Annotated in this window: 104 protein-coding genes and 2 riboswitches (2 of these 106 running past the window's edge); of the genes, 67 read left to right on the top strand and 37 right to left on the bottom strand. The window is 72.4% G+C overall.

Features of this window, described 5'->3' with window-relative positions; genetic code table 11:
* The 4 genes in view from pelF to IE207_RS01820 are tightly spaced (at most 41 nt apart) and all read left to right on the top strand, a layout consistent with a single transcriptional unit that may run on beyond the window.
* A protein-coding gene (pelF, locus tag IE207_RS01835) for a GT4 family glycosyltransferase PelF (RefSeq protein ID WP_190182207.1) crosses the window boundary here: on the top strand, positions 1–999 show its 3' portion. 516 nt of this gene lie to the left of the window's left edge; the window shows 999 of its 1,515 coding nt (coding positions 517–1,515); its start codon lies beyond the left edge, outside the window; the stop codon is at positions 997–999.
* Positions 996–2,522, top strand: coding sequence for a hypothetical protein (locus tag IE207_RS01830; RefSeq protein WP_190182206.1), 1,527 nt, complete (start codon positions 996–998; stop codon positions 2,520–2,522). The genes pelF and IE207_RS01830 overlap by 4 nt, the downstream gene beginning before the upstream one ends.
* Positions 2,523–2,563: 41 nt before the next feature.
* Positions 2,564–3,214: a spherulation-specific family 4 protein gene (locus IE207_RS01825; protein WP_190182735.1), complete on the top strand. Its 651-nt coding sequence runs from the start codon at positions 2,564–2,566 to the stop codon at positions 3,212–3,214.
* Positions 3,211–4,044 (top strand): endo alpha-1,4 polygalactosaminidase, encoded by an 834-nt coding sequence (locus IE207_RS01820; protein ID WP_190182205.1) that lies wholly within the window; start codon positions 3,211–3,213, stop codon positions 4,042–4,044. Before IE207_RS01825 ends, IE207_RS01820 begins: the two co-directional genes overlap by 4 nt.
* On the opposite strand, the gene IE207_RS01815 is transcribed toward IE207_RS01820, so the two are convergent.
* On the bottom strand, positions 3,974–5,491 hold the full coding sequence (locus IE207_RS01815) for an FAD-dependent oxidoreductase (RefSeq protein ID WP_190182204.1): 1,518 nt from the start codon (positions 5,489–5,491) through the stop codon (positions 3,974–3,976). The genes IE207_RS01820 and IE207_RS01815 overlap by 71 nt on opposite strands.
* Before the next feature lie 67 nt (positions 5,492–5,558).
* Between IE207_RS01815 and IE207_RS01810 the strand changes: the two genes are divergently transcribed.
* On the top strand, positions 5,559–6,209 hold the full coding sequence (locus tag IE207_RS01810) for a TetR/AcrR family transcriptional regulator C-terminal domain-containing protein (protein ID WP_190182203.1): 651 nt from the start codon (positions 5,559–5,561) through the stop codon (positions 6,207–6,209).
* Positions 6,210–6,239: 30 nt separating this feature from the next.
* Here the strand turns inward: IE207_RS01810 and IE207_RS01805 are convergent, their stop codons facing one another.
* The 5 genes from IE207_RS01805 to IE207_RS01785 form a co-directional block, all read right to left on the bottom strand.
* On the bottom strand, positions 6,240–7,466 hold the full coding sequence (locus IE207_RS01805; RefSeq protein ID WP_190182202.1) for a sensor histidine kinase: 1,227 nt from the start codon (positions 7,464–7,466) through the stop codon (positions 6,240–6,242).
* A 36-nt stretch (positions 7,467–7,502) separates the two neighbouring features.
* Positions 7,503–8,231 (bottom strand): hypothetical protein, encoded by a 729-nt coding sequence (locus IE207_RS01800; protein ID WP_190182201.1) that lies wholly within the window; start codon positions 8,229–8,231, stop codon positions 7,503–7,505.
* On the bottom strand, positions 8,228–10,087 hold the full coding sequence (locus IE207_RS01795) for a phosphatidylglycerol lysyltransferase domain-containing protein (protein ID WP_190182200.1): 1,860 nt from the start codon (positions 10,085–10,087) through the stop codon (positions 8,228–8,230). The genes IE207_RS01800 and IE207_RS01795 overlap by 4 nt, the downstream gene beginning before the upstream one ends.
* Positions 10,088–10,167: 80 nt before the next feature.
* Positions 10,168–11,232, bottom strand: a complete 1,065-nt coding sequence (gene cobT / locus IE207_RS01790; RefSeq protein WP_190182199.1) for a nicotinate-nucleotide--dimethylbenzimidazole phosphoribosyltransferase — start codon at positions 11,230–11,232, stop codon at positions 10,168–10,170.
* A gap of 94 nt (positions 11,233–11,326) precedes the next feature.
* Positions 11,327–12,538 (bottom strand): bifunctional adenosylcobinamide kinase/adenosylcobinamide-phosphate guanylyltransferase, encoded by a 1,212-nt coding sequence (locus IE207_RS01785; RefSeq protein ID WP_190182198.1) that lies wholly within the window; start codon positions 12,536–12,538, stop codon positions 11,327–11,329.
* A gap of 118 nt (positions 12,539–12,656) precedes the next feature.
* Here IE207_RS01785 and IE207_RS01780 point away from each other — a divergent pair, with 118 nt between their 5' ends.
* Positions 12,657–12,869, top strand: a complete 213-nt coding sequence (locus IE207_RS01780) for a hypothetical protein (RefSeq protein WP_190182197.1) — start codon at positions 12,657–12,659, stop codon at positions 12,867–12,869.
* A gap of 110 nt (positions 12,870–12,979) precedes the next feature.
* Here IE207_RS01780 and IE207_RS01775 read toward each other — a convergent pair whose 3' ends face one another.
* Together IE207_RS01775 and IE207_RS01770 are read right to left on the bottom strand one after the other, a co-directional pair.
* The gene (locus IE207_RS01775) at positions 12,980–13,723 is read right to left on the bottom strand and encodes a class I SAM-dependent methyltransferase (RefSeq protein WP_229873344.1); all 744 of its coding nucleotides are present in this window, start codon (positions 13,721–13,723) and stop codon (positions 12,980–12,982) included.
* 80 nt (positions 13,724–13,803) lie between these two features.
* Positions 13,804–14,403, bottom strand: coding sequence for a DUF3043 domain-containing protein (locus IE207_RS01770; protein ID WP_190182196.1), 600 nt, complete (start codon positions 14,401–14,403; stop codon positions 13,804–13,806).
* A 359-nt stretch (positions 14,404–14,762) separates the two neighbouring features.
* Here IE207_RS01770 and IE207_RS01765 point away from each other — a divergent pair, with 359 nt between their 5' ends.
* Both IE207_RS01765 and pspAA read left to right on the top strand, forming a co-directional pair.
* Positions 14,763–15,557: a PspA/IM30 family protein gene (locus IE207_RS01765; RefSeq protein ID WP_190182195.1), complete on the top strand. Its 795-nt coding sequence runs from the start codon at positions 14,763–14,765 to the stop codon at positions 15,555–15,557.
* Positions 15,558–15,569: 12 nt separating this feature from the next.
* Positions 15,570–15,848 (top strand): PspA-associated protein PspAA, encoded by a 279-nt coding sequence (gene pspAA / locus IE207_RS01760; protein ID WP_190182194.1) that lies wholly within the window; start codon positions 15,570–15,572, stop codon positions 15,846–15,848.
* A 51-nt stretch (positions 15,849–15,899) separates the two neighbouring features.
* On the opposite strand, the gene IE207_RS01755 is transcribed toward pspAA, so the two are convergent.
* A complete protein-coding gene (locus tag IE207_RS01755; protein ID WP_190182193.1) occupies positions 15,900–16,670 on the bottom strand; it encodes an alpha/beta hydrolase in 771 nt (256 codons plus the stop codon).
* Positions 16,671–16,757: 87 nt separating this feature from the next.
* Here IE207_RS01755 and IE207_RS01750 point away from each other — a divergent pair, with 87 nt between their 5' ends.
* The 3 genes from IE207_RS01750 (at position 16,758) to IE207_RS01740 (ending at position 21,595) form a co-directional block, all read left to right on the top strand.
* Positions 16,758–17,579 carry an adenosylcobinamide-GDP ribazoletransferase gene (locus IE207_RS01750; protein WP_190182192.1) on the top strand — a complete coding sequence of 274 codons (822 nt, stop codon included), beginning with the start codon at positions 16,758–16,760 and terminating at the stop codon, positions 17,577–17,579.
* 26 nt (positions 17,580–17,605) lie between these two features.
* Positions 17,606–18,307 (top strand): response regulator, encoded by a 702-nt coding sequence (locus IE207_RS01745; RefSeq protein ID WP_190182191.1) that lies wholly within the window; start codon positions 17,606–17,608, stop codon positions 18,305–18,307.
* A 168-nt stretch (positions 18,308–18,475) separates the two neighbouring features.
* Positions 18,476–21,595 (top strand): efflux RND transporter permease subunit, encoded by a 3,120-nt coding sequence (locus IE207_RS01740; RefSeq protein WP_190182190.1) that lies wholly within the window; start codon positions 18,476–18,478, stop codon positions 21,593–21,595.
* An 81-nt stretch (positions 21,596–21,676) separates the two neighbouring features.
* Here IE207_RS01740 and nadA read toward each other — a convergent pair whose 3' ends face one another.
* The gene (gene nadA, locus IE207_RS01735) at positions 21,677–22,879 is read right to left on the bottom strand and encodes a quinolinate synthase NadA (RefSeq protein ID WP_190182189.1); all 1,203 of its coding nucleotides are present in this window, start codon (positions 22,877–22,879) and stop codon (positions 21,677–21,679) included.
* 311 nt (positions 22,880–23,190) lie between these two features.
* On the opposite strand from nadA, the gene erpA reads away from it, so the two are divergent.
* The gene (erpA, locus tag IE207_RS01730) at positions 23,191–23,547 is read left to right on the top strand and encodes an iron-sulfur cluster insertion protein ErpA (RefSeq protein ID WP_136217385.1); all 357 of its coding nucleotides are present in this window, start codon (positions 23,191–23,193) and stop codon (positions 23,545–23,547) included.
* A 78-nt stretch (positions 23,548–23,625) separates the two neighbouring features.
* On the opposite strand, the gene IE207_RS01725 is transcribed toward erpA, so the two are convergent.
* Together IE207_RS01725 and IE207_RS01720 are read right to left on the bottom strand one after the other, a co-directional pair.
* Positions 23,626–25,074 carry a hypothetical protein gene (locus tag IE207_RS01725; protein WP_190182188.1) on the bottom strand — a complete coding sequence of 483 codons (1,449 nt, stop codon included), beginning with the start codon at positions 25,072–25,074 and terminating at the stop codon, positions 23,626–23,628.
* A gap of 267 nt (positions 25,075–25,341) precedes the next feature.
* Positions 25,342–25,557, bottom strand: a complete 216-nt coding sequence (locus IE207_RS01720; protein WP_190182187.1) for a hypothetical protein — start codon at positions 25,555–25,557, stop codon at positions 25,342–25,344.
* Positions 25,558–25,688: 131 nt separating this feature from the next.
* On the opposite strand from IE207_RS01720, the gene IE207_RS01715 reads away from it, so the two are divergent.
* On the top strand, positions 25,689–26,663 hold the full coding sequence (locus IE207_RS01715) for a carbohydrate kinase family protein (RefSeq protein WP_190182186.1): 975 nt from the start codon (positions 25,689–25,691) through the stop codon (positions 26,661–26,663).
* Positions 26,664–26,712: 49 nt separating this feature from the next.
* On the opposite strand, the gene IE207_RS01710 is transcribed toward IE207_RS01715, so the two are convergent.
* Positions 26,713–28,092, bottom strand: coding sequence for a cysteine desulfurase/sulfurtransferase TusA family protein (locus tag IE207_RS01710; protein ID WP_190182185.1), 1,380 nt, complete (start codon positions 28,090–28,092; stop codon positions 26,713–26,715).
* A gap of 283 nt (positions 28,093–28,375) precedes the next feature.
* Here IE207_RS01710 and ctaC point away from each other — a divergent pair, with 283 nt between their 5' ends.
* The 4 genes from ctaC (at position 28,376) to IE207_RS01690 (ending at position 32,841) form a co-directional block, all read left to right on the top strand.
* On the top strand, positions 28,376–29,350 hold the full coding sequence (gene ctaC, locus IE207_RS01705) for an aa3-type cytochrome oxidase subunit II (protein WP_190182184.1): 975 nt from the start codon (positions 28,376–28,378) through the stop codon (positions 29,348–29,350).
* On the top strand, positions 29,347–31,083 hold the full coding sequence (gene ctaD / locus IE207_RS01700; protein ID WP_190182183.1) for an aa3-type cytochrome oxidase subunit I: 1,737 nt from the start codon (positions 29,347–29,349) through the stop codon (positions 31,081–31,083). The genes ctaC and ctaD overlap by 4 nt, the downstream gene beginning before the upstream one ends.
* Positions 31,080–31,478: a cytochrome c oxidase subunit 4 gene (locus IE207_RS01695; RefSeq protein ID WP_190182182.1), complete on the top strand. Its 399-nt coding sequence runs from the start codon at positions 31,080–31,082 to the stop codon at positions 31,476–31,478. Before ctaD ends, IE207_RS01695 begins: the two co-directional genes overlap by 4 nt.
* A 115-nt stretch (positions 31,479–31,593) precedes the next feature.
* Positions 31,594–32,841 (top strand): L,D-transpeptidase, encoded by a 1,248-nt coding sequence (locus IE207_RS01690; protein ID WP_190182181.1) that lies wholly within the window; start codon positions 31,594–31,596, stop codon positions 32,839–32,841.
* 111 nt (positions 32,842–32,952) lie between these two features.
* Here the strand turns inward: IE207_RS01690 and IE207_RS01685 are convergent, their stop codons facing one another.
* A complete protein-coding gene (locus IE207_RS01685; RefSeq protein ID WP_190182180.1) occupies positions 32,953–33,354 on the bottom strand; it encodes a hypothetical protein in 402 nt (133 codons plus the stop codon).
* 201 nt (positions 33,355–33,555) lie between these two features.
* Between IE207_RS01685 and ctaE the strand changes: the two genes are divergently transcribed.
* From ctaE to IE207_RS01655, 6 genes are all read left to right on the top strand, one after another.
* A complete protein-coding gene (gene ctaE / locus IE207_RS01680) occupies positions 33,556–34,176 on the top strand; it encodes an aa3-type cytochrome oxidase subunit III (protein ID WP_190182179.1) in 621 nt (206 codons plus the stop codon).
* 76 nt (positions 34,177–34,252) lie between these two features.
* Complete coding sequence (gene qcrC, locus IE207_RS01675; RefSeq protein ID WP_190182178.1) at positions 34,253–35,062, top strand: cytochrome bc1 complex diheme cytochrome c subunit; 810 nt, start codon at positions 34,253–34,255, stop codon at positions 35,060–35,062.
* Positions 35,059–36,117, top strand: a complete 1,059-nt coding sequence (qcrA, locus tag IE207_RS01670) for a cytochrome bc1 complex Rieske iron-sulfur subunit (protein ID WP_190182177.1) — start codon at positions 35,059–35,061, stop codon at positions 36,115–36,117. The genes qcrC and qcrA overlap by 4 nt, the downstream gene beginning before the upstream one ends.
* On the top strand, positions 36,114–37,745 hold the full coding sequence (gene qcrB / locus IE207_RS01665) for a cytochrome bc1 complex cytochrome b subunit (protein ID WP_190182176.1): 1,632 nt from the start codon (positions 36,114–36,116) through the stop codon (positions 37,743–37,745). Before qcrA ends, qcrB begins: the two co-directional genes overlap by 4 nt.
* A 163-nt stretch (positions 37,746–37,908) precedes the next feature.
* Entirely contained in the window at positions 37,909–38,973 is a 1,065-nt protein-coding gene (gene trpD, locus IE207_RS01660) for an anthranilate phosphoribosyltransferase (RefSeq protein WP_190182175.1), read from the top strand.
* Between the two features lie 84 nt (positions 38,974–39,057).
* Positions 39,058–39,174, top strand: a riboswitch (SAM riboswitch).
* Between the two features lie 213 nt (positions 39,175–39,387).
* Positions 39,388–40,824, top strand: coding sequence for an aminotransferase class V-fold PLP-dependent enzyme (locus IE207_RS01655; RefSeq protein WP_229873233.1), 1,437 nt, complete (start codon positions 39,388–39,390; stop codon positions 40,822–40,824).
* Between the two features lie 338 nt (positions 40,825–41,162).
* Here the strand turns inward: IE207_RS01655 and IE207_RS01650 are convergent, their stop codons facing one another.
* Positions 41,163–41,444 carry an Lrp/AsnC family transcriptional regulator gene (locus IE207_RS01650; RefSeq protein ID WP_007263678.1) on the bottom strand — a complete coding sequence of 94 codons (282 nt, stop codon included), beginning with the start codon at positions 41,442–41,444 and terminating at the stop codon, positions 41,163–41,165.
* Positions 41,441–42,163 (bottom strand): rhomboid family intramembrane serine protease, encoded by a 723-nt coding sequence (locus tag IE207_RS01645; RefSeq protein WP_373304650.1) that lies wholly within the window; start codon positions 42,161–42,163, stop codon positions 41,441–41,443. The genes IE207_RS01650 and IE207_RS01645 overlap by 4 nt, the downstream gene beginning before the upstream one ends.
* Positions 42,164–42,311: 148 nt before the next feature.
* On the opposite strand from IE207_RS01645, the gene IE207_RS01640 reads away from it, so the two are divergent.
* The 7 genes from IE207_RS01640 to IE207_RS01610 all read left to right on the top strand — a co-directional run bounded on the left by IE207_RS01640 (position 42,312) and on the right by IE207_RS01610 (position 50,665).
* Positions 42,312–42,551 (top strand): hypothetical protein, encoded by a 240-nt coding sequence (locus IE207_RS01640; RefSeq protein ID WP_030291802.1) that lies wholly within the window; start codon positions 42,312–42,314, stop codon positions 42,549–42,551.
* Between the two features lie 40 nt (positions 42,552–42,591).
* Positions 42,592–43,956: an NYN domain-containing protein gene (locus tag IE207_RS01635; RefSeq protein WP_190182732.1), complete on the top strand. Its 1,365-nt coding sequence runs from the start codon at positions 42,592–42,594 to the stop codon at positions 43,954–43,956.
* A gap of 299 nt (positions 43,957–44,255) precedes the next feature.
* Positions 44,256–45,278: a C40 family peptidase gene (locus IE207_RS01630; RefSeq protein WP_190182731.1), complete on the top strand. Its 1,023-nt coding sequence runs from the start codon at positions 44,256–44,258 to the stop codon at positions 45,276–45,278.
* 238 nt (positions 45,279–45,516) lie between these two features.
* Entirely contained in the window at positions 45,517–46,560 is a 1,044-nt protein-coding gene (locus tag IE207_RS01625; protein WP_190182173.1) for a C40 family peptidase, read from the top strand.
* A gap of 25 nt (positions 46,561–46,585) precedes the next feature.
* Positions 46,586–47,704 carry a hypothetical protein gene (locus IE207_RS01620; RefSeq protein WP_190182172.1) on the top strand — a complete coding sequence of 373 codons (1,119 nt, stop codon included), beginning with the start codon at positions 46,586–46,588 and terminating at the stop codon, positions 47,702–47,704.
* A gap of 24 nt (positions 47,705–47,728) precedes the next feature.
* Positions 47,729–48,871 (top strand): glycosyltransferase family 4 protein, encoded by a 1,143-nt coding sequence (locus tag IE207_RS01615; RefSeq protein WP_190182171.1) that lies wholly within the window; start codon positions 47,729–47,731, stop codon positions 48,869–48,871.
* 177 nt (positions 48,872–49,048) lie between these two features.
* Entirely contained in the window at positions 49,049–50,665 is a 1,617-nt protein-coding gene (locus IE207_RS01610; protein ID WP_229873232.1) for a GMC oxidoreductase, read from the top strand.
* A gap of 25 nt (positions 50,666–50,690) precedes the next feature.
* On the opposite strand, the gene IE207_RS01605 is transcribed toward IE207_RS01610, so the two are convergent.
* Complete coding sequence (locus tag IE207_RS01605; RefSeq protein WP_190182170.1) at positions 50,691–52,487, bottom strand: AMP-dependent synthetase/ligase; 1,797 nt, start codon at positions 52,485–52,487, stop codon at positions 50,691–50,693.
* A 229-nt stretch (positions 52,488–52,716) separates the two neighbouring features.
* Here IE207_RS01605 and IE207_RS01600 point away from each other — a divergent pair, with 229 nt between their 5' ends.
* The 6 genes from IE207_RS01600 (at position 52,717) to IE207_RS01575 (ending at position 57,804) form a co-directional block, all read left to right on the top strand.
* A complete protein-coding gene (locus IE207_RS01600) occupies positions 52,717–53,499 on the top strand; it encodes a metallophosphoesterase family protein (protein WP_190182169.1) in 783 nt (260 codons plus the stop codon).
* A 188-nt stretch (positions 53,500–53,687) separates the two neighbouring features.
* Positions 53,688–54,128 carry an SRPBCC family protein gene (locus tag IE207_RS01595; protein WP_190182168.1) on the top strand — a complete coding sequence of 147 codons (441 nt, stop codon included), beginning with the start codon at positions 53,688–53,690 and terminating at the stop codon, positions 54,126–54,128.
* A gap of 97 nt (positions 54,129–54,225) precedes the next feature.
* Positions 54,226–55,383, top strand: a complete 1,158-nt coding sequence (locus IE207_RS01590; protein WP_190182167.1) for an ArsA family ATPase — start codon at positions 54,226–54,228, stop codon at positions 55,381–55,383.
* Between the two features lie 76 nt (positions 55,384–55,459).
* Positions 55,460–55,960: a DUF5304 domain-containing protein gene (locus tag IE207_RS01585; RefSeq protein WP_190182166.1), complete on the top strand. Its 501-nt coding sequence runs from the start codon at positions 55,460–55,462 to the stop codon at positions 55,958–55,960.
* 61 nt (positions 55,961–56,021) lie between these two features.
* Positions 56,022–56,963, top strand: a complete 942-nt coding sequence (locus tag IE207_RS01580; protein ID WP_190182165.1) for an ROK family glucokinase — start codon at positions 56,022–56,024, stop codon at positions 56,961–56,963.
* A 73-nt stretch (positions 56,964–57,036) separates the two neighbouring features.
* Positions 57,037–57,804 carry an endonuclease/exonuclease/phosphatase family protein gene (locus IE207_RS01575; RefSeq protein WP_190182164.1) on the top strand — a complete coding sequence of 256 codons (768 nt, stop codon included), beginning with the start codon at positions 57,037–57,039 and terminating at the stop codon, positions 57,802–57,804.
* 189 nt (positions 57,805–57,993) lie between these two features.
* On the opposite strand, the gene IE207_RS01570 is transcribed toward IE207_RS01575, so the two are convergent.
* Together IE207_RS01570 and IE207_RS01565 are read right to left on the bottom strand one after the other, a co-directional pair.
* Positions 57,994–58,587 (bottom strand): hypothetical protein, encoded by a 594-nt coding sequence (locus tag IE207_RS01570; protein ID WP_190182163.1) that lies wholly within the window; start codon positions 58,585–58,587, stop codon positions 57,994–57,996.
* Complete coding sequence (locus IE207_RS01565; RefSeq protein WP_190182162.1) at positions 58,526–59,305, bottom strand: alpha/beta hydrolase; 780 nt, start codon at positions 59,303–59,305, stop codon at positions 58,526–58,528. Before IE207_RS01565 ends, IE207_RS01570 begins: the two co-directional genes overlap by 62 nt.
* Positions 59,306–59,476: 171 nt before the next feature.
* Here IE207_RS01565 and IE207_RS01560 point away from each other — a divergent pair, with 171 nt between their 5' ends.
* The 4 genes from IE207_RS01560 to IE207_RS01545 all read left to right on the top strand — a co-directional run bounded on the left by IE207_RS01560 (position 59,477) and on the right by IE207_RS01545 (position 63,304).
* Positions 59,477–60,175 carry a lysophospholipid acyltransferase family protein gene (locus IE207_RS01560; RefSeq protein ID WP_190182729.1) on the top strand — a complete coding sequence of 233 codons (699 nt, stop codon included), beginning with the start codon at positions 59,477–59,479 and terminating at the stop codon, positions 60,173–60,175.
* 46 nt (positions 60,176–60,221) lie between these two features.
* On the top strand, positions 60,222–61,433 hold the full coding sequence (macS, locus tag IE207_RS01555) for a MacS family sensor histidine kinase (RefSeq protein ID WP_190182161.1): 1,212 nt from the start codon (positions 60,222–60,224) through the stop codon (positions 61,431–61,433).
* A gap of 23 nt (positions 61,434–61,456) precedes the next feature.
* The gene (locus IE207_RS01550) at positions 61,457–62,101 is read left to right on the top strand and encodes a response regulator (protein WP_190182728.1); all 645 of its coding nucleotides are present in this window, start codon (positions 61,457–61,459) and stop codon (positions 62,099–62,101) included.
* Positions 62,102–62,275: 174 nt separating this feature from the next.
* Positions 62,276–63,304 carry a 6-phosphofructokinase gene (locus IE207_RS01545; protein ID WP_190182160.1) on the top strand — a complete coding sequence of 343 codons (1,029 nt, stop codon included), beginning with the start codon at positions 62,276–62,278 and terminating at the stop codon, positions 63,302–63,304.
* Positions 63,305–63,532: 228 nt separating this feature from the next.
* Here the strand turns inward: IE207_RS01545 and IE207_RS01540 are convergent, their stop codons facing one another.
* Positions 63,533–65,416, bottom strand: coding sequence for an anthranilate synthase family protein (locus IE207_RS01540; protein ID WP_190182159.1), 1,884 nt, complete (start codon positions 65,414–65,416; stop codon positions 63,533–63,535).
* A 290-nt stretch (positions 65,417–65,706) separates the two neighbouring features.
* Here IE207_RS01540 and IE207_RS01535 point away from each other — a divergent pair, with 290 nt between their 5' ends.
* Complete coding sequence (locus tag IE207_RS01535) at positions 65,707–67,062, top strand: class II 3-deoxy-7-phosphoheptulonate synthase (protein WP_190182158.1); 1,356 nt, start codon at positions 65,707–65,709, stop codon at positions 67,060–67,062.
* Between the two features lie 198 nt (positions 67,063–67,260).
* A complete protein-coding gene (locus tag IE207_RS01530) occupies positions 67,261–67,518 on the top strand; it encodes a (2Fe-2S)-binding protein (protein WP_190182157.1) in 258 nt (85 codons plus the stop codon).
* Positions 67,519–67,551: 33 nt separating this feature from the next.
* On the opposite strand, the gene bfr is transcribed toward IE207_RS01530, so the two are convergent.
* Positions 67,552–68,031, bottom strand: coding sequence for a bacterioferritin (bfr, locus tag IE207_RS01525; protein WP_190182156.1), 480 nt, complete (start codon positions 68,029–68,031; stop codon positions 67,552–67,554).
* A 172-nt stretch (positions 68,032–68,203) separates the two neighbouring features.
* Here bfr and IE207_RS01520 point away from each other — a divergent pair, with 172 nt between their 5' ends.
* Positions 68,204–68,836: a sulfite oxidase-like oxidoreductase gene (locus tag IE207_RS01520; protein ID WP_190182155.1), complete on the top strand. Its 633-nt coding sequence runs from the start codon at positions 68,204–68,206 to the stop codon at positions 68,834–68,836.
* 32 nt (positions 68,837–68,868) lie between these two features.
* Here IE207_RS01520 and IE207_RS01515 read toward each other — a convergent pair whose 3' ends face one another.
* The 6 genes from IE207_RS01515 to thiO form a co-directional block, all read right to left on the bottom strand.
* Positions 68,869–69,426 carry a DUF4396 domain-containing protein gene (locus tag IE207_RS01515; protein ID WP_190182154.1) on the bottom strand — a complete coding sequence of 186 codons (558 nt, stop codon included), beginning with the start codon at positions 69,424–69,426 and terminating at the stop codon, positions 68,869–68,871.
* Positions 69,427–69,504: 78 nt separating this feature from the next.
* A complete protein-coding gene (locus tag IE207_RS01510) occupies positions 69,505–70,371 on the bottom strand; it encodes a deoxyribonuclease IV (RefSeq protein ID WP_190182727.1) in 867 nt (288 codons plus the stop codon).
* A 78-nt stretch (positions 70,372–70,449) separates the two neighbouring features.
* Positions 70,450–72,354 (bottom strand): Stk1 family PASTA domain-containing Ser/Thr kinase, encoded by a 1,905-nt coding sequence (pknB, locus tag IE207_RS01505; protein WP_190182153.1) that lies wholly within the window; start codon positions 72,352–72,354, stop codon positions 70,450–70,452.
* 308 nt (positions 72,355–72,662) lie between these two features.
* Complete coding sequence (locus IE207_RS01500; RefSeq protein WP_190182152.1) at positions 72,663–73,457, bottom strand: thiazole synthase; 795 nt, start codon at positions 73,455–73,457, stop codon at positions 72,663–72,665.
* Positions 73,458–73,462: 5 nt separating this feature from the next.
* Positions 73,463–73,663, bottom strand: a complete 201-nt coding sequence (gene thiS, locus IE207_RS01495) for a sulfur carrier protein ThiS (RefSeq protein WP_190182151.1) — start codon at positions 73,661–73,663, stop codon at positions 73,463–73,465.
* A complete protein-coding gene (gene thiO / locus IE207_RS01490; protein WP_190182150.1) occupies positions 73,660–74,841 on the bottom strand; it encodes a glycine oxidase ThiO in 1,182 nt (393 codons plus the stop codon). The genes thiS and thiO overlap by 4 nt, the downstream gene beginning before the upstream one ends.
* Positions 74,839–74,951, bottom strand: a riboswitch (TPP riboswitch). It overlaps the preceding gene by 3 nt.
* Positions 74,952–75,042: 91 nt before the next feature.
* Between thiO and IE207_RS01485 the strand changes: the two genes are divergently transcribed.
* The 5 genes from IE207_RS01485 (at position 75,043) to IE207_RS01465 (ending at position 79,398) form a co-directional block, all read left to right on the top strand.
* Entirely contained in the window at positions 75,043–76,263 is a 1,221-nt protein-coding gene (locus tag IE207_RS01485; protein ID WP_190182149.1) for an NAD(P)/FAD-dependent oxidoreductase, read from the top strand.
* Positions 76,264–76,344: 81 nt separating this feature from the next.
* Positions 76,345–76,710, top strand: coding sequence for an Rv2175c family DNA-binding protein (locus IE207_RS01480; protein WP_136215209.1), 366 nt, complete (start codon positions 76,345–76,347; stop codon positions 76,708–76,710).
* A gap of 87 nt (positions 76,711–76,797) precedes the next feature.
* Positions 76,798–77,430, top strand: a complete 633-nt coding sequence (thiE, locus tag IE207_RS01475; protein WP_190182148.1) for a thiamine phosphate synthase — start codon at positions 76,798–76,800, stop codon at positions 77,428–77,430.
* 91 nt (positions 77,431–77,521) lie between these two features.
* A complete protein-coding gene (gene metF, locus IE207_RS01470) occupies positions 77,522–78,436 on the top strand; it encodes a methylenetetrahydrofolate reductase [NAD(P)H] (protein ID WP_190182147.1) in 915 nt (304 codons plus the stop codon).
* A gap of 50 nt (positions 78,437–78,486) precedes the next feature.
* Positions 78,487–79,398, top strand: a complete 912-nt coding sequence (locus IE207_RS01465) for a hypothetical protein (protein ID WP_190182146.1) — start codon at positions 78,487–78,489, stop codon at positions 79,396–79,398.
* Between the two features lie 55 nt (positions 79,399–79,453).
* On the opposite strand, the gene IE207_RS01460 is transcribed toward IE207_RS01465, so the two are convergent.
* The 5 genes from IE207_RS01460 to IE207_RS01440 form a co-directional block, all read right to left on the bottom strand.
* Positions 79,454–80,851 (bottom strand): phytoene desaturase family protein, encoded by a 1,398-nt coding sequence (locus IE207_RS01460; protein WP_190182145.1) that lies wholly within the window; start codon positions 80,849–80,851, stop codon positions 79,454–79,456.
* 44 nt (positions 80,852–80,895) lie between these two features.
* Positions 80,896–81,522, bottom strand: coding sequence for a DUF4126 domain-containing protein (locus IE207_RS01455; RefSeq protein ID WP_190182144.1), 627 nt, complete (start codon positions 81,520–81,522; stop codon positions 80,896–80,898).
* A gap of 87 nt (positions 81,523–81,609) precedes the next feature.
* Complete coding sequence (locus IE207_RS01450; protein WP_190182143.1) at positions 81,610–82,011, bottom strand: SCO2097 family morphological protein; 402 nt, start codon at positions 82,009–82,011, stop codon at positions 81,610–81,612.
* Between the two features lie 307 nt (positions 82,012–82,318).
* Positions 82,319–83,077 carry a methyltransferase gene (locus IE207_RS01445; RefSeq protein ID WP_190182142.1) on the bottom strand — a complete coding sequence of 253 codons (759 nt, stop codon included), beginning with the start codon at positions 83,075–83,077 and terminating at the stop codon, positions 82,319–82,321.
* A gap of 98 nt (positions 83,078–83,175) precedes the next feature.
* A complete protein-coding gene (locus IE207_RS01440) occupies positions 83,176–83,670 on the bottom strand; it encodes an SAV_6107 family HEPN domain-containing protein (RefSeq protein WP_190182141.1) in 495 nt (164 codons plus the stop codon).
* 214 nt (positions 83,671–83,884) lie between these two features.
* On the opposite strand from IE207_RS01440, the gene IE207_RS01435 reads away from it, so the two are divergent.
* Genes IE207_RS01435 through IE207_RS01425 form a run of 3 tightly spaced genes read left to right on the top strand, consistent with a single transcriptional unit; the run spans position 83,885 to position 87,652 of the window.
* Positions 83,885–84,931, top strand: coding sequence for an ATP-binding cassette domain-containing protein (locus IE207_RS01435; RefSeq protein ID WP_190182140.1), 1,047 nt, complete (start codon positions 83,885–83,887; stop codon positions 84,929–84,931).
* Positions 84,903–86,990 carry a YhgE/Pip family protein gene (locus IE207_RS01430; RefSeq protein ID WP_190182139.1) on the top strand — a complete coding sequence of 696 codons (2,088 nt, stop codon included), beginning with the start codon at positions 84,903–84,905 and terminating at the stop codon, positions 86,988–86,990. Before IE207_RS01435 ends, IE207_RS01430 begins: the two co-directional genes overlap by 29 nt.
* A gap of 29 nt (positions 86,991–87,019) precedes the next feature.
* Complete coding sequence (locus IE207_RS01425) at positions 87,020–87,652, top strand: TetR/AcrR family transcriptional regulator (RefSeq protein WP_190182138.1); 633 nt, start codon at positions 87,020–87,022, stop codon at positions 87,650–87,652.
* Between the two features lie 345 nt (positions 87,653–87,997).
* On the opposite strand, the gene IE207_RS01420 is transcribed toward IE207_RS01425, so the two are convergent.
* From IE207_RS01420 to IE207_RS01405, 4 genes are all read right to left on the bottom strand, one after another.
* Positions 87,998–90,394: a transglutaminase TgpA family protein gene (locus IE207_RS01420; RefSeq protein WP_190182137.1), complete on the bottom strand. Its 2,397-nt coding sequence runs from the start codon at positions 90,392–90,394 to the stop codon at positions 87,998–88,000.
* Positions 90,391–91,749, bottom strand: a complete 1,359-nt coding sequence (locus IE207_RS01415) for a DUF58 domain-containing protein (RefSeq protein WP_190182136.1) — start codon at positions 91,747–91,749, stop codon at positions 90,391–90,393. Before IE207_RS01415 ends, IE207_RS01420 begins: the two co-directional genes overlap by 4 nt.
* The gene (locus IE207_RS01410; RefSeq protein ID WP_190182135.1) at positions 91,749–92,759 is read right to left on the bottom strand and encodes an AAA family ATPase; all 1,011 of its coding nucleotides are present in this window, start codon (positions 92,757–92,759) and stop codon (positions 91,749–91,751) included. The genes IE207_RS01415 and IE207_RS01410 overlap by 1 nt, the downstream gene beginning before the upstream one ends.
* 157 nt (positions 92,760–92,916) lie before the next feature.
* Entirely contained in the window at positions 92,917–93,468 is a 552-nt protein-coding gene (locus IE207_RS01405; protein WP_229873228.1) for a beta-class carbonic anhydrase, read from the bottom strand.
* Between the two features lie 426 nt (positions 93,469–93,894).
* On the opposite strand from IE207_RS01405, the gene rsmH reads away from it, so the two are divergent.
* The 16 genes from rsmH (at position 93,895) to IE207_RS01325 (ending at position 112,274) form a co-directional block, all read left to right on the top strand.
* A complete protein-coding gene (gene rsmH / locus IE207_RS01400; RefSeq protein ID WP_229873342.1) occupies positions 93,895–94,824 on the top strand; it encodes a 16S rRNA (cytosine(1402)-N(4))-methyltransferase RsmH in 930 nt (309 codons plus the stop codon).
* On the top strand, positions 94,821–95,312 hold the full coding sequence (gene ftsL, locus IE207_RS01395; protein WP_373304645.1) for a cell division protein FtsL: 492 nt from the start codon (positions 94,821–94,823) through the stop codon (positions 95,310–95,312). The genes rsmH and ftsL overlap by 4 nt, the downstream gene beginning before the upstream one ends.
* A 438-nt stretch (positions 95,313–95,750) precedes the next feature.
* The gene (locus IE207_RS01390; protein WP_373304644.1) at positions 95,751–97,724 is read left to right on the top strand and encodes a peptidoglycan D,D-transpeptidase FtsI family protein; all 1,974 of its coding nucleotides are present in this window, start codon (positions 95,751–95,753) and stop codon (positions 97,722–97,724) included.
* A 37-nt stretch (positions 97,725–97,761) separates the two neighbouring features.
* The gene (locus IE207_RS01385; protein WP_190182131.1) at positions 97,762–99,471 is read left to right on the top strand and encodes a UDP-N-acetylmuramoyl-L-alanyl-D-glutamate--2,6-diaminopimelate ligase; all 1,710 of its coding nucleotides are present in this window, start codon (positions 97,762–97,764) and stop codon (positions 99,469–99,471) included.
* The gene (locus tag IE207_RS01380; RefSeq protein WP_190182130.1) at positions 99,468–100,886 is read left to right on the top strand and encodes a UDP-N-acetylmuramoyl-tripeptide--D-alanyl-D-alanine ligase; all 1,419 of its coding nucleotides are present in this window, start codon (positions 99,468–99,470) and stop codon (positions 100,884–100,886) included. Before IE207_RS01385 ends, IE207_RS01380 begins: the two co-directional genes overlap by 4 nt.
* Positions 100,883–101,953 (top strand): phospho-N-acetylmuramoyl-pentapeptide-transferase, encoded by a 1,071-nt coding sequence (gene mraY / locus IE207_RS01375; protein WP_190182129.1) that lies wholly within the window; start codon positions 100,883–100,885, stop codon positions 101,951–101,953. Before IE207_RS01380 ends, mraY begins: the two co-directional genes overlap by 4 nt.
* Positions 101,935–103,470, top strand: a complete 1,536-nt coding sequence (gene murD / locus IE207_RS01370) for a UDP-N-acetylmuramoyl-L-alanine--D-glutamate ligase (protein WP_229873226.1) — start codon at positions 101,935–101,937, stop codon at positions 103,468–103,470. The genes mraY and murD overlap by 19 nt, the downstream gene beginning before the upstream one ends.
* A 69-nt stretch (positions 103,471–103,539) precedes the next feature.
* Positions 103,540–104,955, top strand: coding sequence for a putative lipid II flippase FtsW (ftsW, locus tag IE207_RS01365; protein ID WP_190182128.1), 1,416 nt, complete (start codon positions 103,540–103,542; stop codon positions 104,953–104,955).
* A 6-nt stretch (positions 104,956–104,961) separates the two neighbouring features.
* The gene (gene murG / locus IE207_RS01360) at positions 104,962–106,056 is read left to right on the top strand and encodes an undecaprenyldiphospho-muramoylpentapeptide beta-N-acetylglucosaminyltransferase (RefSeq protein WP_190182127.1); all 1,095 of its coding nucleotides are present in this window, start codon (positions 104,962–104,964) and stop codon (positions 106,054–106,056) included.
* 15 nt (positions 106,057–106,071) lie between these two features.
* The gene (locus tag IE207_RS01355; RefSeq protein ID WP_373304643.1) at positions 106,072–106,914 is read left to right on the top strand and encodes a cell division protein FtsQ/DivIB; all 843 of its coding nucleotides are present in this window, start codon (positions 106,072–106,074) and stop codon (positions 106,912–106,914) included.
* 279 nt (positions 106,915–107,193) lie between these two features.
* Entirely contained in the window at positions 107,194–108,399 is a 1,206-nt protein-coding gene (gene ftsZ, locus IE207_RS01350; protein ID WP_190182126.1) for a cell division protein FtsZ, read from the top strand.
* Positions 108,396–109,127, top strand: coding sequence for a peptidoglycan editing factor PgeF (gene pgeF / locus IE207_RS01345; protein WP_190182125.1), 732 nt, complete (start codon positions 108,396–108,398; stop codon positions 109,125–109,127). The genes ftsZ and pgeF overlap by 4 nt, the downstream gene beginning before the upstream one ends.
* A 3-nt stretch (positions 109,128–109,130) precedes the next feature.
* Entirely contained in the window at positions 109,131–109,850 is a 720-nt protein-coding gene (locus tag IE207_RS01340) for a YggS family pyridoxal phosphate-dependent enzyme (protein ID WP_190182124.1), read from the top strand.
* A 164-nt stretch (positions 109,851–110,014) separates the two neighbouring features.
* Positions 110,015–110,623, top strand: a complete 609-nt coding sequence (locus IE207_RS01335; protein ID WP_190182123.1) for a cell division protein SepF — start codon at positions 110,015–110,017, stop codon at positions 110,621–110,623.
* Positions 110,624–110,683: 60 nt separating this feature from the next.
* A complete protein-coding gene (locus IE207_RS01330) occupies positions 110,684–110,980 on the top strand; it encodes a YggT family protein (protein ID WP_030155988.1) in 297 nt (98 codons plus the stop codon).
* An 82-nt stretch (positions 110,981–111,062) separates the two neighbouring features.
* The gene (locus tag IE207_RS01325) at positions 111,063–112,274 is read left to right on the top strand and encodes a DivIVA domain-containing protein (protein ID WP_190182122.1); all 1,212 of its coding nucleotides are present in this window, start codon (positions 111,063–111,065) and stop codon (positions 112,272–112,274) included.
* Between the two features lie 318 nt (positions 112,275–112,592).
* On the opposite strand, the gene ileS is transcribed toward IE207_RS01325, so the two are convergent.
* Positions 112,593–114,559, bottom strand: partial view of an isoleucine--tRNA ligase gene (gene ileS / locus IE207_RS01320; RefSeq protein ID WP_190182121.1) — the 3' portion only. 1,180 nt of this gene lie beyond the right edge of the window; the window shows 1,967 of its 3,147 coding nt (coding positions 1,181–3,147); its start codon lies beyond the right edge, outside the window; it ends in the stop codon at positions 112,593–112,595.

Raw genomic sequence — 114,559 nt, 5'->3', positions numbered from 1 at the left:
GTGCGCATCCCGCGCGACAGCGTCTCCCACGCCGTCAGCAGCGGCCTCGCCACCTTGCCGGCGCTCGCCGCCAAGCACCTCGACCAGGTGCCCTTCCTGCTCACCGAGCACGGCATCTACCTGCGCGAGCGCTACCTCGGCTACCGCACCGCCGAACAGCGCTGGCCGGTCAAGGCCCTCCTGCTCGGCTTCTACCGGGAGCTGAACACCGAGGGTTACCGGCAGGCCGACCTGATCACGCCCTGCAACCAGTACAACCGCCGCTGGGAAGAGCGCGGAGGCGCCGCCTCCGACCGCATCCGCACCGTCTACAACGGCGTGGACCCGCACGCCTTCCCCGAGGCCGGCCCCGAACCGGAGGTGCCCACCCTCAGCTGGTGCGGCCGCGTCGACCCCATCAAGGACCTCGAAACCCTCATCCGCGCCTACGCGTTCATGCGCCAGGAGATCCCCCGGCTGAGGCTGCGCCTGTTCGGCCCGGTCCCGGCCGGCTGCGAGGACTACAAGCTCCGCCTGGAGAAACTCGCCGCCGAGATCGGGGTGTCCGACGGCATCACCTTCGAAGGCCGCATCGCGCAGGTCGCCCAGGCCTACGCGGCCGGCTCGATCGTGATGCTCTCCTCCATCAGCGAGGGTTTCCCGTTCAGCATCATCGAAGCCATGTCCTGCGGCCGCACCACCGTCTCCACCGACGTCGGGGGAGTGCGCGAGGCCGTCGGCGACACCGGGCTGGTCGTCCCGCCCCGCGAACCCGAGACCATGGCCCGCGCCACCCTCGCCCTGCTCCGCGACGACGAACGCCGCGCCGAACTCGGCCGGCGCTCCCGCAAGCGGGTCGTGGAGAAGTTCACCCTCCACCAGTCCGTGGACGGGTTCCGCCACATCTACCGGGAACTCGCGGGCCAGCCCGTCCTGCCCGTCCAGCCGGGCGACGACTGGACCCAGCGCCTGGCCGACCCCTGGTACCGGGAGCTCGCCGCCGAAGGGAACCTGTGGTGAGCGGATCCCTGTGGCTCAAGGTGCCCGGCGGCAACACCCTGCCCGCCATCCCCCGCCCCCGGCGGACGGCCACGGCCGCCGCCGACCCGATGGACGAACTCGTCGAACGGTTCGACGCCTTCATCGCCGCCGCCGTCCATCCCGACGAGATCGCCGCCATCCTCGAATCCGACGGGATGAACGACGAATACATCCGCCTCACCTACGGCCGCCACGACTCCTTCACGCTCGCGGAGGAGCTCTACACCCGGGTGCCCCGCTCCTTCCCCGAGCCCCGGAGCACCCCCGACCCCTGGAAGGTCTCCCTCACCGCCTGCCTGCTGCGCGGGGTCGTCTTCGCCCTGCCCGGCCTCGCCTACCTGCTCGGAGCCCCCCTGCTGGAAGGGCCGCCGGACCGGCTCGGCCTGCCCGCCGGGACGCTCACCCTGCTCGCCGGCGCCCTGATCGGCTGGGTGTGGGACCAGACCCTGTCCCACCGGGCCTACTCCTGGCTCGGCCTCGGCGACCGGGCCGCCGCCGGGCGGACCCTGCTCGCCGGGGCCCCCGCCGGGGCGCTGCTGGGCACCGCCGCCGCCCTGGCGGTGCCCGGTGGCCCGCCGTTCTCCTACGCGTTCGCCGCCGGGCAGGCGCTGTACGTCGGCGCGGCCACCGTCCTGCTGGTACTCGGCCGGGAGCGGGTGCTGCTCGCCGCGCTCGTCCCGATGGCCGCCGGCGCGGTGCTCGCGCTCTTCGTCGACCTGCCCGTCAGGGTGCGGGTGACCCTGCTCGCGGTGTCCCTGCTGGCCGCCTGCCTCCTGGCCGTACGGGAACTGCCGCTGGCCGAGGGGGCAGCGGCGGCCCTGCGGCGGGTCCGGGAGCGGACGCGGGGCCGCCCGGGCGGGGGCCCCGTGCGGTGGCGGATGCTGCGCGGCACCGAGGAGGAGTACGCGCCGCGCGGCCCCCGGCTCGCGGACTCCGTGCCGTACGGCGTCTTCGGCCTGGGCACCGGGCTGCTCGTGCTGTACGCCGCCCTGGGGGAGGTGCTGGCCGGGGGCCCCGCCGAGGCGGTCGCCGCGCCCTCGGCGGTGGCCCTCACCCTCAGCATGGGCCCGGCCGAATGGCTGCTGTACCGGTTCCGCAGCGGCAGCCTGGCCGGGCTGCGGGCGGCCCGCTCGCCGCGGGCGTTCCGGCGCCGGATGCTCGCCACCCTGGCCGGCTGCCTGGCCCGGTACCTGGCGGTGCTGCTGGCGCTGGGCGTGAGCGGAACCCTGCTGTGGCCCGGCGCGCCCTCCCTGACCGGGGCCCGGGCGGCGGCGTTGCTGCTGCTCGGCGCCGTCATGTGGTCCGGGCTGCTGCTCCAGTCCTTCGGGGCGGTCCGGGCCGCCGCGGTGGTATGCGCCTCGGCGGCGTTCGTGCAGAGCCTGGCCGTGCTGACCGGGTTCGGACAGCCGCGGCTGGTGCAGTTGGCGGTGGCGGGCACGGCCGCGGCCGCCCTGGCCACACTGGTCTGCCTGCTGCTGGGCCGGGCCACGGCCCACCGCTGACGCACGTGTCCCCGTACGAGACGCACAAGAAGAAGGACCTCATGCTGCTGGTGCCCCTCTACGAGCACCCCGCCGACCGGCCCGAGGCGTGGGAGCTGCTGATCGCCTCGGCCGGCCGGCTGCATTCGGTGGTGCTCAACCCCGACAGCGGGCCGGGCGCGGCCCCCGACGAACGGTTCGCCGCGGTCGCCGGGCGGCTGCGGGCCGCCGGGGTGCCCGTACTGGGGTACACCGACACCGACTACGGGCGGCGCCCGCACGCGGCCGTCGTCCAGGACCTGCTGCGCCACCGCGACTGGTACCAGGCTGACGGCGCGTTCCTCGACCAGGCGTCCGCCGACCCGGAACTGCTGCCGCACTACGGGCGGCTCGCCGTCGCCGCCCGGGCCGCCGGCGCCCGTACCCTCGTGCTGAACCACGGTGTCCACCCGCACCCCGGGTACGCCGCGCTGGCCGACCTGCTCGTCACCTTCGAGGGTCCCTGGGACGCGTACCGCGACGCGGGCGCCGCCCCCCGGTGGACCGCCGACCACCCCGCCCAGCTGTTCTGCCACCTCGTGTACGCCGTCCCGCCGGGCGCACCGGCCGCCCGACTCGCCCTGGAGCGGCGGGCGGCCGTGCACTGCGCGGTCCCCGGCACCGGCGCACACCCGTGGGGGACCCTTCCGTACGCCCTGGAGGCCACCGCATGAGGCGCCGCGCACTGCCCTGGCTGCTCGTCGGCCCGCTCCTGCTCCTGGCCTCCTGCACGTCGGCGCCCGAGCCGCCGGAGCCCGACGACCTGTCACCCGACCCGGCGCCCGGGCAGCGCTGGCAGCCCGCGCCGCAGGTGAGCTGGCAGTGGCAGCTCACCGGCACGCTCGACCCGTCCGTGAAGGCGGCGGTGTACGACGTCGACGGCTTCAACACCACCAAGGAGCAGGTGGCCGCCTTGAAGAAGGCGGGCCGCAAGACGATCTGCTACCTCTCCACCGGCGCCTGGGAGGACTTCCGACCCGACGCCGCCGACTTCCCGAAGGAACTGCTCGGCGAGGGCAACGGGTGGGAAGGCGAGCGCTGGCTGGACATCCGGCGCTCGGCCGAACTGGAACCGCTGATGGCCAAGCGCTTCGACATGTGCAGGGAAAAGGGCTTCGACGCGATCGAACCCGACAACATGGACGGCTACGCCAACTCGTCCGGGTTCCCGCTCACCGCCGCCGACCAGCTGACCTACAACCGGCTGATCGCGAAGCTCGCGCACGACCGGGGGCTGTCGGTCGGGCTCAAGAACGACCTCGACCAGATCCCGGAGCTCGTCGGGGACTTCGAGTTCGCCGTCAACGAGCAGTGCGCGCAGTTCGACGAGTGCGAGCGCTACCGGCCGTTCATCGCGGCCGGGAAGGCCGTCTTCCACGTCGAGTACGAGGGCCGGCTGCGCGAGTGGTGCCCCACCTCGCAGCAGGAGAAGCTCAGCTCGCTCCAGAAGAAGACCGATCTGGATGCCTGGCGCCGCTGGTGCCCGCCCCGGGGCGAGCCGTAGCAAGGGCGCCGACCGAGGTCGCGTACGCGGCGACGCCCTCTGCGGTGGCACCCGCCCAGCCCACGTAGCCGTCGGGCCGGACGAGGAACACCCCGTCGCCGTAGGGCGCGTAGGACGGGACGCACACGGTGCGGACGCCGGGAAGTCCCGGAAGGTCTGCCCGCGCCGGCGTGCCGACGGCCAGCAGCGTCCAGTGCGGCCCGCGGAACGCGTCGAAGAGGCGCACGCCGCCGGGCACCCCGTCCGGTGCGCGGTCGCCCGCGCGCAGGGTGGCCGCGGGCGGGCCGGTGCGGGTGTCCACGGAGAGGGAGGAGCCCCGGTAGCCCAGGCCCAGCATCCCGGTGGCCGCCCCGCGCCGGGCCTCGCCCCGGTGGACCCGGGTGGACAGGCCGAGCATGTCGGCGGCCACCGGCAGCCGTTCCTCCTCGTAGGTGTCGAGCAGGGACTCGGGGGCCCGGCCGGCGAGCACCGCCGCCAGCTTCCACCCGAGGTTGTACGCGTCCTGGACGCTGGTGTTGAGTCCCTGGCCGCCCGCGGGGGAGTGGACGTGCGCGGCGTCCCCGGCGAGGAAGACGCGACCTTCGCGGAACCGGTCGGCGAGCGCCGCCCGGGGTCGGAAGTCGGAGGCCCAGCGCACTTCCGTCACGTCCTCGGGGGCGAGGTGGGAGCGGGCGGCCACCACCGCGCGGATGCCGTCGAGGGAGAGGTCGATGTCCGTGCCCTCCGGGAACTGGGCGGTGAGCTGGAAGTCCTCCGTGCCGGCGAGCGGGCAGAGCGCGAGGACCCCGGTGTCGCCGGAGGCCGGGAAGACGTGCCAGTGGTCGCGGTCGAGTCCCGTGACGCGGACGTCGGCCACGAGGACCGGGTTCGGGTCGACGGTCTCGCCGGTCATCGCGATGCCGAGCGCGCGCCGCACGGTGGACCGGCCGCCGTCGGCGGCGACGAGGTAGCGGGCGCGGACGGGTTCCCCGGAGGCGAAGACGGCGTCCACTCCCTCGGGGTCCTGGTCGAGACCGGCCAGTTCCCGGCCGAAGGCGACCGTGCCGCCGAGTTCCGTGAGCCTGGTGGAGAGGATCTCCTGGGTGCGCCACTGCGGCACCATCCAGGGCTCGTGGTAGGGCGATTCCTGGCCGGGGCTTCCCGCGTCGAACATCGGGTGGTCGCCCTGGCGCCGGCCGTCCCGCCAGGTCATCGCGGCCGGGTAGGGGCCGCCGGCCGCGTCGATGGCGTCGCCCACGCCGAGGTCGTCCAGCACCTCCCGGGTGCGCGGCTGGATGCCCTTGCCGCGGGAGCCGGGGAAGAGTGCGCCGGCCCGCTCCACGACGAGGGCGTCGACCCCGCGCCGTGCCAGGTCGACGGCGAGCGCGAGGCCGGTGGGGCCCGCCCCGACGATCAGGACGTCCGTGTGCGTGCCCGTGCCGCTGCCCGTACTGCCCGTGCTGTTCATGTCACTTCTCCTTAACGTCGTTAAGTTGCCTCCCAAGAGTTGCCTTAACGGTGTTAAGCTGTCAAGCGTGACGACCCGGAGACCCCCGAAACTGGACAAGAAGCAGGTCGTGGAGACGGCGCTGCGCCTGCTGAACGAAGCGGGCCTGGACGGACTGACCCTGCGGGCCATCGCGAAGGAGCTGAACGTCCAGGCACCCGCCCTGTACTGGCACTTCAAGGGCAAGCAGGAACTGCTGGACGAGATGGCCACCGAGATGTACCGCCGGATGGACGCGGGGGTGCGGCTCGGCCCGGAGGTCACCTGGCAGGAGCGGCTCCTGGCCGTCAACCGCGCGCTGCGCGCGGCGCTGCTCGAACACCGCGACGGCGCCAAGGTCTTCAGCGGTTCGCGCTTCACCGGCACCGAACACGCCCTCGGGCTGGAGACGAACCTGCGCGCGCTGGTGGACGCCGGCTTCACGCCGGCCCAGGCGGTCCGCGCGTTCTCGACCGCTTCCTGTTTCACCCTCGGCTTCGTCACCGAGGAGCAGGGCGTCGAGCCCCTCCCGGGCGAACGCCGGGAGGGCTACGACATCACCGAACGCGCGGCCCGGATGTCGGCGTTCCCCCTCGCCGCGGCGGCGGGCGCCGACCTCTTCCAGGACTACGACGAGGGCTTCGAAGAGGGCCTGTCACTCGTCATCGCGGGCATCGGGGCCCGCTACCGCACGCCCTGACGAGCCGTACGCGCCCGCGGGCGCCCGGGACTACGCCGGCAGGACCGCGTGGACGCGGTAACCGCCGCCGTAGCGGGGCCCGGCGGAGCAGGATCCGCCCAGGGCCCCGGCCCGCTCGCGCATCCCCAGCAGGCCGTGGCCGCCGCCCGGGTCGGCCGCGCGGGGGGCGGAATCCGCCGACGTACCGCCGTCGTCCAGCACGGTCACCTCCACCGACGCCCCCACCCGCACCACGCTGACCTCGGCCGTCGCGCCCGGACCGGCGTGCTTGCGCACATTGGTCAGCGCCTCCTGGATCACCCGGTACGCGGCCAGGTCCACGGCCGCCGGGAGGGCGTCCCCCTCCCGGCCCAGCTCGACCATCACCTTCACCGGCAGCCCCGCATGGCGGAAGGTGTCCGTCAGCTCCTCCAGCACCCCCAGCCCCGGCGCGGGCTCCGTCGGCGCCTCCGGGTCACCGGACTGCCGCAGCAGCCCGACCGTGGCGCGCAGCTCGTTCAGCGCGGAGCGGCTGGCGTCCCGGACGTGCGCCAGCGCCTCCTTGGCCTGGTCGGGGCGCTTGTCCATCACGTGCGCGGCCACCCCGGCCTGCACGTTGACGAGGGCGATGTGGTGGGCCACCACGTCGTGGAGGTCCCGCGCGATCCGCAGCCGCTCCTCGGCGACCCGGCGCCGGGCCTCCTCCTCCCGGGTGCGTTCGGCGCGTTCGGCCCGCTCCCGGATCGCGTCGATGAACGCCCGGCGGCTGCGCACCGCGTCCCCGGCGGCCGCGGCCATGCCGGTCCAGGCGAAGACGCCGATGTTCTCCTGCGCGTACCAGGGCAGGGGGCCGGCCAGCATCGCCACACCCGTCAGCCCCGCCATGGTGAGCAGGCCGACCTTCCAGGTGGTGGGCCGGTCGGTGCGGGCGGCCAGCGTGTACAGGGCGATCACGGTGCACATCGCGACGGGCGCCCGGGGCTCCCCGGAGGACAGCTCCAGCAGCGACAGGGCGACGGTCGCGGCGAGCACCGCGCGCGGCCGGCGGCGCCGGAACACGAGGGCGGCGGAGCCCAGCAGCATCAGCACCAGCGAGAAGGGCTCGGGGGTACGGGTGCCGAAGGTGGGCCCGTGCGGCCCGTGCGGGCTGACGAAGGAACCGGCCACCATGGCGATGAGCGCCCCGAGCGCGAGTGCGGCGTCGGTGGCGGGCGGATGGAGCCGCAGCCACTGCCGGACCGCGCGCAAGCGTCCCTGCCGGACGGGGTCTGTCGTCACGGGAAGCTACGGTACGGCCTCCGCCCGCAGTCCCGGTCAGTCGCTGCGCGAGGGCGGCGGGGGACCGGGCGGCGGCCGCCGGCCCAGCGGTATCCGGGAGCGCTCGGGGCCCCACTTCGCGCGGATCACGCACACCGCCATGACGGCGGCGATGGCCGCGAGGTGCTCCTTGCCGGCGAGGTTGTCCTTGACCAGCACCTCGCCGATCATGACGGCGATCACCAGACCGCCGGTCAGGTAGGCCCGGTAGCGCCAGCAGACGTAGATGGCGAGGCCCACCACTGCCGCCGACGGCCCGGTGTCGTTGACGACGCGGTCGGACACCGGCAGGCCGAAGGGGTGGTCACGGCCGAGGGAGAGCCCGATCCGGGCGTACGTGGTGCCGGCCAGCGTGGCCACGTAGCCGATCAGCAGGGTGCGCCACCAGCCGATGCAGATCTCGGAGATGCCGAAGACCAGCAGGATCTGGGCGAGTGCCCCCCACACCGGCAGGTCGAGTGCCGGTACGAACAGGGAGAGCGGGGTCCGCAGGAGCGCCAGCCAGAGCGGGTCGGCGGCCTTGACCGAGCCGAGGTCCTGCACCGGCTGGAAACCCCAGTGGGTGTTCTGGACGACCTGGAACAGCGAGGTCAGGGCGACCGCGCCGATGGTCATCGGGACCGCCCGCCACTTCTCGTGGACGAGCGCGTCCCGGATCGTCCGGAACAGGGGCCCCCACTCGCGGCGGGCGAACCGCCGCGGTGAGGGGTTCGACCACGCTGTCAACGACGCGTCTCCAGATGTCTGCGGTGCAGCCACTTCGGCAGGCCGGGCGCCTCCAGGAAGCCCTCGGCCCGGCCCGCCGCGATACCGATCCGCAGCAGGTCGGAACTCTTCTCGAAGAGCATGAACCGCGGCTCCCAGATCGGCCGGTATTTGGCGTTGGCCCGGTAGAGGGACTCGATCTGCCACCAACGGGAGAAGAAACTCAGCAGCGAGCGCCACATGCGCAGCACCGGACCCGCACCGAGCTTGGACCCCCGTTCGAAGACGGAACGGAACATCGCGAAGTTCAGTGAGACCTGTGTGACGCCGATCTCCTTCGAGCGCTCCAGCAGTTCGATGACCATGAACTCCATCAGGCCGTTCTCGGAGTCCCGGTCACGGCGCATCAGGTCGAGCGAGAGGCCCTTGGGCCCCCACGGCACGAACGACAGCACGGCGCGCAGCTCGCCCTGCCCGTCGAAGCACTCCAGCATCACGCACTGGCCGTCGTCCGGGTCGCCCAGCCGGCCCAGTGCCATGGAGAAGCCGCGCTCGGTCGCGCCGTCGCGCCAGTCGTCGGCCCGCTTGAGGAGGTTGTCCATCTCGTCGGCCGGGACGTCGGCGTGGCGGCGGATGCGGACGGTGTACCCGGCGCGCTTGACGCGGTTGAAGGCCTGCCGGACGGTCCGCATCGCGCGGCCCTCCAGGGTGAACTCGTCGGTCTCGACGATGGCCTCGTCACCGAGCTCCAGCGCGTCCAGCCCGTGCCGTGCGTAGATCTGCCCGGCCTCCTCGCTGGCGCCCATCACGGCGGGGATCCAGCCGTGCTCGCGCGCCTCGGCCAGCCAGGGCTCGATGGCGCCCGGCCAGGCCTCCGGGTCGCCGATCGGGTCGCCGGAGGCCAGCGAGACACCGCCGACGACGCGGTAGGTGACGGCGGCCTTGCCGGTCGGGGACCAGATGACGGACTTCTCCCGGCGCAGCGCGAAGTAGCCCAGGGAGTCGCGGTCACCCTGCTTGGCGAGCAGCGCCCGCAGCCGCTCCTCGTCCTCGGGGGTCAGCGGGTCGACGGCGCGGCGCGCGCGGAACGCCGCGAACAGCACGGCGAGCAGCAGCATCATCGACATGACGTTGATGGAGACGTCCACCCAGCTGGGCGTGGCGATCCCGTCGTAGGCGCGGTCGTTGGGCTCCAGGGTGACCAGCCGCATCACGCCGTACCGCCAGCGGGCCAGGAACGTCGCCTGGGCGCGGTCGGGGTCGGTGTTGGTGGCGCCGACCAGCAGGGCGGCGACGAGCGAGGTCAGCAGCAGGCCGACGGCGCCGACGGCGGTGGCGAGCTTGGGGTTGGACCGGTCGCCCTTGGCGTAGAACTCGTGGCGGCCCAGCACCAGCGCGCCGACGAAGGCGGCCGTCAGGAGCAGCGACACCCAGTTCTGGGCGTGGTCGCGGAACTCGGGGTAGCAGAAGTTGAACTCCCCGCCCGTGCAGGGGGCGAAGGCCGCGGTGGCGAAGGCGAACAGCAGCATCCCGCTGATCACCAGGTTCAGGATCCAGGCGGCCCGTTTGCGGCGGCCCATGGTGACCGCGAGGATCAGCGAGAACAACCCGGACGCGAACCCGGCCGTGAGCAGGTACGGCGTGTAGAAGTCGGCGGTGTTGTGCCGGCGCAGGTCCTGCCCGAGCGAAAGCCACACCGCGCTGAGGAAGTTCACGAAGGTGACGGCTCTCAGGTACCAGACCGCGAACGCGGCCCCGCGCCGCGAGGGCGCGGTGCCCCTGCGGTTCGCCGCCTTTTCGGCAGGCTCCCCTCCGGGCTCTTTCCTGCCGTTGGCTACCGTCGTGGTTTCTACGCTGGTCAAGCGGACCTCTCCCATGGAATGCGATGTTATGGGGCGTCACCGTCCACGGGCGGTCCGAGCACCCCGGACTGCTCAGGCCCGTGGCGCCCGTCTACTCAGTCCTTCGGTTCCTCCGCCGCCCGCTCGGGCAGGTCCGCCGCGAGTGCGGCGGCCGCTTGGACGAGGGGGAGGGCGAGCAACGCCCCGGTTCCTCCACCCACTGTGACGCCGTGGTCGAGCACCGGGTTGAGTGCCATCCGGTCCAGGGCTTTGGCCTGGCCCGGCTCTCCGCTGGCCTGGCCGGCCAGCCACCAGTCCGGGGCGCGGAACGCGGCCCGCTGGGCCACCAGCCCGCACGCCGCGGACACGATGCCGTCGAGGATGACCGGTGTCCGGCGCACCGCGCACTGGAGCAGGAACCCGGTGATGGCGGCGACGTCCGTGCCGCCGACCTTCGCCAGCAGGGCCACCTGGTCCCCGAGGACCGGGCGGGCCCGGCGCAGCGCGTCGCGGATCGCCGCGCACTTGCGCATCCAGGCCAGGTCGTCGACGGGGACACCGCCGCGGCCCGTGACGACGGAGGCGTCCGTGCCGCACAGGGCCGCGATCAGCGTCGCGGCCACCGTGGTGCCGCCCACGCTGAGGTCGCCGAGCACGACGAGGTCGGTCCCGGCGTCGGCCTCCTCGTCGGCGATGCGCATCCCGAGCCGGAGCGCCGCCTCGGCCTCCTCGGGCGTCAGGGCGTCCTCCACGTCGATGCGGCCGCTGCCGCGCCGGACGCGGTGGCGGCTGACGTCCGCCGGCAGCAGCCCGGGGTCGCAGTCGAGTCCCGCGTCGACGATGCGGACACCGGCGCCGAACCGGCCGGCCAGCACGGCGACCGGGCTCGTCCCGTCGAGCACCGCGCGCACCAGTTCGTGGGCGGAGCCGGCGGCCCGCGCGGAGACCCCGGCGGCGGCGATCCCGTGGTCGGCGGCGAACAGCACGACGCGCGGCCGCTCGATCGCGCGCACCGGTACCCGGCCCTGAGCGGCGGCCAGCCACTCGCCGAGCTCGTCGAGCCGGCCCAGCGCGCCGGGCGGCACGGCCAGCCGTTCGCGGCGGTCCTCGGCATCACGACGGACGCCCCCGTCGGGGCGTTCGATCAGATCGGAGAACTCGTCGAGGTTCAGCGTGGTCATCTGCCAGAGCGTACAGGCGGTGAGGCCCTCCCCAAGCCCCTGATCCGGCCTCTCCGTCAGGCTGCGACGGCCGCCGCGGACGGTTCCGCCGGTGTCAGGGCTTCAAGATCAGCGCCTGGCCCGCCACGATCAGCAGTGCGTGCTCGCACTCGGCCGCCACCGCGTTGTTCAGCCGGCCCAGCTCGTCGCGGAAGCGCCGGCCCGAGGTGGTCGCGGGGACCACGCCCGCACCCACCTCGTTGCTGACGAACACCACCGTCCGACGGGTCGCCCGCACGGCCGCCACCAGCGCGCCGGTCCGCTCGCGGAGCTCGGTCCGGCCGCCCGTCTCCCACACCGAGTCGTCCCAGGCCCCCGCCCGGTCCATCGCGTCCGTCAGCCACAACGCCAGGCAGTCCACCAGGAGCGGCGGCCCGTCCCCGTCCTCCAGCAGCGGCACCAGCTCGCACGTCTCCACCGTCCGCCAGCTCGCCGGCCGCCGCTCCCGGTGCAGCCCCACCCGCTGCGCCCACTCCGCGTCCCCGTCCCGGGAACCGCTCGTGGCGACGTAGACCACCTCGGGGAACGGCGCCAGCCGCCGCTCGGCCTCGTAGGACTTCCCCGACCGGGCGCCGCCCAGCACCAGCGTGCGCCGCGGCACCTGGGGCAGCGCCCGGTACTCGCCGACCACCACCGTCGTGCCGTCCGGGACCGTCCGCGCCCCGACGGCCGCGCACCGGCGCTCCAGCTCCCGGCCCGGCGGGGTGTCGTGGTCCAGGTGCACGGCGATCACATCGGTGGCCGGGCCGACCGCCCCGCTCGCCCGCAGCCGCGCCAGCGCCTCGGGGCGGCCGGGCACGTCCGCGAGTACCACGTCGTAGGGGAGCTGCCCGCCCGCGCCGGAGCCCAGGCCCGCCGGGGCCCCGCCCGGCGGCAGGTACAGCAGCCGGGCCCCGTCCGGGCCGGTGACCTCGTACCCCGTCCCCGGCGCGTCCATCGGCACGGCCCGCACCCGGTGCCCGCTGATCACGGCCAGCTCCCGGCCGTCCGGCACCCGGCCGGCCGCGGGCAGCCCGGGCGGCAGCTCCACGGCCGGGCCGTCGTGCGGGTGGGTCAGCAGGACCTGCCGTACCCCCGACAGGGAGTGCCCGGCACGGGCGCCGGCCAGCACCGCCCCGGGCGTCAGGTCCAGCAGCAGCGCGCCGTCCACGAGGACGGCGGTCGCGGCGCGGGCCGCCGGGCCCACGGACAGGGCGCAGGTGGCGCAGGGACAGCCGGGGCGGGGCAGTCCTTCGGGTGTACCGGTACCGAGGAGAGTGAGTTCCACACGGATGATCCTCCCGCGTCGCCGGGACTGCTGCGCGCCCGGCTACTCTGCGGGCAGACTCATGGCGGAGTACGCGCGCGAGCGACAGACGAGCGGCGGACGAGCAACGGAGGCGGACATGGCGTGGACGTGGCGGTTCGAGGCGGCCGACGGCGGCGAGACCAACCCGTCGGTGGAGCCGGAGGAGTTCACCACGCAGGGGGACGCGGAGTCCTGGATCGGGGAGTACTGGAAGGACCTGCTGGAGGGCGGGGTCGAGCGGGTCAAGCTGTCCGACGACGGCGGCACCGAGCTGTACACGATGAGCCTGCGCGAGGCGCTGGACGCGTGAGCGCCTGACCGGGCGGCGGTGTGCGGGGCCGGCCCCGTACACCGTCCTCGGGCGCGAAGGCCGCGTACCGCGGCCCCGGTGCGTCGGGTGGGCACGGCTGGCCGGGTGCGTCAGCCCCGTACACCGCACAGGTGCAGCAGCGCCGCCACCCCGCGGTAGGGGTCGGTCCGGCCGGCCCGGTCCTCGGCGGCCAGCAGCCGCTCCAGTTCCGCCTCCCGCGGCAGGCTCTCGCCGGCCTCGGTGCCGTCGGTGAAGACGCGGACGCCGTACCAGGCCTGGAGCGGGGCGCCGATCCCGGACAGGGTCGCGGTCAGATCGGCCAGCCGGTCCGCCCGTACTTCAAGACCGAGCCGGTTCGTGTAGTCGACGGTGTCGAAGGCGGCCAGGGCGGCGCTCCAGTCCCCCTCCAGCCCCGGTCGCATGGCGAGGGCGTCGCCGTTGCGCACGAGCAGGGACAGCAGGCCGCCCGGAGCCAGCATGCGGGCCAGCCCGGCGAGCATCGCGTCCGCCTCGGGCACGTACATGAGCACGCCGTGGCACAGCACCACATCGAAGCTGCCGGGGCCGAAATGCGCCCCGGTCTCGCGGCCGTCGCCCTCCATCAGCCGCACGCGCTCCTGGATCCCGGCCGGCTCGGCGGCCAGCGCGGCGTGCGCCACCGCGAGCATGTCGGGGTCCTGCTCCAGGCCGGTGACCATGTGTCCGGCCCGGGCCAGGCGCAGCGCTTGGGTGCCCTGGCCCATGCCGACGTCCAGCACGCGCAGCCGCTGCCCGACGGGGAAGCGCTGCACGATCTGCTCGTCGACCTGACGGCCCACGAGTTCCTGGCGGACGGCGTTGCGCAGTCCGCCCAGTCCCTCCAGCCACAGCCGGGCGCCCCCGGCGAAGCCCTGTTTCCCCTCCCCCGACGCCCCTGAGCGGGGCGTCACTCGGCTCAGGGCCGTGCCCCGCGCTTGACCTGCGGCTTCGGCAGACGCAGGCGGCGCATCTGGAGGGTGCGCATCAGGCCGTAGGCGACGGCGCCGCGCTTCGGCTCGTTCGGGAAGCGCGTGTTCAGGGCCTTGCGCAGGCGGATGAACAGGCCGATGGAGTCCAGGATGATCAGGACGATCACGCCGAGCCACAGCAGCAGCGCGATGTTCTGGATCGAGGGGATCCGGACCATGCTCAGCACCAGGATGATCACGGCGAGCGGCAGGAACATCTCGGCTACCGAGTAGCGGGCGTCCACGTAGTCGCGGACGTACCTGCGGACCGGGCCCTTGTCGCGGGCGGGCAGGGCCCGCTCGTCGCCATTGGCCAGTGCCTCGCGCTGCTTCGCCATCTCTTCACGGCGCCGCTCACGGGCACGCTTGGCATCCTCCTTGCGGTTGCCGGTCGGAGCCGCCACTGCCTTGCGCTGCGACTGGGCCACAGCACGCTTCGGCGTCGGGCGGCCCTTCGGGGCCTGGGGGTCACGGGGCTGCGAAAGGGCGGCGCTCACCTTGTCGGTGGCGGCGTCCTTTTCTTCCTTGGAGGAACGGCTACCAAACACAAAACCCAAGCCTACGTGGTCGTGCGCTCCCGCCCCACCTCCGCGGGGAACGATCCGGCAACGGCGGACGTCTTCCCTGTGCAGGGTTGTTGCGGCGGGTGCACCTCCCGCGCGGACGTCCCGGGAACCCACCGGATCCCGGGGATCCGGGGGTTCTCCTGGGATCACCTACTCCTTGCGCCCGATACGGCGCGGGAGGCAGTCGTCCTGGAGGAGGAGCGCATCCGGGCAGGAACAGTGCGGTAATGGAGACAGGGCCCGTACTGTGGGTCCTGATGGCGGCCGTCTCGGGAGACCGGGCGCACCGCCATGGCTGTGACCTGGAGCGAAGTCCGTCTAGAAGGGGGCGCGCGAAGCCCATGAGCGGTGTCATGAAGCGTATGGGGATGATCTTCCGCGCGAAGGCGAACAAGGCCCTTGACCGGGCCGAGGACCCGCGCGAAACCCTCGACTACTCCTACCAGAAGCAGCTGGAGCTGCTGCAGAAGGTGCGCCGGGGCGTCGCCGATGTGGCGACCTCCCGCAAGCGGCTGGAACTGCAGCTGAACCAGCTCCAGGGCCAGTCCGCCAAGCTGGAGGACCAGGGCCGCAAGGCGCTCGCCCTCGGCCGCGAGGACCTGGCCCGCGAGGCCCTGGCCCGCCGCGCCTCCCTCCAGCAGCAGGTCAGCGACCTCGAGGTGCAGCACCAGACCCTCCAGGGCGAGGAGGAGAAGCTGACCCTCGCCGCCCAGCGCCTCCAGGCCAAGGTGGACGCCTTCCGGACGAAGAAGGAGACCATCAAGGCCACCTACACCGCCGCCCAGGCCCAGACCCGGATCGCCGAGTCCTTCTCCGGCATCTCGGAGGAGATGAGCGACGTCGGCCTCGCCATCCAGCGTGCCGAGGACAAGACCGCCCAGCTCCAGGCCAGGGCCGGCGCGATCGACGAGCTGCTGGCCTCCGGCGCCCTGGACGACCAGAGCGGCCTCGGCTCCAAGGACGACATCCAGGCCGAGCTCGACCGCCTCTCCGGCGGCACCGACGTCGAACTGGAACTCCAGCGGATGAAGGCCGAGCTGGCCGGCGGCCCGTCCGCGCAGCAGCAGGCCATCGAGGGCGGCGCCCCCGGCACCGGCCAGCCGTCGCAGACCCAGCACCGGTTCGACAAGCAGTAGGACGGGGCCGTCATGATCGTCCGCATCATGGGGGAAGGCCAGGTGAAGCTGGCCGACAGCCACTTCGCCGAGCTCAACAGGCTGGACGACGACCTCCTCGCGGAGATGGAGTCCGGTGACGAGCCGGGCTTCCGCAGGACGCTCGGCGAGCTGCTCGATGCGGTCCGGCGGCTCGGTGAGCCGCTGCCGGACGATGCGCTGGAGCCGTCGGAACTCATCCTGCCCGCACCGGACGCCACGCTGGACGAGGTCCGGGACATGCTCAGCGACGACGGCCTGATCCCGGGCTGAGCGACGCGCAGGGGTTCGTTTCCGAGGTTGGTCAGAGGCAGGGCCCGTCGCTCAGTGCGGCGGGCCCTTCCTCATGGAGATCCGCTCCGGGTCCGGGGTGCCGCCGATGAAGTTCTCGAACCTGCGGCGCGGCGCGGCCCAGCGCCGGTCGTGGTGGAAGGCGCGCAGCCGGGCCCTGGCGCGGGCCCGGGGGCGCTTGACGTAGAACCGCTTCGCGTACGGGGAACCGGGCCGGGCCAGCCGGATCGCACCGATCAGCGCCACGAAGGGGACGACCGTGCCGAACAGCGCGGTGCGCGGCTTGCCCTTCCACAGCGCGACCAGCGCCAGGAAGAAGTTCCCGGCCATGTTCAGGACGACCAGGCCGCGGCTCTGGCGCTCCCCGGGGCTGAGGTCGTTCACCCCGAAGGGCAGGAACCCGCCGAGCACCAGTGCCACCAGCGCGGCCGTCAGGACCACGATCTCGACGCTCTTGCGGCCCTGTTCGCTCCAGTAGACGTCGTCCAGGTGCAGGATCAGCGCGAACTCGTCCAGTACCAGGCCCGCGCCCAGCCCGAAGAGCACGGCCGAGACCAGCGCGCCGAAGCCGCCCCGGCCGCTGGCGATCGAGCCGAACCCGCCGATGATCACGAGTACCACCCCGGGCACCACGTGGTGGATGTGCAGGCCGCCCGGTGAGACGTTGCGGAACGGGCCCCTGCCCGCCCGGATCAGCCGGGTGATCACACGGGTGACGAGGAAAGACAGCACGAACGACAGCAGGGCGACCAGCAGCGGCAGCTTCCCCGGTTCGATGATGTTCCGGTACCACCAGTGACCCATACCGCCGACCCCTTTCCTTTGGCAGCTCCCGGTTTAGCAGGTATTGGGAAATTTACCGGCCGCCCCCAGCGGGTAGCGTTCGCGCCGATGACAGATTCGTACGAAGATCCGCCGACCGTCCCGTCCGGGGAGCGCGCCACGCTCGGCGACGGGCTCCGCTTCGCGTTCGGCACGCTCACCGTGCTGCCCGCCCGCATCACGCGCTGGGACCGGCCGGCCGCCCGCACCGGGATGGTGTGCGCCCCGCTCGCCGGCCTCGTCGTCGGAGCGCTCGCGGCGGCGGCCGGAACGGCCCTGCTGTTCCTCGGCGGCGGCCCGCTGCTGGCCGCGGCCGTCACCGTCGCCGCACCGGCCGCCCTGACCCGGGGGCTGCACCTGGACGGGCTGGCCGACACCGCCGACGGGCTGGGCAGCGCCAAGCCCGCCGAAGACGCCCTGCGGATCATGAAGCAGTCCGACATCGGCCCCTTCGGCGTGATCTGCCTGCTCTTCGTGCTGCTGATCCAGGTGGCCGCCCTGGCCGACGCCTACGCCGACGGCTGGGCCCGGGGTGCCCTCGCCGCGGTGACCGCCGCCGTCGCCGCCCGGCTCGCGATGACCCTGGCCTCGCGCGACGGCGTCCCCGCGGCCCGGCCCGGGGGGCTGGGCGCGGCGGTCGCGGGCGTGGTCCCGCGCCGCTCGGCCGCCGCCGTCACCGCTCTCACCGCGGCGGCGGCCACCGCGGCGGCCCTCCCGCTGGGCCTGCCCGTCGCCGCACAGCACGCCGCGGCGGTGCTCCTCGCACTGGGGGCGGCGGAACTCCTGCTGCGCCGCTGCGTGCGCCGCTTCGACGGGGTCACCGGAGACGTCTTCGGAGCCCTGTCCGAGGCCGCGGCCACCACCGTGCTGCTGACCCTCGCCCTCGGCTGAACGCGCAGCCCCCGTACGCTCTGGGCGTGGAAGAGACCCCGACGCCCATCAGGGTGCTGCTCGCCGACGACCAGGCGTTGCTGCGCAGCGCGTTCAAGGTGCTCGTCGACTCCGAGCCCGACATGCACGTCGTGGGCGAGGCCTCGGACGGCGCCCAGGCCTATGCCCTGGCCCGCGACCACCGGGCCGACGTCGTCCTCATGGACATCCGCATGCCCGGCACCGACGGCCTCGCGGGCACCCGCATGATCACCGCCGACCCGGAACTCGCGGCGGTGCGCGTCGTCATGCTGACCACCTTCGAGGTCGACGAGTACGTCGTCCAGGCGCTGCGGGCCGGTGCCTCCGGTTTCCTCGGCAAGGGCGCCGAGCCCGAGGAGCTGCTCAACGCCATCCGCGTCGCCGCCGCCGGCGAGGCGCTGCTCTCCCCGGCCGCCACCAAAGGGCTGATCGCCACCTTCCTCGCGCAGGGCGCCCACGCCGAGCCCCCCGCCCCCGGCTCCGCCCACGCCGAACGGCTCGCCGCGCTCACCGGCCGGGAGCGCGAGGTCCTCGTACTCGTCGCGGCGGGCCTGTCCAACGACGGCATCGCCGGCCGCCTGGAGGTCAGCCCGCTCACCGTGAAGACGCACGTCAACCGGGCCATGGCCAAGCTCGGCGCCCGTGACCGGGCCCAACTGGTCGTCATCGCCTACGAATCCGGCCTGGTCCGGCCCCGCGCGGACTGAGCGGGGCGGGCGGGCCGCGCGGCGGGGACGAGCAGCGCAGTAGGACGGCGTACTGCGGGCGCGGTACGCGCGGGGCGAGGACGGCACCTCGGAGCGACGCGCCGCCGCCACGCCGCGGGAGAGGCTGAGGCGTCGCTCGTGTCTGAACCTGCAGAGAGATCCCGAACCATGTCGTGGCTGTCCCGCTTCAGCCTGGCCCAGAGAGCGCTGATCGGCCTCATGTCGATCGTCGCGCTCCTCTTCGGCGCCATGGCCATCCCACAGCTCAAGCAGCAACTGCTGCCCTCCATCGAACTGCCGATGGTGTCCGTGCTCGCGCCGTACGAGGGTGCCTCGCCCGACGTGGTGGAGAAGCAGGTCATCGAGCCGATCGAGGCCACCCTCAAGGGCGTTGACGGCATCACCGGCATCACCTCGACCGCCAGTGAGGGCAACGCCCTGATCATGGCGCAGTTCGACTACGGCGACAGCGGTACGAAGCAGCTCGTCGCCGACGTCCAGCAGGCCGTCAACCGGGCCCGCGTCCGGCTGCCCGCCGACGTCGACCCGCAGGTGGTGGCCGGCTCCACCGACGACATGCCGACCGTGGTCCTCGCCGCCACCTCCGGGAAGGACCAGCAGGCCCTGGCCGACCAGCTGGAAAGCTCCGTCGTCCCCGTCCTCTCGGACATCGCCGGCGTCGGCCGCGTCACCGTCGACGGAGTCCAGAAGCTCCAGGTCACCGTCACCCCCGACCCGGCGAAGCTCACGGCCGCAGGCCTCGACGGCGCCTCCCTCGCCAAGGGCCTCCAGGCGGGCGGCGCGAGCGTCCCCGCCGGCTCCTTCGACGAGCAGGGCAAGAACCGCACCGTCCGGGTCGGCGCCGGCTACACGTCCCTCGCCCAGCTGGAAGACCTGCGCCTGAGCGCCGGGCCCGGCAAGCCGGCCGTGCGCCTCGGTGACGTCGCCACGGTGAGGCAGGAGCCCGCCAAGGCCGTCTCCCTCACCCGTACCAACGGCAAGCCGAGCCTCGCCGTCACCGTGACCATGGACAAGGACGGCAGCGCCGTCGCGATCTCCGACGCGGTCAAGGAGAAGCTGCCCGAGCTGCGCTCCACCCTCGGCTCCGGCGCCGGCCTGGCCGTGATCATGGACCAGGGGCCGGCCGTTGCGAAGTCCATCTCGGGCCTGACCACCGAGGGCGCGCTCGGCCTGGTCTTCGCGGTGCTCGTGATCCTGGTGTTCCTCGCCTCGCTGCGCTCGACGCTGGTCACCGCGGTCTCCATCCCGCTGTCCGTCGTCCTCGCGCTGATCGTGCTGTGGACCCGGGACCTGTCGCTGAACATGCTGACGCTCGGCGCCCTCACCATCGCCATCGGCCGCGTCGTCGACGACTCGATCGTGGTCCTGGAGAACATCAAGCGCCACCTCGGATACGGCGAGGAGCGCGAGGAAGCCATCGTCACCGCGGTCCGGGAAGTGGCCGGGGCGGTCACCTCCTCCACCCTCACCACCGTCGCCGTCTTCCTGCCGATCGGTCTGGTCGGCGGCATGATCGGGCAGCTGTTCAGCTCCTTCTCGCTGACCGTCACCGCCGCCCTGCTGGCGTCGCTGCTCGTCTCCCTGACCGTCGTGCCCGTCCTGTCCCACTGGTTCCTGCGCGCTCCCAAGGGCACCTCCCAGGATCCCGAGAAGGCGCGGCGCGACGCGGAGGAGAAGGAGGCACGCAGTCGCCTCCAGCGGTCCTACGTCCGCGTCCTCGGCTTCGCCACCCGCCGCAGACTGACCAGCGTCGCCATCGCGGCGGCGGTCCTCGTCGCCACCTTCGCCATGACCCCGCTGCTCAAGACGAACTTCTTCGACCAGGGCGCGCAGGACACCCTGACGGTCAAGCAGACCCTGGAGCCGGGCACTTCGCTGGCGGCCGCCGACGAGGCGAGCCGCAAGGTCGAGAAGGTCCTCGCCTCGGTCGACGGCGTCAAGGACTACCAGGTCACCGTCGGCTCCTCCGGCTTCATGGCGGCGTTCGGCGGCGGCACGGGCACCAACCAGGCCTCCTACCAGGTCACCTTGGAGAACGCGGACGACGCCGACTCCGTCAAGGAGCACATCGCGAGCGGGCTGGCCGGGCTCGACGGCGTCGGCGAGACCCGCATCCTCGCGGGCGGCGGCTTCGGCAGCTCCAACCTGAGCGTCGTCGTCAAGGCCGGTGACCCCGCCGTCCTCGCCGAGGCCGCCGGGCAGGTCCAGGCCGAGATGGCCAAGCTCAAGGACGTCACCGACGTCCAGAGCGACCTCTCTCAGTCCGTGCCCCGCATCTCGGTCACCGCAACCCCCAAGACCGCCGAAGCGGGCCTCGACCAGGCCGCCCTCGGCGCGATCGTCGCCCAGGCCGTACGCGGCACCCCGGCCGGCAAGGCCGTACTGGACGACACCGAGCGGGACATCGTCATCAAGTCCGCACGGCCGGCCACCACCCTGGCCGAACTCCAGGCGCTGCCCGTCGGCGCGACGGCCAGGCTCGGCGACATCGCCGACGTGAAGATGGTCCCCGGCCCCGTCGCGATGACCCGCATCGACGGCGCCCGCGCCGCCACCGTCACCGCCCGCCCGGTCGGCGAGAACACCGGCGCCGTCAGCAGCGCACTCCAGAGCGGCATCAAGGCGCTGGACCTGCCCGCCGGCGCCACCGCCTCCATCGGCGGCGTCTCCCAGGACCAGAGCGAGGCCTTCGGCTCCCTGGGCCTGGCGATGCTCGCGGCCATCGCGATCGTCTTCATGCTGCTGGTCGCGACCTTCCGCTCGCTGGTACAGCCCCTGATCCTGCTGGTCTCCGTCCCCTTCGCGGCGACGGGCGCGCTCGGCCTGCTGATCGTCACCGGCACCCCCATGGGCGTCCCGGCGATGATCGGCATGCTGATGCTCATCGGCATCGTCGTGACCAACGCGATCGTCCTGATCGACCTCGTCAACCAGTACCGGCGTCAGGGGCTGGGCGTGGTCGAAGCGGTCATCGAGGGCGGCCGGCACCGCCTGCGGCCCATTCTGATGACCGCACTCGCGACGGTCTTCGCGCTCCTGCCGATGGCGTTCGGCGTCACCGGCGAAGGCGGCTTCATCTCCCAGCCGCTCGCGGTGGTGGTCATCGGCGGCCTGGTCAGCTCGACCCTGCTGACCCTGCTCCTGGTGCCGACCCTCTACACGATGGTCGAGCTCTTCAAGGACCGCCGCCGTGACCGCAAGCAGGCTCGCCTGACGGCGGTCCCGGCCCCGAGCGGGTCCTCGGACGGGGCCCCGGCCCGGGTCTGACCGCAGGGCCCGTACGCACGCCGAAGGGGCGCCTCCCGGCCGGGGGGCGCCCCTTCGGGCATCGCGGGCGGGGAGCCCGGGCTACGGCAGCGCGAGCATCCGCTCCAGGGCGAGCTTGGCGAAGCTCTCGGTCTCCTTGTCGACCTGGATCCGGTTGACGAGGTTGCCCTCGGCCAGTGACTCCAGGGCCCACACCAGGTGGGGGAGGTCGATGCGGTTCATGGTCGAGCAGAAGCAGACCGTCTTGTCGAGGAAGACGACTTCCTTGTCCTCGGCGGCGAATCGATTCGCCAGGCGCTGGACCAGGTTCAGCTCGGTGCCGATGGCCCACTTCGAGCCGGCCGGGGCCGCCTCCAGCGTCTTGATGATGTACTCCGTCGAGCCCACGTAGTCGGCGGCCGCGACCACCTCGTGCTTGCACTCGGGGTGCACGAGCACGTTCACGCCGGGGATGCGGGCGCGCACGTCGTTGACGGAGTCGACCGAGAAGCGGCCGTGGACCGAGCAGTGCCCGCGCCACAGGATCATCTTGGCGTCCCGCAGCTGCTCGGCGGTGAGGCCGCCGTTCGGCTTGTGCGGGTTGTAGAGCACGCAGTCGTCCAGGGACATGCCCATGTCGCGCACGGCGGTGTTGCGGCCCAGGTGCTGGTCCGGCAGGAACAGCACCTTTTCGCCCTGCTCGAAGGCCCACTCCAGGGCCTTCGTGGCGTTGGAGGAGGTGCAGATCGTGCCGCCGTGCTTGCCGGTGAAGGCCTTGATGTCGGCGGAGGAGTTCATGTACGAGACGGGCACCGTGGCGCCGGCGATCCCGGCCTCGGTCAGCACGTCCCAGCACTCCGCGACCTGCTCGGCGGTGGCCATGTCGGCCATCGAGCAGCCCGCCGCGAGGTCGGGCAGGACGACCTTCTGGTCGTCCGTGGTGAGGATGTCGGCGGACTCGGCCATGAAGTGCACGCCGCAGAAGACGATGTACTCGGCCTCCGGCTTGGCGGCCGCGTCCTTGGCCAGCTTGAAGGAGTCTCCGGTCACATCGGCGAACTCGATGACCTCGTCACGCTGGTAGTGGTGGCCGAGGATGAAGACCTTGTCCCCGAGCTTCTCCTTGGCCGCGCGGGCGCGCGCCACCAGGTCCGGGTCCGACGGCGAGGGCAGGTCGCCGGGGCACTCGACCCCGCGCTCGCTCTTGGGGTCGGCTTCGCGGCCGAGCAGCAGCAGGGCGAGCGGCGTCGGCTGGACGTCCAGGGGCTGGACGTCCACAGGCTGGGCGGTGGTCACGACACGCACCCTTTCTCTTCTGCGACAAGGGACTTCGGAAGACGTTCGGAGCGACTTCTCGTCTATTTGACGCTATCTATCATAGCCGCTTCATGTCAGTTTGACGATGCCGATTGTGTCGATGTGACGAATTCGCCCGCTCCGTACTCCCGCGTCCGTCAGGTCCGCACCCCGGCCCCGGTGTGTGCGAGCATGAAGAACTGGAACAAGGTGCGGGACCCCGGAATGAATCCGCGGTCGCGCTGGTTGCCACCGACGGCAAGAGTCCGACGTTTCCCCAGCCTCCGGCGGGGAGCCGCCCACTTCGGGAGTGAATGCAGATGTCCGTACAGGACGAAAAGACCACCGTGAGCGACGGCATCCTCCTGTCCGACGCCGCCGCCGAGAAGGTCAGGACCCTGCTGGAGCAGGAGGGCCGCGATGACCTGGCGCTCCGCGTCGCCGTCCAGCCCGGTGGCTGCTCGGGCCTGCGCTACCAGCTCTTCTTCGACGAGCGCTCCCTCGACGGCGACGTCGTCAAGGACTTCGACGGGGTCAAGGTCGTCACCGACCGCATGAGCTCCCCGTACCTGCACGGTGCCTCCATCGACTTCGTCGACACCATCGAGAAGCAGGGCTTCACGATCGACAACCCGAACGCCACCGGCTCCTGCGCCTGCGGCGACTCGTTCAGCTAAGCCCGCGGTCCTACGCGTGAGGGCCCGGACGGCTTCTGCTGTCCGGGCCCTCACGCGTACCCCTGCACGCCCTACTGGCTACTGGCGCGGCAGCGGCTTGCCCGTCGTGGCGTCGACCACCTTCCGGTCGCCCAGCGGCTTGTTCAGCGTCACCGTCTGGGACATCTCCTTCGCCAGCATGATGCAGGCCTGGCCCGGCTTGTTCGGGGTGTCGGTGATCTTCACCAGGACGTCGGTCCCCTCCTCCCGCGCCTCCACGGCGTAGGTGCTGCACACCCCGCCCCAGAAGTTCACGGTCAGCGTCCGGTCGGCCTCCTTGTACGAGAACCCGGGCACGGTACGCGTCGCACCCGCGCTCGGAGCGGCCGTCTCCCGGGCCGAAGCCGGCTCGGCCACCGTGCGGGCCGGCCCGCCGTCCTTGCCCGCCACCTCGAAGAACCAGGCCGGGACCAGACCCCGCCCGCCGCCGTCGACCGTTCCGGCGGCGAGCCCCAGCACGGCCCCCCGTACGGTCTCCGTCCGCGGCGGCTTCATCGGGCGCGGTTCCGGGTTGCAGGGCAGGGTGTCCGTCGCGCCCGTCGGCGTGTCCGGGGCCAGCGGGACCGAGGTAGCGCAGCCGCTGGGGCCGGGACCGGTCCCGTCCGACCCGCCGCTGCGGGCGTTGAGCCGGGCCAGCGCCTCGACGGCCCCGACCACCGGCTCATCGGCCGCGCGGACCGGCGCTTTCAGCTCGCCGCTGCCTGCCACCACCGTGCCGTCGGGGCCGACGCTCACCTTGCTGGACCAGCCCTGCGTGGGCAGGCCGCCGATCACCGGGTCCGCCGTCACCACCCGGACCGAGCCCTGGGTGAGGCGGGCGTCCAGCGTGGCGTCGGCCTGGCCCGCGCCCGCGAGGACCGGGGCGGCGGCGGACTTGGCCGCCTGCTCCGACACGGGCTGCGCGGTGTCGCCGGCACCCCGGGGGAGGGTGGCCGGGCCGCAGGTGTCCTGGCCCCGCTTGCAGTTGTCGCCGCCGGAGCCGTTGCCCGCGCCGTTGCCGTCCCCGGCCTGGAAGCGGGCGAAGTTCCAGGTGCCGGGGGCCGTACGGGTGACCGTGAGCCGGGGCCCGGCGCCGTCGGCCGCCTCACCGGCCAGCCACTGCTCGCCGGTCAGCCGGGGCGCGCCGGAGATCCCGAGGGCCGCCGCGAGCCGGGCCACCTCCTCGGAGGTCACCTCTCCGGTCGCGGCGAAGGTGGGGGCGGTGGCCGGGCCGTCGGGGAGCTTGACGTCGGTCCGGTAGGTCACCGCGCCGCCCGAGGGGTCCGGCTCGCCGGGGGCGATGCCCGGCCCCGGCGGGGTCGGCGCGACGCGGGGCGCGGAGGCCGCGCTGTCACCCGTACGGTGGCCGCCCGAGCCGTCGCCGTGGGCCGTGGACGCCCAGTAGGCGGTGCCCCCGCCCGCCAGGAGGACGGCCGCCGCGACAGAGCCGACGGCCCAGCCCGGCCGCCGTCGTGTGGGGCGTGATGTGTCGGGTCGTTCGGTGGTCACCGCATCGCTCCTTCGCCTGTCCCGCGTGTCTCGATGCGGGTGTGACGAAGCGGACCCCGAACCGGTTCCCGCCGCCTCGAAGACCCGGCCTAGGGCGTGTTTCGAAAGTAGCGCCGGCCGCCCGAAGGGCGGGCCCCACGGCGTCCGGTGCGTGCGATCGCAAGGCGGAGGGTCGCCCTCGTACCGGGCCGTACGCGGGCGATCCCGACAACGCGGCGAGCGTGCGTGCCGGGCGTCGCGGGGCAGGCGGGACTTTCGAAACGCGCCCTAGTCGCCGTACTCCGCCGTGGAGGCGATGAGCCGCGCCGAGGCGGGCGGGACGCTGACGCCGTGGATCTGGGAGGGCGCCACGGGGGCGGGCCGCGGATCCGCGGGGACCGCCCAGTGCGGGGCCATGCGGGCGCAGTCGCCCAGCAGCCGTGCGAAGCCGGGCCGCGTCCCCGCGGAGTGCTCGGCGTACCCGAAACCGTCGGTGTAGGTCATGGACGGCACGTTAGGCGCGGGCAACGCGAGGAGAAAGACCTACTACGGGGTAGTTTCGCAGGGTCGGCCCGGAGCTGTCGACCGGGTAGTTTTGACTGTCCACCGCCGTCCCCCGCAGGAGCATCCACGCCGTGCGTATCGCAGTCACCGGCTCCATCGCCACCGACCACCTGATGACCTTCCCGGGCCGCTTCGCCGACCAGCTGGTCGCCGACCAGCTCCACACGGTCTCCCTGTCCTTCCTCGTCGACAACCTCGACGTCCGCAGGGGCGGTGTCGGCCCGAACATCTGCTTCGGCATGGGGCAGCTCGGCAGCCGCCCGATCCTGGTCGGCGCGGCCGGCTCCGACTTCGACGAGTACCGCGCCTGGCTGGACCGCCACGGCGTCGACACCGAGTCCGTGCGGATCTCCGAGGTGCTGCACACCGCGCGCTTCGTGTGCACCACCGACGCGGACCACAACCAGATCGGCTCCTTCTACACGGGCGCGATGAGCGAGGCCCGCCTGATCGAGCTCAAGGCCGTCGCGGACCGGGTGGGCGGACTGGACCTCGTCCTCATCGGCGCCGACGACCCCGAGGCGATGCTCCGCCACACCGAGGAGTGCCGCACGCGGGGGATCCCCTTCGCGGCCGACTTCTCGCAGCAGATCGCCCGGATGGACGGCGAGAACATCCGCACCCTGATGGAGGGCGCGACCTACCTCTTCTCGAACGAGTACGAGAAGGGCCTCATCGAGTCAAAGTCGGGCTGGACGGACGCGGAGATCCTCTCCAAGGTCGGCACCCGCGTCACCACGCTCGGCTCGAACGGCGTGCGCATCGAGCGCGAGGGCCAGGAGCCGATCGTCGTCGGCTGCCCGGAGGAGAACGCGAAGATCGACCCGACGGGCGTCGGCGACGCGTTCCGCGCCGGCTTCCTGACGGGCCTCGGCTGGGGCGTCGGGCTGGAGCGGGCGGCGCAGGTGGGCTGCATGCTGGCGACCCTGGTGATCGAGACGCTGGGCACCCAGGAGTACACCCTGGCCCGCGCGCACTTCATGAAGCGCTTCACCAAGGCCTACGGCGACGAGGCCGCCGCCGAGGTCCAGGCCCACCTGGCGTAACGCGCAGCGTGCGGCGACGCCCCCCGGCCGGCGCCGGGGGGCGTTCCCGTCACCGCAGACGGCGGACCGTGTACGCCGCCCCCACCGGGCGCGCGCTCTCGCCCACGTACGCGTGGCCCCGCATCGAGCACCACGCCGGGATGTCGAGCCGGGCCACCTCGTCGTCGCTGACCACCGTCACCGTCCCGCCGACGGGTACCGTGCCGATCGCCCGCGCCAGCTCGATGACCGGCTGCGGACACCGCAGGCCCAGTGCGTCCAGCTCCACCGACTCCGCGACGGGGACGCTCTCCTGAGCCTGCGGCACCCCGAGGCGCGCCCGGATCTCCGCCACCGCCCTCGGCAGCACCTCCAGGAAGCCGTTCACCTCTTCGGCCGTCGTCCCGGCCGGCAGCGACACCCGTACGTTCCCCTCCGACAGCACGCCCATCGCCTTGAGGACGTGCGACGCCGTCAGCGTGGAGCTGGTGCAGGAGGAGCCCGAGGACACCGAGTAGCCCGCCCGGTCCAGTTCGTGCAGCAGGGTCTCCCCGTCGGCGTACAGGCAGGAGAAGGTGACCAGGTGCGGCAGCCGCCGCTCGGCGTCGCCGACCACCTCCACGTCCGGCACCAGCCGTGCCACCCGCCGCCGGATGCGGTCCACCAGCACCCGCAGCCGGGCCGCCTCCGCGTCCGCCTCGGCCCGTACGGCCCGCAGCGAAGCCGCCGCCGCCACGATGGCCGGGAGGTTCGCGAAGCCGGGGGAGCGGCCCGACTCCCGCTCGTCCGCGGGGCCTTGGGGGGCGAACCTGACGCCCTTGCGGACCACCAGCAGCCCCACCCCGGGCGGCCCGCCCCACTTGTGGGCGCTCGCGGTGAGCAGCGACCACGCGCCCTCGACCGGGCCCCAGCCCAGCGACTGCGCCGCGTCCACCAGCAGCGGCACCCCGGCGTCCCCGCACAGCCCGGCCACCTCCGCCACCGGCTGGACGGTGCCCACCTCGTGGTTGGCCGACTGGAGGCAGGCCACAGCGGTGGCCGGGTCCAGCGCGGCCGCGTACCCGTCGGGGGACACCGCCCCCAGCCGGTCCACCGCAACCTCCGTCACCGTGCCGCCGGAAGCCGCGTGCACCTCGGCGGCGTGGAGGACGGAGCTGTGTTCGACCGCCGATACGACCAGCCGGCTCCCGACCCTGCGGCGCCCTGCCAGCGCCCCCGCGATGCCCGTGTGAACCGCGTGCGTCCCCGAAGGAGTGAACACGAGCTCGTCGGCGCGGCATCCCACCGCCTCGGCCGCCGCCTCCCGCGCCGCGTCCAGCAACAGCCGGGCGCGCCGCCCCTCGCGGTACAGCCGGGCCGGGTCGGCCCAGCCCTCGTCCAGGGCGGCCAGCAGCGCCTGCCTGGCCACGGGGTGCAGCGGGGCGGCGGAAGCGGAGTCGAAGTACGGCATACGGGCACGCTAACCGGAGCCCCGCCCGGGGCGAGGTCAGGGCCCGTCAGAAGGGGTGTCCCGCCCCCCGTTCAGGGCTGGATGGCCCGTCCCCCGGACGGCGGATCCATCCCTTCGGGGGCAGTAGCGGCGCGTTGGGCACCCTCCCCGCGCGACCCCAAATAGCGTCCAGTAGGGTTTGGTCCGCATAAACATCCAAACCCCTGCCTGCGTCAGGGCCGGCGACCGACCCGAACACGGCCGCGGCCGGCCGCGCGGGCCGAGACTCTCGGGAAGGCGCTACGTGAGTCCCTACGGCTCCGACCGCTCGCCGCGGCGCCCGATGCGGCGGAAGCTGCTGCAGGCGCTGACTGCGGGCGTGGTCCTGGCGACCGCCACTGGTTGCTCGTACAACTGGAAAGACTTCCCCCGCCTCGGAATGCCCACCCCGGTCACGGAGGAGGCGCCTCGCATCCTGTCCCTGTGGCAGGGGTCCTGGGCGGCGGCTCTCATCACGGGCATCCTGGTATGGGGCCTGATCCTGTGGAGCGTCATCTTCCACCGGCGCAGCCGGACGAAGGTGGAGGTCCCCCCGCAGACCCGGTACAACATGCCCATCGAGGCGTTGTACACCGTGGTTCCGCTCATCATCGTCTCGGTGCTCTTCTACTTCACCGCGCGTGACGAGTCGAAGCTGCTCTCCCTCTCCGCCAAGCCGGCCCACACGATCAACGTGGTCGGCTTCCAGTGGAGCTGGGGCTTCAACTACGTCGAGAACGTCGACGGCGACGGGGCCACCCCGAAGGCGGGCGTGGTTCCGCCGAACCTCGCCAACATCCCGGACCGCTTCACCAAGGACTTCCCCGCGGGCGCCGAAGGCGTCTACGACAAGGGCGTCCCCGGCGACCGGAACCCGGACACCAACAACCCGGGGCCGACCCTCTACCTGCCCAAGGGCGAGAAGGTCCGCTTCATCCTGTCGTCGAACGACGTGATCCACTCCTTCTGGGTGGTGCCCTTCCTGTTCAAGCAGGACGTCATCCCCGGTCACACCAACGTCTTCGAGGTCACCCCGAGCGAGTTCGGCACCTTCAAGGGCAAGTGCGCCGAGCTCTGCGGCGTCGACCACTCCCGGATGCTCTTCAACGTGAAGGTCGTCTCGCCCGCCGAATACCAGGCGCACCTCAAGGAACTGGCCGAGAAGGGGCAGACCGGCTTCCTCCCGGCCGGCATCAAGCAGACCGACCCGGCCCGGAATGCGGAGACGAACAAACTGTGAGCATCCTCAACGAACCTCAGGGTGCCGCCGCAGCCGACTCGTACGAGAACGAGCTGCCGGTACGGCGCAAGCAGCCGGGCAACGTGGTCGTGAAGTGGATGACCACGACCGACCACAAGACCATCGGCACGATGTACCTGGTCACGTCGTTCGTGTTCTTCCTCATCGGCGGCGTACTGGCGCTGTTCATGCGCGCCGAGCTGGCCCGTCCGGGCTCGCAGATCATGTCGAACGAGCAGTTCAACCAGGCGTTCACCATGCATGGCACGATCATGCTGCTGATGTTCGCCACCCCGCTGTTCGCGGGCTTCGCCAACTGGATCATGCCGCTGCAGATCGGCGCGCCCGACGTGGCGTTCCCGCGGCTGAACATGTTCGCGTACTGGCTGTACCTCTTCGGCTCGACCATCGCGGTGGCCGGCTTCGTCACGCCGAACGGCGCCGCCGACTTCGGCTGGTTCGCCTACTCCCCGCTGTCGGACGCGGTCCGCTCGCCGGGCATCGGCGCCGACATGTGGATCATGGGTCTGGCCTTCTCGGGCTTCGGTACGATCCTCGGCTCGGTCAACTTCATCACCACGATCATCTGCATGCGCGCTCCCGGCATGACGATGTTCCGCATGCCGATCTTCACCTGGAACGTGCTGCTGACCGGTGTTCTGGTCCTGCTCGCCTTCCCGGTGCTGGCCGCCGCGCTCTTCGCGCTGGAGGCCGACCGGAAGTTCGGTGCACACGTGTTCGACGCCTCGAACGGCGGCGCCCTACTGTGGCAACACCTCTTCTGGTTCTTCGGCCATCCAGAGGTGTACATCATCGCGCTACCGTTCTTCGGCATCGTCTCCGAGATCATCCCGGTGTTCAGCCGTAAGCCGATGTTCGGTTACATCGGTCTGGTCGCCGCGACGATCGGCATCGCCGGCCTCTCGGTGACCGTGTGGGCCCACCACATGTACGTCACCGGCGGTGTGCTGCTGCCGTTCTTCTCCTTCATGACCTTCCTGATCGCGGTACCGACCGGTGTGAAGTTCTTCAACTGGATCGGCACCATGTGGAAGGGCTCGCTGTCCTTCGAGACCCCGATGCTCTGGACGATCGGCTTCCTGGTCACCTTCACCTTCGGTGGTCTGACCGGCGTCATCCTGGCCTCGCCCCCGATGGACTTCCACGTCTCCGACTCGTACTTCGTCGTCGCGCACTTCCACTACGTCGTCTTCGGCACCGTGGTCTTCGCGATGTTCGCCGGCTTCCACTTCTGGTGGCCGAAGTTCACGGGCAAGATGCTGGACGAGCGCCTCGGCAAGATCACGTTCTGGACGCTGTTCATCGGCTTCCACGGCACCTTCCTGGTACAGCACTGGCTCGGCGCCGAGGGCATGCCGCGCCGTTACGCGGACTACCTCGCCGCCGACGGCTTCACCACGCTGAACACGATCTCCACGATCAGCTCGTTCCTGCTGGGCCTGTCGATGCTGCCCTTCATGTACAACGTCTGGAAGACGGCGAAGTACGGCAAGAAGGTCGAGGTCGACGACCCGTGGGGCTACGGCCGTTCGCTGGAGTGGGCGACCTCCTGCCCGCCGCCGCGGCACAACTTCCTCACCCTGCCGCGGATCCGTTCCGAATCCCCGGCGTTCGACCTGCACCACCCGGAGATCGCGGCCCTCGACCACCTCGAGGACCACACCGCCGGTGCCACCCAGGCCCTCACCGGTGACAAGGAGGCGGGCAAGTGAAGATCCAGGGCAAGCTGTTCCTGTGGCTCTCCTTCTTCATCCTGATCATGGCCATCGTGTACGGCGTGTGGTCGAAGGAGCCCGTCGGCACCACCGCGCTCTTCCTGGCCTTCGGCCTGAGCGTCATGATCGGCTACTACCTGGCCTTCACGGCCAAGCGCGTGGACGAGATGGCCCAGGACAACCTGGAGGCCGACGTCGCCGACGAGGCGGGCGAGCTGGGGTTCTTCTCCCCGCACAGCTGGCAGCCGCTCTCGCTGGGCATCGGCGGTGCGCTCGCGTTCATGGGCGTCATCTTCGGCTGGTGGCTCATGTACTTCTCGGCCCCGATCATCGTGATCGGCCTGTGGGGCTGGGTGTACGAGTACTACCGCGGTGAGAACCAGAACCAGTAGCAGGACCTGAAAGCACGGCGCCAGGGGCCCGGACACCTCCGACGGAGGAGTCCGGGCCCCTCGTTTGCAGTCACCCCGCGCGCCGTAATTGTCATATCTTCATAGCGTTGGCTCCATGAAGCACTCACCGCGTCTTTGGACGGTACTCAGCTGCTCCCTGCTGGTCGCGTCCCTCGGGGCCGGCGCCACCGCGTGCGGGGGGTCCGACGACAACCCGCTGTCCGCCCGCCCGTACGACGCGGGCGACCACGTAGCTTTCAACCAGGCCGCCGGAGGGCGTCCCGCAGACCCCAACCGGCCCCTGGAGGTCACCTCGAAGGGCACGGGCAGCCGGATCACCGACGTGACCGTCGTGGACACCCACGGCCGCCGTCTGGCGGGCGAGCTCTCCGCCAAGGGCGACCGCTGGCACAGCACCGCCCCCATGGCCGCCGGCGTGCACTACACCGCCACGGTGAGCACGGAGGACGAGCGCGGCGCCCCGGGGCAGCGCACGCTGACGTTCGACACCACTCCGGCCAAGAAGGTCCTCCAGGTGGAATTCGGCCCGGACGCGGGCAAATACGGCGTCGGACAGCCCCTCACGGCCGAACTCAGCGAGCCGGTCCACGACAAGGCCGCCCGCGCCCTCGTGGAGCGCGGTCTGGTCGTGGACGCGCCGTCGGGCGTCGAGGGTGCCTGGCACTGGGTGGACGACAAGAAGCTGCACTTCCGTCCCAAGGACTACTGGCCCGCCCACTCCACCGTCTCCCTCCGGAGCAACCTGGAGGGCGTCAGAATCACCGACGACCTCTACGGGACCGCCAGCAAGCCGCTGAAGCTGGAGATCGGGGACCGCGTCGAGGTCACCACCGACGCCGCGTCCCACTACCTCACCTTCAAGCGCAACGGTGAAGTGATCAACACCATTCCGGTGACCACCGGAAAGCCCGGCTTCTCCACCCGCAACGGCATCAAGGTGGTCCTGGGCAAGCAGTACTACGTCCAGATGCGCGGGGACACCGTCGGCATCGGCGGCAGCGAGTACTACAACCTGCCCGTCTACTACGCGACGCGCGTCACCTGGAGTGGTGAATACGTCCACGCCGCGCCGTGGTCCGTCGGCTCCCAGGGCTACGAGAACGTCAGCCACGGCTGCACCGGCATGAGCACCGGCAACGCCGCCTGGTTCTACGAGAACATCAGCGAGGGCGACATCGTCAAGGTGATCAACAGCATCGGCGAGGAGATGGACACCTTCGGCAACGGCTACGGCGACTGGAACATGGACTGGAAGGACTGGCGCGAAGGCAGCGCCCTGGTGGGCGGCACCCAGGAAGGCCGCAGCGCGGTCGACCAGGCCCGACTGCGCCCGCAGGTCTGAACCGGCCCCGCAGGCCCGCCCAGCGGCCCCGAACCGGCCCCCGGAAGCCCCTTTGGGCTCCCGCCGGGCCGGTTCCGCTTGCCGGCCCCCCGACCGGGCGCGGGACGGGGCCTACGCGTCCAGGGACAGCCGGGCGCGCAGCAGGCGCGCCAGGGCCTGCGGGAACTCCACCGGGTCAACCGGAAGGGTGACGGCCGCATCCGCGCGGCTCCAGGTGGCCAGCCAGGCGTCCTGGGGGCGCCCCATCAGCAACAGCACCGGCGGGCAGCGGAAGATCTCGTCCTTGATCTGCCGGCACACCCCCATGCCGCCCGCCGGAACGGCCTCTCCGTCCAGCACGCACGCGTCCACGCCGCCCTCGTCCAGCGCCTTGAGGACCGCCGGCAAAGTCGCGCACTCCAGGAACTCCACCGGCGGCAGGTCCGCGGCCGGCCTGCGCCCGGAGGCCAGCCGCACCTGCTCCCGGGTGCCCGCGTCGTCGCTGTAGACCAGAACTCGCGCAGTCGCCCGCATTTCGTTCCTCCACGTGTGCCCGTGAATCACGTTGATGTTGCGCGGGATGCTACTCCGTCCGACCGCTTGTCAACATCGGTTCGGCCGGCCTCACGAACAGCTGCCGGTAAGCCCATCTGATGGGCCGTTCGGGCCTTGCACACCCCTCTGACACTCCGAACGGCACCCCCCGGGGTGAGGGCGGGATAAGCGACCGACATAATGTCGGTCGTGGCGACAGCAACGACAGTAGATACCGGGCACGCGCACCCGACGGTCAACCGGCCGAACCTCGTCAGCGTCGGAACCATCATCTGGTTGAGTTCCGAGCTGATGTTCTTCGCGGCCCTCTTCGCGATGTACTTCACCCTGCGATCCGTGACGGGCGCCGAGTACTGGACAGAGCAGGCTTCGGCCTTGAACCTGCCCTTCTCGGCGACGAACACCACGATCCTGGTGCTCTCCTCCCTCACCTGCCAGCTCGGCGTATTCGCCGCCGAGCGCGGTGACGTGAAGAAGCTCAGGACGTGGTTCATCATCACGTTCGTCATGGGTGCGATCTTCATTGGCGGCCAGGTGTTCGAGTACACCGAGCTGGTCAAGCACGAGGGCATGTCCCTCAAGTCCGGACCGTACGGATCGGTGTTCTACCTGACCACCGGCTTCCACGGTCTGCACGTGACGGGCGGTCTCATCGCCTTCCTGCTGGTCCTCGGCCGGACGTACGCGGCCAAGAGGTTCACCCACGAACAGGCCACGTCGGCCATCGTCGTGTCCTACTACTGGCACTTCGTCGATGTCGTCTGGATCGGCCTCTTCGCGACGATCTACCTGATCAAGTAGCGAACACGTAGCCGGGCAGGCCCCGGCAACCCATCCAGAAACACCGACGCAGAAGATCCTGACACCGGGGTAATCCGTGAAAAAGCTCTCCGCACGACGACGCCATCCGCTGGCGGCGGTCGTCGTTCTACTCCTCGCGCTGGCGGCCACTGGGGGGCTTTACGCCGCCTTCGCCCCCGCTGGCAAGGCGCAGGCCGATGAAACCGCCCAGTCCCTCGCCATCGAGGAGGGCAAGAAGCTCTACGCCGTGGGCTGCGCAAGCTGCCACGGAACCGGCGGTCAGGGTTCCACTGACGGCCCCAGCCTGGTCGGCGTCGGCTCCGCGGCCGTCGACTTCCAGGTGAGCACGGGCCGCATGCCCGCCCAGCAGCCCGGCGCGCAGATTCCGACGAAGCCTCCGGTCTACACGCAGGCCCAGATCGACCAGCTGGCCGCGTACATCTCCTCCCTGGGAGCCGGCCCGTCCGTGCCCACCCAGAAGCAGGTCGACCCGGCGGGTGCCGACATCGCCAAGGGTGGCGAACTGTTCCGCAACAACTGCGCGCAGTGCCACAACTTCACCGGCGAGGGCGGCGCCCTGACGCACGGCAAGTACGCCCCCAACCTGGCGGACGTCTCGCCGAAGCACATCTACGAGGCCATGCTCACCGGCCCGCAGAACATGCCCTCCTTCCCCGACAGCACGATGCCGGAGAAGCAGAAGAAGGACATCATCGCGTACCTCCAGAACGTGAACGGCGACAAGTCGGTCAGCCCTGGCGGCCTGAAGCTCGGTGGCCTCGGCCCCGTCTCCGAGGGTCTGTTCGGCTGGATCTTCGCTCTGGGTGCGCTGATCGCTGTCGCCGTCTGGGTCGCGGCCCACACCGCTAAGGCCAAGAAGTCATGAGTAGCCAAGACATTCCCGAAGAGAAGCACCTGCCGAGCGAGCAGGGCGACGCGCACCACGGTGGCGTAGCAGTCGCGGACGATCCGTTCGCCGACCCGGGCCTGCCGGTCCACAAGCCGCGCATCCAGGACATCGACGAGCGGGCCGCCAAGCGGTCCGAGCGCACGGTCGCGATGCTGTTCACGCTGTCGATGCTGGCCACGATCGGCTTCATCGCCGCGTACGTGACCATCCCCGTCGACAAGTACGTCTACGTCTTCCCCATCGGGAAGGTGAGCGGCCTGAACTTCGCCCTCGGCCTGACCCTGGGCACGGCCCTCTTCTGCATCGGCGCGGGCGCGGTCCACTGGGCCCGCACCCTGATGTCCGACGTGGAGGTCGCCGACGAGCGCCACGCCATCGCGGCGCCGCCGGAGGTCAAGGCCAAGGTCCTCCAGGACTTCGCCGACGGTGCGAACGAGTCGGCCATCGGCCGCCGCCCGCTGATCCGCAACACCATGCTGGGCGCGCTGGCCATGCTGCCGCTGTCCGCGCTGGTGATCATGCGCGACCTGGGCCCCCTGCCCGAGGACAAGCTGCGCAAGACCGTCTGGGCCAAGGGCAAGCTGCTCATCAACCAGAACACGATGGAGCCGCTGCGTCCCGAGGACGTGGTCGTCGGTTCGCTGACCTTCGCCATGCCGGAAGGCCTGGAGGAGACCCAGCACGACTTCCAGAACCAGATCGCCAAGGCCGCCCTGATGATCGTCCGGCTCCAGCCGCAGGACATCAAGGACAAGCGGGAGCTGGAGTGGTCCCACGACGGCATCGTGGCGTTCTCCAAGATCTGCACCCACGTCGGCTGCCCGATCAGCCTGTACGAGCAGCAGACGCACCACGTGCTCTGCCCGTGCCACCAGTCCACCTTCGACCTCTCCGACGGCGCCCGAGTCATCTTCGGTCCCGCTGGTCACGCGCTTCCGCAGCTGCGGATCGGCGTCAATGACGAAGGTTTCCTCGAAGCGCACGGCGACTTCGAAGAGCCCGTCGGTCCTGCATTCTGGGAGCGCGGATGAGCACTGCGACCACCACCGACAGTCAGCGCAAAGCGCCCGCCGGCGAGCGGGTGGCGGACTGGGCCGACGGCCGCCTGGGCATCTACAGCCTGGCCAAGTCGAACATGCGCAAGATCTTCCCGGACCACTGGTCCTTCATGCTCGGCGAGATCTGCCTCTACAGCTTCATCATCATCATCCTCACGGGTGTGTACCTGACGCTGTTCTTCCACCCGAGCATGAACGAGGTCGTCTACCACGGCCCGTACGTGCCGATGCAGGGCGTCCCGATGTCCGAGGCCTTCGCCTCGACGCTCGACATCAGCTTCGACGTCCGCGGCGGTCTGCTCATCCGGCAGATCCACCACTGGTCGGCGCTCATCTTCGTCGCGGCCATGGTCGTGCACATGATGCGCGTGTTCTTCACCGGCGCGTTCCGCAAGCCGCGTGAGGTCAACTGGATCTTCGGCTTCCTGCTGCTGGTCCTCGGCATGTTCACCGGTTTCACCGGTTACTCCCTGCCGGACGACCTGCTCTCGGGCACCGGTGTCCGCTTCATGGAGGGCGCGATCCTGTCCGTGCCGATCGTCGGCACGTACCTGTCGTTCTTCCTCTTCGGCGGCGAGTTCCCCGGCGGCGACTTCGTCGCACGGTTCTACTCGATCCACATCCTGCTGCTGCCCGGCATCATGATGGGCCTGCTGGTGGCCCACCTGATCCTGGTCTTCTACCACAAGCACACCCAGTACGCGGGTCCCGGCAAGACGAACAACAACGTCGTCGGCATGCCGCTGCTGCCGGTCTACATGGCCAAGGCCGGAGGCTTCTTCTTCCTGGTCTTCGGTGTCATCGCGGCCATCGCGGCGCTCGCCTCGATCAACCCGATCTGGGCACTCGGCCCGTACCGCCCGGACCACGTGTCCACCGGCGCGCAGCCCGACTGGTACATGGGTATGCCGGAAGGCCTGATCCGTGCCATGCCGGGCTGGGAGATCAACCTGTGGGGCCACACCCTCGTCCTGGGCGTGTTCATCCCGCTGCTGCTCTTCCCGCTGGTGCTGGGCGCGATCGCCGTCTGGCCGTTCATCGAGTCCTGGGTCACCGGGGACAAGCGTGAGCACCACCTGCTGGACCGCCCGCGCAACGTCCCGACCCGTACGGCCTTCGGCGTCGCCTGGATCGCGGAGTACATCGTGCTCCTGATCGGCGGTGGAAACGACATGTTCGCGCAGTACTTCCACCTCTCGATCAACAACATCACCTGGTTCGTCCGGATCGGCTTCTTCGTCGTCCCGGTCCTCGCCTTCATCGCCACCAAGCGGATCTGCCTCGGCCTCCAGCGCCGGGACCACGACAAGGTGCTGCACGGTCGCGAGACCGGCATCATCAAGCGTCTGCCGCACGGTGAGTTCGTCGAGGTCCACGAGCCGCTGCCGCAGGCCAAGCTGCACACGCTCACCTCGCACGAGCAGTACCAGCCGATCGAACTCGGCCCGACGGTCGACGAGAACGGCGTGGAGCGCAAGCCCAAGGCCATGGAGAAGCTCCGCGCGAAGCTCAGCAAGGGCTTCTACGCGGAGAACAACCAGATTCCGAAGCCCACGGTGGAGGAGTACAAGGAGATCCAGAGCGGCCACGGCCACCACTGATCCCGCATGACCGCTTGAGGGATTGATTCCGGTCAATTCCGGTGTCGCCACGGCGAGAGCCCCGTCCAGCCCCTGGACGGGGCTCTTTGCCGTCCGCCGCGGCTGGATAGGCTGAGGGCCTTCCCATTCGACGTGGAACTTTCCCGAGCAGCAGGAGCGGACCATGAACGTTGTGACCCCGGCAGGCGGCGACGGCGTGGCGGCCCGCGGCTGGCCGGGTCTCCTCGACGCCCTGCTCACCGGCCGGGACCTGGGTCCGGACGACACCGCCTGGGCCATGACCCGGATCATGCGGGGCGAGGCCACGGACGCGCAGATCGCCGGTTTCATGGTGGCGCTGCGGGCCAAGGGGGAGACCGTCGCGGAGATCAACGGCATGGTGCGTGCCATGTACGAACACGCCAACCTCATCGAGGTCCCGGGCCGGACGGTGGACATCGTCGGCACGGGCGGGGACGGCGCGAAGACGGTCAACATCTCCACCATGTCGGCGCTCGTGGTGGCCGGAACGGGCGCCAAGGTGGTCAAGCACGGGAACCGGGCCGCCTCTTCGGCGAGCGGCTCCTCCGACGTGCTGGAGAAGCTCGGCGTCAACCTCAACCTCACCCCGGCCCGGGTCGTCGAGGTCGCCGAGGAGGCCGGCATCACCTTGTGCTTCGCAGTCAAATTCCACCCCGCGCTGCGGCACGTGGCGGCGGCCCGCAAGGAGCTGGGCATCCGGACCACGTTCAACTTCCTCGGCCCGCTGACCAACCCGGCGAAGGTGCGCGCGCAGGCCACGGGCGTGGCCGACCCGCGGGTGGCGCCCATCGTCGCCGGGGTGCTCGCCGAGCGGGGCTCCTCGGCCCTGGTCTTCCGCGGCGACGACGGCATGGACGAACTGACCACGACCGCCACCTCGCGGGTCTGGTGGGTCCGTGAGGGCACCGTCACCGAGCTGTCGTTCGACCCGCGCGACGTCGGGATCCCGATCGTGGACGTCGCCGACCTGCGCGGCGAGGACGCCTCCTACAACGCGGACGTGGCCCGGCGGCTGCTGGCCGGCGAGAGCGGTCCCGTACGCGACGCCGTCCTGCTGAACTCGGCGGCGGCCCTGGTGGCGCTGGATCCGGGCACGGGCTCCCTGGAGGAGCAGATCGCCGCGGGCATCACCCGTGCGGCCGAGTCCATCGACTCGGGCGCGGCGCGGGCGGCGCTGGAGCGGTGGGTCGCGGCCAGCAACGCGTAGGCCCTCGGGCGCGGCGGTGGGCCCCGGTCCGGAATGTGGACCGGGGTCTTGCGCGTGGGGGATCTTGTGGCAGGATGCTGACCAGGTCACGAGTGACAGCGTTTTGGCCCCGGCTCGCTGTCCGGCAACCCTCCTTCCGTGGCGGGGTGCCCCGGGTGATGACCAGGCCGTAGGCAGTGAGGTCTACGGCAAGCGCGGATCCCTCGAAACCGGGGATCCTGGTTGTCGAGGAGCGTTTTCCATGAGCAAGCGAATGCGATAGGGCGGCTCCGCCCCTTCTTCACCCTCGGAAACAGGGTCCCTTCCGCGTACCCGCACCCCGAGGCATTCCCGTACCCCGGACGGCCGCAGAGCCGTACCCGCGTACGGGCAGACACCGAAGCCATTCAGCCCTGCCTGCCGGGAGATACCGCCATGTCCGCATCCGCATCCCTGAACGCCACCGCCGACCGCACCGCCGACCGCATCGCAGAACGCGCCGTGTGTGCCGAGCCGCTGCCCGTGCTCGGCCGGGACGTCACCGTCCCGCTCGTCACCGGCGGCGAGGTCACCTACGCCGCGCTCGACTACGCGGCCAGCGCGCCGGCGTTGCAGCGGGTCTGGGACGACGTGGCCGCGTACGCCCCGTACTACGGCAGCGTGCACCGCGGCGCCGGGTACCTCTCGCAGCTGTCCACCGACCTGTTCGAGCAGAGCCGGGCCACCGTCGCGGAGTTCCTGGACTGCCGCCCCGCCGACCAGGTGGTCTTCACCCGGTCCACGACCGACTCGCTGAACCTGCTCGCGGCCGTACTCCCCGCCGGCTGCGAGGTCTTCGTCTTCGAGACCGAGCACCACGCCTCGCTGCTGCCGTGGGGCGACGCGCGGGTCACCTACCTCGACGCGCCGCGCACCCCGGACGAGGCCGTCGCCACCCTGGAGCGGGCGCTGGCCGCCCGTGACCCCTACGGCCCGGCGCTGGTGTGCGTGACCGGCGCGTCCAACGTCACCGGTGAGCTGTGGCCGGTGCGGGAACTGGCCGCCGCGGCGCACGCCCACGGCGCGCGGATCGTGCTGGACGCCGCCCAGCTGGCGCCGCACCACCGCGTCTCGGTGCGGGAGCTGGACGTGGACTGGGTCGCCTTCTCGGGGCACAAGCTGTACGCGCCGTTCGGCTCGGGCGTGCTGGCGGGGCGGGCGGACTGGCTCCAGGAGGCGCAGCCGTACCTGGCCGGAGGCGGCGCCTCGCGGAAGGTGGCCCGGCGTGAGGACGGAGGCGTGGACGTCGAGTGGCACACCACGGCCGCGCGGCACGAGGCCGGCTCCCCGAACGTCATCGGCGTCTACTCCATCGCCTCCGCCTGCCGGGCGCTGACGGAGGCGGGCTTCGAGAACCTGGTCGAGCGGGAGCGCCACCTCATCGCCAAGGTCCGCGAGGGCCTGGCGGAGGTCCCGGCGGTCCGTGTGCTGTCCCTCTTCGGGGACGACGCCCCGCGGGTCGGCGTCATCTCCTTCGTGGTGGACGGCTGGAACAGCTCCCACTTCGCCGCGGCGCTGTCGGCGGAGTACGGGATCGGCGTCCGCGACGGCCTGTTCTGCGCCCACCCGCTGGTGCGGACGCTGCTGGGCGGCGAGCCGCATGCCGAGGGCGAATGCGGAGCGCCGGAGGCGGCGCCGGGCGAGCGGAGCGAGGTGGGGGTCCCCTCGGCCGAAGGCGGGGGGAGGTCGCTGAACGCGATCCGCGTCAGCTTCGGCGCGGGCACCCCCGACGAGCACGTCGACCGCTTCGTCCGCGCGGTGCGGGAACTGGTCGCGGACGGCGCGAAGTGGAGCTACCGCACGGAGGAAGGCCGCTGCGTGCCCGTTTCCTGACGCGCCCCTCGCACCGCCGTTCGGCCCTCCCGGCCCTTTCGCGCTGCGCGCCGCCGCACCGGACTCCGTCCGTCGACGCCGCGCGCTGACCACGGAGTCGGTCAAGGACCGGTGGCAGGACCGCGGGCGGGTGCGGGTACGGGACGGCCGCGGGCGCGCGAGTCGTCGCGCACATCGACCACGGCCTCGGCGCCCACCTGCGCGGGCAGCACTTCCGGCCGGCAGGACGGCGGCCGGCCCGGCCGGGGGAGAGCCGGCCGGAGCTGTGGGGCGGGACCGGTCGCGCCGGGGTGCGGCGGCCGGGGCGGAGCCCCCGCCTGCCGGAACCCCGGCCAGGGCTACGCGTCGAGGCCGATGGCGAAGGCGGCTTCCAGGTCGTGCTGGGAGTACGTGCGGAACGCCACGTGGGTGTCGGTCGCCTCGACGCCGGGGATCTTGCTGATGCGGCCCGGGATGATGTCCGCCAGGTTCTCGTGGCGGGCGACGCGGACCAGCGCGATGAGGTCGTAGGTGCCGGTGACGGAGTAGACCTCGCTGACGCTGTCCAGCTGCGCGATGGACTCGGCGATCTCGGGGATGCGGTCCACGCTGGTCTTGATGAGCACGATCGCGGTGATCACGGTTGGCTGTCTCCCTCGCTGGCCGTCGCTGGTCGCCTCACTCTAGTCGCACGCCGATACCGCACCCAGGCGTAGAGGAACCCGACGGAGAAGCCCACTACGTGGGCCAGGTACGCCACCCCCGGCCCGGTCGCCGCCCGGTGCGCCGCCAGCCACTGCAGGACGAACCAGAACATCAGCACGATCCACGCGGGGAACCGCAGCGGCAGGAAGAACAGGAACGGGAACAGGCTCGTCACCCGCGCCCGCGGGAACAGGCACAGGAACGCTCCCAGCACCGCCGAGATCGCCCCCGAGGCGCCGACCAGGGTCTGGTCCGAGGAGGCGTTGGCCGCCGCATAGGCCGCCAGCGCGAGGTAGCCCGTGCCGACGTAGAAGACCAGGAACGCCGCGCGGCCCATCCGCTCCTCCGCCATCGCACCGAACACGTGGAGGAACAGCATGTTGCCGAGCAGGTGCAGCCAGCTCCCGTGCACGAACAGCGCCGTCAGCGGGGTGAGCAGGGCGCGGGCCGTCCCCGCGAAGAGCTCGTCCGGGACCACCCCCCAGCGCCGGAAGTAGGCGGTCCCCGTCTCCAGCAGCAGGTCACCCGTCCCGTAGTCGGGGTTCAGCCCGGACGCGGGACCGAGCACGAACACCACGCAGCAGCCCGCGATCAGCGCGCGGGTGACGACCGGGCCCCGTACGGCCTCGGCGAGGGCCTGCCACCTTACGATCATGCGAGAGAGCATGACGCAGCACCGCCCCCGTGCGGGCGGTGCCAGGCCGTAGGGTTACGTGCTGCGGTCCGCCGAAGGCTGCCATCGGCCCCCGATGGCCCCGGCAGGCGGCTTTAATTGAATGAGCTACGAAGGAGAGAGCGGCCTGATGACGGTTCCCCTGCCGACCGACACCACCCGGTGGCGCTGCACCCTGTGCGGCAACCTCACGCGCTTCGACGTCACCCGATCGTCGAAGGTCGTGGAGTACGTCCACCTGGACCTCGCCGGGGAGCCCAAGGTCGAGGAGCGCGAGGTGGTCAATGAGACCATCGAGTCGGTCCGCTGCCGCTGGTGCAACGCGGTGGACCAGATCGAGCTCGTGGACAGGCCGGGCACGGACTCCTGACGGGAGCCGGGCCCACAGTAGATCACGGTAGGGGTGACGGATTGTGGAGCCAGCAAGCGGCGCTGAGCCGGCCGACGCGGCCGGCGACGCCGCGGAGGTGCTCGACCGCCCGCTGCCGGAAGGCGTGCGGCGCCGGGTCATCGCGCTCGTCTCGGACGCCTTCGGCGGCTTGACGGTCGCCGACCTGCCGGCGCAGCTGCGCCAGTACGCCCGGTTCACCCCGACCCGGCGCGCCAAGTTCGCCGGGAACGCGATGGCCGCCGCGGTGGAGACGGACGCCGTCTTCCGCGGGCGCGTCGCCGAGAAGCTCCGCGACGCCCAGACGGAACTGGCCGGGGCGCTGGAGGGCGGGGCGCCGCCCGCCGCCGCCGACCCGCTGGACGTGGCGGCCGCCGCGTACATCCTGCGGCCGTCCGGCTGGGTCAAGCTGGTCGCCGCCGCCGGTGAGGAGGTCCAGCGGGCCGACGCCGAACGGATCGGCGACGAGACCCGGCGCGAGCTGGAGCGGCTGCGCGAGGAACTGGCCCATGCACGCGAGACCCAGCGCTCGGGCGGCGACCAGGTACGGGCCGAGCTCGACGCCGCCCGCAAGGAAGCGGAATCGCTTCACCGCAAGCTGCGCAGCGCCCAGAGCGACGTCAAGCGGGGTGAGGCCGCCCTGCGCAAGCTGACCGCGGAGGTCGACGGCATCCGCGGCGACGCGGCCGCGCGGGTGGCCGCCGCCGAGAGCGAGAGCCGCCGGCTCAAGTCGCGCCTGGCGGAAGTGGAGTCGGCGCTGGAGACCTCGCGCCGGGCCACCCGGGAGGGACGCAGCATCGAGGACATGCGGCTGCGGCTGCTGCTGGACACCGTCCTCGACGCGGCCGCCGGGCTGCGCCGTGAGCTGGCGCTGCCGCCGGTCTCCACGCGGCCCGCCGACACGGTGGACGCGGTGGAACCGGGCCGGATGACGCCGAAGGACATCGCGGCTCGTGCCCTGTCCGAGACCGACCCGGCGCTGCTGGACCAGCTGTTGGCCCTGCCCCAGGCGCACTTGGTGGTCGACGGCTACAACGTGACGAAGACCGGCTACCCGACGATGCCGCTGGAGAAGCAGCGGCTGCGGCTGCTGGGCGGGCTGTCGATGCTGGCCGCCCAGACGGGTGCGGAGATGACGTGCGTCTTCGACGGCGCCGAGCTGGCCGCCCCGGTACTGCTCGCGCCGCCGCGCGGGGTGCGCGTGCTGTTCTCGAAGGCGGGGGTGACGGCGGACGAACTGATCCGCCAGCTGGTGCGGGCCGAGCCGCCCGGCCGCCCGGTGGTCGTGGTGTCGACCGACCGCGAGGTCGCGGACGGGGTGGCGAAGTCCGGAGCCCGGCCCGTCACGTCCGCCTTGCTGCTCAAGCGGCTTTCGCGCGTTTCGTGACATTCGCCCGTTGATGCAACGGTTGCGGCACCCCTGGCAACTACGGTAGGGAATGCCGGAATTGGCGGTGCGTCGAGGGAACGTACCGTCAAGTCCCCGGCACCCAGCGTGGCCTGCGTGTGAAGAAGTCGTTGAAGGGCCTATTTTTTGCCCCCGGGGATTTGAACTGATCACAGCGAGGTCACTAAGGTCTGTTCAAACCTTCGTGCGGTAGATCACCCATTCGGGGTGACGGCGGAGGTGCTGCCGAGCGTGTGGTGTTCCCGTCCGGCGGCGCGAGGAAGAAGGAGCTCGCCTTCGTGGCGTCCCACCGTCGACCCAAGCAGCCGAGCCGCTCGCGCGTGACCGCGCTCACCGCCTTCGCCGCAGCGGCTGTCGCCCTCTCCTCGCAGTCGGCCATGGCCGCCCCTGACAAGCCGAGCAAGGACGAGGTCAAGGCGAAGGTCGACACCCTCTACGACGAGGCGGAACAGGCCACCGAGAAGTTCAACGGGGCCAAGGACCGTCAGGACAAGCTGGAGAAGGAGATCGCGCAGCTCCAGGACCAGGTCGCGCGCGGCCAGCTCGAACTCAACGACATGCGCAACACGCTGGGTTCGATGGCCAGCGCCCAGTACCGCACCGGCGGCATCGACCAGTCGCTGACGCTGCTCCTCTCCGACGACCCGCAGAGCTACCTCGACAAGGCGTCCACGCTCCAGCAGTTGAGCGCCAAGCAGATCGAGGCCGTCGGAAGGATCCAGGCCAAGCAGCGCGCCCTCGCGCAGCAGCGCCAGGAGGCCGCGGGCAAGCTCACGGACCTCGACTCCACCCGCAAGGTGCTCGGCGAGCAGAAGAAGGCCGCGCAGGACAAGCTGGCCCAGGCCCAGGCCCAGTTGAACAGCCTGAGCGCGCAGGACCGGGCGCAGCTCCAGGACGAGGAGGGCAAGTCCAGCAACAGCGCGGCCCAGAGCGCCGGGAACGTCAAGGGCTCGGGCCGGGCCGGCGCCGCGCTCGCCGCCGCCAAGACGAAGCTGGGCATGGGGTACCACATGGGCGACACGGGGCCCAGCTCCTTCGACTGCTCCGGACTCACCCAGTGGGCCTACGCGCAGGCGGGCGTCAGCATCAGCCGCGTCACCTACACCCAGGTGAACGACGGCACCCGCATCGGCCGCAGCCAGCTCCAGCCGGGCGACCTGGTGTTCTTCTACGACGACCTGCACCACGTCGGCCTGTACGCGGGCAACAACATGACGCTGCACGCCTCCAACCCCAAGGGCGGCGTCAAGTACGAGTCGATGGACAACATGCCGTTCCAGTTCGGCGTCCGCGTCGGCTGAGCCGAACGCCCCCGGGACGCTCCCCACACCGCCCATCCGGGCGAATTGCGCGGCCCCGCCCTGACCCCACGCCCCGCCGATGACCTGCGTATCCGGCGGGGCGTCGTCGTGCGTGCCCCCGGACGGCCGTGTCCGGTGCCCTGCGGCTGCGGCTACTGTCTGCCAGCGCGGAACCCGGCACACGTCCGTCCACGGGGGGCGGGCCCGGGCTGCGCGCAGCGCAAGGGAGCGGTTTCACGTGGCGTCCCATCGCCGGCCCGGGCTCACCGGCCTCGACCGGAGCATCAAGCTCACCGCCTTCACCGCCGCCGCGGCCGGCGCCGCCGTCGCCCTGACGGGGGCGGTCGCGAGTGCGGCCCCCGGCCTCCCGATGGACCCCCCGGCCGGTGCCCGCGCCCAGGTCGACCGGCTCTTCGAGGAGGCCGAGCAGGCCACCGAGCGCTACAACGAGGCCGACGAGAAGGCCGGCAAGCTCCGGGCCGAGATCAGCCGGGCCCAGGACGCGGTGGCCAGGGGCCAGGACCGCATCAACACCATGCGCGGCGTGCTCGGCGCCTTCGCCGGGGCCCAGTACCGTTCCGGCGGCATCGACCCCGCCCTCGCGCTGATGCTGTCCGAGGACCCCGACGGCTACCTCGACAACGCCGCCGTACTCGACCGGCTCAGCGACCGCCAGGCCCGGCAACTCGCCGAACTGCGCGAGGAACAGCGCCGGATCGCCCAGGAGCGCCAGGAGGCCTCGGCCAAGCTGGCCGAGCTGGAGGCGCTGCGCTCGGACGTCGCGGAGCACAAGCGGGCCGTCACGGCGAAGCTCGCGGCGGCCCGCCGGCTGCTGGACGCGATGCCGTCCGAGGAGCGGGCCGACTTCGAGCGGGCCTCGCGTTCGGGCGGCCGCGCCGACGCGCTGCCGGACCTGTCGTCGGCCGTCCCCGCCTCCTCCCGGGCGGCGGCCGCGGTGCGTGCGGCCCGGGCCGCGGTCGGGCGGCCGTACGTGTGGGGTTCCACCGGGCCGTCCGGCTTCGACTGCTCCGGGCTGATGGTGTGGTCCTACCGCCAGGCCGGGGTCTCCCTGCCGCGCACCTCGCAGGCGCAGCGGTACGCGGGCCGGCCCGTGCCGCTGTCGCAGGCGCAGCCGGGGGACCTGGTGACGTACCGCTCGGACGCCAGCCACGTCGCCATGTACGTCGGCAACGGCCAGGTGGTCCACGCCCCCTACCCGGGGGCCCGGGTGCGGTACGACCCGGTGGGGATGATGCCGGTTTCCTCGGTGACCCGGCCCTGACGGGGCGGGTGCGTACGATCGGCGGATGCCTCCCGCGCGTCGCCCCGTACGCCTCCTCGTGCTCGCCCTGCTGCTGTGCGGGCTGCCGGCCGGCTGCGCCGCACCCGGCGCCGGCGCCGCGGACGCCGCCGTCCGGCGGGCCGTCGCCGACTGGGCCGCGGCGCCGCCCGCCCGGCTCGCCGGGATCCCGCTGGCGGGGTGGTCGTACGAGGTCAGCTCGGTGCGCCGGGACGGCGTACGGGCCTTCGCGCGGGCGGTACTGCACTACCGGCTGGCCGGCTACGACACCGCCGCGGCGGACGCGCGGCGCGAGGTGGAACTGGCCGGGGACGGCGCCGGCGGCTGGCGGGTCGCGGCCGACCGCCCCGCTCCGGGCGCCCCGCCGCAGCTGTGGGACCAGGGCGCGGTGACGGCCGTACGGGGAGCGCACGCCCTGGTGCTCGGCGTCGGACAGGCCCCGCAGACGCTGTCCGGGATCGCGGCGGAGGCCGACCGGGCGGTGCCCGCGGTGAGCGCCGCCTGGCCGCGGCCGTGGGCGGGCCGGCTGGTGGTGCTCGTCCCGGGAACGCTCGACGCGATGGCGGCCCTGCTCGGGCAGCCGGCCGACGCGTACCGGGGGATGGGCGCCGTCACCACCGGCCGGGTGGGGGCCGGGCCGGCCCCGGCCGACCGGGTCGTGATCAACCCGGAGGGGTACGCGGGCCTGTCGGAGGCGGGCCGCGGCATCGTGCTGACCCATGAGGTGACCCATGTGGCGACCCGCGCCGCGACCTCGGCCACGACCCCGCTGTGGCTGTCCGAAGGCTTCGCGGACTGGGCCGCGTACCGCGCCACGGACCGCACCCCGGCCGAGGCCGCGCCGGAGCTGGCCCGCGCGGTGCGGCGCGGCGAGCTGCCGGGTGCGCTGCCCGCGGACGGGGACTTCGCCTTCGGCGGTGACCCGGAGGCGCTCGCGCGGTCGTACGAGGGGGCGTGGCTCGCCTGCCGGCTCATCGCGGCGAAGTGGGGCGACGCGGCGCTGGTGCGGCTGTACGAGGAGGCGGGCCGCGCCCCCCTGTCCGTGGCCCTGGACGAAGGCCTGGGGACGGACCGGGGGGAACTCACCCGGCTCTGGCGAGAGGCCCTGCGGGAGCAGCTCGGGTAGGGGCGTCGGGTACGTTGGCTGGCGATGCACAAGACGCTGATCGTGACCAATGACTTCCCGCCGCGACCGGGCGGCATCCAGGCCTTCCTGCACAACATGGCGCTGCGGCTGGATCCCGACCGGATCGTCGTCTACGCCTCCACCTGGAAGCACGACGAAGAGGGCCGCGCGGCCACCGCCGCCTTCGACGCGGAGCAGCCCTTCCAGGTGGTGCGCGACCGTACGACGATGCTGCTGCCGACGCCCCGCGTCACGCGGCGTGCGGTGGAGCTGCTCGGCGAACACGGCTGCGAGTCGGTGTGGTTCGGCGCGGCGGCCCCGCTGGGGCTGATGGGCCCGGCGCTGCGGCGGGCGGGGGCCCGGCGGATCGTCGCGACCACGCACGGGCACGAAGCGGGCTGGGCGCAGCTGCCGGCCGCCCGGCAGCTGCTGCGGCGGATCGGCGAGGGCACCGACACGCTGACCTACCTGGGCCAGTACACGCGCACCCGGATCGCCTCGGCGCTGACCGGGCCGGCGGCGGCGCGGATGACGCAACTCCCGCCCGGGGTGGACGAGAAGACCTTCCACCCCGGATCGGGCGGCGCGGCGGTGCGGGCCCGACTGGGCCTGACCGACCGGCCGGTGGTGGTGTGCGTGTCCCGCCTCGTGCGGCGCAAGGGGCAGGACACCCTGATCGAGGCGATGCCGCGGATCCTGGCGGCGGTGCCGGACGCGGTGCTGCTCATCGTCGGCGGCGGCCCGTACGAGGCGGACCTGCGGGCACTGGCGGCCTCCAGGGGGGTCGCGGACTCGGTGGTCTTCACCGGACCGGTCCCCTGGGCGGAGCTGCCCGCCCACTACGGCGCCGGGGACGTCTTCGCGATGCCGTGCCGGACCCGGCGCGGCGGCCTCGACGTGGAGGGCCTCGGCATCGTCTACCTCGAAGCCTCCGCCACCGGCCTGCCCGTGGTGGCGGGCGACTCGGGCGGTGCACCGGACGCGGTGCTGGACGGGGAGACCGGCTGGGTGGTCCGGGGCGGGGCCCCGGACGAGGCCGCGGACCGGATCGTGACCCTGCTCCGGGACCCGGAGCTGCGTCGGCGCATGGGCGAGCGCGGCCGGGCCTGGGTCGAGGAACGCTGGCGCTGGGACCTCCTCGCGGAGCGGTTGCGCGAGCTGCTGTAGCCGCCCGGCCGTGCGGGAGGGGGAGTATCGCACCTCGCGGCCGATCACGGGGGCGGTCCGGCGAACCGGACGGGCGACGGCGCGCCGCGGATACGGTCGCGACATGTCTGACTGTTACTCACATGCATGTCAGTGCGGGTTATGGCCGGTTGGGCGGAATCCGCTCATGATGCGCCCATGACACCCCATCTGACGCGTCGTCAACTGCTGGGGGCCGGCGCCCTGCAGACCGCCGCCGTCCTCGGTTTCACCCGCATCGGGCTCGGCGCCGCCGCCGCGGTCGAGCCGCCCGCCGCCCGGTACGCCCCCGCCATCGTCGTCGGGTCCGGGTACGGGGCCGCCGTCGCGGCCCTGCGCCTGGGGCAGGCCGGAGTGCGGACCGTCGTCCTCGAAATGGGCCGGCTCTGGAACACGCCCGGGCCCGACGGGAAGGTCTTCCCCTCCACGTCCGCCCCCGACCAGCGCTCCATGTGGTTCCGCAACCGCACCGAGGCCCCGCTCGCCCAGTTCCTCTGGCTCGACGTGGTCAACCGTGACATCAGCCCGTACCCCGGCGTCCTCGACCGGGTGAACTACGACGGCATGTCCGTGTACGTGGGACGCGGGGTGGGCGGAGGCTCGCTCGTCAACGGCGGCATGGCACCCACGCCCCGCCGGTCCTACTTCAGCGAGGTCCTGCCCCGCGTCGACGCCGACGAGATGTACGGCACCTACTACCCCCGCGCCCGCGCCATGCTCGGCGTGGGCGACATCGACCCCGCCTGGTTCGAGTCCACCGAGTGGTACCGCTTCGCCCGGATCTCCCGCAAACACGCCGGCAACACCGGGCTCAGGACCACCTTCGTGCCCAACGTCTACGACTTCGCCTACATGCAGCGCGAAGCGGCCGGCACCGCCACCAGATCCGCCCTCGCGGGCGAGGTCATCTACGGCAACAACCACGGCAAGAAGAGCCTCGACAAGACCTACCTCGCCGCCGCCCTCGGCACCGGCAACGTCACCATCGAAACCCTCCAGCGGGTGGTCGGCGTACGCCGCGATCCGTCCGGCGGGTACGTGCTGACCGTACGCACCATCGACCTGACCGGCCGGGTCACCCAGACCCGCGAACTCGGCTGCGCCCAGCTCTTCCTGGGCGCCGGCAGCCTCGGCACCACCGAGATCCTGCTGCGCGCCCGCGAGACCGGGTCCCTGCCCGAACTGGCGGAGGCGGTCGGCCGCGGCTGGGGCCACAACGGCAACGTCATGACCGCCCGCGCCAACCACCTCTGGGACACCGTGGGCGCGAACCAGGCCACCATGCCCGCCCTCGGGATCGACGACTGGGACAACGCGGCCAACCCGGTCTTCGCCGAGATCGCCCCGCTCCCCATGGGGTTCGAGCACTGGATCTCGATGTACCTGGCCATCACCAAGAACCCCGAACGCGGCCACTTCACGTACGACGCGGCGGCCGACGCGGCCCGGCTCAACTGGACCCGGGACCAGAACGCCCCGTCCGTCGCCGCTGCCAAGAACCTCTTCGACCGCGTGAACCGGGCCAACTTCACGATCTACCGCTACGACCTGTTCGGCGGCAACAGGGCCTTCGCCGACGACTTCACCTACCACCCGCTCGGCGGCTGCGTCCTCGGCGAGGCGACCGACGACTACGGCCGCGCCAAGGGCTACCGGGGGCTGTACGTCGTCGACGGCTCGCTGATCCCCGGCTCGCTCGGCGTGAACCCGTTCGTCACCATCACCACACTCGCCGAGCGGAACATGGCGCGGATCCTGGCGGAGGACCCGCGCTGAGCACCGGGCGCGGGCCCCCTGCGCCCTAGCCCCGGTACAGGGCGTCGATCTCGTGCGCGAAGTCCTTCGCCACCACGTTGCGCTTGAGCTTGAGCGACGGCGTGATGTGGCCCGACTCCTCCGTGAACTGGGAGGCGAGGATGCGGAACTTCCGCACCGATTCCGCCTTGGAGACCGCCGCGTTGCCGTCGTCCACGGCCTGCTGGACGGCGGCGACGAGGTCGGCGTCCTCGCGCAGCTCCGCCGCGGTCACCCCGGCCGGCTTGCCGTGCTCCGCGGCCCACCGGCCGAGGAACTCCTCGTCGATGGTGACCAGCGCGGCCACGAACGGCCTCGCGTCGCCGACCACCATGCACTCCGCGACGAGCGCGTGGGCGCGGATGCGGTCCTCGATCACCGCGGGCGCCACGTTCTTGCCGCCGGCGGTGACGATGAGTTCCTTCTTGCGCCCGGTGATCGAGAGGTAGCCGTCCTCGTCGAGGGTGCCGACGTCGCCGGTGTGGAACCAGCCGTCGGACAGCGCCTCGGCGGTCGCCGCCTCGTTGTTCCAGTAGCCCGTGAAGACGTGCTCGCCGTGCACCAGCACCTCGCCGTCGTCGGCGATGCGCACCACCGAGCCCGGCAGCGGCTGCCCGACCGTACCGATCTTCGTACGGTCCCACGGGTTGAAGGCGGTGGCCGCGCAGGACTCGGTCAGGCCGTAGCCCTCCAGGACCGTGAAGCCGATGCCGCGGAAGAAGTGGCCGAGCCGCTCGCCCAGCGGGGCGCCACCGGAGATCGCGTACTCGCCGCGCCCGCCGAGGACCGTGTGCAGCTTGCTGTAGACCAGCTTGGTGAAGAGCTTGTGCTTGAGCCGCAGTCCGAGGGACGGGCCGCCCGGGGTGTCCAGGGCGCGGCTGTAGGCGATGGCCGTCTCGGCCGCCGCGTCGAAGATCTTGCCCTTGCCGTCGGCCTGGGCCTTGGCGCGCGCCGAGTTGTAGACCTTCTCGAAGACGCGCGGCACCCCGAGGATCAGCGTCGGCTTGAAGGACGCGAGCTCGTCGGTGAGGTTCTTGATGTCCGGTACGCAGCCCAGGCGGATCGGCGCCAGCACGGACGCCACCTCCACCAGGCGCCCGAAGACGTGCGCGGCCGGCAGGAAGAGCAGCACGGAACACTCACCGGTACGGAACAGCGGGCTGAGGCGCTCCACGACGTTGCCGCACTCCGCGAAGAAGTTGCGGTGGGTCAGCACGCAGCCCTTGGGGCGGCCGGTGGTGCCCGAGGTGTAGACGATGGTGGCCGTGTCGTCGGCGTTGGCGAGCGAGCTGCGGCGGTCGACCTCGTCGTCGGAAACATCCGCGCCCGCCGCCTTGAGCGCCTCGAAGGCGCCCTGCTCGATCTCCCAGACCTCGCGCAGCTCCGGCAGCCGGTCGCGCAGGGCGGCCACGGTCGCGCTGTGCCCCGGGCTCTCGGCGATCACCGCGGCGGCGCCGGAGTCCCCGAGGATCCACTGGATCTGCTCGGCCGAGCTGGTCTCGTAGACGGGCACGGTGATGGCGCCCGCGCTCCAGATCGCGAAGTCGAACAGCACCCACTCGTAGCGGGTGCGGGAGATCAGGGCGACGCGCTCGCCGGGCTGGACGCCCGCCGCGATCAGGCCCTTGGCCGCGGTGCGGACCTCGGCCAGGAACTCGGTCGCCGTGACGTCCTGCCACCGGCCGTCGACCTTGCGGCTCATGACGGCGGTATCGGGATGCTGGGCGGCGTTGCGGCGGATGAGATCCGTCAGGTTCCCGTCCGACGGGACCTCGTACAGGGCCGGAAGGCTGAACTCGCGCAAGACTGCTGCTCCTCTGGGCGCCATCGCCACCGTGTGGACCGACCGGACGTTACCCACCGGTAGTGGGTTCACGATAGGGGGAACCGGCCAGATGTTCCGTGCGTCACATGGCGCGGCGGTCCCCTGCCGACAGTAGTCGACCCTGCCGACGACCCGGAAGTAACCGCAGGTCCGGCCGCCTGCGGGGGTGCCCCTACCCGAGGAGCCCGGGCGCCCCTAGGGTGGCGGCATGAGTGGCGGGAAGAGTCGTACGCGGGTCCACGTCGTCAGCGACGTCCACGGCAACACCGAGGCGCTCGCGCGGGCCGGGGACGGCGCCGACGCGCTGATCTGCCTCGGTGACCTCGTCCTTTTCCTCGACTACGCGGACCACTCGCGCGGGATCTTCCCCGACCTGTTCGGCGTCGAGAACGCCCACCGGATCGTGGAGCTGCGCACGCAGCGGCGCTTCGCGGAGGCCCGCGATTTCGGGCGCACGCTGTGGGCCGGGCTGGACCGGGAGCGGCTGATCGAGGGCGCGGTCCGGCGCCAGTACGCGGACATGTTCGCCGCGTTCCCGAGCCCGACGTACGCCACGTACGGCAACGTCGACGTCCCGGGACTGTGGAAGGAGTACGCCGGCCCCGGTACGACCGTGCTCGACGGCCAGCGGGTGGAGATCGGCGGCCGGGTCTTCGGCTTCGTGGGCGGCGGGCTGCCGACGCCGATGCGGACGCCGTACGAGGTGGACGTCGAGGAGTACGCGGTCAAGGTCGAGGCGCTGGGCGAGGTGGACGTGCTGTGCTCGCACATCCCGCCGGAGGTGCCCGAGCTCTGCTACGACACGGTGGCCCGGCGCTTCGAGCGGGGCAGCGAGGCGCTGCTGGCGGCGATCCGGCGGATGCGGCCCAAGTACGCGCTCTTCGGACACGTCCACCAGCCGCTGGCGCGGCGGATGCGGATCGGCGGCACGGAGTGCGTGAACGTCGGTCACTTCGCGGCGACGGGGCGGCCGTGGGCACTGGAGTGGTGAACGGCACCCCTGGGGGCGGCGCACGCGCCGCGGGGTGCCGGGGTCCGCGAGGTGCCGGGGTCCGCGAGGTGCCGGGGTCCGTGAAGTACCGGGGTCCGCGGAGTGGCGGGGTCCGCACGCGCGGTAGCCTTCACCCGGCGGCCGGAGGCCCCCACACACTTGTCGAACTCCCCGGAGGAGCGACCGCGATGGCGGAACACACCAGTTCGAGTATCACGATCGATGCGGCCCCGGCCGACGTCATGGCCGTGATCGCCGACTTCGCCCGCTACCCGGAGTGGACCGGTGAGGTGAAGGAGGCGGAGGTGCTGGCCACCGACGCCCAGGGCCGCGCGGAAAAGGTCCGGCTGCTGCTCGACGCCGGAGCGATCAAGGACGACCACACGCTCGCGTACACCTGGAAGGGCCCGGACGAGGTCAGCTGGACCCTGGACAAGTCGCAGATGCTGCGCCAGCTCGACGGCTCGTACAAGCTGACCCCGGTCGCCGGCGGCACCCGCACCGAGGTGACGTACCAGCTGACGGTGGACGTCAAGATCCCGATGCTGGGCATGATCAAGCGCAAGGCCGAGAAGGTCATCATCGACCGCGCCCTGGCGGGCCTCAAGAAGCGCGTCGAATCGGCCTGACCACCCGTTCCGGCACGACCACTCGTTCGAAGCCCGGGGTGTGGGGCGGAGCCCGGCTCCGCGCGGCCACAGGCACACGACCCGGAGTACCCGCACCATGCGCACACTGCTGATCACCGGACCCGGCGGGGCCGGGCGGACCACCGTGGCCGCCGTCACCTCGGTCGCCGCCGCGCGGGCCGGACGGCGCGTGCTGCTGCTCTCCGGCGACCCCGGCGATCCGCTCGCCGCGCTGGTCGGCCCGGACGTGCGCGGGCTGCGGGTCGCACGGATCGACTCCGGTGAGGAGTTCCGGGCCGAACTCGTCGCCCTCCAGGAACGCGGCGCCACCCTCCTCGGCATGCTCGGCAGCCGGCCCCTGGCCGCCGAGGAACTCACCGAGCTGCCGGGCGCCGAGCAGTTCGCGCTGCTCCGCGCCCTGCGGCGGGCCGCCGTCGCCCCCGACACCGACCTCGTCGTCGTGGACATGCCCCCGCTGCACCAGACGGTGACCACCCTCGCCCTCCCCGCCCAGCTGCGCCGCTACCTGGCCCGGCTGCTCCCCGCCGAACGGCAGGCCGCCCGCGCCCTGCGCCCCGTACTGGCCCAGCTGGCCGGGGTGCCCATGCCGGCCCGGTGGCTCTACGAGGCCGCCGCCCGCTGGGACGAGGAGCTGGCCGCCGTGCAAGCCGTCGTCGAGGCCCCCACGACCGAGGTGCGGCTCGTCGCCGAACCCGGTCCCGGAGCCCACTTGGCGCTGCGCACCGGACGGCTCGGGCTGGCCCTGCACCAGCTGCCGGCCGGGTCCCTCGTCGCGAACCGGACCCTGCCGCAGGACTGCGCCGACCCCTGGCTGGCCGGACTCGCCGCCCAGCAGGAGAAGTACGCCGCCCAGTGGGCCGACGAGCTGCCCGTGGTCCCGCTCCCGCACCTCGGACGCGACCCCGAGGGCCCCGAGGACACGGCCCTGCTCGCGGCCTCCGCCCCCGGCCTCGCTCCGGCCGCCGCCGCGCCCCGCCCGGCCTGGGACGTCGAGGACCGGCGCGCCGGGGACGGCGTGCTCGTCTGGGCGATCCCGCTGCCCGGCGCCCGCAAGGCCGACCTCGACCTGGTCCGGCGCGGGGACGAGCTGCTCCTGGCGGCCGGGCCCTACCGCAGGATCGTTCCGCTGCCCTCCGCGCTGCGCCGCTGCACGGTGTCCGGAGCCGCCCTCGCCGACGGCGTGCTCCGCGTCCGGTTCACCCCGGACCCGCAGCTGTGGCCCCGCGCGCGCTGATTCCCGTACCGCCGTTCGGGTACCGTCGAAGGTAGCCCGTACCGCACATAACGCAGCCGCCGCAGGAGTGTCCGCCATGAGCGAGGCCACCGACCGCACCACCGACGACGACGCCTGGGCCAAGGCCTGCGCCGAGGACCTCGCCGCCGAGAAGGAGCGCCTCCGCGCCGAGCGGGGCGCCGCCGGGGACGACGGGTCCCGCGGCGGGACCGGTACCGCCGCCGAGGAGCTGTTCAAGCTCTTCGAAGCCGTCGCCGACAAGGTCTCCTCCCTGAACAACCCGCTGCTGGGCGCCGCCGCCCAGGGCGCCGTACGCCAGTTCGTCGACCAGGCCAGGACCGCCGTCAAGCCCGTGGTCGAACGCAACCCGGAGGTCTTCGACCACCTCGCCGCCGCGGGTTCCGAGCTGCTCGCCGCCTACCGCTCCGCCGTCGAGGGCCACGAGCGCCGCTGGACGCAGCAGCGGCCGACGCCGCCGCGCGCCGAGCGCGACCCTCGCCGCGACGGCGACGACCCGAGGCACGACGACGACGGGGACACCGGCCCCGGGCCGGGCGAGCGCATCGATCTCGACTGAACCTCCGCCGCGCTCGGGTACGGTTGGCCGTGGCGGGGTTTGACCGGAAACCGAGGGACTAATGGGACTCACCATCGGCGTCGACATCGGCGGCACGAAGATCGCGGCCGGCGTGGTCGACGAAGAGGGCACCATCCTTGAGACGTACAAGGTGCCCACCCCGCCGACCCCGGACGGCGTGACCGACGCGATCTGCACCGCAGTGTCCGAAGTCAGCAGCAACCACAGCATCGACGCGGTGGGCATCGGCGCCGCCGGGTACGTGGACGACAAGCGCGCCACCGTACTCTTCGCCCCCAACATCAACTGGCGGCACGAGCCGCTCAAGGACAAGGTCGAGCAGCGCATCGGCCTCCCCGTCGTCGTCGAGAACGACGCGAACTGCGCGGCCTGGGGCGAGTACCGCTTCGGTGCTGGCCAGGGCCACGACGACGTCATCTGCATCACCCTCGGCACGGGCCTCGGCGGCGGCATCATCATCGGGAACAAGCTGCGGCGCGGGCGCTTCGGCGTCGCCGCCGAATTCGGGCACATCCGGGTCGTCCCGGACGGCCTGCTGTGCGGGTGCGGGAGCCAGGGCTGCTGGGAGCAGTATGCCTCCGGGCGCGCGCTGGTCCGGTACGCGAAGCAGCGGGCCAAGGCGACGCCCGAGAACGCGACGATCCTGCTCGGGCTCGGCGACGGCACCCCCGACGGCATCGAGGGCAAGCACATCAGCCAGGCGGCCCGGCAGGGCTGCCCGGTGGCCGTCGACTCCTTCCGCGAGCTGGCCCGCTGGGCCGGGGCGGGGCTCGCCGACCTGGCGTCGCTGTTCGACCCGTCGGCGTTCATCGTCGGCGGCGGCGTCTCCGACGAGGGGGACCTCGTGCTCGACCCGATCCGCAAGTCCTTCAAGCGCTGGCTGATCGGCGGCGCCTGGCGTCCGCACGCGCAGGTGCTGGCCGCGCAGCTCGGCGGCAAGGCCGGACTGGTCGGCGCGGCGGACCTGGCCCGCCAGGGCTGACCGCGACCGGCATGTGCAGCTGCCCGCCGCGCCCCCTGGGGGAGCGGCGGGCAGCTGCGTAGGGTGGGGAAGCATGGAGCTGCCTTCGCTGTCGGCCTCGCTGCCGAAGTCCCTTACGGAGCCCGACGGTTCCGCCGTGATCCGGGTGCTCAGCTACAACGTGCGCTCGCTGCGCGACGATGAGGAAGCGCTGGTCCGGGTGATCCGGGCGTGTGAGCCGGACCTGGTGTTCGTGCAGGAGGCGCCGCTGTTCTTCCGGTGGCGCAAGCACGCGGCGCGACTGGCCTCGAAGTGCGATCTGGTAGTGCTGAGCGGGGGCGGGAGCGCAGCCGGCCCGCTCCTGCTCTGCTCGCTACGGGCCTTCGTGGAGCGCACCGAGGACGTGCTCCTGCCGCTGACGCCTGGGCTGCACCGGCGGGGCTTCGCGACGGCCGTCGTACGGTTCGGGACGGCGGTGCGGGTGGGGGTGGTCAGCGCGCACCTGTCGCTGGACGCGGGGGAGCGGGCGGCGCAGGCGGAGATGCTGCTGGAACGGGTGCGGTCACTGGACACCCCGTACGCGATCGCGGCGGGCGACGTGAACGAGACCCCGGACGGGCCGGCGTTCCGACGGCTGGCGTCGGCGATGCAGGACGGCTGGGCGGTGGCGCCGTGGGGCGGGGAGCACACGTTCTCCCGCTCCGGGGCGGCGCGCCGCATCGACGCGGTGTTCGCGTCGCCGGGCGTGGAAGTCCTGGCCTGCGGCGTCCCCCTCCACCTTCCGGGCATCACCCAGCCCGACCTCGAGGCGGCCACGGACCACCTCCCGGTCCTGGCCGCCCTCCGCCTTCGTCCTTCCTGACGGGTCCCTCGCACGTCTCGGCGCCAGGGCGCCTCCCCGGCGCCGCACCGCTACGACGAACTCCGCCCGCCGCCCTGCGTGGCGCTCCGCCCGGGGCCGGCACCTCGAACGCCGGCGGGGCTGGTTCGTGCGGGCCGCCTGCGCAAGCGCACCGGCACCGAGACGGGCGGGCGGCGCGTGAAGAAGGGGTCACACCACGGCGCCGCGGCCGGGGTCGTCGGGGGCGTCGTCATCGTGGGCCATGCGGGCCACCAGGGTGGCGAAGCCGCCCAGGAAACCGCCGATGCCGAGGGTGGTCAGCCACCAGGTCATCTCCCACTGCAGCAGCACCGCCAGCAGCAGCAGGACCGGGCCGCCCACCACCGCCAGCCAGGCGAACTTCGCCGTGGTGTCGGCCGGCGGGAGCTCCGGCTCCGGCGGGACGAAGTGGCCCTCGCCGTCGCCGTCCTCCGGCTCCGCCGGGGTGTGGTCGCGGGGGCCCGGGGGCGGGCTCAGGGTCACGCCCGGGGCGAAGACCACCGAGCCGCCCAGGGGCTTGTCCGGCTTCGGCTCGGGCTCCCGCTCCGGCTGGACGTCCTCCTCCGGCAGCATCAGGTTCTCGATGGGCCGGAACGGTCTGGATCCCGGCGGGTCCGGCGGTTCCTGCCCGTACCCGGCGACGATCGCCGCCCACGCCGCCTCCTCGTCCAACGGGGGCACGCCCCCAGACGACTCCTCGTGCTCAGCCACCGCTGGCCGCCCCCTCCCTGCCGACGCTCTTCGCGAGCCGCCCGACGAACGCATAGCTGTCCGCGAAGATCCGCTCCGCGTCATGGTCCAACGTCGCGACGTGGTAGCTCTGTTCCAGCAGGGTCTCCGTCACGTCCGTGGACGAGATGCGGGCCAGGATCCGCGCCGAGTCCACGGGCGGTACGACATGGTCCTGCGGGCTGTGCAGCAGCAGAACCGGCTGGGTCACCTGCGGCAGTTCGGTGTCGACCAGCCGGAAGAACCGGCGCAGCGAGTGCGCGGCCCGCGTCGGCACCCGGTCGTACCCGACCTCCGCCGATCCCGGCTTCGCGATGTCGCTCGCGATGCCGGGCGTCGAGCGGATGAAGTGCTGCGCCACCGGCAGCGCGAAGGCCAGCGGGTCGTGCACCTTGTTGGCGGGGTTGACCAGGACGAGCCCGCTGATCGACTCCCCGTGCTTCGCCGCCAGCCGCAGGCTCAGCGCCCCGCCCATCGACAGCCCGAACACGAACACCTGCTCGCACCGGTCCAGCAGCTCCCGCAGCGCGCGGTCGACCTCGGCGTACCAGTCCTGCCAGCCCGTGAGCTGCATGTCCTGCCACCGCGTCCCGTGCCCGGGCAGCAGCGGCAGCGACACCGTGAGCCCGCGCTCGGCCAGGTACTCGGCCCAGGGGCGGAGCGACTGCGGGGAACCGGTGAAGCCGTGGCAGAGAAGCACGCCGACCGGGCCGCCCTCGTGGCGGAACGGCTCTGCTCCAAGGAGGACGGGCACCAGGGACTCCTTTGTAAGGGCGGGGGGTACGAGGGGTACGTAGCGCTGTGTGACTTCACCGTACGCGACCGCGGTGACACCGACCAGGGTCGTCGGGCCGCTCCTGCGGCAGCCAGGGGTTAAGGTCTGTTCGACAGACACAGGAAGGCTTTCGAGTTGATCTACGGCGCAATGAAGTTCTCCATCGGCGGTTCACTGAAGCTCGCATTCAGGCCGTGGGTGGAGGGCCTCGAGAACATCCCCGCGGAGGGGCCGGCGATCCTCGCGAGCAACCACCTGTCCTTCTCCGACTCCTTCTTCCTGCCCGCCGTACTGGACCGGAAGGTGACCTTCATCGCGAAGGCGGAGTACTTCACCTCCCCCGGCGTCAAGGGCAAGCTGACTGCCGCCTTCTTCAAGGGCGTCGGCCAGCTCCCGGTGGACCGGTCCGGCGCACGCGGAGCCGGCGAGGCCGCCATCAAGAGCGGCATCGAGGTCATCGAGCGCGGTGAGCTGTTCGGTATCTACCCCGAGGGAACGCGTTCACCCGACGGCCGCCTCTACCGCGGCAAGCCCGGCGGGCTCGCCCGGGTCGCTCTCGCCACCGGCGCCCCGGTGATCCCGGTGGCGATGATCGACACCGAGAAGATCCAGCCGCCCGGCAAGGTGGTGCCCAAGCTGATGCGCCCGGGCATCCGGATCGGCAAGCCGCTCGATTTCAGCCGCTACCGCGGCATGGAGAACGACCGCTTCATCCTCCGCTCGGTGACCGACGAGGTCATGTACGAGATCATGAAGCTTTCCGGTCAGGAATACGTGGACATCTACGCGACGGCCGCCAAGCGGCAGATCGCCGACGCGGAGAAGGCCGCCAAGGCGGTCAAGGAGTAGGAACGGGCGGGGGCCCCGGCGCCCGCCCGCGCGGGGGGTGGGGGAGATGGCGAAACGCGAGCGGGTCGTACGCATGTCGGTCGAGCAGCCGCTGTGGCGCGCCCTGACCGTCTACCGGCTCCTCACCATGGTCTACGCGGTGCTGCTGTTCCTCTGCGCGTACAGGGAGTTCGCGCGGCCGGCGGTCGCGGTGGGCTACCTCGCCGTGCTCGCCGTCTGGACCGTGGCCACCTACCGCAGCGTCGCGAGCGCCGCCCGCTGCACCAAGCGGTTCCTCGGCGCCGACCTCACCGTCGCGCTCGCCGGCATCCTGCTCACCGCGCTCGCCGACACGCACGCGCGCATCGGCGCCGGAGGTCCCACCCTCCCCAGCATCTGGACGGCCGGTTCGGTCCTCGCCTTCGCCCTCAAGGGCGGCTGGCGCTGGGCCGGTTTCGCCTCCACGCCCGTGGCCGTCGCCAACATCGTCATCCACGGCGGTGACCCGACCCGCGACACCCTGCACAACGTACTGCTCGTCTGGGTGGCCTCCATCGCCATCGGCTACGTGGTCGAGGTCGCCCGCGCCAGCGAGGCCACCCTCGCCCGCGCCCTGGAGATCGAAGCGGCGACCCGCGAGCGCGAGCGCCTCGCCCGCGACATCCACGACGGGGTCCTCCAGGTACTCGCCATGGTCCAGCGGCGCGGCAGCGAACTCGGCGGCGAGGCGGCGGAACTCGGCAGGATGGCCGGCGAGCAGGAGGTGGCGCTGCGCACCCTGGTCTCCAGCGGGCTCGTACCCGCCTCCCGGGTCTCCCGGGACCAGTCGCTGGGCGCGCTCGTGGACGCGTACGAGGTCGAGGAGCCGGGCGCCGACGAGGGGGAGCTGGACCTGCGGACCCTGCTCGCCCCGCACGCCGGGTCCCGGGTGAGCTTCGCCGAGCCGGGCGGCCCCGTGCCGCTGCCCGCGCCCGCCGCCCGCGAGCTGGCGGGGGCCGTCGGCGCCGCCCTGGACAACGTGCGCAAGCACGCGGGGGAGGGGGCCCGGGCCTGGATCCTGGTCGAGGACTGGGGCGACGAGGTGATCGTCACCGTTCGCGACGACGGCCCCGGCATCCCGGCCGGCCGGCTCGACCAGGCGGAGGGCGAGGGGCGGATGGGCGTGGCGCTGTCGATCCGGGGCCGGCTGCGGGACCTCGGCGGCACCGCCGAGCTGGTGTCCGTCCCGGGACAGGGCACCGAAGTGGAACTGAAAGTACCGAGGGGGAGAACCCAGTGACCGAGCCGAACGAGATCAAGGTGATGGTCGTCGACGACCACCCGATGTGGCGCGACGCGGTCGCCCGCGACCTGGCCGCCGCCGGGTTCGACGTCGTCGCCACCGCCGGGGACGGCCCGGAAGCGGTCCGCCGGGCCGTCCCCGCCGCCCCGCACGTCCTGGTCCTCGACCTCAACCTGCCCGGCATGCCGGGGGTGCAGGTCTGCAAGGAGCTGGTCGGCGCCAACCCGGCGCTGCGCGTCCTCGTCCTGTCCGCCAGCGGTGAGCACGCCGACGTCCTGGAGGCCGTCAAGTCGGGTGCGACGGGCTACCTGTTGAAGTCGGCCGGCGCGCAGGAGCTGATCGACGCGGTCCGCCGCACCGCGGCCGGCGACCCGGTCTTCACCCCGGGCCTCGCGGGCCTGGTCCTCGGCGAGTACCGGCGCCTGGCCACCGATCCGGCACCGGCCGCCGCCGAGGGGCCGAAGGCCCCGCAGCTCACCGAGCGCGAGACCGAGGTGCTGCGGCTCGTGGCCAAGGGGCTGTCGTACAAGCAGATCGCGGAGCGGCTGGTCATCTCCCACCGCACCGTGCAGAACCACGTCCAGAACACCCTGGGCAAGCTCCAGTTGCACAACCGGGTGGAGCTCGTCCGGTACGCCATAGAGCGCGGCCTGGACGACGCGTAACCGCGGTCGTACGTCGTACTTACGTCCTCGTACGAGTGAACGGGTGTACGCAACGCCCCGCGATTCCACCGGAATTGACGCATCCGAGGCCCTTGTTGTGACCTGAGTCACCACTAGCGTGGCCGTCATGCGGGCCCCGCGCCCCCAGCGGGCCCTGTGGCGAAGGGAAATTCCATGAAGGTCGGAGTGCTGACGGGCGGCGGCGACTGCCCGGGGCTCAACGCGGTCATCCGGGGCGTCGTGCGCAAGGGCGTCCAGGAGTACGGTTACCGGTTCGTCGGGTTCAAGGACGGCTGGCGCGGGCCGGTCGAAGGGGACACCGTCCCCCTCGACATCGCCGCGGTACGCGGGATCCTCCCGCGCGGCGGGACCATCCTCGGCTCCTCGCGCACCAACCCGTTCAAGCAGGAGAACGGCGTCCGGCGGATCAAGGAGAACCTCGCCAAGTACGAGGTCGAGGCACTCGTCGCGATCGGCGGCGAGGACACGTTGGGCGTGGCGGCGCGGCTGTTCGAGGAGTACGGCGTCCCGTGCGTCGGGGTACCGAAGACCATCGACAACGACCTGTCGGCCACGGACTACACCTTCGGCTTCGACACCGCCGTCGGCATCGCCACCGAGGCCATCGACCGGCTGCACACCACGGCCGAGTCCCACATGCGGGTGCTGGTCGTCGAGGTGATGGGGCGCCACGCGGGCTGGATCGCCCTGCACTCGGGCCTGGCGGGCGGGGCGAACGTCATCCTCATCCCCGAGCAGCGCTTCGACATGGACAAGGTGTGCGCCTGGGTGACCTCCCGCTTCAAGTCGAGCTACGCGCCGATCGTGGTCGTCGCGGAGGGCGCGATGCCGAAGGACGGGGAGATGGTCCTCAAGGACGCCACGAAGGACTCCTTCGGACACGTCCGGCTGTCGGGCGTCGGCGAGTGGCTGGCCAAGGAGATCGAGGCGCGGACCGGCAAGGAGGCCCGTACGACGGTGCTCGGCCACATCCAGCGCGGCGGCACGCCCAGCGCCTTCGACCGCTGGCTCGCCACCCGTTTCGGGCTGCACGCCGTCGACGCGGTGCGCGACGGTGACTTCGGCAAGATGGTCGCCCTCAAGGGCACCGACATCGTCCGGGTCCCGATCATCGAGGCCACCTCGAAGCTCAAGACGGTGGACCCGGCGCTGTACGAGGAGGCGGGCGTCTTCTTCGGCTGACCCGCCGCCCCGGGCCCCGCACCCGGAAGTCGGGGGTGCGGGTGGGCGCCCGGTGGGCGCGGCCGGCCGCGGCGGCGGGCTCGTCGCCGCCGTCGGCGGAGCGCCGGGCAGCTTCCCCGTCTTCCCGGCGGGCCCGGCCCCGGCCGGGGTGGTCTCGCCGCCAGGACCGCCCGCCCCGTCCTGGCCCGCCGGTGGGGGCGGTGGGCCAGGACGGGCGGTGAGCGGGGTCTACGCGGGGGTGGTGGAGCGGATGGAGGTCAGGAGACCGGTCAGGAGGTGTGCGCCGCGGAGGGTCAGGACCGACTCCGGGTGGAACTGGACCCCCGCGAAGCCCGACGCCGAGCGCAGGGCGTGCACCTCACCGCTCGCGGGGTCCCGGGCGACCTCGATCCCGCGCGCCGAGAGCCGCGCCGCATCCGCGGCCGAGCACCGCGCCGTGTACGTGTTGTAGAAGCCGACCACCTCCGGGTCCCCGAACAGGTCGATCCGCGTCTGCGCCCCCTGGGCCGGCTCCGCCTTGCGCACCAGAGGCAGCCCCAGCTCGGCGGCCAGCAGCTCATGGCCCAGGCAGACCCCGAGCAGGCCGCCCCGGTGGCCGGCCAGGAGGTCCGCCGCCAGGGCGCGCAGCACCCGCATCTTGGGATCCTGGGGATCCGCCGGGTTCCCCGGGCCGGGGCCCAGGACGACGGGGCCCTCCCAGGCCAGGGCCGCCGCCCGCAGCCCCGGGTCGTCGAAGCGGCGTACGGTCACCTCCAGCCCGGTCACCCTCAGGACGTGGGCCAGCATCGCCGTGAAGGTGTCCTCACCGTCGACGACCAGCGCGTGGCCCGACGCCGCCGCCGGCCGGTCCTGCATCCGCAGCCAGAACGGCGCCAGGTCCTCGCGCCGGGCCGCGAGCGCCGCCCGCACCCGGGGATCGGCGCCGAGTCCGGCCGCCGCGGGCTCCGGGCGGGGCGCCGCCGGGCGGACCCCGAGGGCCGCCAGCACGCCCGCCGCCTTGGCGTGGGTCTCGGCCACCTCGCCCGCCGGGTCGGAGTGCCGCACCAGCGTCGCCCCGACCGGTACGCGCAGGGTCCCGTCCGGCGCGATGTCGGCGGTGCGGATCAGGATGGGGGAGTCCAGGGTCTGCGTCCCCGCGGCGTCCCGGCCCAGCAGCGCGAGGGCCCCCGCGTAGTAGCCGCGGCCGCCGCTCTCGTACCGCTCGATCACCCGGCAGGCGTTCTGGACGGGCGAACCCGTCACCGTCGCCGCGAACATCGTCTCGCGCAGCACCTCCCGCACGTCCAGCGAGGAGCGTCCGCGCAGCTCGTACTCGGTGTGCGCGAGGTGCGACATCTCCTTGAGCCGGGGCCCGACGACGACGCCGCCCATGTCCCCGACCGTGCACATCATCTTGAGCTCCTCGTCGACCACCATCGACAGCTCCTCGGTCTCCTTGCGGTCGCCGAGGAACGCGAGGAGGGACTCGGCCGTGGGCCCCCCGGCCGGGTACCGGTACGTCCCGCTGATCGGGTTCATCACGACCGTCCCGCCCGACATCCGCACGTGCACCTCCGGGCTGGCGCCGACCAGGGTGCGCTCGCCGGTGTGGACCACGTACGTCCAGTACGCGCCCCGCTCGCCCAGCAGCAGCCGCCGGAACAGGGCGAGCGCGTCGGCGCGCCCGAAGCCGTGGATCCGGCCCTCGTAGGTGCGCCGGATGACGAAGTTCGCGCCCTCGCCGCGCCCGATCTCGTCCCGGATCACCCGCTCCACCGTGGCGGCGTACTCCTCGTCGGGGACGTCGAAGCCGCCGCCCCCGACGCGCACCGCGTGGCACGGCAGCGCGGCCAGCGCCTCGGCGAGCGGGACCTCGTAAGCCTCCTCGGCGGCCAGCACGCTCAGGGGGGTCCCGTCGTCGTGTACGTCGAACCCGCGCTCGCGGATCTGCCGGAACGGCACCAGGGCAAGGGTGGGCAGCTCCCGTACGGGCAGGTCGGCGAGGTGTCCGGCCTCGTGGACCGGGCCGATCAGCACCTCGACGGTGTCGTGGTCGCGGCCGGGGGTCCGGCGGCGCAACAGGGCGAACGGCGGGCAGGACTCGTCCAGCAGGCGGCTGAGGTCCGTGGTCATGGGGGTGGGCGTCCTTCCGGAGGGAGGGGCGGCCCGCGTCCGAAACGCCGAAGGCCGCCCCTCGGGGCGGCCTTCGTGTCGCTCGTGTCGTTTTCAGGTACGCGCGAGGAGCGGGCCGCCGGGAGCGGGCCACCACCAGTTCTGGTTCGAGTGCGCGTACATGCCGCCGACCCTAGCGGACGTCCGGCGGAGGCGAAGCCTCCGGACCGCGCCCCCCATATCCGGAGACACTCGTCTCAGCAAGTGGGCATCGGGCTGGACGTCCCCCGTGACGACGTAATGTGTACGAGGTGACCGTGAACGCTGAAAACCACGCCCACGCCGTCAAGGCGACCTGGCGAGACCTTCCCGCGGCGCAGCAGCCTTCGTACCCCGATGCCGAGGCACTGCGCGCTGTCGTCGCGGACCTCGAGTCGTATCCGCCCCTCGTTTTCGCGGGCGAGTGCGATCAGCTGCGCGCCCGTCTGGGAGCCGTCGCCAAGGGCGAGGCGTTCCTGCTCCAGGGCGGCGACTGTGCCGAGGCCTTCGACGCCGTATCCGCCGACCACATCCGCGCCAAGCTCAAGACGCTGCTCCAGATGAGTGCCGTCCTGACGTACGCGGCTTCGGTGCCCGTGGTCAAGGTCGGCCGCATCGCCGGCCAGTACTCCAAGCCGCGCTCCAAGGACACCGAGACGCGCGACGGCGTCACCCTGCCGACCTACCGCGGCGACTCCGTCAACGGCTTCGCCTTCACCGAAGAGGCCCGGATCCCGGACCCCGAGCGGCTCAAGCGCATGTACCACGCGTCCGCGTCGACGCTGAACCTGGTGCGCGCCTTCACCACCGGTGGTTACGCCGACCTGCGCCAGGTGCACGCCTGGAACCAGGACTTCGTGCGGAACTCCCCGTCCGGGCAGCGCTACGAGCAGCTCGCGCGGGAGATCGACAACGCGCTGAACTTCATGAAGGCCTGCGGCACCGACCCGGCCGAGTTCAAGGCGGTGGAGTTCTACGCCTCCCACGAGGCGCTGCTCCTCGACTACGAGGGTGCGCTGACCCGCACCGACTCGCGGACCGGCAAGCTGTACGACACCTCGGGCCACATGGTCTGGATCGGTGAGCGCACCCGCCAGCTGGACCACGCGCACATCGAGTTCTGTTCGCAGATCGCCAACCCGATCGGCATCAAGCTCGGCCCGACCACCACCGTGGACGAGGCGCTGACGTACATCGACCGGCTGGACCCCGAGCGCGAGCCGGGCCGGCTGACCTTCGTCGTCCGCATGGGTGCCGACAAGGTCCGCGAGAAGCTCCCCACGCTGGTCGAGAAGGTCACCGCGTCGGGTGCGACCGTCGCCTGGGTCACCGACCCGATGCACGGCAACACCTTCGAGGCGGCCTCCGGCCACAAGACGCGCCGTTTCGACGACGTGCTCGACGAGGTCAAGGGCTTCTTCGAGGTCCACAAGGGCCTGGGCACCCACCCGGGCGGCATCCACGTCGAGCTCACCGGTGACGACGTCACCGAGTGCGTGGGCGGCGGCGACGAGATCTTCGTCGACGACCTGCACCAGCGCTACGAGACGGCCTGCGACCCGCGGCTCAACCGCAGCCAGTCGCTGGACCTGGCGTTCCTCGTCGCCGAGATGTACCGCGACCAGTAGAGCGGGTCGTGAACGGGTCGTGAGCGGGCCGTGAGCGGGCCGTGAGCGGCTCGTGACGGTGGGGCGCGGATCGATGTGATCCGCGCCCCACTGTCGTATTCGGGTCTTTTAGGCGACCCTCACCATAGGTACGGTTAGGTAAGCCTCACCGAATAGGGGTGGCCGTCCGACCCAGTCCACTCCCGGGAGGTGAACCGCGTGTACGTCTGCTCGTGCTTCGGGATCACCGACAAGCAGGTCAAGGAACACGCGGAGGCCGGGGCCTGCACCCCCCGGCAGATCGCCTCGGCCACCAAGGCCGGCACCGACTGCGGCTCCTGCGTCCGCACCATCCAGGGCATCCTCGGCCGCGGCGCGTGCCCCCGGCGCGAGCTGCTGGAGACGGGCCGGGCGGCGGCCGTTCTGGCCGCGGAACCCGCGCTCGCCGCAGCGCCCGTTCTCGCCGACGTGGCCTGACGGCCCGGACGCCACTGCCGGCACCGGCAGGGCTCAGCTCTCCGGCTGCTCGATCTGCTGCGCGATGTACAGCGGCTCGCCGATGCTCTCGATGAGCTCCAGCTGCGTGTCGAGGTAGTCGATGTGGTGCTCCTCGTCCGCCAGGATCTCCTCGAAGAGGCGGGCGGAGGTGACGTCGCCCTTGCCGCGCATGACCTCGATGCCGCGCCGCAGGCGGTCGATCGCCTCGACCTCGACCTGCCGGTCCGCCTGGAACATCTCCGTCAGCGTCTGGCCGACGCGCACGTGGAAGAGGCGCTGGTAGTTGGGCAGCCCGTCGAGCATGAGGATGCGCTCGGTGATCTTGTCCGCGTGCTTCATCTCGTCGATGGATTCGGCACGGGTGTAATGGGCGAGCTTCGTCCAGCCCTTGTTGTCCTGGATGCGGTAGTGCAGCCAGTACTGGTTGATGGCCGTGAGCTCACCGGTCAGCTGCTCGTTGAGAAACTCAAGGACCTCGGGGTCGCCCTGCATCGCAAAGGCTCCTTCCAAAGCAGTGTCAGCTATGTGACTGGGCAGTGCGCGCATCCTTCCACCGCCACCCAGGGCCGTCCAGTAAGTACCTCCTTAGTCGGAGTTGCAGCGACTTGCCGGAATCGGCCGGGACCGGTCATGACCACCCTGCGGCGTCTGTCACCATGGAGACATGGGTCAGCCGGTAAGCCGGGATTTTCCGGGAGCAGAGCAGTTCGAGCTCCCTCCGGGGCAGCGGTTGCAGCGGGGCTGGCCGGTCACCCACTACGGGCCGGTGCCCAAGTTCAAGCCCGACCGCTGGGAGTTCCGCGTCTTCGGGGCCACGGCCGACGGGGAAAAGCACTGCTGGAACCACGAGGAGTTCACGGCCCTGCCGTTCGAATCGGTCGTGGCGGACCTGCACTGCGTGACGAAGTTCAGCATGCCGGGGGCCGAATGGGGCGGGGTTCTCGCGCGTACGGTCCTGGAACTGGCTCCGCCGGCGCCGCAGGTCACGCACGTCATGGTGTGGGCCGAGTACGGGTTCAGCTCGAACCTGCGACTGGCTGATTTCGCCTCCGAGCGGACCGTCTTCGCCACCCACCAGGGTGGCGAACTCCTGACCGCCGAGCACGGTTTCCCGCTGCGGCTCGTGGTGCCCCACCTGTACGCCTGGAAGGGGCCCAAGTGGGTCCGGGGCGTGGAGTACATGACCGCCGACCGGCGGGGCTTCTGGGAGGAGCGGGGGTACCACAACATCGGCGACCCCTGGCGCGAGCAGCGCTACTCGTACCAGGAGGAGCCGGGCGACGGGCCCGAGATATAGGCCCTGCCGCCCTGTTCGGCCGGGCGGCCCGCTCAGTGGTGGTACCGGTGGACGACCGCGTGGCCCTTGCCGCGGCCGATCATCCACTTGTTGACCGGGGTGGTCACGACGAAGGCGAGAGCGAGGGAGAGCGCGAGCGCCGCCCAGAACAGCGCCTCCGAGAGGTGGGCGTCCATCGCGCCCGGCCACAGTGCGATCACGCCGTTGTCGATCAGTTCCATCACGGCGATGGAGAGGGTGTCGGCGGCCAGTGCCACCCGGACGGCCGTACGGAGGTCCACGCCCGCGCCGAGGATCCCGCGCAGGGTGAGCGCGTAGCCGAAGAAGAACGCGAGGACGATGGCCGCGATCATCGTGGCCAGGTTGCCCCAGCCGAGCGCGGTTCCGATGATCATGCCGAGTACTTCACCGATGGCGCAGCCGGTGAGGCAGTGGAGGGTGGCCTTGGCGGCCATGGCCCAGCTGACGGGGCCGCCGTGGCTGTCGTGGCCGCTGTGGTGCTCATGGCCGGTGTGCGCCTCGTGGCCGCTGTGGTGTTCGTGGCCGGCGTGCGGCTCGTGGTCGGCATGCCCGTGATGTGCGTGGTCCATCGCAGCCCCCTGGGAACGTCGGATTACGGTCCTGCGGATAGCAGAACCGTATACCCCCCAGGGGTATTCCCCCATGCTTTAAGCGTGGGCGCCGCGCAGCTCTTTCAGCAGGGCCACGTCCGCGGCATGACCTTCCTTGCCGCCCGGCGTCTCGATGATCAGCGGTACGCCCTCCGTCGCGGGGTGCGAGAACAGCTCGCCGAACGCGTCCCGCCCGATGTGGCCCCGGCCGATGTTCGCGTGCCGGTCCTTGTGGGCGCCGACGCCCTCCTTGGAGTCGTTGGCGTGGATCAGCTTGAGCCGGCCCTCGCCCACCGTGTCCACGAGCAGGTCCAGCGTCTGCTTGGCGCCGCCCGGCTCCGCCAGGTCGTGGCCCGCCGCGAAGACGTGGCAGGTGTCCAGGCAGATGCCGAGCTTCGGGTGGTGGTCGAGCGCCTCGAAGTACGGGCCGAAGTCCCAGGTGCGCGAGCACAGCGAGGAGCCCTGCCCGGCCGTGGACTCCAGCAGGAGGAACGGGTCGTCGTCGTGCGTCAGTTCCTCCAGCAACGGCAGCATGTGCTGCCTGACCTGTGCGTACGCCGCCTCGCGCGGGCGCCCGCCGGTGGCCGAGCCGGTGTGTACGACCACTCCGAGCGCGCCGATCGCACGGGCGCGGCGCAACGAGTGCCGCAGGGACTCCACCGACTTCTCGACGGTCGCCTCGGTGTGGGAGCCGAAGTTGATCAGGTACGGCGCGTGTACGTAGGCCGGGACGGACCCGGCCGCGCACTGGGCCCGGAACAGCTCGTCCTGCGCCGGATTGCCGGCCGGGGTGGCCCAGCCGCGCGGGTTGGCCACGAAGACCTGCACGGCCTCGGCGCCCATCTCGCGGGCGTACGCCAGGCCGACGGAGGCGAGCCCGCCGGCCACGGGGACGTGCCCGCCGACGGGGTTGCGGTGCGCCACGCGCCGGTGGGCCCTGTCGTCGGCGTTCTGCTCGGCGCGCTGCTCGGCGCGCTGGTCAACGCTGTGGTCGGCGTGCACTTACAGCCCCTTGGTGCGGATGATGATCGTGCTGCCCTCGGGCGCGCTCTGGCCGCCGGGTACCGACTGCGCGTCGACCGTGTTGCTGAAACCGAAGAAGGGCCGCTCCACCTTCACCTTGAAGCCCTGGGCCTCCAGCGCCCTGCGGGCCGCGTCGGCCTCCTGGCCCGTCACGTTCGGCACCTGCACCTGGCGCGGGCCCCTGGAAACGGTGAGCGTCACCGTGTCACCCGCCGCGGCCTGGGTGCCGGCGGCGGCCGACTGGTTGGCGACCGTACCGGCGGGGGAGGGGGAGTTGACCTGCTCGGCCGCCGTCTCCACCTTGAGGCCGAGGTCCTGGAGGGCGACGCGCGCCTGTTCCACGGGCTGACCGGCCACGTTCGGGACCTGGATCGGCCGGCCCCTGCTGACGACGATCGCCACCGCCGTGTCGGGGGCCCGCTTCTGCCCGCCCTCCGGGTCGGTGGTGATCACCGCGCCCTGGGGGACGTCCAGGCTGAACGCCTGGGTGACGATGCCGGGCGCCAGACCGGCCGACGTCAGCTCCGCCTTGGCGGCGTCCAGGGCCTTGCCCTTGAGCGCGGGCACGCTGACGATCTCGGGGCCGCGGGAGATGGTCAGCGTCACCGCGCCGTTGCCGCGGATGCGCTTGCCGCCCTGGGGGTCGGTGTTCATCACCGTGCCGCGGTCGAAGGCCTCGCTGAACTTGCGGTCCACCCCCTTCACCCCGAGGCCGGCCGCCGACAGCTCGGAACGGGCCTGCTCCTCCGTCTTGCCCAGGAGGTTCGGCACCTTCGTGAACTGGCCCGAGTTGATGTACCAGACGCCCGCGCCGAGACCGAGGGCCAGCAGCACCCCGGCGATGACCAGGTACAGGCCGCCCGGCCGGGCCCGGCGGCGGGACCGGGGCGCAGGCGGGGGCGGGGCCGTCAGGCGGGAGGTGTGCTGGACGGGCTGGTCCGCGGCCGCGGCGACGGGCCGGGGGATCACGCTGGTGCGGTCCTCGCTCGCGGCCCGTTCCCCGGCGTGCGCCTGGGGCGGTACGGCGTCCAGCTCCGCCTCGCCCAGCGCGGCGCGGGCCTCCAGCGTCAGGCCCAGCAGCGCGGCGGCGTCGGCGGGCCGCAGCTGCGGGTCGCGTGCGGTGGCGCACGCGACGAGCCCGTCCAGGGAGGCCGGCAGCCCCGGGACGGCGGCCGACGGGGGAGGGACGTCCTCGTTGAGGTGCTGGTAGAGCACCTGGGCGGGACTGCCGCCGGTGTGCGGCTTGGAGCCGGTGAGCATCTCGTAGAAGACGACACCGCAGGCGTAGACGTCCACGCGGGTATCGGCGACGCCGTTCTCGATCTGCTCCGGGGCGAGGTAGGAGACGGTGCCGAGGACGGAGCCGGTGGTGCTGGTGACGGTGTCGACGCTGCGGACCAGACCGAAGTCGGCGACCTTGACCCGGCCGTCGTCACCGATCAGGACGTTCTCGGGCTTCATGTCGCGGTGGACGAACCCGGCCCGGTGCGCGGCACCGAGGGCGGCGAGGACCGGTTCGAGGATGTCGAGGGCGGCCCGCGGCTGGAGGGCGCCGCGCTGGCGGAGCACGTCGCGCAGGGTGCAGCCGGAGACGTACTCCATGGCCAGGTACGTGTACGGGCCGTCCGTGCCCTGGTCGAAGACGGCGACGACGTTGGGGTGGGCGAGGCGGGCCACGGACTTGGCCTCGCGGATGAACCGCTCGACGAAGGCGGCGTCCGCGGCGAGGGCCGGGTGCATCACCTTGAGCGCGAGGACGCGGTCGAGGCGGGTGTCGAGGGCGCGGTAGACCGTGGCCATGCCGCCGGCCGCGATGCGGGCGTCGATGCGGTAGCGGCCGTCGAGCGTCTGCCCGACGATGGGGTCATCCAGGGTCGTGTCCACCCGGGGATTCTACGAGCCCCCGCCGGGCCGGCCGTCTGTGCGGGTCGCCTTGCAGCGCAGCTGTGACGTCCGGCCGATCCGCCCCGCCGGTCGGTGCCGCTGCGCGGGGCCGTCCCCTGCCCGCCCTTCCCCCCGTTCACCGGGCTCTGCCCGGACCCGGTCCTCGAACGCCGGACGGGCTGGAAAGTCCAGCCCCGCCGGCGTCCGAGGCGCGGGGTGCGGGGCGGAGCCCCGCATGGGCCGGCGCAGCCGGGGGCGCCTGCGCAGCGGCGCAGGGCACCGCCCCGCCCCCCTCGGCAGGCGGGCCGTCAGAACGCCGGGCGTTCGGGGTCGAGGGTGGCGCGGCCCTCCGTGGGGGAGGAGGCTTCCGCGAAGCGGCGTTGGGGGATGCGGCCCGCGCGGTACGCGAGGCGGCCCGCCGAGACCGCGTCCCGCATCGCCGCCGCCATCAGCACCGGCGCCTGCGCGCGGGTCACGGCCGAGGCCAGCATCACCCCGGCGCAGCCCAGCTCCATCGCCAGCGCGGCGTCCGACGCCGTACCGGCCCCCGCGTCCAGGATCACCGGCACGCCCGCCCGCTCCGTGATCAGCTCGAAGTTGTGCGGGTTGCGGATCCCCATCCCCGAGCCGATCGGCGAGCCCAGCGGCATGATCGCCGCGCAGCCCACGTCCTCCAGCTTCCGCGCCAGCACCGGGTCGTCGTTGGTGTACGGCAGCACCGTGAAGCCCTCGTCGACCAGGATCTCGGCGGCGTCCAGCAGCTCGACGCCGTCCGGCAGCAGGGTGCGTTCGTCCGCGACGACCTCCAGCTTGATCCAGTCGGTGCCCAGCGCCTCCCGCGCGAGGCGCGCCGTCAGCACGGCCTCGCCCGCCGTGAAGCAGCCCGCCGTGTTCGGCAGGACCGCGATGCCGAGCCGGTCCAGGACGGACAGGACGGAGCCCTGCACCGTCGGGTCCAGGCGGCGCATGGCCACGGTGGTCAGCTCCGTACCGGAGGCGACCAGGGCGCGCTCCAGCACGTCCAGGCTCGGGGCTCCGCCCGTGCCCATGATCAGGCGCGAGGAGAAGGTCCGGCCGCCGAGGGTGAAGACGTCGTCCGCCATGGCCGTCAGCCCCCCTGCACCGCGGTCAGGACCTCGACCCGGTCGCCGTCGCCCACCACGGTGTGCGGCCACTGCCCGCGCGGCACGACCGTCTCGTTGAGGGCCGCGGCCACCCCCTTGGGGGCCGCGGTCAAGATGGCGACCACCGCGTCGAGCGTGGTGCCGGCCGCGACCTCGCGCGGCTCGCCGTTGACGGAGATGGTCATGCGTACGACTCCTGACGTGCCTCGGTGAACCGGCCCGGGGTGAAGGGACGGGCGAGCTCCGGCACCGTGCCGGTGGCCAGCAGCTCCGCCATCACGTCACCGGTGAGCGGGGTCAGCAGCACCCCGTTGCGGTAGTGCCCCGTGGCCAGGTGCAGCCCCGGCAGCGCGGTCGGGCCCAGCAGCGGGGCGTTGTCGGGGGAGCCGGGCCGCAGCCCCGCCCGGGTCTCGGTCAGCGGCAGTTCGGTGATGCCGGGCACCAGCTCGTGGGCGTCGCGCAGCAGCTCGTAGACCCCTCCTGCGGTGACGGTGGTGTCCCAGCCCAGTTCCTCGCTGGTCGCGCCGATGACGAGTTCGCCGTTCTCGCGCGGTACGAGGTAGACGTGGCTGCCGCGCACGACGGCACGCACGGTCCGGGACAGGAACGGCGCGTACGGGGCCGGCACCGTCAGCCGCAGCACCTGCCCCTTCACCGGCCGCACCGGAATGTCCACCTCCGGCGGCACCCCGGGCAGCTGCCCGGAGAAGGAACCCGCCGCAAGGACCGTCTGGCCGGCGCCGAGCTCCGTACCGTCGTCGAGCAGGGCCCCGGTCGCCCGGTCGCCCGCGACGAGCAGCCGGGCGGCGCTCGCCCGGTGCACGCTGACCCCGGCGCGTTCGCAGGCGGCCAGCAGCGCCGCCGCCAGCCGGCGCGGATCCACCTGGTGGTCACCGTCGACCCGCAGGCCGCCGCGGACGCCCGGTGCGAGCATGGGCTCCAGACGGCGGCACTCGCGGCCGGTCAGCCACTGCGACTCCAGGCCGCAGCGGCGCTGGAGGGCGTGCAGCTCGCGCAGGTGGAGGCGGTCGTCGGCGTCGAGGGCCACGGCGAGGGTGCCGCAGGCGCGGTAGCCGATGTCCATGCCGCCGCTCGCCTCGGCGAGCTCGGCGGCGAACTCCGGGTAGCGGGCGGCGGAGGCGACGTTGAGCCCGAGCAGGGTCTCCTCGCCGTAGTGCAGTTCGGTGACGGCGGCGAGCATGCCCGCCGCGACCTGGGCGGCGCCGCCACCGGGGGCCGGATCGGCCAGTACGGTGCGCAGTCCGCGCCGGGCGGCCCGCCAGGCGCTGACCAGGCCGATGATGCCGCCCCCGATGACGAGGACGTCGGACCCCTTCGGGGATCCCCTCCGAGATGAGTGCATGGGCGTCCAGCCCCTCCCTTCGCCGGCATGACCCGGATCAGGTTCGTACGGTCGGAGGCCGGCCAGCCTCCCTCTCAGCCCGGTGCGCCCGGACTCCCGCGATAGGTACGGTGGCCAGACTAACCCCGGGGCGCACGCCGGGTAAGGCTGCCTCCCCCGGGCCTGTTCCTGATGAAACGTCAGATGATTAGGCTGGTCGGCGTGAGCGAGCAGACGGAACAGACTCAGAGCGGCGTCGTCATCGTGGGTGCCGGAATGGCCGGGGTGCAGACCGCGGTCGCCTTGCGGGAACAGGGTTTCACCGGCCCCGTGACCCTCCTGGGAGCCGAGCCCCACCAGCCCTACGACCGGCCTCCGCTGTCCAAGGCGGTACTGCTCGGCAAGGCCGAGGACTCCGCGTTCGACGTGGATTTCGAGGCCCTCGGCATCGGACTGCGGCTCGGCGTGGAGGTCACCGGGCTACGGGCCGGCGCCCGCGAAGTGGACACGGAGGCGGGTCCGGTCCCCTACGACGTCCTCGTCCTGGCGACGGGAGCGCGCCCGCTGACCCTGCCGGGCTCCGACGGGGTCCCGGGCGTGCACCTGCTGCGCACCCTGGACGACGCCGCCCGGCTGCGGCCCGTGCTCGCGGCGGCGCCTGCGGTGGTGGTGGTCGGGGCCGGATGGATCGGCGCCGAGTTCGCCACGGCGGCCCGGGAGGCGGGCTGCGCGGTGACGGTGGTCGAGGCGGCGGAGCGGGTCCTGGCGGGCGCCGTGCCGGCGGAGGTCGCCGAGCCGATGGGGCGCTGGTACGCGGAGGCGGGCGCGCGGCTGCTGACCGGGGCGCGGGTGGCGTCCGTGGAGGAGGGCCGGGTCCAGCTGGCGGACGGGCGGACGCTCGATGCGGGCGCGGTGGTCGTCGGCATCGGGGCGCGGCCCGCGACGGACTGGCTGGCCGGGTCGGGGGTCGAACTGGGCCCGGACGGGTCGGTCACCGCCGACGCCCACCTGCGGACCTCCCTGCCCGGCGTGTACGCGGTGGGGGACTGCGCCTCGTTCCCGTCGGCGCGCTACGCGGAGCGGCTGCTGGTCCACCACTGGGACAACGCGCTCCAGGGCCCGAGGGTGGTCGCGGCGAACGTGGTGGGCGGCGGAGCGGCGGCGGCCTACGACCCGGTGCCGTACTTCTGGTCGGAGCAGTTCGGGCGCTTCGTGCAGTACGCGGGGCACCACGGCGCGGCGGACGAGATGGTGTGGCGCGGGGACCCGGCAGGGGCGGCCTGGTCGGTGTGCTGGCTGCGGGACGGGGCGCTCGTGGCGGTCCTGGCGGTCGGGCGGCCGCGCGACCTGGCGCAGGGGCGCCGGCTGATCGAGGCGGGCGCGGTGCTCACGCCGGCCGCCCTCGCGGACCCCGACACCCCGCTCAAGTCGGCGGTGGCCTGACGGGCCCGGCCCGAGCGGGTCGGGACCCGGACGGGGTGGTCCAGGTACCGGCGGCGAGTCCGAGATGGCAGGCTTGTGCCCGTGACCGAGATTGACGCAAAGATCGATGCCCTTGTCCCCGCCTGGCTCTACCTCCCCGACATCGCCGAGATGCTCGACATCGAAGTGACCCGGGTCCGCCAGCTGGTCAAGGAAGGTCAGCTGCTCGCGGTGCGCCGCGGTGAGAACCGCTCCCTCCAGGTCCCCGCCCCCTTCATCGACGGCGACAAGATCGTCAAGGGCCTCACCGGTCTGCTGACCGTGCTCCGCGACGACGGCTTCTCCGACGAGGAGATCCTGGAGTGGATGTTCACCCCCGACCCGACCCTCCCCGGCACCCCCGCCCAGGCGCTGAGCGAGAATCGTGGCACGGAGGTGAAGCGCCGCGCTCAGGCGCTCGCCCTCTGACCGACCCGCGCACGAAGTGACGTACTGATCCACCCGGTGTACGGGCCCGAGCGGCCCGTACACCGCCACCACCACGGGGGTACACCCATGCTGCTGTCCGACGCCCGGCTCTACCTGTGCACGGACGCCCGCAAGCGGCAGGGCGACCTCCCCGAGTTCCTCGACGCCGCCCTGGCCGGCGGCGTGGACATCGTCCAGCTCCGCGACAAGGGCATGGAAGCGGGCGAGGAACTCGAGCACCTGCGGGTCTTCGCCGACGCCGCCCGCCGCCACGGCAAGCTGCTCGCCGTCAACGACCGTGCCGACGTCGCGCACGCCATCGGCTCCGACGTGCTCCACCTCGGCCAGGGCGACATACCCGTGCCCGCCGCCCGCGCGATCCTCGGCGGGTCCGTCCTCGTCGGCCGCTCCTGCCACGCCGAATCCGAGGTCGACGCGGCCGCCGCCGAGCCCGGCGTGGACTACTTCTGCACCGGCCCCTGCTGGCCGACCCCCACGAAGCCCGGCCGCTACGCCCCCGGCCTCGGCCTCGTGCGGTACGCCGCCTCCCTGCGCCAGGACCGCCCCTGGTTCGCCATCGGCGGTATCGACGCCGCCAACCTGGACGAGGTGCTCGACGCCGGCGCCACCCGGATCGTGGTCGTACGGGCCATCACCGAGGCCACCGACCCCGGCGCCGCCGCCGCCGAACTCGCCAAGCGGGTCCGCGAGCGCGCCTGACGCGCCACCGCCGCCGGGAGTGCTGTCCAAAACGCTGTCCAAAACGTGGACCGTGCTACGAGGTGCGCCACCCCGCGTCTAACCTGCCGGTATGGCCTCTGGTACCGCTTCCACCTGGTCGGATCGTGCACACACGGTCCGCGACCTCCTCGCGTCCGGGAGCTCGTACTCCTTCGAGTTCTGGGCCCCCAAGACCGAGAAGGGCGAGCGCAACCTCTGGAACGCCCTGCGCCGGATCGAGGCGGTGGCCCCCAGCTTCGTCTCCGTGACGTACGGGGCCGGCGGCTCCACCCGCGGCGGCACCGTCCGCGCCACCGAGCAGATCGCCGCGAACACCACCTTGACCCCCGTCGCCCACCTCACCGCCGTGGACCACTCCGTCGCGGAGCTGCGCCACGTCATCGGGCAGTTCGCCGACGCCGGGATCCGCAACATGCTCGCGCTGCGCGGCGACCCGCCGGGCGACCCCATGGGCCCCTGGGTCAAGCACCCGGAGGGCGTGGACTACGCGGCCGACCTGGTGCGCCTCCTCAAGGAGTCCGGCGACTTCTGCGTGGGCGTCGCGGCCTTCCCCGAGATGCACCCCCGCTCGCAGGACTGGGACTCGGACATCCGGCACTTCGTGGACAAGTGCCGTGCGGGCGCGGACTATGCCATCACGCAGATGTTCTTCGACCCGGAGAATTATCTGAGGCTGCGCGACAGCGTCCAGAAGGCGGGCTGTGAGACCCCGATCATCCCCGAGGTCATGCCTGTTGTGGGGATCAAGCAGCTCGACCGGCTGCCCCAGCTCAGCAACGCCGTCTTCCCCGGGGCGGTAAAAGACCGCATGCTCGCCGTCAAGGACGACCCGGCCGCTGTACGCTCCATTGGCATCGAGTTCGCCACGGAGTTCTGCGCGCGGCTGCTGTCCGAGGGTGTCCCGGGGCTGCACTTCATCACGCTGAACAATTCCACGGCGACTCTCGAGATCTACGAAAACCTGGGTCTGCACCAGCGGGCCTGATCGGCCGGCCCCCGTTTCCCGCGCGGTCGGCCGTACGAGAGGGGCCATGCATGGGAATGACGGTCCTCTACATCGCGTTCGGCTTCGTCGCGTTGTGGCTGCTTGCCGAGGTCCTGATGCAGTACAAGGCCCGGCTCCGCTGGCGCCTGCTCGCCTTCGCCGGGTTCGTCGGCGTGGTCGCCGGGGTGGTGCTGCCGTCGGTGCTGGTCATCGCCATCGGGGCGGCCGCGTTCGCGGTGGGCCAGACCCTGGTGACGCTCTCCTTCCGCAAGGGCTTCGTCGCCGGCTGGGCGCTGCGCCGAGGCGGGGAGCCCGTGCGCAAGGGCGGACGGCGCCGCAGCGGCGGCGCTCCGCGTCCCCCGCGCCCCGGGCCCGCGCTGGAGGTGACGGCGCTGGAGTACGGCGCCGAGGGCGAACTCCCGGACCACGAGGCGTCGTCCGGGCGCCGCGCGGCCGACCGGGACGAGCCGGACGCGGGGGACGAGGACGTCTTCACCCCGCAGCCCGTGCCCGAGGAGACCGGCTCCTACGGGATACAGAGTTTCGCCCCCCAGTCGCAGGCGTACTCCGAACACCCCGGTGAGAGCGCCGCCTTCGCCTCGCCGTTCACCACGGCCGAGCAGGACGCCCACCAGTTCGCGGCGTACTACGACCCGCAGGGCCAGGGCGGCTACGACTACTCCACCGGCTACCCGGGCGCCGAACAGCAGGTCTACGCCGCCTACTCGGACCCGTACATCGGCACCGGAGGCGTCGCCCCGCAGCAGGAGTACGACTACACCGCGTACGGCGACTACGGCCACCAGCAGTACTCCATGGACACCCCGCCGGGCGGGGTCTGGGTGCCGCAGCAGCGCGACGCCGCCCAGCCCTACCCGCCGGAGGACCAGCAGGCTCCCCAGCAGCCGCAGGGTTACCCGTACCAGGGTGACCCGGGCGGGTACGAGCAGTACCGCTACTGAGCCGCCCCGGGGCCCCTCCAGGGCCTCTCCAGGGCCTCTCCGGGTCCCGGGGCCGCTAGCGGGAGCCGCGGAACCCGGCGCCCTCCACGATGAGCCCGGCCACCAGGGCTCCGGTCATCCCGGCGTGCGGGAGGCCGCCGCCCGGGTGGGCCCAGCCGCCCGCGAGGTACAGCCCGGGCAGGGCGGTGGTGTTCGCGGGGTACAGCAGCCGGCCGCCGGCCCCGGCCAGCGCGGGCGCCGGCACCGCACCGTCCACCGCACCCGTGGCTTCGGAGATGTCGGCCGGGGTGCGCAGCTCGTGCCACAGCAGCCGCTCCCGCAGCCCGGGCACGGCGCGGGAGGCCGCCGCCACCAGCCCGGCGGCCGTGGGCGCCGAGCCGGGGGCCACCACGGCCTGTACGGTGACGGCCTCGTGCCCCGCGTCGGGCGTCGCCGCCGGGTCGTCCGGGCGCAGCACGGTGACGCCGCCCCCGGCCAGGGTGCGGTGCACGGCGTCCGCCGGGCGGGCCCCGCGCAGGGCGAGGAACAGGGTGTACCGGGCGCGCGGAGCGGTGCTCCGGGCGGGCGGGGAACCCGGCGCGAGCGGGATCGCCAGCGCCCTCGGGTCCACCCCGCACACGACCGCGTCGGCCTCCACCACCTCACCGCCGGCCAGCAGCAGCCCGGCAGCCCGGCCGTCCCGCTCCACGACCTCCCGTACCCCGGCGCCGAATACGAAGCCCACCTTCCGCTCAAGGCACCGCTCGTGGACGGCCGTGGCCAGCGCGCGCAGGCCGCCGCGCACGTACCAGCTCCCGAAGGTCTGCTCCATGTACGGCAGCACCGCCGCGGAGGCGGGCGCTGTCGCGGGGTCCAGCCCGTACGCGAGCACCCGCTCGCGGAGCAGCTCCCCGAGCGGGCCGCCCAGCTCGCGCGCCGCGACTTCGGCCAGGGTGGGCGGCCGGCGCCGCAGCAGGCCGCTCCTGCGCAGCGCGGGGTACGGATCCTCCCCCAGCACCTGCCAGTCGGGCCGCAGCGGCTCCTCCAGCAGGGGGCGCCGGGTCGCGTCCCAGGCGTCCCGGGCGCGGCCCAGGACATCGCTCCAGCGGTCTCCGGCGCCGGCCCCGAAGGCCTGGTCCAAGGCTGCGGCCGCACCGCCGCGGGAGGCATTGGGCAAGGTGACCACCGTGCCGTCGGGCAGCACATGCCGAACGGCCGGGTCGACCTGCACGAGGTCGACGCACTCCTCCAGGGGGCGCTTGCCGGTCTTGACGAACAGGTCGCGGTAGACGGCGGGCAGGTGCAGCAGCCCGGGCCCGGTGTCGAAGGCGAAACCGTCGCGTTCGTACCGTCCGACGGCGCCGCCGTAGGTGGAGCCGCGTTCGTACACCGTCACCTGGTGGCCCGCCACGGCCAGCCGGGCCGCCGTCGCCATCGCGCCCATGCCGGCGCCGATCACCGCAATTCGTGCCATGCGGTGGAGCCTACCGAGCGGGGCGGGAACCGGATCGACCGAGGTCAGTGGGGAGGTGCGTCCGTGGCCCGGCGGGTTTCGGCGGCCAGCCGCCTCTCCTCGCGGCGCTGGGCCCGACGGCGCAGGAAGCGGCGGATCCGGGTCCAGAAGTAGATCACCAGGGCCAGGCCCGCGGCGAGCAGCAGGGCCGCGATGACCGCGGCCGCCTGGGGGTTGAACATGGCGAAGGTGACGATGCCGGCCACGCCCAGGTCCTCGGCGGTGCTGAGCACGATGTTGCTGAACGGCTCCGGCGAGGTGTTGACGGCCATGCGGGTGCCCGCCTTGACGAGGTGGCTGGCGAGCGCGGTGGAGCCGCCGATCGCGCCGGCCGCGAGGTGGGAGAGCGAGCCGCTCTGCCCGGCCAGCAGGGCGCCGACCACCGCCCCCGCGACGGGGCGGACCACCGTGTGGACGGAGTCCCACACCGAGTCCACGTACGGGATCTTGTCGGCGACCGCCTCGCAGAGGAAGAGCACGGCCGCGGCGATCAGGACGTCGGGGCGCTGGAGGGAGGCGGGAACGTCGTCGCTCAGCCCGGTCGCGCCGAAGACGCCGAGCAGGAGGACCACCGCGTAGGCGTTGATCCCGCTGGCCCAGCCGCTGGTGAAGACCAGGGGGAGCACTGTCATCGGGCCATCATGCCGCAGCGGAGAGGGACGGCCACCTCGCGGCGGCCGTCCCTCTCGAAGTCAACTCATGTCAAACGGGGGGCAGGATCACTGTCCCTGTTCGTCGCGGCGGCGCTGCCACCGTTCCTCGATGCGGGCCATCATGGACCGGCGCTGCCGGTTCTGCCCGCGGGCCGAACCACCTGCACTTCCGGAGACGGGCTGCTCACCGGGCTTGGGTGCTTTGCGCCAACCGGTGACGACCAGAACCGTGCAGGCCAGCATGACGAGGAATCCCACCACGCTGATCCAGAGCACGCTCTGCCAGATCACACCGGTCATGAGGAGCGCGATACCCACCACAATGCCCGCGACTGCCTGGTAGACCCGTCGCCGGGTGTACGTGCGCAGCCCGCTTCCCTCAAGCGCTGTCGCGAACTTGGGATCTTCGGCGTACAGCGCTCGCTCCATCTGCTCGAGCATTCGCTGCTCGTGCTCCGAGAGCGGCACGGGAGTCCTCCTCATCCGTCGGTCGCGGGGGGAGCGACCAGGGGTCCCTCTCAGGATAGGCGGGGAATCGCCCCCGTGACACCCGCCCTCTGCGCCAGGTTCGAAAATGCACCGCCTGGAAAAACACTGCCGGAAAAACGTCGCCTGGAAGAAGCGCAGCGTCAGACCGCACCGTTGCGGGCGTGGTCAGTGAGGCGCTTATTCCCCAATGACCGGTCCGCCATGCCGACCGGTGTGCTCGATCATACGGGGACGGCGGCCCGTTCGGAGGGTGTCCGGCGAACCCCGTGCACGAGAGCTTCGCAGATCAGGCGGGCTTCTCGCCCAGGACGTGCAACTGCGTGGCCACCGCGTGGAAGGCGGGCAGCTCGGCGGCGGCCTCCTCCAGGCGCAGCAGTGCCTCCACCGCCCCCGACTCGGTGTCCACCAGGACCCCGGGCACGAGATCGGCGAAGATCCGTACGCCGTGCACCGGGCCGGCCTCGAGTCCGGCTCCACCGACGACCTCCGCCAGCTGCTCAGCGGTGAAGCGGCGCGGGACGGGGTCGCCCGCGCCCCAGCGGCCGGCCGGGTCGGTCAGGGCCGTGCGGGCCTCGGTGAAGTGCCCGGCCAGTGCGCGCGCCAGCACCGCTCCGCCGAGGCCGGCGGCGAGGAGGCTGAGGACGCCACCGGGGCGCAGGGCGGCGACGGCGTTGGCCACGCCCTCGGCCGGGTCGTCCACGTACTCCAGCACGCCGTGGCAGAGCACCACGTCGTACGCGTCCCTCTCGACCACGTCCAGCAGGCCCTGGGCGTCGCCCTGGACGCCGCGCACCAGTTCGGCGACGCCTGCCTCGGCGACCCGGCGCTCCAGCCCGAACAGTGCGTTGGGGCTGGGGTCGACCACCGTGACCCGGTGGCCCAGCCGGGCCACCGGTACGGCGAACTTGCCGGTGCCGCCGCCGGTGTCCAGTACGTCGAGCACGTCCCGGCCGGTCGCCTTCACCCGGCGGTCGAGGACCTCCTTGAGGACCTCCCACACCACGGCGGTGCGGAGCGAGGCGCGGGGGCGGGAAGTGTCCGACACGACTGATGACTCCTCGGCGTAGGGGGCACCTCCCAGCGGTAGCTGGAGGAGGGTGAGCGGTGCAGGCCCCACCCTATTGCCTCCCGCAGCCGGGCAGGTCATCCCGCCTGCGGACGCTCCGGCCGGGGTTGAGGCAGGCCCGGGCGGCCGCCCGGGCCGCCCGCCGAGAGGGCCAGCATGCGCTCGATCAGGCGCAGGAACATGCCGACCTCGCGGACCAGGTCGTCGGCGTCCCGGCAGCTCGCGGCGTCCGGTATGCCCGCCTCGGCCCGGGCCCGGCGCGCGGCGCCAGAGGCGAACAGGGCGCTCCACTCCGTCAGCTCCGGCGCTATCTCCGGCAGTACCTCCCACGCGCTGCGGATCCGCGGCCGTCGGCGCGGGTGCACCGGCTCGGGCCGCCCGCGGGCGGCGAGTACGGCCGCGGCCGCGCGCAGGGCGGCGAGGTGCGCGGTGGCGTACCGCTCGTTGGGCCGGGGCAGGAGCGCAGCCTCGGCCAGGCCGTCGCGGGCCTTGGCGAGCAGATCGAGAGCGGCCGGTGGGGCCGCCGACTTCCTCGGGACGGGGTGGACAGGGGACGGGGACGGTGTGGCCATGACGAACCTCCTGTCGATGCGTACTGCTGCGGAACGCTGGGTGGTGCGGGTCGTGTCCTTGCCTGGTGTTCTTGCCTGTCCCCATCGTGACGGGCCCCACTGACAATCGCGCTGACCTGCGGCTTCGCCCTCGTGGGGGCCCTCGATGGGCGAAGTGCAACTAAGCCTGGTAGTTTTTAGACTGACCGGTCAGTTCAAAAGAAGGGGGAGTGGCGTGGACAGCCCGCACGGCGCGGCCGTCAAGGCCGAGGGCTTCGGACTCAAAGGCCCGCGGGGCTGGGTGTTCCGGGGGGTGGGGATCGACGCGGATCCGGGCTCGCTCGTCGCGATCGTCGGCCCCTCGGGCAGTGGCCGCACCTGCCTCTTGCTCGCCCTCACCGGCCGGATGAAGGCCACCGAGGGGCACGCCGAGATCGCCCGCCACCGGCTGCCGAAGAAGATGGCAGCGGTCCGCCGGATCTCCGCCCTCGCCCATGTGCCCGGGGTCAACGACCTGGACCCCGCCCTCACCGTCGCCGAACAGCTGCGCGAAGGCGCCCTGCTCCAGCGCCGCTACGAAGGCCCCGTCCGGGCCCTGCTGCGCCCGCGCGGCGAGCGCCGCCTCTCCACCACGGCCCGGATCGAGGAGGTGCTCACCGCCGCCGGACTCGACCTGGACACCCTGCCCAAGGGACCGCGCACCGCGGTGCGCGACCTCGAACGGCTGGAGGCCCTGCGGCTCTCGGTGGCCATCGCCCTGCTGGCCTCACCCCGCCTGCTGGCGCTCGACGACGTCGACCTCAAGCTCCCGGCCGCCGAAAGCGCCGAGGCCTGGGCCCTGCTGCGCTCGCTCGCCGAACGCGGGACCACCGTCCTCGCGGTGTGCAGCGAGGCGCCCGCGGACGCGACGGTCCTGCGCCTGGGCGCCACCGCCGAAGAGCCGGCGCGGCCCGAGCCGCCGACCGCCCGCCCCGCCCGCGACACCGAGATCACCTGGGGCGCCGGGCCCGCCACTAAAGCCGCCGACGCCGCCGCCCCCGAAGCCGCCGACTCCCTCAGGGCCGCCGACTCTGCCGCGGCCGGCAGGGCCACGCCGCGCCCCGCGGAAGCCGCCGAGGCCGCCGAAGCCACGCCGCCCGCCGCCGAGGCCCCTGACGAAAACACGCCCGGCGAAGGCGCGAGCGACACCGCCGCCGCGGCCGCCGACCACAACGCCGACGCCGACGCCGACACCGACACGAAGGGGGCCGACGATGCGTTCACCGAAGCTCGCCGCGCTTGAGCTCAAGCGGTTCGGCCGGGGCAAGCTCCCCGCCGCAGCCCTCGTCGCGCTGCTCCTCCTGCCCCTGCTCTACGGCGCGCTCTACCTCTGCTCCTTCTGGGACCCGTACAGCCGTCTCGACAAGATCCCCGTCGCCCTCGTCAACGCCGACCGCGGCGCCACCGTCGACGGCAAGCGCATCACCGCGGGCGACGAGATCACCAAGAAGCTCCACAGCAGCAAGACCTTCGACTGGCGCGAGGTGAACGCCGACGAGGCGGCCAAGGGTCTGGAGCACGGGAAGTACTACCTCTCCCTCACCATGCCAGCGGACTTCAGCAGCAAGATCGCCTCCAGCTCCGGCGCGGACCCCGCCACCAGCGCCCTCCAGGTCCGCACCAACGACGCGAACAACTACATCGTCGGTTCGATCTCGAAGACCGTCTTCTCCGAGGTCCGCGCGGCCGCGTCCACCAACGCCTCCCGCGGCTTCCTCGACAAGATCTTCGTCAGCTTCTCCGACCTCCACGACAAGACCGCCGAGGCCGCCGACGGCGCCGACAAGCTCAAGGACGGCGCGGGCAAGGCCCAGCAGGGCGCCAAGGAACTCGCCGACGGCCTCGACACGGCCAAGGAGAAGTCCGGTGAACTCACCGGCGGCCTCAAGAAGCTGAACTCCGCCGCCGGCCAGCTGGAGACCGGTGCGTCCGAGGTCGCCGACGGCACCCAGATGGTCGCCGACAAGGTCAACGGCGCCGCGGTGAAGGCGCGCCCCTTCGTCAAGGACCCCAAGTCCCTCGCCGACACCGCCCGGCTCGTCGCCGACACCGCCAAGGTGGTCAACAACCACCTCGGCAAGTTCGCCGAGAAGGCCCCCGCCGCGGCGGTCGTCACCAAGCGGGTCGCCACCGGCACCGACAAGTACTACACCGACCACTGCGTCACCCCGGGCGCCGAGCCGCGCCTCGCCTCCTGCCCCGACCTCAAGAAGATCAAGGACGACGCGGCCGAGGGCGCCCTGCTGGCCGCAGACGTCAACACCGTCGTCAAGGACACCAACGGCGACCTGACCACGCTCCGCGGCCAGCTCGCCGACCTGGAGACGAAGGCCAACGAGCTCGCCGCGGCCGCCCCCGGCCTCTCCTCCGACCTCGAATCGGCCGTCACCAAGGTCAACGCCCTCAACTCCGGCGCCCACCAGGTCGCCTCGGGCATGGCCAAGCTGCACACCGGGCTCGGTACCGCCACCGGCGGCTCCGGCGCCCTCGGCGAAGGCGTCGGCAAGCTCGGGGACGGCGCCCACACCCTCGACGGCGGCATGTACAAACTGGTGGACGGCACCGGCGAGCTGGCCGGCGGTCTGCACGACGGCGTCGGCAAGATCCCCGACTACGACCAGCAGGCGCGCGACGCCCGTACCCAGGTGATGGCCGACCCGGTCCGGCTCGCCAACCAGTCCCTGCACCGGGCGCCCAACTACGGCACCGGCTTCGCCCCGTACTTCATCCCGCTCTCCCTCTGGGTCGGCGCGATGGTCGCCTACATGCTGATCGCGCCCCTCAACAAGCGGGCGCTGGCCACCGGCGCCTCGCCGTGGAGGATCGCCTTCGCGGGCTGGCTGCCCGTGGCGGGGATCGGCGTCGCGCAGGTCGCGGCGCTGATGTCCGTACTCCATTGGGGCCTCGGGCTGGAGATGGCCCGCCCGGCGCTGACCATCGCCTTCCTGGCGCTGGTGACCGGCTGCTTCGCCGCGATCGTCCAGTGGCTCAACGCCAAGTTCGGTGCGGCCGGACGCATCCTGGTCCTCGCCTTCCTGATGCTCCAGCTGACCTCGGCGGGCGGCACGTACCCCGTCCAGACCAGCCCGGGCTTCTTCAACGCGGTCCACCCGTACCTGCCGATGTCGTACGTCGTCGAGGGCCTGCGCCGCCTGATCACCGGCGGCGACCTGACGCCGGTGTGGACGGGCTGCGCGGTACTGGCGGCCTTCACGGCCGGGGCGCTCGCCCTCACCGCCCTCGCCGCCCGCGGCAAGCAGGTGTGGACGATGGACCGGCTGCACCCCGAACTGAGCCTTTAGGGAGCCGGTGACCTGTGAGAATCAGCGCCATGGAAAGCAGCAGCACCGGTACGGGTACCGGCAGCGGCCGACGGCGGGCGACCCGGCAGAAGCTCTACGAAGCAGCCGTCACCCTCATCGCCGAGCAGGGATTCTCCGCGACCACGGTCGACGAGATCGCCGAGCGGGCGGGCGTCGCCAAGGGCACGGTCTACTACAACTTCGCGAGCAAGACCGACCTCTTCGAGGAATTGCTGCGCCACGGGGTGGGGCTGCTGACCGCCTCGCTGCGGGAAGCGGCGGAGTCCACCGAGGCGCGGGGCGGCACCCGGGTCGAGGCGCTGGACGAGATGATCCGTGCGGGCCTGGTCTTCATCGACCGCTACCCGGCCTTCACCCAGCTGTACGTGGCCGAGCTGTGGCGGACCAACAGGGCGTGGCAGTCCACGCTGATGGTGGTCCGCCGGGAGGCGGTCGCCGTCGTGGAGACCGTGCTGCGCGAGGGCGTGGAGCGCGGGGAACTCAGCGCGGAGATCGACGTGCCGCTGACGGCGGCGGCGATGGTCGGCATGGTTCTGGTGGCCGCACTGGACTGGCAGTCCTTCCAGAGCGAGCGCTCGTTGGACGACGTGCACTCGGCGCTGTCGCTGCTGCTGCGGGGCCGTGTCAGCGGGAGCCGCTGACACCGGAGGGTGACCCCCGGTCGGCGGTGCCGCCGGACCCCGGTCGCGGCGTAGAACTGAGTATCCGTACCTAGACGCCCCCGGGCGGCGAAATGAGTACCTGTACGGATGGGCTCCCACCTGCGCGGACAGCAGACTGGGGGCGACGGACGGGGCCGCTCGGCCCGCACCGCGGACACGGGGCCGCGGAGCGGGACCGGGTCCTCGTCCAGCACCGGGAGGGGGAACCCGGTGGGCACGCGGTGCGGCGGGGCTCGGGGGGATCGAGCCCCGCCGCACCGGCGTTCCGTCCGTAAGCCGCCCAGCCGCCCAGCCGCTCAGCGCCCTCCCAAACCCCTCAGCCCCTCAGCCCCGCCCCCGCAGCGGTAGCCGGACCGCCGCCAGGCGCGCCGAGAGCGCCGAGGCGAACGCCGACCACCGGGCCGAGACCGCCCAGCCCACCCGGGCCGCCGACCGCGGCAGCAGCAGCGCCCGCAGGCGGGTGCCCCGGGACACCGCCGCCAGCAGCCCGGCCCGCGCCAGCAGCACGTCGTCCGCCAGCCCCTCGTGCCGGAACGCGGCCCCGGGCGGGGCGTACAGGGCCCGCTCCACCGCGTCCGCGACCCGGTGCACCGCCCGGGCCGCCTCGCCTTCCAGCCGCCCGCGCTCCACGGTGCGCCCGGCCGCCCGCCGGGGCGACAGCGCCCCGTCCGGCGGGATGTTCACGTCCCAGGCGGCGTCACCCAGCTCCCGCCAGGCGAGCAGCACGTCCCCCGCCGCCAGCCGCCGCGTCCGCAGCCGCCTGCGCCACAACAGCGGGAGCACGGGCAGCGACAGCAGCAACAGGCCGCCCGCCGCCCAGCCCAGCACGCCGAGGGCCGACACACCGCCCGAACCCGCTCCCGCGTCGTGCCCGCCCACCGGGGTCCCGCACTCTCCGAGCCTCTTGAGGTCCGGCGGGCACGCGTCCGACTGCGAGGGCGACGTCGCCGGCTCCGACGCGTTCTGCGACGGCAGGGCGGACGATGCGGACGGCTGGGCCGCCGGGGTGTCGGTGCCGCCGTAGTCCGGCAGCGAGATCCCGGACCGGGGCGTCGGCTCGAACCGGGTCCAGCCCACGCCCTCGAAGTACAGCTCCGGCCAGGCGTGCGCGTCGCGCATCGTCACGTTCACGCTGCCGTCCGACTGCTTGGTGCCCGGTGTGAAACCGACCGCGACCCGCGCCGGGATGCCGAGCGAGCGCGCCATCGCCGCCATCGAGAACGAGAAGTGGATGCAGAAGCCCTCCTTGTCCTGGAGGAACCGGACGATGGCCTGGGAACCCGTCCCCGAGGACACCCGCGTGTCGTAGCGGAATCCGCCGCTCACCGCGAAGAAGTCCTGGAGCATCACGGCCCGCGTGTAGTTGTCCTTCGCGCCCTGGGTGACGCGCCGGGCCGTGTCGCCGACGACCGCCGGCAGGTTGTCCGGCAGCCTCGTGTACTCGTTCATGACGAGCGGGTCCGTCGGCGGGGCGTGCTGGAGCTGCTCCGCCGTCGGCCGGAGCAGCAGGCTGCGGACCGTGTACTGGGCGCCCTGCACGTTCTGGAAGCCGTCCTTGCCGAGCTGGTCGCCGACCAGCGTCCGGCCGACCGGCTCGAAGCGCCACTTCCCGCCGATGTCCACCTGCGTCGCCGGGTACGGCATCGGCAGGTAGCGCTGGGCGTACGTTTCGGCCGCCGAGACGGTCGTGCGCACCTCGGTCGCGCCGCGCCTGACCTCCTGGTTGCTCAGCCCCTGAGGGTTGGGCAGCCGCGGGGGGACGTCCGTCAGGGGCCGCCCGGAGGCCTCCCACTTGACGCCGTCGAACTCGTCGAGCGCCAGGATCCGCAGGTACTGCTCGGAAAGCTGGGGGCTGTCGCTGCGGTAGCGCAGCACGACCCGGTTGTCCTGGGCGTTGAGGCTGCTCTGGAGGGAGACCAGCGGGTTCACCGCCGAGATGGTCCCGCCGCCGGGGCCGTTGCCGTCGCCGTCTGCGCCGCCCCCCAGCATCCCGCCGCCCATGGCGGGCAGCGCCACCGGCGCCACCAGCGCCAGGCCCAGGGCGACCGCGCCGATGCGCCGTCCGGTGCGTACGGGCGCCACGGCCTGACCGCCGCCCCCGCCGCCCACGGGCCCCGGTGCGGCCCCGCCGAACACCCGGCCCCACTGGGCGAGCCGGTCGCGGCTCTCGGACAGCAGCAGCATCAGGTAGCCGCAGCCGGCCAGCAAGAAGGCGAGCCAGGCGCCGCCGCGGCTCGCCGACAGCCCGGCGGCCACCGAGTACAGCGCGAGCAGCGGCAACCCGGCCGCCGCGGCCGACCGCATCGTCACGGCCAGCAGGTCCACGAGCAGCCCGATCAGCAGCACCCCGGACAGCAGCAGCAGCCGGATGCCGTCGGTCGTCGGGGCCGGTATGGCGAACTCGCCGACGTCCCGCAGGCCCTGCCCGAACAGCGACCCGAAGTCGGTGAGCAGGTAGCCCAGCACCCCGCCCGCGGGGTTCTCCGCCTTCCCCGCGAACAGGACCGCGAGGAGCAGGAGGGACGCCAGGAACTGCGCGCCGACGGTCAGGGAACGGGCCAGCGGCACCCGCCGGGCTCCGGCGCCGACCAGGCTCTGCACGGCCAGCAGCAGCGCCGCCTGCACCAGCCAGCCGGGCGACTCCACCAGCGGCGTCAGCGACCAGGCGGTGAGCAGCGTCGCCAGCAGTGCGAAGAGCGTCAGCCGTGCTTGCCCGCTCATCCGCGGCCTCCGGAGGCAGTCGTGCCGAGGGCGGTGGCACCGGCCCGGCGCCACAGTTCGGCGAAGGCGGCCCCGGGCGGGGCGGCCAGCGCCGTCCAGCCCGCGTCGCGCAGCCGGCGCAAGGGTTCCTCCACCCGCGAGGGCAGTCCGGTCCAGGCCGCGGAGTCCAGGACGAACGCCACCGCGCCCCCGCTGCGCTGGCGCATCCGGGCCGCCAGTTCCGTTTGTACGTCGTCCAGATCCCCGAAGAAGGCGATGAGGAGCCCGTCGGAGCCGGCTCCGGCGAAACCGCCCCCGCCCCCGCGAAGTGCCTCGTAGGCGCCACCGAGGTCCGGTCCGTCGGAGTGGCCGACGACCGCGAGGGTGTCCATCATCAGCCCGGCCGCCTCGGCGGACTCCTGGGCGCCGGAGGAGAACCCGCCGCCCGCCTCACCGGGGACCGAGTCGCCCGTGTCGGTCAGCAGGCGCACCGCGAAACCGTGCTCCAGCAGGTGCAGCAGGGCGGAGGCGGCCGCGGACACGGCCCACTCGAAGGCGGAGTCGGGTCCCGCGCCCTCGTAGGCGTCCCGGCGGGTGTCGAGCACGACGGTGGCCTTGCTGCGCTGCGGCTGCTCCTCGCGGCGCACCATCAGCTCGCCGTAGCGGGCGGTGGAGCGCCAGTGCACCCGGCGCAGGTCGTCGCCGCGCCGGTAGGTGCGCGGGATGACGTCGTCGTCCCCGGCCAGGGCGAGCGAGCGGCGGCTGCCGTCGCCGTAGCCGGAGGACTCGCCGCTCAGCCGGACGGGGGGCAGGGCCTCGGTGCGCGGGATGACCGTCAGGGTGTCGTACGTGCTGAACGAGCGCGTCAGCTCGACCATCCCGAACGGGTCGGTCAGGCGGAGCTGGAGCGGGCCCAGCGGATAGCGGCCGCGCAGGTCGGAGCGGACCCGGTAGGAGACCTCGCGCCGGCCGCCCGGCTCGACCCGGTCCAGCACGAAACGGGGCCTCGGCCCCAGCACGTAGGGCACCCGGTCCTGGAGCATCAGCAGTCCGGTGGGCATCCGGGACACGTTGTCCATGCGCAGCTGCACCCGGGCCTCGCCCCCGGCGGGTACCCGGGCCGGGGTCAGAAGCCGGCTGCCGGAGACCCGGTAGCGGTTGCGGTGCAGGGCGAGGACGCAGACCAGCGGCAGCAGGGCGAGCAGCAGGCCGACCCGGAGCAGTTCGCTCTGGCCCAGTACGTAGGCGCAGACGGCGGCGGCGGCCCCCGCGGCCAGGAAGGACCGGCCGCGCGTGGTCAGCCCCGACAGGGAGGCCCGCAACCCGCCGGCGCCCTCGGCCGTCCCGCCGGCGCCGTGCGGGGCACCGGCGCTCATCAGAAGCCCCGCAGACCCGCGCCGGGCGGCATCTCGCCGCGGGCGTGCGCGGCGGGGACGGGGGTGCGCTGGAGGATGTCGGCGACGACCTGCTCGGCGGTGCGCCGGTTCAGCTGGGCCTGCGCGGTGGGCAGCAGCCGGTGCGCGAGGACGGGCCCGGCCAGCTGCTGGACGTCGTCGGGAAGCACGTACTCGCGCCCCGACAGAGCCGCGGACGCCTTGACCGCGCGCAGCAGGTGCAAGGTGGCGCGCGGCGAGGCGCCCAGGCGCAGGTCCGGGTGGCTGCGGGTGGCGGAGACCAGGTCGACCACGTAGCGGCGGACCGGGTCGGCGACGTACACCTCGCGGACGGCCTCGATCAGCTTGGTGATGTCGTGGGCGTGGGCGACGGCCTGGAAGTCGTCGAGCGGCGAGGCCCCGCCGTGCACGTCGAGCATCTGGAGCTCGGCCTCACGGCTGGGGTAGCCGACGGAGACGCGCGCCATGAAGCGGTCGCGCTGCGCCTCGGGCAGCGGGTAGGTGCCCTCCATCTCCACCGGGTTCTGGGTGGCGACGACCATGAAGGGGCTGGGCAGCGCGTAGGTGGTGCCGTCGATGGTGACCTGCCGCTCCTCCATCGACTCCAGCAGCGCCGACTGCGTCTTCGGCGACGCGCGGTTGATCTCGTCGCCGATGACGATCTGCGCGAAGATCGCGCCGGGCTTGAACTCGAACTCGCGGCGCTGCTGGTCGTAGATGCTGACACCGGTGATGTCGGAGGGCAGCAGGTCCGGGGTGAACTGGATGCGCTGGACCGAGCAGTCGATGGACTTGGCGAGCGCCTTGGCGAGCATCGTCTTGCCGACGCCCGGCACGTCCTCGATCAGCAGGTGCCCTTCGGCGAGCAGCACCGTCAGCGCGAGGCGGACGACCTCGGGCTTGCCCTCGATGACGCTCTCGACCGAGTGGCGCACTCGCTCCGCCGTGCTGGTCAGATCCGCGAGGCTCGCTCGATCGTCGTACGTGGTCACCTGGTTCTCCTCGGCCCTTTCCCAGGGCCGACGCCCCTTGGCGCATGAACCGGCCCACCCCGAACCCCCCCGAACGCGCGAGGGGGCGGACGCCGGGCCCGACGGCTCCCGGGTGGCGTCACCCCGCATTCTTGACGGCGTTGCGGCGCTGTGTCACTCAGGAGACGGGATCGATCTCCCGCAGGAGCCCGGTGTGTACGTCGAAGACGAAGCCTCGCACATCGTCCTTGAAGGGCAGGAAGGGGTTGGTGCGCACCCGCTGCATGGACTGGCGCACGTCCTGGTCCACGTCGCGGAAGGCCTCCACGGCCCAGGAGGGGCGCTGGCCGACCTCGTCCTCCAGCTCGTGCCGGAAGTCCTCGGTCAGGCTTTCGAGGCCGCAGCCGGTGTGGTGGATCAGTATCACCGTGCGGGTGCCGAGCGCCCGCTGGCTGATGGTGAGCGAGCGGATGGTGTCGTCGGTGACGACCCCGCCCGCGTTGCGGATGGTGTGGCAGTCGCCGAGTTCCAGGCCGAGGGCCTTGTGCAGGTCGAGGCGGGCGTCCATACACGCCACCACGGCCACGCGCAGCACCGGACGCGCGTCCATGCCGGGGTCTGTGAACTGGGCGGCATAGCTCCGGTTCGCCTCTACCAGTCGGTCGGTGACCGAACGGCCGCCGGATGCCTTGGCTGCGGAGTCTGCGGGCAGGGATGCGGAAGTCGTCATGGGTAAGACGTTAATGGTCACAGCCCGATGGAGCACGGAGTGAGTGTGGACAAAGAACGTCAACGGGCGTTGTTGTGAGCTAACCCACAGGGGTGGGGCGGGGTCGGCCGTTCGGGTGATTGGCGGCTTTTGCGGGTTCCGTTCGAGCGGGGCGCACCGCGCGCGGGGCGGTTCGTTGACCGTGGCGACCGTTGCACTAAAGTGACGCGAACCGGCCGGAGCCCGGCCCTCACCGGCCGCCCGGCCCTCACGACCCGGGGAGCGATGGCGCCCGGCGTCGCGGCTGCCGCACTGGACGCCGCTCCTTCTCCCGGGCGCCATCGCTCCCCGGGCCGAGTAACACTCCGCGTGCGCGGCGCGGCGTATGCCTGCCGCGCCGTTATCTGAGAGGGCGCTTTGACTAGCGAGTCCCGACATGTCCCGGTGATGCTCCAGCGGTGCCTGGACCTGTTGGCCCCGGCGCTGGAGAGGCCCGGCGCCGTAGTCGTCGACTGCACCCTCGGCCTCGGCGGCCACAGCGAGGCCCTGCTCGCCCGGTTCCCCGAGGTCCACCTGATCGGCCTGGACCGCGACAAGGAGGCCCTGCGGCTCTCCGGCGAGCGGCTCGCGCCCTTCGGCGAACGGGCCACCCTCGTCCACGCCATCTACGCCGACCTCGCCGAGGTGCTGGACGGCCTGGGCATCCCCACCGTCCAGGGCATCCTCTTCGACCTCGGCGTCTCCTCCATGCAGCTCGACGAGGCCGACCGCGGGTTCGCGTACGCGCAGGACGCGCCGCTGGACATGCGCATGGACCAGACGACCGGCATCAGCGCCGCCGAGGTCCTCAACACGTACGCGCCCGGCGAGCTGGTCCGCATCCTGCGCCAGTACGGCGAGGAGAAGCAGGCCAAGCGCATCGTCTCGGCGATCGTGCGCGAGCGCGGGAAGGAACCGTTCTCGAACAGCGCCCGGCTGGTCGAAGTGATCCGCGACGCGCTGCCGCAGGCGGCGAAGCGTACGGGCGGCAACCCGGCGAAGCGGACCTTCCAGGCCCTGCGCATCGAGGTCAACGCCGAGCTGGCCGGGCTGGAGCGGGCGATCCCCGACGCCGTGGACCGGATCGCCGTCGGCGGCCGCATCGCGGTGCTGTCCTACCACTCGCTGGAGGACCGGCTCGTGAAGCAGGTCTTCGCAGCGGGCGCGGCCTCCACCGCGCCGCCGGGCCTGCCGGTGGTACCGGAGCGGTACCAGCCGAAGCTGAAACTGCTCACGCGCGGTGCGGAGCTCCCGACGGAGGAGGAGATCGCCGAGAACCGGCGGGCCGCCCCGGCGCGCTTCCGCGGCGTCGAACGCATCCGGGAGGCGCGACTGTGACCAAACGCGGGCTGCTGCGGGGCGCGGGCGGCGGGACGGGGACCGGTCAGGGAACGGCCGGGCAGGCGGCGCGGATGCCGTTCGTCCTGCTGGTCGTGGCGCTGCTCGGCGGCGGCCTGATCAGCCTGCTGCTGCTGAACTCGGCGCTGAACCAGGGCTCCTTCCAGCTGAGCAAGCTCAAGAAGGAGACCACCGTCCTACGGGACGAGCAGCAGGAGCTCCAGCGGGACGTCGACGGGTACTCGGCGCCGGACGCCCTCCAGCGGCGGGCGCACGAGCTGGGGCTGGTCCCCGGCGGCAGCCCGGTCTTCATCGGCCCGGACGGGAAGGTCGCGGGAACGCCCGCGGCGGCGGAGGCACCACCCCCGCCCTCGCCCCCGCCGTCCGCCCCGCCGGTCTCCCAGAGCCCGGCCGCATCGCCCGCCCCGCCGGCCGCGGCCGCCTCACCCACCCCGAGCCCGGCGGGCTCGCCCTCCTCCGGAAGGTGACGTCGTGACTGGTCCCCGAACGCCGGCCGGCCCCCGCCCCCCGGGTGCCGCCCGGACCCGCGCCGCGCACGCCGGCGGGTCCGCAGCCGCCCCGCGGTCCGGATCCCGCGCCACCTGGGGAAGGCCGCCCCTCCGCTGCTCCCGGCGCCCCGGACGACTGCCCGTGGCGGCGGGCCGGCAGGGCCTCCACCGGGGCGACCTGCCCGCCCCGGTCCGGCAGCCGTCCGGCGGCCGTCCGGACGGCCACCGGCACGCCGTGAGCGGCCCACTGCCGCTCCGTGGCCAGCTCCGGCAGTCGGCGCCGCCCGAACTCGGCGGCGCACACGGGCGCGACCCGGGCGAAGGCGCCCGAGGAGGCGTGGCGCCAGGCCTCGCCGGCCGGGACCCGGCGTCACCGGCGCCCCGGGTGCGGGGCCCGTGGCGGAAGGCGGCGGCCGCGTGAGCCCGCAGGTGCCCCGGCGGCGTGAGCCCGGCTCCGTGCGGGCGCGCGCCACGGGCCGCCCCGGCGCCGCCGCGCGCACACCGCACACCATCCGCCTCGGCAGCCCCAAGCCCCGCCTGCGCCTGGTCAGCGTGGCCCTGACCCTCGTGATGCTCGCCTTCGTCGTCCGGCTCCTCCAGGTCCAGGCCGTCGACGCCTCGGCGTACTCCGCCAAGGCCTCCGAGAACCGCTTCGCCAGCTACACCCTGGCCGCCGAGCGCGGGGAGATCACCGACCGCAAGGGCGTGGCCCTGGCCACCAGCGTCGACGCGTACGACATCACCGCCGACCCGAAGATGTTCACCCCGCAGGAGAGCAAGGCCCCCGACGCCCCGGAGCAGGCCGCAGCGCTCCTCGCGCCGATCCTCGGCAAGGACGCCAAGGAGATCGCGGGGCGCCTGGCGACCAAGAACACCCGCTACGTCGTCCTCGCCCGCCGCCAGACCCCCCAGGTCTGGAACCAGATCAAGGACCTCCAGAAGGTCTTCGCCGACAAGGCGGCCGCCGACCGGAAGAACAACGGCCCCGGCGCCAACGTCCTGGCGGGCGTGTTCAAGGAGGACAGCAGCAAGCGCGTGTACCCGAACGGCGACCTGGCCGCCGGGATACTGGGTTACGTCAACGCCGACGGCAAGGGCGGCGGCGGCCTGGAGTCCGCCCTCGACAAGAAGCTGGCCGGCAAGGACGGCGAACTCACCTACGCCCAGTCCGGCGGCCGCCGCGTCCCCACCGCCGGATCCAGTGAGAAGCCCGCCGTACCCGGCGATGACATCGAACTGACCATCGACCGCGACATCCAGTGGGCCGCGCAGAGCGCGATCAGCGAGCAGGTCGAGAAGTCCGGCGCCGACCGCGGCTACGTCATCGTCCAGGACACCCGCACCGGCGAGGTGCTGGCCATGGCCAACGCCCCCGGCTTCGACCCCAACGACCTCAGCAAGGCCCGCTCCACCGCCATGGGCAACGCGGCCCTCCAGGACGTCTACGAACCCGGCTCCACCGCCAAGGTGATGTCGATGGCCGCCGTACTGGAGGAGAAGAAGGCCACCCCACAGACCCACGTCGAGGTCCCCAACCGGCTCCACCGCGGTGACCGCCTCTTCAAGGACGACATCGACCACCCCACCTGGTACCTGACCCTCAACGGGGTCCTCGCCAAGTCCTCGAACATCGGCACGATCCTGGCCACCGGCCAGCTCGGCAGCACCCAGACCGAGGCCAACAAGGTGCTCTACTCCTACCTGAACAAGTTCGGCATCGGACAGCCCACCGGCCTGAACTACCCGGGCGAGTCCCGCGGCATCCTCGCCAGGCCCGAGGACTGGTCCACCTCGCAGCAGTACACGATCCCCTTCGGCCAGGGCCTCTCCCTCAACGCCATGCAGGCGGCCTCGGTGTACTCGACCATCGCCAACGACGGGGTCCGGATCGAGCCGACCCTGGTGCGCGGCACCAAGGGCCCCGACGGCCGCTTCACCCCGGCCAAGGCGCCCGGGCAGACCCGCGTCGTCAGCAAGGAGACCGCCAAGACCCTCGCGCAGATGCTCGAATCCGTGGTCGACGACCAGGAGGGCACCGGCACCAAGGCGCGGATCCCCGGCTACCGGGTCGGCGGCAAGACCGGCACCTCCAACCGGGTGGATCCGGCCACCGGCCGCTACAAGGGCTACACCGCCTCCTTCGCCGGCTTCGCACCCGCCGACAACCCGCGGATCACCGTCTACTGCGCCATCCAGAACCCCACCAAGGGCAGCTACTTCGGCGGCCAGATCTGCGGACCGATCTACAAGAAGGTCATGGAGTTCGCACTCAAGACCCTCCAGGTCGCCCCCACCGGAACCGCCCCCGCCGGGCTGCCCGTCACCTACGACGCCGCGCCCCCGCCGGCCCCGCAGCCCGCACCCCGGACGGGCCCGCAGCCCGCCCAGTGAACCGACCGCCCAGCCACAGACGCGTGAGGCACCATCAGTGACAACGATCACCCCGAAAACCGGGAACCAGTCGCCCGCCGGCCCCGCGGCCGGGCCCTCACTTCGCGAGGGGCCCGCAACGCCCGGTACGCTCACCGCCGTGTCCCACGCTGATCAGCCCAGAACGCCCCAGAAAGACGCCCCGGCAGCGCCGCCGGGAGCGCCCCGGCCCCTCTCCGCCCGCCCGATCCCGCTGGGCGAGCTGGCGCAGCTGCTGGGCGTGCGAGCATCAGGCGCCGCCCCGACGGTGGAGACGACGCGGATCACCGGCATCACGCACGACTCCCGTGCCGTGCGCCCCGGTGACCTGTACGCGGCCCTGCCCGGCGCCAAGCTGCACGGGGCGGACTTCGCCGCCCAGGCGGCCGGACTCGGCGCCGCCGCCGTGCTGACCGACCCGGCGGGCGCCGAACGCGCCGCCGCGACCGGACTGCCGGTGCTCGCCGTCGCCGACCCGCGCGGCCGGATGGGCGAGCTCGCCGCCGAGATCTACGGCCGCCCCGGCGAGGCCCTGCTCCAGCTCGGCATCACCGGCACCTCCGGCAAGACCACCACCGCCTACCTCATCGAGGGCGGCCTGCGCGCCGCCGGACGCTCGACGGGCCTGGTCGGCACCGTGGAGATGCGGATCGGGGACGAGCGCATCAAGTCCGAGCGCACCACCCCCGAAGCCACCGACCTCCAGGCCCTCTTCGCCGTCATGCGCGAACGCGGGGTCGAGGCCGTGACCATGGAGGTCTCCAGCCACGCCCTGGTGCTCGGCCGGGTCGACGGCTGCGTCTTCGACGTCGCCGTCTTCAACAACCTGAGCCCCGAGCACATGGAGTTCCACTCCGACATGGAGGACTACTTCCAGGCCAAGGCCCAGCTCTTCACCGAGCGCCGGGCCCGCCTCGGTGTGGTCAACGCCGACGACGAGTACGGCCGGCGCCTGGCCAAGGAGGCGACGATCCCGGTCGTCACCTTCTCCGCCTCCGGCGACCCCGCCGCCGACTGGCGCGCCGAGGACGTGGTCCTGGGCGCCGCCGGCTCCACGCTGACCCTGCTGGGCCCCGAAGGACAGCGCGTACGGGCCACCGCCCCGCTGCCCGGCCCGTTCAACGTCGCCAACACCGTCGCCGCGATCGTCACGCTCGCCGCCGCCGGCATCGACCCGCAGACCGCCGCCGACGGCGTCGCCGCGGTCCCCGGGGTGCCGGGCCGGCTGGAGCGGGTCGAAGCGGGACAGCCGTTCCTGGCCGTCGTGGACTACGCGCACAAGACGGACGCCGTCGAATCGGTGCTGCGCGCGCTGCGCGAGGTCACCGAGGGCAAGCTGCACATCGTGCTCGGCTGCGGCGGCGACCGCGACACCACCAAGCGCGCCCCGATGGGCGCCGCGGCCGCCCGCTTCGCCGACACCGCCATCCTCACCTCCGACAACCCGCGCTCGGAGGACCCGCTCGCCATCCTCGCCGCGATGTTCGAAGGCGCCGTCTCCGTACCGCCCGCCGAGCGGGGCGCCGTCCTCGTCGACGCCGACCGGGCCGAGGCCATCGCCGCCGCCGTCGCCCGCGCCCGGCCCGGCGACACCGTGCTGGTGGCCGGCAAGGGCCACGAGCAGGGCCAGGACACCGCGGGCGTCGTCCGTCCCTTCGACGACCGCGCGGTGCTCCGCGCCGCCATCGAACGCCAACAGCAGGCCCCCCAGGCCGAGGTGACCCCGTGATCCCCCTCTCCCTCGCCGAGATCGCCGACATCACCGGCGGGCAGCTCCACGACATACCGGATCCGTCCTTGCTGGTCACCGGCCCCGTCGTGTTCGACTCCCGCCAGGTGGAGGACGGCAGCCTGTTCGCCGCCTTCGTCGGCGAGCGCGTCGACGGCCACGACTACGCCGCCACGGCCATCGCGGCGGGCGCCCGCGCCGTCCTCGCCACCCGGCCCGTCGCAGTGCCCGCCATCGTCGTCCCCGACGTCGTCACGGCCCTCGGGGCGCTGGCCGGGGCCGTCGTCGCCCGGATCGGCACCGACGTGGTGGCCCTGACCGGTTCGGCCGGCAAGACCTCCACCAAGGACCTCATCGCCCAGGTCCTCCAGCACCACGCGCCGACGGTGTGGACGCCGGGCAACCTCAACAACGAGATCGGCCTGCCGATCACCACGCTGCGCGCCACCGAGGAAACCCGGCACCTGGTGCTGGAGATGGGCGCCCGCGGCATCGGCCACATCCGCTACCTCACCGGGCTCACCCCGCCCCGCATCGGCCTCGTGCTGAACGTGGGCACCGCCCACATCGGCGAGTTCGGCGGCCGCGAGGCCATCGCCCAGGCCAAGGGCGAGCTGGTCGAGGCCCTGCCGTCCGAGGCCGAGGGCGGCGTCGCCGTCCTGAACGCCGACGACCCGCTGGTCCGCGCCATGTCCGCCCGCACGAAGGCCCGTACGGTCCTCTTCGGCGAGGCCGAGGACGCCGACGTACGGGCCACGGATGTCCGTATGACGCCCCAGGGGTGCCCTTCGTTCACACTCCACACACCCACCGGGTGCAGTGACGTGACCTTGCGGCTGTACGGTGAGCACCACGTGTCGAACGCGCTCGGCGCGGCCGCGGTCGCCCATGTCCTGGGCATGTCCGCACAGGAGATCGCCACCGCGCTCTCCGGGGCGGGCACCTTGTCCCGGTGGCGGATGGAGGTCACCGAGCGCGCGGACGGCGTCACGATCGTCAACGACGCCTACAACGCGAACCCCGAGTCCATGCGGGCCGCTCTGCGAGCGCTCGCCGCGATGGGCGCCGCCGCACAGGCGAACGGGGGCCGCACGTGGGCGGTGCTCGGCCCCATGGCCGAGCTCGGTGACGACGCGCTCGCCGAACACGATGCGGTGGGACGGCTTGCCGTCCGGCTCAACGTGAGCAAGCTCGTCGCAGTCGGGGGCAGGGAAGCGTCCTGGTTGCAACTGGGCGCATATAACGAGGGTTCGTGGGGTGAGGAGTCGGTGCTCGTGTCCGACGCGCAGGCGGCGGTCGACCTGTTGCGCAGTGAACTGCGCCCGGGGGACGTCGTGCTGGTGAAGGCTTCCAGGTCGGCCGGTCTGGAGCGGGTCGCACAGGCTCTGCTCGAAGGCGAGGCCTCCGACCGATGAGGCAGATCCTGTTCGCCGGTGTCATCGGCATGTTCCTCACCGTCATCGGCACCCCGCTGCTGATCAAGCTGCTGGCCCGCAAGGGCTACGGCCAGTTCATCCGTGACGACGGCCCGCGCGGCCACGCCGGGAAGAAGGGCACGCCCACCATGGGCGGCATCTCCTTCATCCTGGCCACGCTCATCGCGTACGCCCTCACCAAGGTGATCACCGGCGAAGAGCCGAGCTTCTCGGGTCTGCTGGTGCTGTTCCTGATGGCGGGCATGGGCCTGGTCGGTTACCTGGACGACTACATCAAGATCGTCAAGCGGCGTTCGCTCGGTCTGCGGGCCAAGGCCAAGATGGCCGGCCAGCTGATCGTCGGCATCGCCTTCGCGGTGCTCGCGCTCCAGTTCAAGGACTCGCGCGCGCTGACCCCGGCCTCCACCAAGCTGTCGTTCGTCACGGACTTCGGCTGGTCGATCGGCCCGGTGCTGTTCGTGGTCTGGGCGCTGTTCATGATCCTGGCCATGTCCAACGGCGTGAACCTGACGGACGGCCTGGACGGCCTGGCCACGGGCGCCGCGGTGATGGTCTTCGGTGCGTACACCTTCATCGGTGTCTGGCAGCACCAGGAGTCCTGTGTGAACGCGCAGGACCTGACCAACCCGGCGGCCTGCTTCGAGGTCCGCGACCCGCTGGATCTCGCGGTCGTCGCCTCCGCCCTGATGGGCGCATGCTTCGGCTTCCTGTGGTGGAACACCTCGCCCGCCAAGATCTTCATGGGCGACACCGGTTCGCTCGCGCTCGGCGGCGCACTCGCCGGCCTCGCGATCTGCTCCCGCACGGAGTTCCTGATCGCCCTGCTCGGCGGCCTCTTCGTCCTCATCACCATGTCGGTCGTCATCCAGGTCGGCTCCTTCAAGATGACCGGGAAGCGCGTCTTCCGGATGGCCCCGCTGCAACATCACTTCGAACTCAAGGGGTGGTCCGAAGTCCTTGTGGTGGTCCGCTTCTGGATCATCCAGGGCATGTGCGTGATCGTGGGCCTCGGACTCTTCTACGCGGGATGGGCAGCGGACAAGTGAGCACCACCGACCTGGCCGGCCTGATCGGCCCCGACGCCCTGGGCCGCTTCGGTCTGCCGGGCCGGATCACGGTGGCCGGCCTCGGCATCAGCGGCATCAGCGCCGCCCGGGCGCTGGCCGGACTCGGCGCGACGGTGACCGTCGTCGACAACGGCGACGGCGACGCGCACCGCGCGAAGGCCGCCGAACTCGCGGAGCTCGGCGTCGAGGTCCGCCTCGGCCTCCTGAGCGACGGGGCCCGCGCCGGGGAGGTCCTGCCCGAGGGCACCGAACTGGTCGTCACCTCGCCCGGCTGGCAGCCGCAGAGCCCGCTCTTCCTGGCCGCCGCCAAGGCGGGCGTCGACGTCGTCGGCGACGTGGAGATCGCCTGGCGGCTGCGCGAGGCCGGCCGGGAACTGCGTGCGGCCCGCACGGGCGAACCGGAGCCGGCCCCCGCCCCCTGGCTCGCGATCACCGGCACCAACGGCAAGACCACCACCACGCAGATGCTCGCCTCGATCCTGCGGGCCGCGGGCCTGCGGACGGCGGCCGTCGGCAACATCGGCACCCCCATCATCGACGTGGTGACCGGCGAGGAGCAGTACGACGTGCTCGCCGTCGAACTCTCCAGCTACCAGCTGCACTGGGCGCCCTCGGTGCGCGCCCACTCCGCGGCCGTGCTGAACCTGGCCCCCGACCACCTCGACTGGCACGGCTCCATGGAGGCGTACGCCGCCGACAAGGGCCGGATCTACGAGGGCAACACCGTCGCCTGCGTCTACAACGTCGCCGACCGGGCCACCGAGGAACTGGTCGAGAAGGCCGACGTCGAAGAGGGCTGCCGTGCCATCGGGTTCACCCTCGGCGCCCCCGGCCCCTCCATGCTCGGCGTCGTCGACGGCATCCTCGTGGACCGCGCCTTCGTCGAGAACCGCCACAAGAACGCCCAGGAGCTCGCCGAGGTCGGGGACGTCAACCCGCCGGCCCCGCACAACATCGCCAACGCACTCGCGGCGGCCGCCCTCGCCCGCGCCTTCGGCGTGGCGCCCCGCGCCGTCCGCGACGGCCTGCGCGACTTCCGCCCCGACGCCCACCGCGTCGCGCACGTGGCGGAGGTGGAGGGGGTCACGTACGTGGACGACTCCAAGGCCACCAACACGCACGCCGCGGAGGCCTCCCTCGCCGCCTTCGGACCCGTCGTCTGGATCGCCGGCGGTCTCGCCAAGGGCGCGACCTTCGACGAACTCGTGCAGAAGTCGGCGCAGCGGCTGCGCGCCGTGGTGCTGATGGGCGCCGACCGGGCCCTCATCGCGCAGGCGCTCGCGCGACACGCCCCGCAGGTCCCGGTCGTGGACCTCGACCGGACGGACACTGGGGCGATGCTCGCAGCGGTCCGGGAAGCGGCCCGGCTCGCCGAGCGCGGCGACACGGTCCTGCTGGCACCTGCCTGTGCCTCGATGGACATGTTCGCGAACTACAACGAGCGTGGGGACGCGTTCGCCGACGCGGTACGCGAACTGGCCGCCGAGAGCGCCTAGGTCGACCCAGGGCAGGCGTCCCTCCCCGACCGGCTGCTCGCCCCGTACGAGTGGAGGGGAAGATCACAGATGCCGGCCAGACAAGTCCTGCCGGGGCGGCGGCCGTCCGCCACGAAGGCCGTGAAGGCCGTCAAGGCGGTCAGGGCCGCCACGTCCGTGAAGGCGGTCCGGGCACAGGGCCGAAAACGCCCGGCGGCCCGCCCCGGCGGCCCTGCGGGGCGCGGGCCGCTCGCCGGACTCCGGCGCACGCAGTGGCAGTTGCGCAAGGCCTGGGACCGCCCGCTCACCGCGTATTACCTGATTTTCGGCAGCTCGTTGCTCATCACCGTCCTCGGACTGGTGATGGTCTACTCCGCCTCGATGATCAAGGCGCTCCAGCTGGGCCTGGGCGACGCCTACTTCTTCAAGAAGCAGTTCCTGGCCGCCCTGATCGGCGCCGGCCTGCTGCTGGCCGCCTCCAGGATGCCGGTCAAACTGCACCGGGCGCTCTCCTACCCGGTGCTCGCCGGAACGCTCTTCCTGATGGTCCTGGTCCAGGTCCCCGGGATAGGGGTGTCGATCAACGGCAACCAGAATTGGATTTCCCTTGGCGGTCCGTTCATGCTCCAGCCCAGTGAGTTCGGCAAGCTGGCGCTGATCCTGTGGGGCGCCGACCTGCTGGCGCGCAAGGGCGAGAAGGGGCTGCTGAGCCAGTGGAAGCACCTGCTGGTGCCGCTCGTGCCGGTGACCTTCCTGCTGCTCGGCCTGATCATGCTCGGCGGGGACATGGGAACCGCCGTGATCCTCGGGGCGATCCTCTTCGGGCTGCTGTGGCTCGCCGGGGCGCCCACGCGGATGTTCGCAGGGGTGCTGACCTTCGCGGGTGTGATCGTCGTACTGCTGATCAAGACCAGTCCGCACCGGATGGACCGGCTGGCCTGCATCGGTGCGACAGAACCGGGCAAGAACGACCTTTGCTGGCAGGCCGTCCACGGGATCTACGCCCTCGCGTCCGGTGGATGGTTCGGTTCCGGTCTGGGTGCGAGTGTGGAAAAATGGGGGCAACTGCCCGAAGCGCACACGGACTTCATCTTTGCCATCACCGGTGAGGAACTGGGTCTCGCGGGGACGCTGTCGGTGCTCGCCCTGTTCGCGGCTCTAGGCTATGCGGGTATCCGCGTGGCCGGACGCACGGAGGACCCCTTCGTACGGTATGCCGCGGGAGGCGTGACCACATGGATCACGGCCCAGGCCGTGATCAACATCGGTGCGGTGCTCGGTCTGCTGCCGATCGCCGGGGTCCCGCTCCCGCTGTTCTCCTACGGAGGGTCAGCCCTGCTGCCGACCATGTTCGCGATCGGACTGCTCATCGCCTTCGCGCGGGAGGAGCCGGCCGCGCGCGCGGCGCTCGCGATGCGGCAGCCGAAGAACGGCCGGCCGTGGAACGGGCTGAGATGGAAGTCGATGAGACGGCGCGTCACAAGGCGTCCGTCCGGAGAGCGGTGAATTTCGGTGCATGTCGTACTCGCCGGTGGGGGGACCGCCGGCCACATCGAGCCGGCGCTCGCCCTCGCGGACGCCCTGCGCAGGCAGGACCCTTCCGTGGGCATCACCGCCCTCGGCACGGAACGCGGACTCGAAACCCGCCTCGTGCCCGAGCGCGGCTACGAGCTGGGGCTGATCCCCGCCGTACCGCTGCCCCGCAAGCCCACCCCCGAGCTGATCACCGTCCCAGGACGGCTGCGCGGCACGATCAAGGCGGCCGAGGAGATCCTGGAGCGCACCAAGGCCGACTGCGTCGTCGGCTTCGGCGGCTACGTGGCCCTGCCCGGCTACCTCGCGGCCAAGCGCCTCGGGGTGCCGATCATCGTCCACGAGGCCAACGCCCGGCCGGGACTGGCCAACAAGATCGGCTCCCGCTACGCGCACGCCGTCGCGGTGTCCACCCCGGACAGCAAGCTGCGCGGCGCCCGCTACGTGGGCATCCCGCTGCGCCGCTCGATCTCGACCCTGGACCGGGCCGCCGTCCGCCCCGAGGCGCGCGCCGCCTTCGGGCTGGACCCCAACCTGCCGACCCTGCTGGTCTCCGGCGGCTCGCAGGGCGCCCGCCGTCTCAACGAGACAATCCAGGCGGTCGCTCCGACCCTCCAGCGCTCGGGGATCCAGATCCTGCACGCGGTCGGCCCGAAGAACGAACTGCCGCGTGTCGACAACATGCCCGGGATGCCGCCTTATGTCCCGGTACCGTACGTGGACCGGATGGACCTCGCGTACGCCGCGGCCGACATGATGCTGTGCCGTGCGGGCGCGATGACCGTCGCCGAACTCTCCGCCGTCGGGCTCCCGGCCGCCTACGTCCCGCTGCCGATCGGCAACGGCGAGCAGCGGCTCAACGCCCAGCCGGTGGTGAAGGCCGGCGGTGGCCTCCTCGTCGACGACGCGGAACTGTCCCCCGAGTGGGTGCTCGGGCAGGTCCTTCCGGTGCTGTCCGACCCGCACCGCCTGTACGAGATGTCCCGCGCCGCCGCCGAGTTCGGCCGCCGGGACGCCGACGACCTGCTCGTCGGCCTGGTCTACGAGGCGATCGCGGCACGCAGTAACCGCTGATCAGGAGGCACAGGAGTGGCCGGAGCGACGACCGCACAGCGAGGCAACCCCGGCTCCGGCCGGCCCCGCCCCAAGGGCGGGGGCTCCGGCGCTCCCAAGCCGCCGGGCGGCCCGAAGCCGTCGCAGCGCGGCGGCCCGTGGGGATCCGGCATCAGATCGCGCCGGATCCTCGTCCTGGCCTCGCTCGTCGCGGCGGTGCTCCTGGCCGCCGGCGGCACCTGGGTGCTCTACGGATCCTCCTGGCTCCGCGTCGAGAAGGTCACCGCCACCGGCACCGAGGTGCTCACCGGGCAGCAGGTGCTGGCGGCGGCGGCCGTGCCCGTCGGCGCACCTCTTGTGAGCATCGACAGCGACGAGATCGAGGGCCGGCTCCGCCGTCGGCTGCCCCGTATCGATTCGGTCGACGTGGTGCGGGCCTGGCCGCACGGAATCGGTCTGAAAGTGAAGGAACGCAAACCGGTCCTGCTCATCAGGAAAGACGCGAAGTTCGTCGAAGTGGACGCTTCCGGTGTGCGATTCGACACGGTCGCGAAAGCACCCGCCGGTGTCCCGGTCCTCGAATTGGCCGCGGAACGCTCGCCGAGCGGCCGCCGATTCGACGCCGAACGGCTGCTGCACGAGGCAGTGGGCATCGCCGGAGGCCTCCCGGAAGCCGTCGCCAAGGAGGCCGTGCAGGTCAAGGTGGAGTCCTACGACTCGGTCGTGCTCCAGCTGACGCGGGGCCGGACGGTCGTGTGGGGGAGCGGTGAACTGGGCGAGGCGAAGGGGCGTGCGCTGACCGCTCTGCTCAAAGCCGTACCGGGCGCCGGGCACTTCGACGTGAGCGTCCCCACCGCCCCTGCCGTGTCCGGGAGTTGACGTCCAGTCGAACCGCGGCGCACCCTGGTTGGCCAGCGATACGGGTGATCACATAGGGTGAAAAGAAAAACGGGAGGTTCGGCGTGTTCGTTGAACACGCGCTACTTGTCGACTTAGTGTCCTGTTCGGAAGAGTCCAAGGAACAGACACACACTTAACCCTAAACTTCAGGGTTAGGGTTCGGGTCGGCGCGGTCGGACCGTCCCACATTTCGGCATCAGTCGTCGCACCGCAGGCCCGCGAGGCGGCGACACGTAATCGAGGCGAGAGGCCTTCGACGTGGCAGCACCGCAGAACTACCTCGCAGTCATCAAGGTCATCGGTGTCGGCGGCGGTGGTGTCAATGCCATCAACCGAATGATCGAGGTCGGTCTCAAGGGTGTCGAGTTCATCGCCATCAACACGGACGCCCAGGCGCTGTTGATGAGCGACGCCGACGTCAAGCTCGACGTCGGCCGCGAACTCACCCGTGGCCTCGGCGCCGGCGCCAACCCGGCCGTCGGCCGCAAGGCGGCAGAGGACCACCGCGAGGAGATCGAGGAGGTCCTCAAGGGGGCCGACATGGTCTTCGTCACCGCCGGTGAGGGCGGCGGCACCGGCACCGGCGGCGCACCCGTCGTCGCCAACATCGCCCGTTCGCTGGGCGCCCTGACGATCGGTGTGGTCACCCGGCCGTTCACCTTCGAGGGCCGGCGCCGCGCGAACCAGGCGGAGGACGGCATCGCCGAACTCCGCGAAGAGGTCGACACCCTCATCGTCATCCCCAACGACCGCCTGCTGTCCATCTCGGACCGCCAGGTCAGCGTCCTCGACGCGTTCAAGTCGGCGGACCAGGTCCTGCTCTCGGGCGTACAGGGCATCACCGACCTGATCACCACCCCCGGCCTGATCAACCTCGACTTCGCGGACGTCAAGTCCGTGATGTCCGAGGCGGGCTCGGCCCTGATGGGCATCGGCTCGGCCCGTGGCGACGACCGCGCGGTGGCGGCGGCGGAGATGGCGATCTCCTCGCCGCTCCTGGAGGCCTCCATCGACGGCGCCCGGGGCGTCCTGCTCTCCATCTCCGGCGGTTCGGACCTCGGCCTCTTCGAGATCAACGAGGCCGCGCAGCTGGTCAGTGAAGCGGCGCACCCCGAGGCGAACATCATCTTCGGCGCCGTCATCGACGACGCGCTCGGCGACGAGGTGCGGGTCACCGTCATCGCGGCCGGGTTCGACGGCGGACAGCCCCCGACCCGCCGGGACAACGTCATCGGCGCCGCGTCCACCAAGCGCGAGGAGCCGGCCCCGGCTCCCGTCCGCGCCGCTCCCGAACCGGTCCGCCCGGCCTTCGGCGGACTCGGCACGGTCACCCCCCGTGAGGACCCCCCGGCTCCGGTCGAGGTCCCCGCCGAGGCGGCGGCCCCGGCGCCGCAGGTCCCCACGGCCCGTCCCTACGCGGACAGCCCGGCCGAGGAACTGGACGTCCCGGACTTCTTGAAGTGACGCTGGCACACCACAGCGAGAACGGCGCGCACTTCGCCTTCACCGACAGGTGGGGCGGGGTGAGCGCCGTTCCGTACGAGGAGCTCAATCTCGGCGGCGCGGTCGGAGACGACCCGGCCGCCGTTCGCACGAACCGGACGCGCGCCGCCGAAGCCCTGGGCATCGCGCCCGAGCGGGTGGTCTGGATGAACCAGGTGCACGGCCGGGACGTGGCGGTGGTCGACGGGCCGTGGGACGCGGGCCGGGAGGTCCCGGCGGTGGACGCGGTGGTGACCGGCCGCCCGGGACTGGCCCTCGCGGTGCTCACCGCCGACTGCGTGCCCGTCCTGCTCGCCGACCCGGTCGCCGGGGTAGCGGGCGCCGCGCACGCCGGGCGGCCCGGCCTGGTCGCGGGTGTGGTGCCTGCCGTCGTCGAGGCGATGACCGCCCTGGGCGCCGACCCGGCCCGCGTGATCGCCCGGACCGGACCGGCCGTCTGCGGACGGTGTTACGAAGTGCCCGCCGAGATGCGGGCGGCGGTCGCGGAGGTGGTTCCGGCGGCCTGGGGCGAGACCAGTTGGGGAACGCCCTCCGTCGACGTGGTCGCCGGGGTGCACGCGCAGCTGGCCGAGGCGGGGGTGGCCGACAGCCGTCGTTCCCCGGTCTGCACACTGGAGTCGCGGGACCACTTCTCGTACCGCCGCGACCGGGTGACCGGGCGGCTGGCCGGATATGTCTGGTTGGACTGAAATATGATGGACCGTAAGTCGGAACTCGCGGAAAACCTCGCGCGGGTGGAGGGGCGGATCGCGTCCGCCTGCGCGGCGGCCGGCCGCGCGCGGGACGAGGTGACGCTGATCGTGGTCACCAAGACGTATCCGGCGAGCGACGTACGACTGCTGGCGGACCTGGGTGTCCGTCATGTGGCGGAAAACCGCGACCAGGACGCCGCCCCCAAGGCCGCGGCCTGCGCGGACCTGCCACTGGACTGGCACTTCGTCGGCCAGTTGCAGACGAACAAAGTCCGTTCCGTGGCCGGATACGCGCACGTGGTGCAGTCGGTCGACCGGCCGAAGCTCGTCACGGCGCTGTCGGCGGCCGCGCAGGGCGCGGGGCGCGAACTCGGCTGCCTCGTACAGGTCGCCCTGGACGCCGAGTCGGGCGAACGGGGTGCGCGGGGAGGGGCGGCGCCCGACCTGCTCCCCGAACTGGCGGACCTCGTGGCCGCCGCACCGGGACTGCGGCTCGACGGTCTCATGACCGTGGCCCCGCTGGCGGGCCCCTACGCGGGGCGCGAACAGGCGGCCTTCGAGCGGCTGGTGGAATTGTCATCCGGCCTGCGCGCCGACCATCCGGCTGCCACGATGGTGTCGGCCGGAATGAGCGCGGACTTGGAACAGGCCGTGGCGGCCGGTGCGACACATGTGCGCGTCGGCACTGCGGTACTCGGCGCGAGACCCCGGCTCGGGTAACGTCGCGAAGAAAGTCGGACCACAGCAGAAAATATGGTCATTTCCGCCGATGAGCGGACAGACCACGTGGATCGCGGGCAGTTGGTGACATCGCCGACAAAGCCTTCGCTGGCACAGCGGCACCTGCGACAGGGCGATCCACCACAGAGCGGAGGACTCGGAGAATGGCCGGCGCGATGCGCAAGATGGCGGTCTACCTCGGCCTCGTGGAGGACGACCGGTACGACAATCCGGGGTACGACCCCGATGACGAGTTCGAGCCCGAGCCGGAGCCGGAGCGGGATCGCCGGCGTCAGCCACCAGCGCACCAAACGCCCGTAACGGACGAACCGGTACGCGCAGTACAGCCTCCGGCGCCGCGGGAACCCGCCCCGGCTCCGGTCGAAAACGGACGTCCGGCGCGAATCGCACCCGTGGCATCCATCACACCTGACCGCACCAGCATGGAGAAGAACGCACCCGTGATCATGCCCAAGGTCGTCTCCGAGCGGGAGCCGTACCGCATCACGACGCTGCACCCCCGGACCTACAACGAGGCCCGTACCATCGGGGAACACTTCCGTGAGGGCACTCCGGTGATCATGAACCTCACGGAGATGGACGACACCGACGCGAAGCGTCTGGTCGACTTCGCCGCCGGCCTCGTGTTCGGTCTGCACGGCAGCATTGAACGCGTGACACAGAAGGTGTTCCTGCTGTCGCCTGCTAACGTCGATGTCACGGCGGAGGACAAGGCCCGCATCGCGGAGGGCGGGTTCTTCAACCAAAGCTAGACCGATCCGTCAGACACGGGGCCGGGAACAGAGCGGGAGCAGGGGAGAGGGAAGCGCGGGATGGGCGTCGCACTGCAGGTGGTCTACATCGCGCTGATGTGCTTCCTTATCGTGCTGATCTTCCGACTGGTCATGGACTACGTGTTCCAGTTCGCACGCTCATGGACACCCGGCAAGGCGATGGTGGTCGTTCTGGAGGCCACCTACACTGTCACCGATCCACCGCTCAAGCTTCTCCGGCGTTTCATCCCGCCGTTGCGTCTCGGGGGCGTGGCACTCGACCTGTCCTTCTTCGTTCTGATGATCATCGTTTACATCCTCATCAGTTTCGTGAGCACCGCTGCGAGAAGCGTGTGAACGATGAGCTTCTCCGCGCGCGCGGGGACGATCCCGATACGGTCTTGCCGACTGCCGACGACTACGTAGAGGTGAAGAAGACATGCCGCTGACTCCCGAGGACGTGCGGAACAAGCAGTTCACGACCGTCCGCCTGCGAGAAGGCTATGACGAGGACGAGGTCGATGCCTTCCTCGACGAGGTCGAGTCCGAACTGACGCGCCTGCTGCGCGAGAACGAAGACCTGCGCGCGAAGCTGGCCGCCGCTACGCGAGCCGCCGCGCAGAACCAGCAGCAGCAGGGCATGCGCAAGCCCGAGCCCCAGGACCAGCGAGGCCCCGGCGGCCCCGTCCCGGCGGCCATATCCGGCCCGCCGCAGCAGCAGCAGCAGATGGGCCCGCCGCAGCTGCCGGGCGGCCAGCCGCAGTTGCCCGCCGGCCCCGGCGGCCACGGCCCGCAGGGCCCCGGCCCGATGGGCGGCCCCATGCAGCAGCACACCATGGGCGGCCAGCCGCAGCAGATGGGCCAGCAGCAGATGGGCCAGCAGCCCATGCAGCAGCAGTCCATGCAGCAGCAGTCCATGGGCGGCCAGAACCCGCTCGGCCAGCCCATGGGGCAGCAGATGGGCCAGCAGATGCAGCCGATGGGGCAGCAGATGCAGCCCATGGGCCAGCCCATGCACCAGCAGCAGCCGCAGCTCCCGCAGCAGGGCCCCGGTGGCGACAGCGCCGCCCGCGTCCTGTCGCTCGCGCAGCAGACCGCCGACCAGGCGATCGCGGAGGCCCGCTCCGAGGCCAACAAGATCGTCGGCGAGGCCCGTAGCCGCGCCGAGGGCCTGGAGCGGGACGCCCGCGCCAAGGCCGACGCGCTGGAGCGGGACGCGCAGGAGAAGCACCGCGTCGCGATGGGCTCCCTGGAGTCCGCCCGCGCCACGCTGGAGCGCAAGGTCGAGGACCTGCGGGGCTTCGAGCGCGAGTACCGTACGCGCCTCAAGTCCTACCTGGAGTCGCAGCTGCGCCAGCTGGAGACCCAGGCCGACGACTCCCTCGCCCCGCCGCGGGGTCCGTCCGGTCCGGCCCTGCCGCCGTCGCCGGCTCCGTCGATGGCCCCGGCCGGTGCGATGGGCCACTCCATGGGCGGCCCGTCCCCCATGGGCGGTCCCTCCCCGATGGGCGGCGGTCCGTCCTACGGCGGCCAGCAGCAGATGTCCCCGGCGATGACGCAGCCGATGGCTCCGGTGCGGCCGGCTGCGCCGCAGCCGATGCAGGCGCCGTCTCCCATGCGGGGCTTCCTGATCGACGAGGACGACAACTAGGCGGTACGCCTCTGCGGCGTCAGCAGCAGTCACGGGCCGGGCCCGGTTCCCCCCAGGGGGCACCGGGCCCGGCCCGTTCCCGTCCCCGGGGCTCCGCCCCCGCACCTCGCGCCTCAATCGCCGGCGGGGCTGGAATTCGGGCGGCCCGCGGCGCCGGGTGAGGACGCCTGGGTGTTTCCCGCCCCGCCGGCGATTGAGGCGCAGGCGCGGAGTGTCGCCTTGGGGCGGGAACGGTGGCAGGGCCGCAGCGGGCCGCGCGGGGTACGGCTGTGGCCCGGCCCCCCCGGTGGGGGACCGGGCCACAGGTGGCCGGAGGGGCTACGCCTTGCGGAGGCGGAACGTCAGGCCCAGGGACTCGTCCGTGAACTCGGCGCCGTACGTGCCGTCCGCGGGGCCAGAGGCGAAGTCCGTCGCCAGGACCTCGTCCGCGATCAGCGCCGCGTGGTCCGTGAGGGCCGTCGTCACCTCCGGGTCCGCCGCGGACCACCGCAGCGCGATCCGGTCCGCCACGTCCAGGCCGGAGTTCTTCCGGGCCTCCTGGATCAGGCGGATCGCGTCACGCGCCAGCCCCGCCAGCCGCAGCTCCGGCGTGATCTCCAGGTCCAGCGCCACCGTCGCACCCGAGTCGGACGCCACCGACCAGCCCTCGCGCGGGGTCTCCGTGATGATGACCTCCTCCGGGGTGAGGGTGACCGCCTCCCCGTTCACCTCCACCGACGCCCCGCCCGAGCGCAGGGCCAGGGACAGGGCCGCCGCGTCGGCCGCGGCCACCGCCTTCGCCACGTCCTGCACGCCCTTGCCGAAACGCTTGCCCAGCGCACGGAAGTTGGCCTTCGCCGTGGTGTCCACCAGCGACCCGCCGACCTCGGAGAGCGACGCCAGCGAGGAGACGTTCAGCTCCTCGGTGATCTGGGCGTGCAGCTCCGGCGTGAGCGACTCGAAGCCCGAGACCGCGACCAGCGCCCGCGACAGCGGCTGACGCGTCTTGACGCCCGACTCCGCGCGCGTCGCCCGGCCCAGCTCCACCAGGCGGCGGACCAGCTGCATCTGCCGGGACAGGACCGGGTCCACCAGAGCCGCGTCCGAGACCGGCCACGACGACAGGTGCACCGACTCCGGCGCCTCCGGCGTGACCGGCACGATCATGTCCTGCCAGACCCGCTCCGTGATGAAGGGGGTGAGCGGAGCGAGGAGACGGGTGACCGTCTCGACCACCTCGTGCAGCGTGCGCAGCGCGGCCGCGTCGCCCTGCCAGAAGCGGCGGCGCGAGCGGCGGACGTACCAGTTGGAGAGGTCGTCCACGAAGGACGACAGCAGCTTCCCGGCGCGCTGGGTGTCGTACGACTCCATCGCCTCCGTGACCTCGGCCACGAGGGTGTTCAGCTCCGACAGCAGCCAGCGGTCCAGGACCGTGCGGTCCGCCGGGGCCGGGTCGGCCGCCGACGGCGCCCAGTTCGACGTACGGGCGTACAGGGCCTGGAAGGCGACGGTGTTCCAGTACGTGAGGAGGGTCTTGCGGACGACCTCCTGGATGGTGCCGTGGCCCACGCGGCGCGCCGCCCACGGGGAGCCGCCCGCCGCCATGAACCAGCGCACCGCGTCCGCGCCGTGCTGGTCCATGAGCGGGATGGGCTGCAGGATGTTGCCCAGGTGCTTGGACATCTTGCGGCCGTCCTCGGCGAGGATGTGGCCCAGGCAGACCACGTTCTCGTAGGACGACTTGTCGAACACCAGGGTGCCGACCGCCATCAGCGTGTAGAACCACCCGCGCGTCTGGTCGATGGCCTCGGAGATGAACTGCGCCGGGTAGCGCTGCTCGAAGAGCTCCTTGTTCTTGTACGGGTACCCCCACTGCGCGAACGGCATCGACCCCGAGTCGTACCAGGCGTCGATGACCTCCGGAACGCGCACCGCTTCGAGGGAGCAGCCCTCGTGGGTGCAGGTGAAGGTGACGGCGTCGATGTACGGGCGGTGCGGGTCCAGGGCCGACTGGTCCGTGCCCGACAGCTCCGAGAGCTCCGCGCGCGAGCCGACGCAGGTGAGGTGGCCCTCCTCGCAGCGCCAGATGGGCAGCGGGGTGCCCCAGTAGCGGTTGCGGGACAGCGCCCAGTCGATGTTGTTCTTGAGCCAGTCCCCGAAGCGGCCCTGCTTGACGGAGTCCGGGAACCAGTTCGTCTTCTCGTTCTCCCGCAGCATCGCGTCCTTGACGGCGGTGGTGCGGATGTACCAGGACGGCTGCGCGTAGTAGAGCAGCGCGGTGTGGCAGCGCCAGCAGTGCGGGTAGC

Origin of the sequence: Streptomyces cirratus, from assembly GCF_014650775.1 — a bacterium.
GTDB classification, from domain to species: Bacteria; Actinomycetota; Actinomycetes; order Streptomycetales; family Streptomycetaceae; genus Streptomyces; species Streptomyces cirratus.
This window is presented reverse-complemented; position numbering and strand designations above follow the sequence as displayed.

Bases quoted from the DNA above. Each gene is read 5' to 3' on its own strand.
- IE207_RS01825 (WP_190182735.1), top strand. From the start codon at position 2,564: ATGCTGCTGGTGCCCCTCTACGAGCACCCCGCCGACCGGCCCGAGGCG.
- IE207_RS01820 (WP_190182205.1), top strand. From the start codon at position 3,211: ATGAGGCGCCGCGCACTGCCCTGGCTGCTCGTCGGCCCGCTCCTGCTC.
- IE207_RS01815 (WP_190182204.1), bottom strand. From the start codon at position 5,491: ATGAACAGCACGGGCAGTACGGGCAGCGGCACGGGCACGCACACGGAC.
- IE207_RS01795 (WP_190182200.1), bottom strand. From the start codon at position 10,087: ATGGGAGAGGTCCGCTTGACCAGCGTAGAAACCACGACGGTAGCCAAC.
- cobT (WP_190182199.1), bottom strand. From the start codon at position 11,232: ATGACCACGCTGAACCTCGACGAGTTCTCCGATCTGATCGAACGCCCC.
- IE207_RS01780 (WP_190182197.1), top strand. From the start codon at position 12,657: ATGGCGTGGACGTGGCGGTTCGAGGCGGCCGACGGCGGCGAGACCAAC.
- IE207_RS01765 (WP_190182195.1), top strand. From the start codon at position 14,763: ATGAGCGGTGTCATGAAGCGTATGGGGATGATCTTCCGCGCGAAGGCG.
- pspAA (WP_190182194.1), top strand. From the start codon at position 15,570: ATGATCGTCCGCATCATGGGGGAAGGCCAGGTGAAGCTGGCCGACAGC.
- IE207_RS01755 (WP_190182193.1), bottom strand. From the start codon at position 16,670: ATGGGTCACTGGTGGTACCGGAACATCATCGAACCGGGGAAGCTGCCG.
- IE207_RS01750 (WP_190182192.1), top strand. From the start codon at position 16,758: ATGACAGATTCGTACGAAGATCCGCCGACCGTCCCGTCCGGGGAGCGC.
- IE207_RS01740 (WP_190182190.1), top strand. From the start codon at position 18,476: ATGTCGTGGCTGTCCCGCTTCAGCCTGGCCCAGAGAGCGCTGATCGGC.
- erpA (WP_136217385.1), top strand. From the start codon at position 23,191: ATGTCCGTACAGGACGAAAAGACCACCGTGAGCGACGGCATCCTCCTG.
- IE207_RS01720 (WP_190182187.1), bottom strand. From the start codon at position 25,557: ATGACCTACACCGACGGTTTCGGGTACGCCGAGCACTCCGCGGGGACG.
- IE207_RS01710 (WP_190182185.1), bottom strand. From the start codon at position 28,092: ATGCCGTACTTCGACTCCGCTTCCGCCGCCCCGCTGCACCCCGTGGCC.
- IE207_RS01690 (WP_190182181.1), top strand. From the start codon at position 31,594: ATGAAGCACTCACCGCGTCTTTGGACGGTACTCAGCTGCTCCCTGCTG.
- IE207_RS01685 (WP_190182180.1), bottom strand. From the start codon at position 33,354: ATGCGGGCGACTGCGCGAGTTCTGGTCTACAGCGACGACGCGGGCACC.
- ctaE (WP_190182179.1), top strand. From the start codon at position 33,556: ATGTCGGTCGTGGCGACAGCAACGACAGTAGATACCGGGCACGCGCAC.
- qcrA (WP_190182177.1), top strand. From the start codon at position 35,059: ATGAGTAGCCAAGACATTCCCGAAGAGAAGCACCTGCCGAGCGAGCAG.
- qcrB (WP_190182176.1), top strand. From the start codon at position 36,114: ATGAGCACTGCGACCACCACCGACAGTCAGCGCAAAGCGCCCGCCGGC.
- trpD (WP_190182175.1), top strand. From the start codon at position 37,909: ATGAACGTTGTGACCCCGGCAGGCGGCGACGGCGTGGCGGCCCGCGGC.
- IE207_RS01655 (WP_229873233.1), top strand. From the start codon at position 39,388: ATGTCCGCATCCGCATCCCTGAACGCCACCGCCGACCGCACCGCCGAC.
- IE207_RS01645 (WP_373304650.1), bottom strand. From the start codon at position 42,163: ATGATCGTAAGGTGGCAGGCCCTCGCCGAGGCCGTACGGGGCCCGGTC.
- IE207_RS01640 (WP_030291802.1), top strand. From the start codon at position 42,312: ATGACGGTTCCCCTGCCGACCGACACCACCCGGTGGCGCTGCACCCTG.
- IE207_RS01620 (WP_190182172.1), top strand. From the start codon at position 46,586: ATGCCTCCCGCGCGTCGCCCCGTACGCCTCCTCGTGCTCGCCCTGCTG.
- IE207_RS01615 (WP_190182171.1), top strand. From the start codon at position 47,729: ATGCACAAGACGCTGATCGTGACCAATGACTTCCCGCCGCGACCGGGC.
- IE207_RS01610 (WP_229873232.1), top strand. From the start codon at position 49,049: ATGACACCCCATCTGACGCGTCGTCAACTGCTGGGGGCCGGCGCCCTG.
- IE207_RS01600 (WP_190182169.1), top strand. From the start codon at position 52,717: ATGAGTGGCGGGAAGAGTCGTACGCGGGTCCACGTCGTCAGCGACGTC.
- IE207_RS01595 (WP_190182168.1), top strand. From the start codon at position 53,688: ATGGCGGAACACACCAGTTCGAGTATCACGATCGATGCGGCCCCGGCC.
- IE207_RS01590 (WP_190182167.1), top strand. From the start codon at position 54,226: ATGCGCACACTGCTGATCACCGGACCCGGCGGGGCCGGGCGGACCACC.
- IE207_RS01585 (WP_190182166.1), top strand. From the start codon at position 55,460: ATGAGCGAGGCCACCGACCGCACCACCGACGACGACGCCTGGGCCAAG.
- IE207_RS01580 (WP_190182165.1), top strand. From the start codon at position 56,022: ATGGGACTCACCATCGGCGTCGACATCGGCGGCACGAAGATCGCGGCC.
- IE207_RS01575 (WP_190182164.1), top strand. From the start codon at position 57,037: ATGGAGCTGCCTTCGCTGTCGGCCTCGCTGCCGAAGTCCCTTACGGAG.
- IE207_RS01570 (WP_190182163.1), bottom strand. From the start codon at position 58,587: ATGCGTTCGTCGGGCGGCTCGCGAAGAGCGTCGGCAGGGAGGGGGCGG.
- IE207_RS01560 (WP_190182729.1), top strand. From the start codon at position 59,477: ATGAAGTTCTCCATCGGCGGTTCACTGAAGCTCGCATTCAGGCCGTGG.
- macS (WP_190182161.1), top strand. From the start codon at position 60,222: ATGGCGAAACGCGAGCGGGTCGTACGCATGTCGGTCGAGCAGCCGCTG.
- IE207_RS01550 (WP_190182728.1), top strand. From the start codon at position 61,457: ATGGTCGTCGACGACCACCCGATGTGGCGCGACGCGGTCGCCCGCGAC.
- IE207_RS01545 (WP_190182160.1), top strand. From the start codon at position 62,276: ATGAAGGTCGGAGTGCTGACGGGCGGCGGCGACTGCCCGGGGCTCAAC.
- IE207_RS01540 (WP_190182159.1), bottom strand. From the start codon at position 65,416: ATGACCACGGACCTCAGCCGCCTGCTGGACGAGTCCTGCCCGCCGTTC.
- bfr (WP_190182156.1), bottom strand. From the start codon at position 68,031: ATGCAGGGCGACCCCGAGGTCCTTGAGTTTCTCAACGAGCAGCTGACC.
- IE207_RS01520 (WP_190182155.1), top strand. From the start codon at position 68,204: ATGGGTCAGCCGGTAAGCCGGGATTTTCCGGGAGCAGAGCAGTTCGAG.
- IE207_RS01515 (WP_190182154.1), bottom strand. From the start codon at position 69,426: ATGGACCACGCACATCACGGGCATGCCGACCACGAGCCGCACGCCGGC.
- IE207_RS01500 (WP_190182152.1), bottom strand. From the start codon at position 73,457: ATGGCGGACGACGTCTTCACCCTCGGCGGCCGGACCTTCTCCTCGCGC.
- thiS (WP_190182151.1), bottom strand. From the start codon at position 73,663: ATGACCATCTCCGTCAACGGCGAGCCGCGCGAGGTCGCGGCCGGCACC.
- thiO (WP_190182150.1), bottom strand. From the start codon at position 74,841: ATGCACTCATCTCGGAGGGGATCCCCGAAGGGGTCCGACGTCCTCGTC.
- thiE (WP_190182148.1), top strand. From the start codon at position 76,798: ATGCTGCTGTCCGACGCCCGGCTCTACCTGTGCACGGACGCCCGCAAG.
- metF (WP_190182147.1), top strand. From the start codon at position 77,522: ATGGCCTCTGGTACCGCTTCCACCTGGTCGGATCGTGCACACACGGTC.
- IE207_RS01465 (WP_190182146.1), top strand. From the start codon at position 78,487: ATGGGAATGACGGTCCTCTACATCGCGTTCGGCTTCGTCGCGTTGTGG.
- IE207_RS01460 (WP_190182145.1), bottom strand. From the start codon at position 80,851: ATGGCACGAATTGCGGTGATCGGCGCCGGCATGGGCGCGATGGCGACG.
- IE207_RS01455 (WP_190182144.1), bottom strand. From the start codon at position 81,522: ATGACAGTGCTCCCCCTGGTCTTCACCAGCGGCTGGGCCAGCGGGATC.
- IE207_RS01440 (WP_190182141.1), bottom strand. From the start codon at position 83,670: ATGGCCACACCGTCCCCGTCCCCTGTCCACCCCGTCCCGAGGAAGTCG.
- IE207_RS01430 (WP_190182139.1), top strand. From the start codon at position 84,903: ATGCGTTCACCGAAGCTCGCCGCGCTTGAGCTCAAGCGGTTCGGCCGG.
- IE207_RS01425 (WP_190182138.1), top strand. From the start codon at position 87,020: ATGGAAAGCAGCAGCACCGGTACGGGTACCGGCAGCGGCCGACGGCGG.
- IE207_RS01420 (WP_190182137.1), bottom strand. From the start codon at position 90,394: ATGAGCGGGCAAGCACGGCTGACGCTCTTCGCACTGCTGGCGACGCTG.
- IE207_RS01415 (WP_190182136.1), bottom strand. From the start codon at position 91,749: ATGAGCGCCGGTGCCCCGCACGGCGCCGGCGGGACGGCCGAGGGCGCC.
- IE207_RS01405 (WP_229873228.1), bottom strand. From the start codon at position 93,468: ATGACGACTTCCGCATCCCTGCCCGCAGACTCCGCAGCCAAGGCATCC.
- rsmH (WP_229873342.1), top strand. From the start codon at position 93,895: ATGCTCCAGCGGTGCCTGGACCTGTTGGCCCCGGCGCTGGAGAGGCCC.
- mraY (WP_190182129.1), top strand. From the start codon at position 100,883: ATGAGGCAGATCCTGTTCGCCGGTGTCATCGGCATGTTCCTCACCGTC.
- murD (WP_229873226.1), top strand. From the start codon at position 101,935: ATGGGCAGCGGACAAGTGAGCACCACCGACCTGGCCGGCCTGATCGGC.
- ftsW (WP_190182128.1), top strand. From the start codon at position 103,540: ATGCCGGCCAGACAAGTCCTGCCGGGGCGGCGGCCGTCCGCCACGAAG.
- IE207_RS01340 (WP_190182124.1), top strand. From the start codon at position 109,131: ATGATGGACCGTAAGTCGGAACTCGCGGAAAACCTCGCGCGGGTGGAG.
- IE207_RS01335 (WP_190182123.1), top strand. From the start codon at position 110,015: ATGGCCGGCGCGATGCGCAAGATGGCGGTCTACCTCGGCCTCGTGGAG.
- IE207_RS01330 (WP_030155988.1), top strand. From the start codon at position 110,684: ATGGGCGTCGCACTGCAGGTGGTCTACATCGCGCTGATGTGCTTCCTT.
- IE207_RS01325 (WP_190182122.1), top strand. From the start codon at position 111,063: ATGCCGCTGACTCCCGAGGACGTGCGGAACAAGCAGTTCACGACCGTC.